A 112,616-nucleotide genomic window follows, 5' to 3' on the forward strand; every position below is an offset into this window, starting at 1 on the left:
AGGAAACGAACGAGCAGATCATCCAGATGAGCAACGGCTGCATCTGCTGCACGATCCGCGGCGATCTGGCCCGTGCGCTGGAAGACCTCGCGAACCGCAAGAAGGCGGGCACGCTCGACTTCGACCGCGTCGTGATCGAGACGACCGGTCTTGCGAACCCGGGCCCCGTCGCGCAGACGTTCTTCATGGACAACACCATCGCGGACGAATTCCTGCTCGACGCGATCATCACGCTCGTCGACGCGAAACACGCCAATCATCAGCTGGACGAGCACGAAGTCGTGCAGCGCCAGGTCGGTTTCGCCGATCGCCTGTTCATCACGAAGTCGGATCTCGTCGATGCCGCCGCGCTCGAAGACCTCAAGCACCGGCTCGTGCACATGAATCCGCGCGCGGCGATCCGCGTCGTGAATTTCGGCGAGGCGGACATCAAGGAAATCTTCGACCTGCGCGGCTTCAACCTGAATTCGAAGCTGGAAATCGACCCCGATTTCCTCGCGGAAGACGATCACGCACATGACGATGCACACGCGCATGACCACGATCACGCGCACGACGACCACGATCATTCGACCTGCGGCCACGATCACAGCCACGACCACGAGCATCACCACCACCACGCGCACCACGACGACAAGATCAAGTCCTTCGTTTACCGCAGCGACAAGCCGTTCGACGCCAATCGCCTCGAAGACTTCCTCGGCGGCATTCTGCAGATTTATGGCGAGCGCCTCTTGCGCTACAAGGGCGTGCTGTACATGAAGGGCGTCGATCGCAAGGTCGTGTTCCAGGGCGTGCATCAGATGATGGGCAGCGACCTCGCGGGCAAATGGCAGCCGATCGAAAAGAAGAACAGCAAGATGGTGTTCATCGGCATCGAATTGCCGCAGGACCTGATCACCGACGGCCTCGACGCCTGCCTGGTCAAGTGATCCGCGTCTTCGTCGGCGCGCATCTGGCTGATGCGTGACCGGCGAAGCGCCCCGAATCGGACCGACAACCGACGAAACGCCGCCGCTGCACCGCGCGCGGCGTTTCTTCGTGCGGCTTTCGCATGAAAACTGTGACCGCACACACGAACGTTGGTCGCTTTTTGACGTCTCAGGCGTTATATTTTTGAGATTCCGGCGGTAATCGACAGGGTTTTCCTCGGTTATCTTCGGAAATTGCGATTCAGTTACAATACAGCCCCGCTGAAGCAGCGCAACGGTCCGTGCGGCGGGTGAAGGCCGCCACACGGATCGCAGAAAGACTGAAGAGACACCGAGAACGTAGGCGTGTCGAGTAGCCTGAGACCGAGCTAATTCGAGACAACGCGTTCGAGGTTGAAGATGCGAAGGAAACCGCGCGGAAAACTTCCGGGCGATTTTCGGGCACTTCGAAATCGGTTTACAGAGGAGTTCGGCCCCGCGTCGACGCGAAACGCGTCACGACAGCATGTTTTTGCGTGCGAGAGATCCGCACCGGACGCTGTCAGCGGGCAACGCAGAAGTGCGGGCGATGCGAGAGAAATCGCTCCACATTGAAGAAGCAAGCCAGATGACGACGAAACGACTCTTGACCGAAGCCGAAATCCTGAAGATGAGCGAGAAGGATTACATGAACGAGGATCAGCTCGCCTTCTTCAAGAACCGGCTCGAACAACTGCAGGCCGACATTCTGAAGAATGCCGGGCAGACGACCGAAAATCTGCGGGAAACGGTGATCGTGCCGGACCCGGCGGACCGTGCGACGATCGAGGAAGAACATGCCCTCGAACTGCGCACGCGCGATCGCGAACGCAAGCTGCTGAAGAAGGTGCAGCAGTCGCTCGCGCGTATCGAGTCCGGCGATTACGGCTGGTGCGAGGAAACGGGCGAGCCGATCGGCATCCCCCGGCTGATCGCGCGTCCGACCGCCACGCTGTCGCTCGAGGCGCAGGAGCGCCGCGAACTGCGCCAGAAGCTGTTCGGCGACTGACCGGCCGAACCGGCCCGGCCGGCGATCCGCCGGCACGCGTCGCGGGGCCGCCCGCAGCGGGAGAGTCGCCGCCTTCGCGGATATCGGTCAGCACGGCGCGGCAACTCGCCACTTCGAAAGGCACACGTTCCACGTGTGCCTTTTTTGTTTCTCGCCGCACGTCGACTCGGCGCGTCGGCTCCGGCGCGCAATTTCTGCCTGCCTGCCGCCAATCCCGACTTGATTATTCGGGCGCCGCCCTAAAATGCTCTGGACGCGCGCAGTCAGCGCGCGAGCGCGGCGCGACGCCAACGAGCGCGACGATGCGCGGAACCCCGCGCCGTGCACTCCATCGAATTCTCGACAGCGAGGCGGTTTTTCGCAGCCGCCCGCGTCCTTCGCTTTCTAAAGGAACGCACATGGAACAATTTCACGGCACGACCATCGTCTCCGTGCGTCGCGGCGGCAAGGTCGCCCTCGGCGGCGACGGCCAGGTGACGCTCGGCAACATCGTCATGAAGGGCGGCGCCAAAAAGGTGCGCCGCATCTATGGCGGCAAGGTGCTGGTCGGCTTCGCCGGCGGCACGGCCGATGCGTTCTCCCTGCTCGACCGCTTCGAAGCGAAGCTCGAAAAGCATCAGGGCAACCTGACGCGCGCCGCCGTCGAACTGGCGAAGGACTGGCGCACCGACCGCATGCTGCGCCGGCTGGAAGCGATGCTGATCGCCGCCGACGCACAGGCCACGCTCGTCATCACCGGCAACGGCGACGTGCTCGATCCCGAAAACGGCATCTGCGCGATCGGCTCGGGTGGCGCGTACGCGCAGGCCGCGGCGCAGGCGCTCGCGGAAAATACCGACCTCTCTCCGCGCGACATCGTCGAAAAGTCGCTCGCGATCGCGGGTGACATGTGCATCTACACGAACCACAATCGCGTCATCGAGACGATCGAGTAAGACCGGACTAAAGGCAAAGGACCAAGCGATGACCACCATGACTCCCGCCGAGATCGTCTCGGAACTCGACAAGCACATCATCGGCCAGGGCCGCGCGAAGAAAGCGGTCGCCGTCGCGCTGCGCAATCGCTGGCGCCGTCAGCAGGTCGAGGAGCCGTTGCGCCAGGAAATCACGCCGAAGAACATCCTGATGATCGGACCGACCGGCGTCGGCAAGACCGAAATCGCGCGGCGTCTGGCGAAGCTCGCCGACGCGCCGTTCATCAAGATCGAAGCGACCAAGTTCACCGAAGTCGGTTACGTGGGCCGCGACGTGGACAGCATCGTGCGCGACCTGATTGAAATCTCGGTCAAGCAGACGCGCGAATCGGAGATGAAGAAGGTTCGCTCGAAGGCGGAAGACCGCGCGGAAGACCGCATCCTCGACATCCTGCTGCCGCCCTCGCGCACGGTCGGCTTCGGCGCATCGACTGCCGCCGAAAGCGCCGACGACACGAACAACACCACGCGCCAGACCTTCCGCAAGCGTCTGCGTGAAGGCGCGCTGGACGAAAAGGAAGTCGAGCTGGATGTCGAGCAGCCGCAGGTCGGCATGGACATCATGGGGCCGCCGGGCATGGAAGACATGACCGAACAGATCCGCTCGATGTTCGCGAACATCGGCGGCGGCAAGAAGACGCGTCGCAAGGTGAAGGTGAAGGAAGCGCTGAAGCTCCTCACCGACGAAGAAGCCGGCAAGCTCCTGAACGACGAAGAAGTGAAGGCGAAGGCGGTGCAGAACGTCGAACAGAACGGCATCGTGTTCCTCGACGAAATCGACAAGATCGCGTCGCGCAGTGAAGCGGGCGGCGCCGAAGTCTCGCGCGCGGGCGTGCAGCGCGATTTGCTGCCGCTGGTGGAAGGCACCACGATCAACACCAAGTACGGGATGATCAAGACCGATCACATCCTGTTCATCGCGAGCGGCGCGTTTCACCTCGCGAAGCCGAGCGATCTGATTCCCGAGTTGCAGGGCCGTTTTCCGATTCGTGTGGAACTGGATTCGTTGTCGGTCGGCGACTTCGAATCGATTTTGAACACGACCGACGCCAGCCTCGTGAAGCAGTACAAGGCGCTCCTCGCGACGGAAGACGTCCAGCTCGATTTCGCCGACGACGGCATTCGCCGGCTCGCGGAAATCGCGTTTTCGGTCAACGAGAAGACCGAGAACATCGGCGCGCGGCGGCTTTATACGGTGATCGAAAAGCTGCTGGAAGAAGTCTCGTTCTCGGCAGGCAATCACACGGGCCAGCCGGTGAAGATCGACGCCGCTTACGTCGATCGCGCGTTGAACGAGGTGGCCGACGACGAAGACTTGTCGCGCTACGTGCTGTAAAGGCGTTTAAGAAAGTGGAAAGGGCGGCTCTCGCGAGCCGCCCTTTTTTTATTGCCGCACCGGCTTTTTAGCCAGCTTTCGCTGCAACGTCCGACGGTGCATGTTCAGCGCGCGCGCCGTCGCGGAGATGTTGCCGTTGTTCTCCGCGAGCACGCGCTGGATGTGCTCCCATTCGAGCCGCGCGACGGAAAGCAGCGTCGGATGCTCGATGGCTTCTTCCGCCGTCTGCTCGCTCGCCTCTTCCTGCAACGCCGACAGAATCGTTTCGACGTTCGCCGGCTTCGCCAGATAGTTGTCCGCACCATCTTTCACCGCCTGCACGGCCGTCGCGATGCTCGCGTAGCCGGTCAGGACGAGAATGCGCGCGTCGGGCTGCAGGTCGCGCAACGGCGCGACGAGCGTGAGCCCGGAATCGTTGCCCAGATGCAAATCCACCGTGATCTGGTTGAACTTCTGCGAGTTCGCGAGCTTCAGCGCCTCCTCCGCATTGTGCGCCTGGTGCGGCGTATAGCCGCGCCGCGTCAACCCGCGCGCGAGAATGCCCGAGAAGACCTCGTCGTCGTCGATGATCAGAAAGTTCGTATCGCTCATGCTTTTTTCTCCATGGTGGCGGACGCCTGGCCGCCCTGTTGCATCCTTGCTGCGCGTGCATTTTCTGTCGACGCGCCGCGCTCCGGCAGTCGCAACACGGCGTGCGTGCCGCGCGGCCTGGCCGCCGCGAGTTCGATCGATCCGCCGAGCCGCGCCGCCGACGTGAAGGCGAGATAAAGCCCGACGCCGTGGCCGCCCTGCGTGCTGTCGACCGGCATCGCGCCGAGCGAGCCGCGCAGCGCGGGCGGAATGCCCGGTCCGCGATCGCAGACGTCGAACCGGATAACCGGATCGACGTCGTCGTGCACGACCGACGTTTCGAGCGTCACCGAGTCGCTGCTCGCTCGCGCCGCATTATCCAGCAGAATCGTGAGAATCTGGCCGACCGCGACGGTATCGTCGATCGAAACATCGGCGGGCGTCGTGCCGAGGCGCTCGAAGCGCACATGCGGATGACGCAGCCGCCACTGGGCGACGAAGCTTTCGAGCCAGTCGGCAAGCGGCTGACGGTTCGACGGGCCGCTCGCGCGGCTGCGCAGCCGCGCGAGCGCGGACGTGCACAGGCCCATTTGCTGTTCGAGCAGTTCCAAGTCGGCGGCGTAGGGCGCGAGGTTGGTGTCGCTCGACGCGGCGTCGCGCAGTTCTTCGCTCAACATCGCGATGGTCGAGAGCGGCGTGCCGATTTCATGCGCGACCGTCGCGGCCTGGACGCCCAGCGCGACCGCGCGCTCGTCGCGCAGGAGGCGCTGCTGGGCGTCGGCGAGCGCGGCATCGCGCAGGCGCAGCGCGCGCGACATGCGCGCGACGAACCAGCCGATCAGCCCGACGCTCACCATGAAGTTGACCCACAGCCCCATGCGGAAATACTCGAAGAGATTCGCCGGATTCTCGATATTGAGCGGCACGTAGTGATAGCTAAGGAGCGCATAGCAAATCACGGCGAAGAGCGCGAGCATCGTCATCATCGTCCACGGCAGCACGGCCGCCGCGATGGCGAGCGACGGAATGTAGAGCGTGACGAACGGATTGGTCACGCCGCCGGAGAGGAACAGCAACGCCGACAGCGCGCCGAGATCGACCCATAGTTGCCCGAACAGTTCGAGATTGGTCTCGGGTCGCGCCCGCGAGACGCGCAGCCACGTGAACGCGTTGAAGACCGCCTCCAGGCCGATAACGAGCAGCATCGCGGGCAGCGGCAGATGCGCGCCGTAGAAAACCTGGACGACAGCGATCGTGACGAGCTGTCCAATGATCGCCAGGCTGCGCAGCCAGAACAGATGGCCGAGGTTGACGCGTCCCGTGTTCGTGATTCGATGCATCGCGATGAATCCTGCGTGTATTTCGGAATTATCTTGTGGTCGAAGATTACAGGTTGCCACACCATCGAAAGTTAAATTTCGAAAACCTGGCGCGGCCCGGCCGCCAACTTCAAAACGATGACTCGCAGCCCCAAATCCAGCCGAAATCCTTCCCAAACCGCCCAGGACGACATTATCGCGCGCGTGTTACCCGTCTATCTCGCCAATGCTCAATCCGCTGCCGAGCGACAATTGGCCGCAGAACAGGCCATCTGGCTGCAGGCGGCGCTGATCCTGCAACCGGAACTCGTCGATGCGAGACTGCAACTCATCGACGTCATGCTCAAGCGCGGCGCGATCGCCGATGCGATCACGCTGGCCGCGAACCTCGTCGAGCGCGAGCCGCATCATGCAACCGCGCTCTGGCATCTCGGGTACGCGCTGCAACGCGGCGGGCATCACGCCGAAGCCGTCCCGTTCTATCAGCGCGCATACGCCATCGACCCTTCGGTGCCGACGCTGCGCAACAATCTCGCGGTCGCGCTGGAAATGACGGGTCACGCCGAGGAATCGCTCAGGCTGCTGGAAGAAGCCGTCACGAGTAACGCGAACGACATCGAGGCATGGACCAACCTGTCGCGCCTCTATCCGCAGCGTGGCGAACTGGAGCACGCGCTCGCGGCCGGCCGGCGCGCCGTCCAGATCGACGCGTCGAACGCGCTCGCACAGTCGAACTACAGTCTCGCGCTGAAGGAAGCCCAGCGCTGGGAAGACTCCACCGCCGCGGCACTCGCCGCCGCCGAGGCCGCGCCGCAGACGCCGCGTTTTCCGTTCAATCTGTCGCTGCTGGACCTCGTCCAGCGCAACTACGCACGGGGCTGGCGGAACTTCGAGGCGCGCTGGGACGGATCGTCGGAACTCGCGGGCACTTACCCCCCTTTCACCGTGTCGCGCTGGAACGGCGAGCCGCTGCGCGGCAAGACGCTGCTCCTTTGGGGCGAACAGGGTTTCGGCGATGCGCTGCAGTTCTGTCGCTTCGTGCCCATGCTTGCGAAGCAGGTCCACGCGCAGGGCGGCAAGCTCGTATGGGTGACGTACAAGGGCCTGCATCCGCTGATGGCGCGCATGGCGCCGAAGGGCGTCGAGTGCATCGCGCACGATGCCGAGCTGCCCGAGCATGATTTCCAATTCCCGCTCCTGAGCCTGCCGCTGCATTTCAATCTCGACGAAGACTCGATTCCCGCGAAGCGCGCCTATCTCACCGCCGACGCAGAGCGCGCCGCGTCGTGGCGTGCCGAGGCACAGGGCCGCAGACCATTGCGCGTCGGCCTCGTATGGAGCGGCAGCGCGGCGCATCAGCGCAATCCGTTCCGCAGTGTCGGCATCGAACGCTTTGCCAAGGCGTTCGGCTCGCTCGACAACGTCGCGTTCTTTTCGCTGCAAAAGGGCGCGCAAGATGTCGTCGCTGCCGCGCGCGAGCAAGGTTTCGCGATCGCCGATCACACCGCCCAATTCGAGACCTTCGACGACACCGCCGCCTTCATCGACTCGCTCGACCTCGTCATCACCGTGTGCACGAGCGTGGCGCACCTGGCCGCGGCGCTCGGCAAGCCGACGTGGGTGCTGCTCGATGTCAATCCGCACTGGGTCTGGCAACTGGAGCGCACCGACAGCCCGTGGTATCCGAGCGCGACGCTGTATCGGCAGAAGCATTTCGCGCAATGGGCACTGGTGCTGGAAGAGCTCACGCGCGACCTGAGCGCGCTCGCCACGAAACACGCAAGCGCGGCAGCGCCGAAACGGCGCACGACGAAAAAGCTGGCCGAGTAAGCCGGCACGCGGCTCCAGTCGAAAACGGCGACCTCGCTCAGGTCGCCGTTTTTTATGCGTCCGGTTGCGCGCGCCGGATTTCGTCGGCGAGGCACGCCGGACACAGGCATCCGACGCCGCTTCTCAAGCGCGCGAGCGGCAGTTCGGGCATCGATGCGCACCAGCATCGGGCGTCACCGGCGAGCGATCCGCAGCGAAACGCGGTCCCGCAACGCGAACAGGTCGCGCCGCCTGCAACTTCCTTGCGAACAGTTTCGGTAGCCATCGTCGATTTGTCACGGAAATATCATGATCATCCCACGCTCGCGCGGCCGCGCAACGGCTGCGGCAAATCGCCCTGCTGCGATACGTCAGTCCTGTACAATTCGGCGTGTTTAAACCGCTCCTCGCCTCATTCGCCGCCATGTCCGAGCTTCCCGACCTTACGCAGATCGCGCCGACCCTGAAAGCCGAAATTCTGGCCGAGGCGCTGCCCTACATTCGCCAGTACCACGGCAAGACGATCGTGATCAAGTACGGCGGCAACGCGATGACCGAAGAGCGCCTGAAGCAGGGCTTCGCGCGCGATGTGATCCTCTTGAAGCTGGTCGGCATCAATCCGGTGATCGTTCACGGCGGCGGCCCGCAGATCGACCAGGCGCTCAAGAAGATCGGCAAGCAGGGCACCTTTATCCAGGGCATGCGCGTCACCGACGAAGAGACGATGGAAGTCGTCGAATGGGTGCTCGGCGGCGAAGTGCAGCAGGACATCGTCACGCTGATCAACCATTTCGGCGGACAGGCGGTCGGCCTGACCGGCAAGGACGGCGGCCTCATCCACGCGCGCAAGCTGCAAATGCCGGATCGCGATAATCCGGGCCAGTTCATCGACATCGGCCAGGTCGGCGAGGTCGAGGCGATCAATCCGGCGGTCGTGAAGGCGCTTCAGGACGACGCGTTCATTCCGGTCATCTCGCCGATCGGCTTCGGCGAAGACGGTCTCTCGTACAACATCAACGCGGATCTCGTCGCGGGCAAGCTCGCGGTCGTGCTGAACGCCGAGAAGCTCGTGATGATGACCAACATCCCCGGCGTGATGGACAAGGAAGGCAATCTGCTCACGGACCTCTCCGCGCGCGAGATCGACGCGCTTTTCGCCGACGGCACGATCTCCGGCGGCATGTTGCCGAAAATCTCGTCCGCGCTCGATGCCGCGAAGAGCGGCGTGCGTTCGGTGCACATCATCGACGGGCGCATCGAGCACTCGGTGCTCCTCGAAATCCTGACCGAACAGCCGTTCGGCACGATGATCCGCTCACACTGAGCCTTCTTCTTCGTGGCGCAATGCCCGTTGCGCCACGCTTCCCGCATGAAACCCACTCGCACTCCGCGACGGCGTCGCGTCAAACAGCGCGGTCCCGTCTGGCTCTTCGACCTCGACAACACGCTGCACCACGCGTCGCACGAAATCTTCCCGGCGATCAACAAGGGGATGACGCAGTACATCATCGACACGCTGAACGTCGACGTCGATGAGGCCAACCGGCTGCGCGTCGGCTACACGGTGCGTTACGGCGCGACGCTGCTCGGCCTCGTGCGCCACCACGGCACCGATCCCGCCGATTTCCTGCGCGCCGTGCACACCTTCGCCGACCTGAAGTCGATGGTGCGCGCCGAACGCGGACTCGCGCGGATGCTGCGCGCGCTGCCCGGACGCAAGATCGTGCTGACCAACGCGCCGACGCTCTACGCGCGCGCGGTGCTCGCGGAACTCGGCATCGGCAGGCTGTTCGAGCGCGTGATCGCGATCGAGGACATGCGCGACGGCCAGACGTGGCGCGCGAAGCCCGACGCGCAAATGCTGCGCCGGGCGATGCGCCGCGCCGACGTGCGTCTGGAAGACGCGATCCTCGTCGAAGATACGCGCGGGCATCTGAAGCGCTACAAGCGGCTCGGGATTCGCACGGTGTGGATCGTCGGCCATCTGCCGCACGCGCGCGACGCAAGCGGCAAGCTCTCGATGCGCCGCCCCGGCACGGGACGCCCGCATTACGTCGATCTGCGCGTGCGGTCGCTGCGCTCGCTCGCGCTGGGCGTCTAAAGCCGATTTTCCGCTATACTTCCTCGCTATCCCGAATTACCCACGCGCCGATTTGCTGACTCGATTGCGGGCGCGCGAACCCTTCGCCGGGTTCACTACAAATGCGGCTAAAGAGGTCGTCAGCCGCGCAATCGCTTTTCCCCCGCGCATCGCCGACACCGTTTAGCCGCCCTGTCAATGAAGGCGGAATGAATGGAATCGATCGGCATCGTCACTCCAGAGACACTGCATTTTTCCGAACCGCTCGGCATGCAGAACGGCAGCCGTTTCGGCGACTACGATCTCGTCGTCGAAACGTATGGCGAACTGAATGCCGCGCGCTCGAACGCCGTGCTCGTCTGTCATGCGCTGAACGCGTCGCATCACGTCGCGGGCGTGTACGCCGACAATCCGAAGGACGTCGGCTGGTGGGACAACCTCGTCGGCCCCGGCAAACCACTCGACACCAATCGGTTCTTCGTGATCGGCGTGAACAATCTCGGCTCGTGCTTCGGCTCGACCGGCCCGATGAGCATCGACCCGTCAACCGGTAAGCCGTACGGCGCGAGCTTTCCGGTCGTGACCGTCGAGGACTGGGTGCACGCGCAGGCGCGCGTCGCGGACCGCTTCGGCATCGAACGCTTCGCCGCCGTGATGGGCGGCAGCCTGGGCGGCATGCAGGCGCTCGCGTGGAGCATGATGTATCCCGAGCGGCTCGGCCATTGCATCGTCGTCGCCTCGACGCCGAAGCTCTCCGCGCAGAACATCGCGTTCAACGAGACGGCGCGCTCGGCCATTCTCTCGGACCCCGACTTCCACGGCGGCGACTATTACGCGCACGGCGTGAAGCCGCGCCGCGGCCTGCGCGTGGCGCGGATGATCGGCCACATCACGTATCTGTCCGATGACGACATGGCGAACAAGTTCGGCCGTGCGCTGCGCCGGGCCGAAGGCGCGCTCGACGCGTACAACTTCAACTTCGACGTCGAGTTCGAAGTGGAGTCGTATCTGCGTTATCAGGCCGACAAGTTCGCCGAATACTTCGACGCCAACACGTATCTGCTGATCACGCGCGCGCTCGACTACTTCGATCCGGCAAAGGCGTTCGACGGCGATCTCACGAAGGCGCTCGCGCACACGAAGGCGAAATACCTGATCGCGAGTTTCTCGACCGACTGGCGCTTCGCGCCCGCGCGCTCGCGCGAACTCGTGAAGGCGCTGCTCGACCACAAGCGCACCGTGAGCTACGCGGAAATCGACGCGCCGCACGGCCACGATGCCTTCCTGCTCGACGACGCGCGCTATCACAACCTGCTGCGCGCCTATTACGAACGCATTGCCGCCGAGGTGGGCGCATGAACCAGAACACACTCGATTACCTCGCGATGCGCGCCGATTTCCGCGCGATCGCGCGCTGGGTGGAACCACGCGCGACCGTCCTCGATCTGGGTTGCGGCGATGGGTCGCTCCTGTCGCTGCTCGGCGAAGAACTCGATGTGAACGGCTACGGCATCGAAATCAACGATGCCGGCGTGCTCGCGTGCGCGCAAAAAGGCGTGAACGTGATCCAGCAGAATCTGGAAGACGGCCTGCGCCTCTTCGAAGACGACAGCTTCGACTTCGCGATCCTCTCGCAGACGCTTCAGACGATTCACCAGACCGCCGCGATCCTGCGCGAGACGGTGCGCGTCGGGCGCGAGTGCATCGTCTCGTTTCCGAATTTCGGCTACTGGCCGCATCGGCTGGCGGTGATTCAGGGGCGCATGCCGGTGTCGAAAGCGCTGCCTTATCAGTGGCACAACACGCCGAACGTGCGCGTCCTGACCATCAAGGACTTCGAGGCGCTCGCGCCGGAAGTCGGCATCGAAATCCTCGATCGCGTGGTGCTGCACGGCGGGCAGGCGATCCGTTGGGGCGCGAACTGGCGTGGTAGTCTTGCGGTCTATCGCGTGAAGCGCGGCTAGCCTGGCCTTCGCGCATCGACAACAGCATTCGCTTTCATCCCTATGTCCAACTCGCCACACGAGGCGCCCGCTCTTACTGCACACGAAGATCATCCCGGCTGGCGCGCGTTCCTGAACGGACGCATCCTGACCTGCGTCTTTCTCGGCTTTACGTCGGGTTTGCCGCTCTTCACGCTCGTCTATCTGGTGCAGGCGTGGCTGCGCAAGGAAGGCGTCGATCTGAAGGAAATCGGTCTCTTCGCGCTGATTCAATTTCCCTATACGTGGAAGTTCGTCTGGGCACCGCTGATGGACCGCTACGTGCCGCGCCTGCCCGGCTGGCGGCCCGGCAGACGGCGCGGCTGGATGCTCGTCACGCAGTTGCTGGTCGCGGCGGCGATCGGCGCGCTCGGCTTCATCTCGCCGGCGAAGGACATCTGGAGCGTGGCCGCGCTCACGGCGCTCGTCGCGTTCTTCGGCGCGAGCCAGGACATTTCGATCGACGCCTACCGCCGCGAACTGCTCGCCGATACCGAGCAGGGCTTGGGCAACGCCGTCCACGTGAACGCGTACAAGATCGCGGCGCTGATTCCCGGCTCGCTCGCGCTGATCCTCGCGGATCACCTGCCGTGGTCCACCGTCTTCATCGTCACCGCGGCGTTCATGCTGCCGGGCATCGTGATGACGCTCGTCGTGAAGGAACCGGAAGTGCACGGCGCGCCGCCGAAGAACCTGCGCGAGGCGATCGTCGAACCGTTTCACGAGTTCGTCTCGCGCGACGGCTGGCGCACCGCGATGCTCGTGCTCGGCTTCATCTTCCTCTACAAGCTCGGCGACACGATGGCGACGACGCTATCGACCTCGTTCTTCCTCGACATCGGCTTCAACATGACGCAGATCGGCGTGATCGCGAAGACGGTCGCGTTCTGGGCGAGCCTCGCGGGCGGAATCATCGGCGGAATCTGGCTCGTGAAGATCGGCATCGCGCGCGGTCTGTGGATTTTCGGCGTGCTGCAAATCGTCTCGACGCTCGGCTTCGCGTGGCTCGCGAAACTCGGGCCGTCGCCGCTCGCGCTCGGCGGCCTGTACGGCTTCGAAACTTTCGCGACCGGCCTCACGATGGCGGCGTTTACCGCGTACATCGCGAGCACGACCGACCCGCGCTACACCGCCACGCAATTCGCGCTGTTCACGAGCCTTGCCTCGGTGCCGCGCACGCTGGCGTCGGCATCGAGCGGCTTCATCGTCGCGCAGACGGGCTGGTTCGAGTACTTCATGATCTGCACCGCGCTCTCGATTCCGGGCATGTTACTGTTGCCGAAGATCGCGCCCTGGAGAGCCCAACGATGACGGTGCACGTCCCGATCCGCGCCGCCCTGCTCGTCTTTACCACGCTGACGCTCGCGTCAGCGTTCTCTTTCGCCGATGTGCCCGACGCGCAGGACGCCCAGCGCGTCCCGCCGCCTTACGCGGCGCCGGACAACCAGATCCGCTTCGGCAACGCCGCGCTCTTTCGCAACCTGATTCCGTCGGCGACGCTCGAACAGCAGGCCGCGCAGGAATACGCGCAGATCCTGCGCGAGGCGGAGCACAACAAGACCCTGCTCGGCGACGACAACGCGCTCGTCAAGCGCACGCGCGACATCGTGAATCACGAGATTCCGTTCGCGCTGAAGTGGAACGACCGCTCGAAGCACTGGAAGTGGGAGATCAATGTCGTCAAGTCCAGCGAGATCCGCATGTATTGCCTGCCGGGCGGCAAGATCGTGATCTACAGCGGGTTGATCGACAAGCTGCGCCTGAACGACAACGAAATCGGCATGATGGCGGGCCACGAGATCGCTCACGCGCTGCGCGAGCATTCGCGCGAGCGGCTCGGACGCCAGCAGGCCGCGCAGCTGAGCGCGGGCACGGTGCCGCAGCTCTTCGGTTTCGTCGATCTCGGCTCGACCCAGTTGGGTATCGGCGAACAGTTGCTGGCGATGCGCTATTCGCCGGCGGACGAAACCGAAGCCGACGTGATCGGCAGCGAAATCGCGTCGCGTGCGGGCTACGATCCGCGCGCCGCCATCACGCTCTGGAACAAGATCGACTCGGCGACGCGCCGCTCGGACAACGGCTTCATCTGGATGCATCCATACGGATCGGACCGCCGGCAGGATCTGTTCAAGCGCATGCCGGACATGATGCCGCTGTACGCCAAGGCGGTCGGCAAGACGATCGACCAGTTGCCGAACTACGCGGGGCTCGGCCGCTTCAAGAAGACCGGCCGCTGATTCACTTCTTCACTGTCCAGTCGTAGTCCACGATCAGCGGCGCGTGGTCGCTGAACTTCACCTCGCGATACACCGATGTTGACTTCGCCGTCGCGGCGACTTCGGCCGTCGCGATCTGATAGTCGATGCGCCACCCGACGTTCTTCGCGTAGGCCTGTCCGCGATTGCTCCACCACGTGTACTGCTCGGGACGCGGGTCGAGCGTGCGAAACACGTCGACGTAGCCGACATCGTCGAAGAGCTTCGTCAGCCATTCGCGCTCTTGCGGCAGGCAACCCGAGTTCTTCTGATTGCTCTTCCAGTTCTTGATGTCGATTTCCTTGTGGACGATGTTCACGTCGCCGCACAGGATCACTTCACGCTCCTTCGAGAGCGCCGCCAGATGCGGCATGAACTCGTCCATGAAGCGGTACTTGGCTTGCTGGCGCTCGTCGCCGCTCGACCCCGACGGCACATAGACCGACACCACCGACAGCTTGCCGAACCGCGCTTCCACGTACCGCCCTTCCGGGTCGAACTCCTCGCTGCCGAAGCCGATGACCACCTCGTCCGGCTCGTGCCGCGTGTAGAGTCCGGCGCCGCTGTAGCCCTTCTTCACCGCGTGCTGGAAATAGCCCTGAAAGCCGTGCGGCGCGAGGAACTCGGGCGTGAGATCGTCCTGCGAACACTTGATTTCCTGCACGCAGACGACGTCCGCGCCCTGCTCGCCGAACCAGTCGAAGAAGCCTTTCCGGGCGGCCGAGCGGATGCCGTTCAGATTGGCGGTAATCACGCGAAGCATAGTCCTTCCTTTTGTTTTGATGGATTGCGGTTCATTCGACCTTGATGCCCTTGAGCGATTCCTTCGCCGGCGGAAATTCGAGCTTCAGCGCCTGCAGCGTGCGCAGCAGCAGTTCCGCGACCATCACGTTGCGATGCGTCTTCGAGTTGCCCGGAATGATGTACCACGGCGCGTATTCAGTCGACGTCGCGCCGAGCGCCACCGAATACGCCTGCTGATAGTCGTCCCATTGCTTGCGGGCTTCGAGGTCCGAGGCGTCGAACTTCCAGTGCTTGGTCGGATCGTCGATACGCGCTTGCAAGCGCGCGCGCTGCTCGTCCTTCGAGATGTGCAGGAAGCATTTGACGATGGTCGTGCCGCTGTCCGCGAGCAGCGCTTCGAATTCGCGGATGTGACGGTAGCGGCGCTCGCATTCGTCCTCGTCGATCAGCTTCAGCACGCGCGGCACGAGCACGTCTTCGTAGTGGCTGCGGTTGAATATGCAGAGCTCGCCCGCCATCGGCGCCTGCGCGTGGATGCGCCAGAGGAAATCGTGCGCGGCTTCACGCTCGCTCGGCGCCTTGAACGGCACGATCCGCAGGCCCAGCGGATCGACCTCGTGAAAGACCGCGCGGATCGTCCCGTCCTTGCCGCTTGTATCCATACCCTGGAGCACGAGCAGCACGCGCTGACGCCGCTGCGCATGCAGCTTCTCCTGGAGTTCGTCGAGCGCGGCGCCGACCTCCGACAGCCGCATGCGATCCAGGTCCTTCGATCCCATTGAAAACGGCTTGGCGGAGCAATCGACCGACGTCAGGTCGAACGGTTTGAGCTTCTTGCCGCCGTCGAAGAACGGCACGCGGAAATCGTCGAGATCGGGTTTTTTTGCCACATCGCGCTCCAAAAGGAAACGGGCTGCTGCCAAGCTAGACGGCAACAGCCCGTTCGTTACACGCTCAGAAGGCTATCAGGATAGTTTCTTCTTCAAAAGGTCGTTGACCTGCTGCGGATTCGCACGGCCCTTGGTCGCTTTCATGGCCTGGCCGATGAGCGCGTTGAACGCCTTTTCCTTGCCCGCGCGGAATTCCTCGACCGACTTCTGGTTCGCCGCGAGCACCTCGTCGATGATCGCTTCCAGCGCGCCGGTGTCCGAAATCTGCTTGAGGCCCTTCGCTTCGATGATGCGATCGGCAGCGGCTTCGTCTGTAGCCTTTTCTTCCCAGATCGCCTGGAAAATGTCCTTCCCGATCTTGTTGGAGATGGTGCCGTCCGCGATGCGCTGGACGATCAGCGCGAGCTGCGCGGCGGAAACCGGCGACTGCGCGATGTCGAGCGATTCGCGGTTCAATTGCGCGGAAACATCGCCCATCAGCCAGTTCGCCGCGACCTTCGCCTGCGCCGCGCCGGCCTTCTGGACGAGCGCTTCGTAGTAGGCGGCCATCGCCTTCGACGACGTAAGCCCCGCCGCGTCATAGCGCGTGAGACCGTACTGCTCGACGAAACGCGTCTGCATCGCTTCCGGCAACTCGGGCATCGCGCTCTTCACGAGGTTCACCCAGTCGTGATCGATGACGAGCGGCATCAGGTCGGGATCGGGGAAATAGCGGTAATCGTGCGCGTCTTCCTTGCTGCGCATCGAACGCGTTTCGCGCTTGTCCGGGTCGTAGAGACGCGTTTCCTGCACGACGGTGCCGCCGTCCTCGATCAATTCGATCTGGCGGCGCACTTCGTACTGAATCGCTTCTTCGAGAAAGCGGAACGAGTTGAGATTCTTGATCTCGGCGCGCGTGCCGAATTCCACCTGCCCGACCGGCCGCACGGAGACGTTCGCGTCGCAGCGGAACGAGCCTTCCTGCATGTTGCCGTCGCAGATGCCGAGCCACATCACGAGCCCGTGCAGCGCCTTCGCATACGCGACCGCCTCGGCGGCGGAACGCATTTCCGGCTCCGTGACGATTTCGAGCAGCGGCGTGCCGGCGCGGTTCAGGTCGATGCCGGTCATGTTCGCGAAGTCTTCATGCAGCGACTTGCCGGCGTCTTCTTCGAGGTGCGCGCGCGTCAGGTTGACGGTCTTTTCGTACGCGTCCTTGCCGGTCTTTTCGTTGGCCGGAACCTGGATCGTCAGCGTGCCGCCCTGCACGACGGGAATCTCGTACTGGCTGATCTGATAGCCCTTCGGCAGATCGGGATAAAAGTAGTTCTTGCGCGCGAAGACGCTGCGCGGCGCGATATGCGCGCCGATCGCGAGGCCGAAGCGGATCGCGCGCTCCACGGCGCCGCGGTTCGCCACGGGCAGCACGCCCGGCAACGCGAGATCGACGGGGCACGCCTGCGAGTTCGGCGCAGCGCCGAACTCGGTTGCCGCGCCCGAGAAAATCTTGGAGACGGTCGACAACTGCGCGTGCGTCTCGAGACCAATTACGACTTCCCACTGCATGCTCATACCCCCGCCGGTGCCGATGGTGACTTCTGATGCCAGTCGGTCGCGCGCTGGAACGCGTCGGCGACCTGGAGCATCCGGGCTTCGTTGAAATAGTTGCCGACGATCTGCAAGCCGACCGGCCGTTGTGCATTCACGCCGGCGCCGAAGCCGCACGGAATGCTCATGCCGGGCAGCCCCGCGAGGCTCGTCGACAGCGTGTAGATATCGGCGAGATACATCTGGACCGGATCGTCGGCCTTCTCGCCGAGATTCCACGCGACCGTCGGCGCGACCGGTCCCATGATGACGTCGCAATGGCTGAACGCTTCCTGGAAATCGCGCGCGATGATGCGGCGGATCTTCTGCGCCTGCAGGTAATACGCGTCGTAGTAGCCGTGCGAGAGCACATACGTGCCGACCAGAATCCGGCGCTTCACTTCCGGGCCGAAGCCTTCCGCGCGCGACTTCTTGTACATGTCGAGCAGATCGCCGTACTGCGCCGCGCGATGGCCGTAGCGCACGCCGTCGAAACGCGACAGATTCGACGACGCCTCCGCCGGCGCGATCACGTAGTACACAGGAATCGACAGCTCGGTCTTCGGCAGCGACACCTCGACGAGCGTCGCGCCGAGCGCTTCGTATTGCTTCAACGCAGCGTCGATGGCGGCGCGCACGTCGTCGGCGAGACCCGCGCCGAAGTACTCCTTCGGCATGCCGATGCGCAGACCGGCGAGCGGTTTCGCCGCATCGTCGCCCGACCAGTGCTGGCCGAGATAGCGCGTGTAGTCTTCGTCGTCGCGTTGCAGGCTGGTGGAATCGCGCTCGTCGAACGAGGCGATCGCGTTGAGGAGCGTCGCGCAATCGGCGGCGGTCTGCGCCATCGGGCCGCCCTGATCCAGCGACGACGCGAACGCGATCATCCCGTAGCGCGAGACGCGGCCGTAAGTCGGCTTGATGCCGGTGATGCCGGTAAACGACGCGGGCTGGCGAATCGAGCCGCCGGTGTCGGTGCCGGTCGCGGCGGGCGCGAGACGCGCAGCGACCGCCGCGGCCGATCCGCCCGACGAGCCACCCGGCACGGCCTTCAGGTCCCACGGGTTCTTTACCGCGCCGAAATACGAATTCTCGTTGGACGAACCCATCGCGAATTCGTCCATGTTGGTCTTGCCGAGGCAGACCATGCCCGCCTGATTCAAGCGATCGACGACGGTCGCATCGAACGGGCTCGCGTAGTGTTCGAGCATCTTCGAACCGGCCGTCGACGCCCAGCCGCGCGTGACGAACACGTCCTTGTGCGCGATCGGCAGGCCGGTGAGCGGGCCGGCGTCGCCCTTCGCGAGACGCTCGTCGGCGGCTTTCGCCTGGAGGAGTGTGAGATCGCGATCGACGCCGATGAACGCGTTCAGCTCCTTCGCGGCCTCGATGCGCTGCAGGTACAGCTGCGCGAGTTCGACGGCGGAGATTTCCTTCGCGTCGAGCGCCGCGCGCAGTTCGGTCAAACTTTTCTGATGCATTGCAATTTCCTGATGGGCGCAGCGCCGTTTTCGGCGCGCACCGTGACTTGTCTCGTGATCGGTGTTGCAACCTGAGCAGCCGTCGCGACGACCGCGTCTATTCGATCACTTTCGGCACGAGATAGAGCCCGTCTTGCACGGCGGGCGCGGAACGCTGGAACTCTTCGCGGTTTACGTGCTCTGTAACAGCGTCGCGGCGCAGACGCAGCGCGACCTCTTCGATCTGCTCGATCGGATGCGCGAGCGGCTCGATGCCGGTGGTATCGACGGCCTGCATCTGCTCGACGAGGCCGAAGAAATCGTTCAGGCGCGCGAGCGTCGGCTCGGCCTCCTGCTCGGGCAATTCGAGGCGCGCGAGGTGCGCAATGCGTTTTACATCGGTCAGGGTCAAAGACATTCGATCACCGGAGAAAGCTTGAACTGTCACGAAAGCGAAAACATTCGACGCGACAGGGAGTTACGTGACGCAGCGGAGCCATCGAGGAGACCACGAAAACGGGCCTGATGAAGGCAAAAAGTACCGTCCAATTCCTATAGATACTCCAAAATTATAAGGTATCATTACGCGTTCCAACCAAATCCGGATCGAGCAGCCAGCAAGGTTCTCCCGAAATCAACTTTCGCGAGAAACGTTTGCGAGGCTTGTCCCTTTCCCCCGGTAGATTTCTTCGCAGTTTTGCATTTCGCGGCGACATCCTTCGCTGCCTGCAAGCTGTTATTTTTCCGCTGCCGTCCCAGGCGCTCGAAGCGAGGCACGGCTCCCAGCGAGACAGGATTTTTGAATGTTCGGTTTTTTGCGCAGCTACTTTTCCAACGACCTGGCGATTGATCTCGGTACCGCCAACACGCTGATCTACATGCGCGGCAAGGGCATCGTCCTCGATGAGCCTTCAGTGGTATCCATCCGCCAGGAAGGCGGCCCGAACGGCAAGAAGACGATTCAGGCCGTCGGCAAGGAAGCAAAACAGATGCTCGGCAAGGTGCCGGGCAACATCGAGGCGATCCGCCCGATGAAGGACGGCGTGATCGCCGACTTCACCGTCACCGAGCAGATGATCAAGCAGTTCATCAAGACGGCGCACGAATCGCGGATGTTCTCGCCTTCGCCGCGCATCATCATCTGCGTGCCGTGCGGTTCCACCCAGGTCGAGCGTCGCGCGATCAAGGAAGCCGCGCACGGCGCCGGCGCCTCGCAGGTCTATCTGATCGAAGAGCCGATGGCGGCCGCGATCGGCGCGGGCCTGCCGGTGTCGGAAGCAACCGGCTCGATGGTCGTCGACATCGGCGGCGGCACGACGGAAGTCGGCGTGATCTCGCTCGGCGGCATCGTGTACAAGGGCTCGGTGCGCGTGGGCGGCGACAAGTTCGACGAAGCCATCGTCAACTACATCCGCCGCAACTACGGCATGCTGATCGGCGAGCAGACGGCCGAAGCCATCAAGAAGGAAATCGGTTCGGCGTTCCCCGGCTCCGAAGTCAAGGAGATGGAAGTCAAGGGCCGTAACCTCTCCGAAGGCATTCCGCGCAGCTTCACCATTTCGAGCAATGAAATTCTCGAAGCGCTGACCGATCCGCTGAACCAGATCGTGTCGTCGGTGAAGATCGCGCTCGAACAGACGCCGCCGGAACTCGGCGCCGACATCGCCGAACGCGGCATGATGCTGACGGGCGGCGGCGCGCTCCTGCGCGACCTCGACCGTCTGCTCGCGGAAGAAACCGGTCTGCCGGTGCTCGTCGCCGAAGATCCGCTGACGTGCGTCGTGCGTGGATCGGGCATGGCGCTCGAGCGCATGGACAAGCTCGGCAGCATCTTCTCCTACGAGTAAAGTCGACGGGGCGTCCGGGTTGATTCCTTCCGCGCGCGCCCCGACGAATCGACGCAGCATCCGCGTCACGCGACGCTCGCACGGCCCGGCACTCGTCCGGGCCGTTGTCGAAACAGCGTAGGGCAGGCCGGACCACAAGTCCGTCACCTGCAGCATCGATCCAACCGCTCACGCCCTCGGCGCCGACCATGGAATACAGTCCGCCGCCACTTTTCAAGCAAGGCCCGTCTGCGCTCGCGCGGCTGATCTTCTTCGTGGTGCTCGCACTCGCGCTGCTCATCTCCGATGCCCGCTTCAACACGCTCGAAATCGTCCGGGGCGTGCTTGGCGCGGGCCTTTATCCTTTGCAGCGCGCCGCGCTCGTGCCGCGCGACATCTTCATGGGCGCGACCGATCTCGCGATCACCAGCGCGACTTTGCGCAGCGAGAACCAGAAGCTCGCCGACAAGAACCTCGGGCTTTCCATCAAGGCCGGCGACGCCGAGCAGTTGAACATCGAGAACACGCACCTGCGGGCGCTCTTGCAGTTGCAGTCGCGCGCCACGACGCAGACCACGCCCGCCGAAGTCCAGTACGACACGCGCGATCCGTTCACGCAGAAAGTCGTGATCGGCAAGGGCGCGCAACAGGGCATCCAGGACGGCGCGCCGGTGGTCAACGAAGACGGCGTGATCGGTCAGGTCACGCGCGTGTTCCCGCTGCAGTCGGAAGTCACGCTGCTTTCGGACAAAGACCAGGCAGTGCCGGTCCAGATCGTGCGTACAGGGCTGCGCAGCGTGATCTACGGCACGCCGAAGGGCGATACGCTCGATCTGCGCTTCGTGCCGATCAGCGCCGACGTCCAGGCGGGCGACCAGTTAGTGACGAGCGGTCTCGATGGCATCTATCCGCCGGGGCTGGCCGTGGCGAAGGTCGTGCGCGTCGACAAGCAAGCCGATACGGCGTTTGCGCGCGTCGTGTGCCTGCCGGTGGCGCCCGTGCGTGGCGCGCGCCAGTTGCTCGTGCTGCACTACAACGTGAACGTCCCGCCGAATCCGGTTGAAGTCGAAGCGGCTGCGGCGGCGGCCGCCGCCAAGGAAGCCAAGGGCAAAAAGGGCAAGGCATCGAAGGCCGCGGCGCCTGCGCCGGGAAGCGCGACGTCGGCGGCGGCTCCCGCCGGCCCGGCCTCCGCTGCCGCGGCGCCCGCAGCCGCGGGGAAGCCCGCCACGCCCGCGTCCGCGACATCTGCCGCGCCCGCCAAGCCCGCCTCCGCGCCCACGCCGCACAAGAGCAGAAAAGCCCACTTGCCGCGCGCCGCATCGGGAGTCGCGCAATGAACCGGCCGCAATACATCCTGCAGCCGGTCAACCCGTATTTCATCACGTTCAGCCTGGCCGCCGCTTTCCTGCTGAACCTGATGCCGTGGGGCCGCATGATCGCGGTGCCGGACGTCGTCGCGCTCGTGCTGCTGTTCTGGAACGTCCACCAGCCGCGCAAGGTCGGCATGGGTATCGCGTTCATGCTCGGCCTTCTGATGGACGTGCACAACGCCAGCCTGCTCGGCGAACATGCGCTCGCCTACACGCTCCTGTCCTACGGCGCGATTACGATCCACCGTCGCGTTTTGTGGATGTCGCTACCGGTGCAGGCGTTCGTCGTCGCGCCGCTCCTGGTCGGCGCGCACCTCGTGCCGTTCGTGATCCGTCTGCTGACGGGCGCGGCGTTTCCCGGCTGGGGCTATCTGATCGACGGCTTCGTCGAAGCGCTCCTGTGGCCGGTCGCGAGCTTTCTTCTCTTGATACCGCAACGCCGCGCCGCCGACCCCGACGATACCCGCCCCATCTGAACCCCGCCGCGCACCATTCCTTTCGATGGCGCGCGGCGCGGGAGCTACACTGAAATCGCGACCTGACGCGACATTTGCATGACCGAGATCAAGAACGCCGAACAACTGTTGTCGAGATTCCGCCTGCGCGTCGCGGCGGCGGGTCTGTTCGTGTTCATCTGCTTCGGGCTGATCGGCCTGCGCTTTCTGTATCTGCAGGTCTGGCATTTCAGCAAGTACTCGCTGCAGGCGAACGAAAACCGCATCTCGGTCGCGCCGATCGTGCCGAACCGCGGCATCATCACCGACCGCAACGGCATCGTCCTCGCGAAGAACTATTCGGCTTACACGCTCGAAATCACGCCGTCGAAGATCAACGGCACGCTCGACGAGGAAATCGACAACCTCGCGCAGGTCATTCCCATCGACGCCCGCGACCGCCGGCGGTTCAAGAAGCTCCTCGAAGATTCGAAGAACTTCGAAAGCCTGCCGATCCGCACGCGCCTCACCGACGAGGAAGTCGCGCGCTTCACCGCGCAGCGTTTTCGTTTTCCGGGCGTCGAAGTGCGTGCGCGCCTGTTCCGCCAATATCCGCTCGGGCCGACGGCGGCGCATGTGATCGGCTATATCGGGCGCATTTCGCAGCGCGACCAGGAGCGTATCGACAACGCCAGCGACCAGAACGACGCCAATCCCGAACATTACGATCCGCGGCTCGACGCGAACAACTACAAGGGCACGGATTACGTCGGCAAGATCGGCGTCGAGCAGAGTTACGAGACCGAGCTGCACGGCCTGACGGGTTTCGAGGAAGTCGAAGTGACCGCGGGCGGGCGCCCCGTGCGCACGATGTCGCGCACGCAAGCGACGCCGGGCAACAATCTCGTGCTGTCGCTGGATATCGGTTTGCAGCAGGTCGCCGAGCAGGCGTTCACGGACAAGAAGGGCGCGCTCGTCGCGATCGAGCCGGCGACGGGCGACGTCCTCGCGTTCGTCTCGGCGCCGAGCTTCGATCCGAATTCCTTCGTCGACGGCATCGACCAGCAGACCTGGGATTCGCTCAACAATTCACCCGAGCATCCGCTTCTGAACCGTCCGCTGCACGGCACGTATCCGCCGGGCTCGACCTATAAGCCGTTCATGGCGCTCGCCGCGCTCACGCTCAAGAAGCGCACGCCCGGCTGGGGCTTTCAGGACCCGGGCTACTTCACGTTCGGCGGCCACACGTTCCGCAACGACGTGCGCTCCGGCCAAGGCTGGGTCGACATGAACCGCGCGATCGTCGTCTCGAACGACACGTATTTCTACATGCTCGCGCGCGATCTCGGCGTGAACGCGATGGCGGGCTTCATGAAGCCGTGGGGATTCGGCCAGATCACCGGCATCGACATCTCCGGCGAAGCGCGCGGCATTCTTCCGTCGACGGAATGGAAGAAGAAGGCGTACCGCAAGCCCGAGCAGCAACGCTGGTACGAAGGCGAAACGATCAGTCTCGGCATCGGCCAGGGCTACAACTCGTTCACGATTCTGCAGCTCGCGCACGCCACTGCGACGCTCGCCAACGACGGCGTCGTGATGAAGCCGCACCTCGTGCGCGACATCGAGAATCCGATCACCAAGGACATGCGGGCCACCGTGCGCGATCCGAGCGACAAGATCGCCGTGCGCCAGCAGGACATCGACGTCATCAAGCGCGCGATGGAAGGCGTCGTGACGAACGGGACGGCGTCGAAGGTGTTCATCGGCGCGCCGTATCTGGCGGCGGGCAAGACGGGCACCGCGCAGGTCTACTCGCTGCAGGGCGCGAACTACAAGGGCCACGCGCTCGCGGAGCATCTGCGCGACCACGCGCTCTTCATCGCGTTCGCGCCAGCGGAGCAGCCGAAGATCGCGCTCGCGCTCATCGTCGAAAACGGCGGCTGGGGCGCGGAAGCGGCGGGCCCGATCGCGCGCAAGGTGCTCGACTATTATCTCGTCGACAAGCTGAAACCGGGCGCGCAGGCCGCGGCCGTCGCAGCAGCGGCATCGGCGACGGTGGATGCCGGCGCGCCCGTCATCGGCGGCGGGCAGTCGCCGGTCGAGGCGGCGTTGCCCGCGTCGGTCGCGAACGCATCGCCGGCGTTTTCACCGGCGGCGGCATCGAATCCGGCGGTCGCGCAGGCGGCATCGCGCGTCGCGGCGGGCGGCAAGGCGGCGAGCGCGCCGCGCGCCGCTTCCGGCGCGGTCGCACCCGCGGCGCCCGCTGCCCGTCCGGCTTCGGCTCCGGCAGCCCGCGCCGCCTCCGCGCCGGCCGCCGCATCGAGCACGACCGCGCCGAATCGCAAGCGCGCGCCGAAAGGCCCGGGCGGCGCTTCGCAGCCGGCCATTCCGCGTAACGACACGGTCCAAACCCTGGCGCCTACGGGCGGCATCGACGAATAAGGGGAGAACAGGATGCAATTCGACAAGCGCGCCTGGATCGACCGGGCAAAACGCATGTTCGCGGGCTTCGACCGCCCGCTCGCGCTGATCGTATTTCTGCTGCTGTGCGTCGGCATCGTCACGCTGTACAGCGCGAGTCTCGACGTGCCCGGCCGCGTCGAAGACCAACTGCGCAACATCATGCTGACCTTCGGCCTCATGTGGATCCTCGCGAACATTCCGCCTCCGACGCTCATGCGCTTCGCCGTGCCGCTCTACACGTTCGGCGTCGCGCTCTTGATCGCGGTCGCGACCTTCGGGCTCACGCGCAAGGGCGCCAAGCGCTGGCTGAATGTCGGCGTGGTGATCCAGCCATCCGAAATCATGAAGATCGCGATGCCGCTGATGCTCGCGTGGTACTACCAGCGGCGCGAAGGCCAGATTCGCTGGTGGGATTACATCGTCGGCTTTCTGATTCTGATGGTACCCGTCGGCCTGATCGCGAAGCAGCCCGATCTCGGCACTGCGGTGCTCGTGTTCGCGGCCGGCTTCTTCGTCATCTACTTCGCGGGACTGAGTTTCAAGCTGCTCGTGCCGGTGCTGGCGGCGGGTGTCGTCGTGGTCGCGTGCGTCGCCGTGTTCCAGAATCGCATCTGCCAGCCCGAAGTGAACTGGCCGCTGATGCACGATTATCAGAAGCACCGCATCTGCACGCTGCTCGATCCGACTTCCGATCCGCTCGGCAAGGGCTTTCACACGATCCAGGCGGTTATCGCGATCGGCTCGGGCGGCACGCTCGGCAAAGGCTGGCTGAAGGGCACGCAGGCGCACCTGGAGTTCATCCCCGAGAAACATACCGACTTCATCTTCGCGGTCTTCGCGGAGGAATTCGGTCTTGCGGGCGGCCTCGTCCTGCTCTTCCTCTATATGGCGCTGATCGCGCGCGGGCTCTATATCGCGGCGAACGGCTCGACGATGTTCGGACGGCTGCTCGCCGGATCGCTGACGCTCGCGTTCTTCACTTACGCGTTCGTCAATATCGGGATGGTGAGCGGCATTCTGCCGGTGGTCGGCGTTCCGCTGCCGTTCATGAGCTACGGCGGCACGGCGCTGACGACGCTCGGCGTTGCGGTCGGTCTCATCATGAGCGTCGCGCGGCAGAAGCGATTGATGCAGAGTTAGGCGCGGTTCTTTCTTCGATCGACAAGCAAAAAGGCCGTTCCGGATCATCCCGGAACGGCCTTTTCGTTTGCCCGCAACGCTTTACTGCGGCTTGCTGCGCTCCAGTTCGGCGCTGAGTTGCTGATATTTGAGCTTCGCAGCGGGATCGCCCTGAGCGGCCGCCGCCGCGTAGTACGCGCGCGCGACGTTCAGGTTCCGCTCGACGCCATCGCCGCCGCGTTCGTAAAACGATCCGGCCACGTACTGCGCGGTCATGTCGCCGCCCTGCGCGGCCTTCTTGTACCAGTTGAACGCCTGCGAGTTGTCGCGTGCCGTGCCGCGTCCGTCGAGAAACTGGTTCGCGAGCGCGAGTTCCGCTTGCACGTGCCCCTGGTTCGCCGCGCGCAGGAACCAGCGATGCGCCTCCGCCGGGTCCTTCTCGACGAACTCGCCGTCGTCGTACATCTTGCCGTACACGTACTGCGCGTGCGTCATGTTGGCGTCGGCGGCGCGGCGCAGCCACACCTTGCCTTCGTCGATGTCGGCGGGACCGCCTTCGCCGTTGAGCAGCATCATCGCGTAGTTGAATTCCGCGAGACGGCTGCCCTTTTGCGCCGCGCGCCGGAACTCGGAACGCGCCGCGATCAAATTGCCGGCGTTGTAATTCGCGACCGCGTTCTGCGTCGCGACATCCTCTGATTTCAATTGCGTCTGCGCGTGCGCCGCGCCGCTCAACGCCAGCACGAGCGCCAGCGCCACCGCGCTGCCCCACTGGAACGCCTTCATGTCCGAGCCTCCTGCAACGCCTGGCGCGTCGCCTTCAACAGCCACATCCCGTCCGATGCCAGCGAGATCACCTTGATGCCGGCCTGCGCATACTGGCGCGCGCTCGCGACGTCGAGCGCGAAGATGCCGCTCGCGATGCCCGCGCGCTGCGCCGCCGCGACGACGCGTTCGATCGCCGCCTGCACGTCGGGATGCTTCGCGTCGCCGAGATGGCCGAGGCTCGCCGCGAGATCGGCCGGTCCGATGAACAGGCAGTCGATGCCGGGTGTCGCGGCGATCGCGCCGACGGCTTTGAGCGCCGCCGCGGATTCGATCTGCACGATGGTCGCGATTTGCGCGTTGGCGTTCGTCATGTAGTCGCGGCGCATGCCATAGGCCGCCGCGCGCACGGCGCCCGCCGCGCCGCGCAGTCCGGCGCGCGCGTCGGCGGTCGGATATTGCGTGAGCCGCACGATGCGCGCCGCCTCGTCCGCGGACTCGACGTTCGGAAACATCAGCGTGCGCGCGCCCGCGTCGAGCACGCGCTTGACGAGCCAGCCCTCGGCGGCCGGCACGCGCACGACCGGTTCGCTCGGCAGATGCGCGGCGGCGATCGCGCGCAACTGGTCGACGACATCGCGGCTGTCGTTCGCCGAATGTTCCATGTCGATGCACAGCCAGTCGAAGCCGGCATGCGCGAGCGCTTCGGCGGCGTCGGCGCTGCCGAGCGAAAGCCACAGGCCGAACAAGGTGCCCGACTCGGCGAAGCGCTGCTTGAGGGGATTGGTGAAGGTGCTCATCGCGCGGCTCCGTAACAGAGCGCGGCGGGTGGCAGAAGGGACGACGGCATGGGTCTCGCTCCGTGTTCGCACCGCCCGGTCAGAGGCGGCTTATCGAGCGATCATACCGTGACAATAACGACGGCGCCGCAGCGCCCGTTCAGGCGCGTTCGACGTCGGCCCAGCAGTTCGGCGTTTCGTAGAGACGCACGCGCTTGAGTTTCAGATTGACGCCGTAGTGCGCATCGTAGACGTCGGCGAGGATGCCGAACGCGACCGCCGCCATGTTCTCGACGGTCGGAATGCGATCGAGCACGACGGTCTTGTGGCCCGCCATCGAATCGAGGAACTCGCGCACTTTCGCGTCGCCTTCGTAGACGAGAAACGCGTGGTCCCACTTGTTCACGAGATGCTCCATCGCGAGCGATTTGACGTCGGCGAAATCCATCACCATGCCGCGATCCGGCGCGCCTTCCGTATCGACGAGATCGCCTTGCAGCGTGATCTCCAGCACGTAACGATGCCCGTGCAGATTACGGCACTGGCTGCGGTGATCGGGGATGCGGTGGCCCGCGTCGAATTCGAGTTTTCGGGTAATCGTCTGCACGTCGGCTCAATCTTCTTGAATCAGGGAATGTTCAGGTACTTGTGGGTCTGCATCGACAGGCGCCATTTCGGATGGCGCTTGCACCAGTCGATCGCGAGCTTCGTGTTGATGTCGCGCGACGGACCGTCCATCGGCTGCACGAGGAAATACTCGAAATCGAGCTTCGCGTAGTCGGCGAGACGCTGGTTGTCCTGCGGAACGACCACTTTCAGTTCGTTGCCCTTCGTCACGACGAGCGGCGCGTCGGCTTTCGGACTTACGCAAATCCAGTCGATCGTGTCGAGCACCGGCAGCGAGCCGTTCGTCTCGATCGCGATCTCGAAACCGGCTTCGTGCAGGGCATCGACGAACGGCTGATCGATTTGAAGCATCGGCTCGCCGCCCGTACACACGACGAACTTGTGCGCCTCGCCTTCCGGCCACAGCGACGCGATCATCGCGACGAGATCGGCCGGCGTGCGGTACTTGCCGCCGTTTTCGCCGTCGGTGCCGACGAAATCGGTGTCGCAGAACTGGCAGACGGCGTCGGCGCGGTCTTCCTCGCGGCCGGACCACAGATTGCAGCCGGCGAAGCGGCAGAACACAGCCGGGCGTCCGGCGTTCGCGCCCTCGCCCTGCAACGTGTAGAAGATTTCCTTTACCGCGTACGTCATGTCTGCTCTGTCGTTCCCAAAAATATCAGACCGGTTCGGTCGTCACCTGTTCGCCCGCGCGATACGCCTCGAAGCCGCGCTTGCGCAGCTTGCACGCCGGACACTGGCCGCAGCCGAAGCCCCATTCGTGCAACTCGGCGCGCTCGCCGACATAGCACGTGTGCGTCTCGACGCGCACCAGTTCGACGAGTTTCTCGCCGCCGAGCGTTTCGGCGAGGCGCCACGTATCGGCCTTGTCGAGCCACATCAGCGGCGTTTCCAGCGCGTAGCGCGTTTCCATGCCGAGATTCAGCGCCACTTGCAGCGCCTTCATCGTGTCGTCGCGGCAGTCGGGGTAGCCCGAGAAATCCGTCTCGCACATACCGCCGACGAGCACCTTCAATCCCCGCCGATACGCCACCGCCGCCGCGATCGTCATGAACATCAGGTTGCGGCCCGGCACGAAGGTGTTCGGCAAGCCATTGGCCGTCGCTTCGATTTCGATTTCGCGGGTCATCGCGGTTTCGCTGATCGCGCCGAGCACCGACAGGTCGATCATGTGATCGTCGCCGAGCCGGTCCGCCCACTGCGGAAATTCGCGCATCACCGCCGCACGAAAACCGTCGCGGCATTCCAGTTCCACGCGATGCCGCTGGCCGTAATCGAAGCCGAGGGTCTCGACCGTCTTGTAGCGTTCGAGTGCCCAGGCAAGGCACGTGGCCGAGTCCTGGCCGCCGGAAAACAGCACGAGCGCGCTGTCCTTAGCGTCTGTCCGAGTCACCGTGAAACTCCGTGAATGTGGCTGATAGGGCGCGCGGTGTCGCGGTGTACGACCCGCCTTCGCGCGGCCGGCGAAGACCGGCCAATTCAGTATAGAGGGCCTCGATTCGCCGGAGCGCACGCGGGGCTTATACCGTGCTTATCGTCGACACTCACTCGCCAACCGGGTCCACGACGCGCTCGACACCTCGAAAACGACAAAGGACTTGCCGGCCGAATGCTGCAAGTCCTTGAGCGGACACGAATTTTAGCACGCGCGACGGAAGCTTCGCCGGGCGCGCCAACTGCGGCCGGGCGCGCTAGAGAAGAGCCATAGAAAAGGCCCGGAAACCTTGCGATTTCCGGGCCTTCTTGCAACTGTGGTGGCCTGGGTCGGAATCGAACCAACGACACGCGGATTTTCAATCCGCTGCTCTACCAACTGAGCTACCGGGCCAACGAAGAGCAAAAGTATATCAAAGGGGTTTCGCTGCCTCAAGCCCTTTTGCGCAATTTTCTTAAGCCGCGCACCCGACGCTCACGCCTCGCTCTTGTTCTTGCCGAGATCGACGCCGAGCTGCTTGAGCTTGCGGTACAAGTGCGTGCGTTCCAACCCGGTCTTCTCCGCGACGCGCGTCATGCTGCCGTTCTCGCGCGCGAGGTGATATTCGAAGTACGCACGCTCGAACGCGTCGCGTGCGTCGCGCAGCGGAATGTCGAACGAAATCGATGCCGTCTGGCCCGTCTGCGCCTGCGGCATGCCCGCCGCGCCCGCATCGCCAGTCGCGCTCAAAGCGGACGCGCTCGGCAATGCCGCCGCCGCCGGCACGCTCGACAGCCCCGCGGGCGCGAGCGGCTTCGCCGTCGCGGACAAGATGGGCGCCGCCGCCGTTCCATGCGCGAGCCCCTGCTCCACCGCCTTCAGCAGCTTTTGCAGCGCGATCGGCTTCTCGAGGAAGTTGAGCGCGCCGATCTTCGTCGCTTCGACGGCCGTGTCGATGGTCGCATGGCCGGACATCATGATGACCGGCATCGTCAGCTTGCCCTGCGCGGCCCACTCCTTGAGCAGGGTCACGCCGTCGGTGTCGGGCATCCAGATGTCGAGCAGGACGAGATCGGGCGCCATCCGCAGACGGTAGTCGCGCGCATGCTGCGCGTTCTCAGCCGTCTCCACGACATGCCCCTCGTCGCTCAGGATTTCCGAGAGCAATTCCCGGATACCCATTTCGTCGTCTACCACCAGGATGGTTGCCATTTACGCTGCCCTTGTCTGCACTGTTGCTTTTGTCGTTCCGTGGCCTGGCGCCGCGCTCGCTGCCGGCGGCGTCGCGCCCGGCTGAGCGGCGTCGTCCGCGAGTTGGAGAAACAGGATCGATATCTGCGCACCTTCGATCACGTCGGCCGCCTTCAGCCGATTGCGAATGTCGATGCGCGCGCCGTGCTCGTCGACGATCTTCTTCACCGTTGCAAGCCCCAGGCCCGTGCCCTTCGCCTTCGTCGTGACGTAAGGTTCGAACGCACGCGAAAGAATGCGCGCCGAGAAGCCCGGACCGTTGTCCGATACCGTCAGCCGCACCGCAACACGCGCGTGGCCCGACGGGTCGGGGTCGCCATATTCTACTGTCCTCGTTTCGAGCAGCACGCGCGGTTCCGCAACATCCGCCACCGCGTCCTGCGCATTTTGAAGGAGGTTGTGGATCACTTGCCGAAGCTGCGTGGCGTCGCCGCGGATCACCGGCAGCTTCGCGAGGTCGATTGCGATCGGGCTCTTGCCCTCTTCGATGCCATAGAGCGTCAGCACTTCCGCGACGAGATCGTTCAGTTGCAGATTGCCGAGCACCGCGGGCGGCGTGCGCGCGTATTCGCGGAAATCGTCGACCATCTGCTTCATCGCCTGCACCTGGTTCACGATGGTCGTGGCGCCGCGCTTCAACACCTCGGCGTCGTGCGGCGAGAGCTTGTCGGCGAGCTTCATTTGCAGGCGCTCGGCGGAGAGCTGAATGGGCGTGAGCGGATTCTTGATCTCGTGCGCGAGCCGCCGCGCGACTTCGCCCCACGCAACCGAACGCTGCGCCGAGATCACGTCGGAGATGTCGTCGAATACGACGACGTAACCGGCCGTCTCGGCGTCCTCGGTATCGCTTTCGGTCGCACTCAGCAACTGCGTGCCGCGCACGAGCAAGGTGAGCGGATCGTTCTCGCCCGGCACCGTCACCGCGATCTGCTGCTGCCAGTGTCCGCGATCGCCGATCGGCTTGCCGCTGCCGCTCGACGCCGCGTCGCGTTCGGCGAACGCCTTGCGCACCATCGCGCCGAACTCCGCGAGCACGTCGATCTGTTCGAACGGCTGATTCAGCGACGCGTTGAACGGCTGGCGGAAAATGCGCTCGGCGCCGCGATTGGCGGTAGTCAGCCGGAACTGGCGGTCGAACACGAAGACGCCCGCCGTCAGGTTCGCGAGAATGCTTTCGAGGTACGCCTTTGAATGTTCGAGCGCCACGCGATTCGCCTCCACAGCCGCGCGCGCCTCGGACAACTGCCGCGTCATCGCGTTGAACGACTGCGTGAGAAAGCCGAGTTCGTCTCGCGATTTCACTTCGCGCTTGGGCGTGTAGTCGCCCTCCGCGACTTCCTTCGTGCCTTGCGCGAGCAAAAAGAGCGGCCGCGCAAGCTGATTGCCGAGCGCGAGCGCGAGCATCATCGCGATGAAGGTCGCGAGGAAGAGCGCGAGCGTCAGCGTGCCGATGTACATCTTTCGCAGGCCGGTGCGCCCGAGCCGCTTCTCCTGATATTCGCGATACGCGCGCTGCACGGCATCGGCGTTGCGCGCGAGCGCCTGGCTCACCGGCTGCTCGATCTGCAGGAAACGCTCGACGGGCTGCAGTTCCGTCGTGGTCGAGTCGGGGATCTTCACGATCACGCGCAGCCGCAGCGCGCCCTTCGGCCCCGTCACGCCCGGCTCGCCGTCGACTTCGCCTTCGATCGCGCCATACGGGCGATCGCGCGACTGCGTGATCATGAGCGGCGTCGGCAGGTTGTCCGGCACGAGCGCCGAGAAGTTGCTCGACGCCTGCGCGATCACGCGCACATCGGGCGCGGTTCCGCCGCCGCCGCGCATGGGCTCGACGATGGTCGCATCCTGCACGTTGAACTGGTCGCGCAGGCGCAGGAGCGCGAGCGTGAGGCTCGTGGGATCGGCGCTCGAAAGCTGGTCGCTCATCAGTCGGCCCTTGTTCTGCAGGTCGGAGAGCGACGCGTCGAGCATGCCCCGCCCGAGGTTCAGGCCCGAGGTCAGCGCGGTCTCGACGTTGACGTCGAACCACGATTCGATGCTGCGCGAGACGAACTGGTACGACACGACGTAGATGATGCCGCCCGGCACGACGCCCACGAGCGCGAAGATGAACGCGAGCTTCGCGAGCAGCCGCGTGCCGAACTTGCCCTGCCGCACCCGCGACACGATCATGAGCACGAGTCCCGCGACGATCGCGAGGAAGGTCAGCGCCACGGCCACGTTCGCCGCGTAGAGCCACGAGTAGTAGCGGTCGAAGAATTCGGTGTTGGCACTGGCGAGCGCGAGCATCACGAGCAGCAGCACTGCCGTGATGGCGACCGTCGAGACCAGCAGGCGAACGACAAAGCTCTTCATGTTCGTGCGACGCCGGCGGAGTTTATTTAGCACGCTCAGCCGCCGTAAAGGTAAAACGCTTCCAGTCGGAGGCGAGGCTCCAGTCGCGGTTGTTGACCGCGTCGATCTGGAAGGGTTTGGGCATCAGCGCGATGTCGAGCTGCATGCGCACCGACGCGTTATAGGTCTCGCCCGGCCTCACCTGATTGCGGTCGATCACGTGCCACGACGTCACGTGCTTGATCACGTCGAGCGCTTCATTGAGCGAGGTGAAGCCGAGTTGCAAGCCGCCCGTCGATACGCGGTACTCGCGCGTCAGCGGCTGAAACGATAACCGGATGCTCTGCGACACGTTCACCGGCTCTTCGTCGAACCAGTACCAGCGCGGGCGCGACAGGTTGAAATCGGTCGTGAAGTAGACCGGCACGCCCTTGTTGACGGCGTCTTCGAGACTGCTGTTGAGATCGAAGTTGAAACGCGCGTCGATGCTCCAGCCGCTGCCGTCCGCCTGCAGCGACGCCCGCTGCACGGCGATCGTGTCGGCGAATGCGGGGTCGGCCGCGGCGAGGCTCGACAGCAGCGCCAGCACGGTCCAGACCAAGGCCACGAGCCGAAGCGGAAAAAAGCGTTTGATCGTCACCGTTTCTGAAAGCGCGCGTAGAAGAATCCGTCGTGGTCCGCGATGGGTTCCGCGTCCTGGTTCGAGATGGAGCGGGTACGATGCGCCTCGCCCTGACCGGCTTCCGCGTCACGTGCACCGTCCGTCGAATCCTGCGAAGGAACGGCGCCCGCGCGGGCGCTGGCCGGCCGGCCAGTCGGTAATATCTGGCCCGGCGCGTCCAATCGTACCGCATCTTCGTGCACGGCTCCAAACCAGCGGGCCTGCTCCTCGCCCTCCTCGGGGAAGATCGAACACGTCACGTAAAGCAGTTCGCCGCCCGTAGCAACCAGCGGCCACAGCGCCGACACGATGCGCCGCTGTTCTTCGACGAGCGCCGCGATGTCGGACGGCCGGCGCAGCCAGCGGATGTCCGGATGACGCCGCACGATGCCCGATGCCGAACACGGCACGTCGGCGAGGATGCGATCGAACGGATCGCCGTCGGACCATGCCGACGGGTCGCCCGCATCGCCGACGCGAATTTCCGCGTCCAGCTTCAGGCGGTCGAGATTCTGTTTGATGCGGCCCGCGCGCTGCGCGTCGCTTTCGAGCGCGATCAGCTCGACGTCGGCCAGCTCCAGGATGTGGCCCGTCTTGCCGCCGGGCGCGGCGCACGCGTCGAGCACGCGCATGCCGTTTTTCGCGCCAAGCAGTTGCGCGGCGAGTTGCGCGCCCGCGTCCTGCACGGAGACGACACCATCGTCGAAGCCCGGAATCCGGTCGACCGGCATCGGCGTTTGCAGGCGAACCGCGTGTTCACCGGCAGCGTCCGCTTCGATGTTCGCGGCCTTGAGCGTCTCGAGATAGTCGGCCACCGTGGTCCGGCGCGTGTTCACGCGCAGCGTGAGCGGACCCTGACGATTGCCCGCATCGAGGATGCTTTCCCACGCGTCGGGCTGGCCGCGCTTCACCGCGTCGATCCACCACGACGGGTAGTTCCAGCGCGCGACGGGCTCCTGCCGCGCCGCTTCGAGCAGGCTGTCGCGTTCGCGCAGGAAGTTGCGCAGCACGGCGTTGACCAGCCCCTTCGCGAACGCAAACTCGCGGCGCGCGGCAATCGCATTCACGGCCTGATCGACTACGGTGAACGGCGCGTAGGCGGCGTGCGCTTCATCGTCGACGAGCAGCGCGAACGCGCACGCGAGCACGTTCGCGACGTGCGGCGGCGGCGCCTTGCGCACGAGCTTGTGCAGCAGCGCGTCGGCGAGGGCAAGACGGCGCATCGTGCGATACGCGATGTCCTGCGTCGCACCGCGCGCCGCGGACTGGCCGGCTGCGAGCACGGTTTGCAGCGCCGCGGGCAAGGCCGCGCCGGCGCGCACGGCGCCAACCGCTTGCGCGGCGCCGTCGAGCGCGAACGCGAGCGAATCGGGTGCGAGGTGCAGCGTGCCGAGACGGGCGTCGGACGGCGCTCGCGCCTGATCGGCCGGGGCGGGAGCGCGTCGTCGGGAAGGCTTGTCGGTCATGTGGGAGTCAGGACGTCGAGCGGCGACATGCCGGCTCGCACAAACGAGGCATTGTAACTGGTGGGAAAGGCGGGGCAGAAAGGCCAGGGCTCCGCGCGGCGGCGCCATGCAAAAGGGCCGCTTTTCAGCGGCCCTTCCGCTCACTCACGTCGCGATCAGATCCTGCCGGTGCGCGCCATTTCCATCAGTCTTGCGACGCGCTCTTCGGTGGCCGGGTGGGTCGAGAACAGATTCGCGATGCCGCCGCCGGACAGCGGATTCATGATCATCATCTGCGCGGTGGCCGGATGCGCCTCCGCCGTCGGGAACCGCACGCCCGTCGCATACGCATGGATCTTTTCCAGCGCGCTCGCGAGCGCCTGCGGATCGCCCGAAATCTGCGCGCCGCCGCGGTCGGCTTCGAACTCGCGCGCCCGCGAGATCGCCATCTGGATCAACGCGCCCGCGATCGGCGCGAGAATCGCCACCGCGATGCTCGCGATGAAATTCGTCGGACGGCCTTCCTCGTCACGCCCGCCGAAGAACATCGCGAAGTTCGCGAGCGCGGAGATCGCACCGGCCATCGTCGCGGACACCGTCGAAATGAGGATGTCGCGATGCTTCACGTGGGCGAGTTCGTGCGCCATCACGCCGCGCAATTCACGCTCGGACAGCACCCGCAGAATGCCGGTCGTGGCCGCGACGGCCGCGTGCTCCGGGTTGCGGCCGGTCGCGAACGCGTTCGGCGCGTCCTCGTTGATCAGATAGACGCGCGGCATCGGCAGTTCGGCCCGCGCCGCGAGGTCGCGCACCATGCGATAGAACTGCGGCGCGCTGGCTTCGTCGACTTCCTGCGCGTTGTACATGCGCAAAACCATCTTGTCGGAGAACCAGTAGGAAAAGAAATTCATGCCGAGCGCGACGAGCAGCGCGAGCATCATCCCCTTCGACCCGCCGATCATCCCGCCGATGACGACAAAAAGGGCCGTGATCGCTGCCATCAGCATCGCGGTTTTGACCCAGTTGAACATGTCTGAACTCCTCACCCTTAATCAAATGCGCGTCTCGCGCGAATGGGCCAAAGCACGATTGCCCGGCACCACGATTGTAAGCAAAATGTTAGATATGGGCATCGTTCGATAATTCAATTACCTGTGCGAAGTCGCGAGTTTGATTCCCAGTCCGACGAATGCGCTGCCGACGCCGCGATCGAGCCAGCGCTTCACGCCGGGCTTGCCGGAGAAGCGCTGCGTGACGCTGCCCGCGATCCACGCGACAAAACCGTTCCAGACCGTGCTCATCACGATGAAGACGAGGCCGAGCGCGAGGAACGCGAGGACCTTGTGCGGGCTATCGGCGGCGACGAATTGCGGGAAGAACGACACGAAAAAGAGCACGACTTTCGGATTCAGCACGTTCGTGACGAATCCCTGCGCGAAAAGCTGCCGCAGCGATTTGGGCGCCGTTTTGATCTTCTGCGCCGCGCCTTCGTCGCTTGCAGCTTCCGGCTGGGCAAAAATCAGGCGCACGCCGAGATAAATCAGATAGATCGCGCCGGCGAACTTGACGACGGTGAACGCCGTGGCCGATGCGGCGAGAAGCGCGGTCAGGCCGAACGCGCAAGCGAGCGTATGGACGATGCAGCCGGCCGAAATGCCAAGCGCCGACACGATGCCCGCCCCGCGCCCCTGCGCGACGCTGCGGCCGACGATGTAAGCGGTGTCGGGTCCGGGCGTGACGTTCAGCAGGAAAACCGCGACGAGAAAGAGCGAAAAACTGGTAATGCCGAGCATCTTGGGGCTCCGAAAAGCGTGTAATTCGAACCTTCGATTCTAGCCCCAGCAACCCCGGCGTTACGCATCGGCGGGAGCCGGCGCGAACCGCTGGCCCCGGATAAGCGGGAAACCCGCGAGAAACTCGCGCACCGGCAGGCGCTTGCCGCCCGGCTTCTGAAGCTGGGTAAGCCGCAACGCGCCCTCGCCGCACGCCACGACGACGCCTTGCGCCGACACATCGAGAATCGCGCCGGGCTCCTGGCTCGCCGGCATCTCCAGCGCCTCCGCGGCCCAGAACTTGACCGCGGCGCCGTCGAGCGTGCCGAACGCGCCGGGGAACGGGTCGAACGCGCGGATCTGGCGCGCGAGCGCGTCGGCGGGACGGCGCCAGTCGAGCGCGGCTTCGTGCTTGGCGATCTTCGCGGCGTAGGTGGCGCCTTCGTCCGGCTGCGGCGTGGCGGGAAGCCGGCCCTCGCGCTCCAGATCGCGCAGCGCCTGCACGACGAGATCCGCCCCGAGTTGCGCGAGACGGTCGTGCAGCGTTCCGGTCGTGTCGTTCGGAAGAATGACGGTGCGCGCCTCGCGGATCATCGCGCCGGTGTCGAGCCCGGCGTCCATTTGCATCAACGTGATGCCGGTTTCCGCGTCGCCGGCTTCGATCGCGCGGTGGATCGGCGCGGCGCCGCGCCAGCGCGGCAAGAGCGAAGCGTGGATGTTGATCGAACCGTGCGGCGCGATGTCGAGCACTTCCTGCGGCAGGATCAGCCCGTAAGCGGCGACCACCATCACGTCGTGCGGCGTGGCGCGCAGCAAGTCGATTGCCGCCGACGCTTCCTCGGGATACTTGCCGTTACGCCGCAGCGACGTCGGCTGCGCGACTTCCAACCCCTGCTCCACCGCATATCGCTTCACCGGGCTGGCGGTGAGCTTCATGCCGCGCCCGGCGGGCCGGTCGGGCTGGGTAAGCACGAGCGGCACGGCGAATCCCGCTGCGTGAATCGCCGCGAGCGCGGCGGCGGCAAATTCCGGGGTTCCGGCAAAAACGACACGCAGCGATTGGGTCATCGATCAGGCAGCCTGCTTATTCGGTGAAACGATAAAAAAAAGCGTCACAGCGCCTTTTCGAGCTTCTTCATCTTGCCGCGAATACGTGTCTGCTTGAGCTGCGACAGGTATTCGACGAACACGTGCCCCTCCAGGTGATCCATTTCGTGCTGGATGCACACGGCGAGCAGCCCGTCGCAGTCGATCTCGAACGATTCGCCCTTTGCGTTGAGCGCCTTCACGCGCACTTTTTCCGGACGTTCGACGAAGTCATAGATGCCGGGCACCGACAGGCAACCCTCCTCCCAGTCCTTCTTCGTGTCGCTCGACCAGACGATCTCCGGGTTGATGAAGACCTGGAGATCGTCGTGCGCGTCGGAGACGTCGATCACGATCACGCGTTCGTGCACGTCCACCTGCGTGGCCGCGAGGCCGACGCCGGGTGCGGCGTACATCGTCTCGGCCATATCGGCGACGAGCTTGCGAATGCGTTCGTCCACGGCGGCGACGGGCTTCGCCACCTTGTTGAGCCGTTTGTCGGGGTAGTTGAGTATCTTGAGCAGAGCCATGTTTCGAAGTATCGGCGCGCAGCGCGGCGCGCGGAAGTCGGCCATTCGGCCAGGTTGCGGGCGGGTGCCGGGGTGCGGAAGATAGGCGGCTGAATCTCGCCGGTTTCAACGCAGTCCACTGACGGCTGCACCGCGCATTGAGCATGCGAGCGCGGCCGGGCGGCGACCCTTTATGTGTTTCGGAATATGAAAATTTTAACATGACGACCGCTGCCCTGCTGACCGCGCGAGCCGCGCCGGAACTGGCTCCCGCGCCTCCCGACGACCTTCCGGCGTGGCTGCGGCTCGCCCACGCGCGGGGTCTGCGTCCGCCTGCGCTGCGCGCGTTGCTCGGCGCGTTCGGCGGCCCGCAGGCAGTGCTCGCGCAGTCGTTCGCCGATCTGGCGCGCGTCGCCGGCGACGATGCGGCGAGGGCCGCGCTCGCGCCGCCGCCGGATTCGCGCGCAGCTTTTGACGAGCGCGTGGAGCGCACTATCGAGTGGGCGTCGCAGGCGAACAATTACGTCGTGACGCTCGCCGACGCCGCGTATCCGCAGGCGCTGCTCACGATGCCCGATCCGCCGCCGCTTCTATATGTAAAGGGGCGGCTGGACGTGCTGCAGGCGCGCGCGGTCGCGATCGTCGGCAGCCGGAGCGCCACGCCGCAAGGCATCGAGGACGCGCGGCGCTTCGCCCGCGCGCTGTCGGACGCCGGGATTGCGGTGGTGTCGGGGCTCGCGCTCGGTATCGACGCCGCCGCGCATCGCGGCGCGCTTGAGGGCGCCGCGAGCACCCTTGCCGTGATCGGCACGGGCGCGGATCTGGTCTATCCGTCGCAGCATCACGCGCTCGCGCACGACATCGCGGAACGCGGCGCCATCGTCTCCGAATGGCCGCTCGGCACGCCCGCGCGCCCGGAAAATTTCCCGCAGCGCAACCGGCTGATCGCGGGGCTCGTGCGCGGCGTGCTGATCGTCGAGGCTGCGATGCGCTCCGGCTCGCTCATCACGGCGCGGCTCGCCAACGAAATGGGGCGCGACGTGTTCGCGATACCCGGATCGATCCACGCGCCGCTCTCGCGCGGCTGTCACCGGATGATCAAGCAAGGCGCGAAGCTCGTCGAAACGCCGGAGGAGGTGCTGGAGGAATTCGGGATCGCACCCGCCGCGCCGGCCGCGACAGCGGCCCGGAAGCGCTCGGGCGTCGCGGCGAACGATGACCGCTCGCGCCGCGCCGAAGCCCCGCCGCCCGCCACCGCGTCCTGGGCCTCGGCCCGCGCCACGTCGCCGAATCCAACGCCCGACGAGGATCGCGTGCTCGCCGCGCTCGGTCACTCGCCGACGACGCTTGAAATCCTCGCTTCTCGCACCGACCTGACAGGCTCGACGCTGCAAGGCCTGCTGCTGCGGCTCGAACTGGCGGGCCATATCGAAACGCTGCCGGGAGGACGCTTCACGCGCATTGAGCGCTCCTGAGGCTGGCGCATGCTACATTCGCGAAAATACCGGCCAGAAACCGCCTCGCCGGCCCGGGCAGCAAAAAGAATCGCCCGGTGAACCACCAAGGACCATCAAGGATCACCATGCCCGCGCTGAATCTCGACACCGACGCCGAGCAGATCGCCGAACGTATCGCCGAACCGGATACGCTCTTCGTCGCCTGCCTGTGCGCGGACTGGTGCGGGACGTGCCGCGAATATCGCGCGGGCTTCGACCGGCTCGCCGACGCTCATCCGGAAATCTGCTTCGCCTGGATCGACATCGAGAACCAGGCGGACCGTTTCGACGATCTCGACGTCGAGAATTTCCCGACGATCCTGATCGAGGACGCCGTCACGACGCGCTTTTTCGGCACCGTGCTGCCGCAGGTATCGATTGTCGAGCGCATGCTGGTCGATCTGACCGCGCTGCCGGGTGTCGTGGGCGCGCCGAAACTGCGTCCCGCGCTCGTGGAAGCCTAGCGTCCGGGCGCCGGAAGCGGTCTTCCGCCGCACTCGCGCCGCCGCCTGAAAGCGACGGGCACGCCGATCCCGCAACGTCCGGGCTCACCCTTTCACGCGCCGCTTTTATATGACATGGGTCTCGCGTTGTCCGAACCGTGTGCTATAAAGCGGCGTTAACGGGTCCAAAACCGGACCCATGCCAGTCCCCAACCGAATCGAGTCATGTCCAAAGCCCTGATCATCGCCGAGAAGCCTTCTGTCGCGAACGACATCGCGCGCGCGCTGGGCGGCTTCACCAAGCATGACGAATACTACGAAAGCGACGACTACGTGCTGTCGTCGGCTGTCGGCCACCTGCTGGAAATCGCAGCGCCCGAGGAATACGACGTCAAGCGCGGCAAGTGGAGTTTCGCCAATCTGCCCGTCATTCCGCCGCATTTCGACCTGAATCCGATCGCCAAGAGCGAATCGCGCCTGAAGGTGCTCACGAAGCTGCTCAAGCGCAAGGACATCGACCGCCTCATCAACGCCTGCGACGCGGGGCGCGAGGGCGAGCTGATCTTCCGCCTGATCGCGCAGCACGCGAAGGCGAAGCAGCCGGTCCAGCGCCTCTGGCTCCAGTCGATGACCGCCGGTTCCATCCGCGAAGGTTTCGCCCATCTGCGCAGCGACGCCGATATGCAGCCGCTCGCCGACGCCGCGCGCTGCCGCTCGGAAGCGGACTGGCTCGTCGGCATCAACGGCACGCGCGCGATGACCGCGTTCAACAGCAAGGGCGGCGGCTTTTTCCTGACCACTGTCGGCCGGGTTCAGACGCCAACGTTGTCGATCGTCGTCGAACGCGAGGAAAAAATCCGTCGCTTCGTGCCGCGCGATTACTGGGAAGTGCGCGCCGAATTCATCGCCGCGAAGGGCCTCTACGAAGGCCGCTGGTTCGACCCGAAGTTCAAGCGCGTCGAGGGCGATCCCGAGCAGCGCGATTCGCGGCTCTGGAGTCTCGCGGCGGCGGAATCGGTCGTCGCGGCCTGCCGCGGCAAGACCGGCACGGTGACGGAAGAATCGAAGCCGTCGACGCAAATGTCGCCGTTGCTCTTCGACTTGACGAGCCTCCAACGCGAAGCCAACGGCCGCTTCGGTTTCTCGGCGAAAAACACGCTCGGACTCGCGCAGGCGCTGTATGAAAAGCACAAGGTGCTGACTTATCCGCGTACCGACGCGCGCGCGCTGCCCGAGGACTACATCGCGACGGTGAAGGACACGCTCACGATGTTGAAGGAGAGCAACAACTATCTGCCGCACGCGAAGCAGGTGCTCGACAAGGGGTGGGTGAAGCCGAACAAGCGCATCTTCGACAACTCGAAGATCAGCGACCACTTCGCCATCATCCCCACGTTGCAGGCGCCGAAAGCGCTGTCCGAGCCCGAGCAGAAGCTTTACGACCTCGTCGTGAAGCGCTTTCTCGCCGTGTTCTTCCCGCCGGCCGAATATCTCGTCACGACGCGCATCACCGAAGTCGCCGGTCATCATTTCAAGACCGAGGGCAAGGTGCTGGTCGAGCCGGGCTGGCTCCAGGTCTACGGCAAGGAAGTGTCCGGCGACGACGCCAATCTCGTGCCCGTGCAGAAAAACGAAAAGGTCGATGTCGAGAAGGTCGCGGCGCACGGTCTGGTGACGAAACCGCCCGCGCGCTACAACGAGGCGTCGCTGCTCTCGGCGATGGAAGGCGCGGGCAAGCTCGTCGAAGACGAAGAGTTGCGCGAGGCGATGGCGGCGAAGGGTCTCGGCACGCCGGCGACGCGCGCGGCGATCATCGAAGGGCTGCTCGGCGAGAAATACATGGTGCGCGAAGGGCGCGAACTGATTCCGACCGCGAAGGCGTTCCAGCTGATGACGCTTCTGCGAGGCCTGGGCGTCGAGGAACTCACGGCGCCCGAACTGACCGGCGAGTGGGAGCACAAGCTTTCGCAGATGGAGCGCGGCAACCTGCATCGCGATGCGTTCATGCAGGAAATCGCGCGCATGACGCAAACCATCGTCAAGCGCGCGAAGGAGTACGACTCCGACACGATCCCCGGCGATTACGCGACGCTCGAAACGCCATGTCCGAATTGCGGCGGTCAGGTGAAGGAAAACTATCGCCGCTTCGCCTGCACGAAATGCGAGTTCTCAATTTCGAAGATTCCCGGCGGACGCCAGTTCGAAATTCCGGAAGTCGAGGAATTGCTGAAGGAAAAGACGATCGGGCCGCTGTCGGGTTTCCGCAGCAAGATGGGCCGTCCGTTCTCGGCGATCCTGAAGCTCTCCTTCGACGACGAGATCAAGAACTTCAAGCTCGAATTCGACTTCGGTCAGGACACCGGCGGCGAAGACGGCGAACCGCCCGATTTCTCGGAGCAGACGCCGGTCGGCCATTGCCCGAAGTGCCAGTCGCGCGTGTACGAGCACGGGATGAGCTACGTCTGCGAAAACTCGGTATCGAATCCGAAAACGTGCGATTTCCGCTCCGGCAAGGTGATCTTGCAGCAGGAAATCGCGCGCGATCAGATGTCGAAGCTGCTCGAAGAAGGCCGCACCGACCTGCTGACGAACTTCAAGTCGTCGCGGACCGGGCGCAACTTCAAGGCGTTCCTCGTGAAGCAGCCGGACGGCAAGATCGGTTTTGAATTCGAGAAGAAGGAGCCGAAGCCCGGCGCGAAGACGGCGGCGGCCAAGCGCGGCGCGGCGGCAGCGCCCGCCGAAGGCGCGGAGGATGAAGGCGACGGCGACGTCGCGGTAGCCGCGACGAAGACCGCCAAGGCGCCCGCCAAGACCGCGGCGAAAAAAGCGCCGGCCAAGAAGGCGGCAGCGAAAAAGACGACTGCGCGCAAGACCGGCTGATTCCGCCGGCTCTCTGCCAATAAAAACGGCCCGCGAAGCGATTCGCGGGCCGTTTGTCATTCGGGCTTCGGCTGAAGCGCGCTCGGATCAATAAGGCGAGTGCGCCGGCATCCGCGCCCGCGACGGCTTGCCGAGCTTCGAACCGAGTTCTCCCTCGACCGGACGCGCGACGGTCGTCGTCGCGTGGCGTTCGTCCGCGCCATTGTGCGCATACGCCGCGTGCGCGGCGAGCGGCGCGGATTCCTCGCCCAGTGCCGACGCGCCCGGCTTGGCGAACCCGTCCTTCGCCCACTGCTCGCCCAACTGGTGATTCGGCGTCTGGCTGAAATGCTCGACCAGATGGTCGATGAACGTGCGCACTTTCGCCGGCAGATGACGGCGGCTCGGATACGCGACGTTGATCTCGACCTGCGGCAGCCGATAGTCCGACAGCAGCCGGACGAAGCGCCCGCTCGTCGTATCGTTGCCGATCAGATAGCTCGGCAGGATCGCGATGCCCATGCCGAGCAGCGCAAACTGCCGCAGCATTTCCGTATTGTTCGCGACGATCACGTTCGACGGCCGCACGCGCACTTCGCCTTCCGGGCCGGTGAACACACGCTCGTCGCCCCAGTATTCCGACGGCAGGCTGAGGCATGGGTGCGCCAGCAGCTCCTCGGGGCGCGTCGGCGTGCCGTGCGTCGCCAGATACTCGGGCGTCGCGCAGACGGTCATGCAACCGGTCGTCAAGCGCCGCGTGACGACGCTCGCGCTTCTCACCTGGCGCGCGATCACGATGCCGACATCGAACCCTTCTTCGACGAGATCGACCTGCCGGTCGACGAGCGTCACGTCCGGGAGCACCTTCGGATAACGCTGCGCATAGGTCTGCAGGACCGGCGCGAGATTGTGCAGCCCGAACACGACGGGCGCGACGATGCGCAGCGAGCCGACCGGTTCGTGATTGCGCGCGACCACCATCTGCTCGACGTCATCGAGTTCGTCGAGGATCTGCCGCGCGCGCTCCAGATACACCTGGCCCGATTCGGTGAGCGACAGGCTGCGCGTCGTGCGATTGAGCAGGCGCGTGCCGAGCCGCCCTTCGAGATCCGCGATATGGCGCGTCGCCACCGCGTTCGAAATATCCATCGAGTTGGCTGCGCGGGCGAAACTGCCCAGGTCCGCAACACGGACAAACACCTTCATCGACTGCAAATGATCCATGGGACAACTCCTGCCGCAATACGGCTTTCCTATTTCTTGGTGCAACGCAATTGCGAATTATCCTAGGACTCGCGAAATCGTGCAGAAGTTGCCGATTACTGGTCTTTTTTCGGCGAAAGCTTGCGGCTTTGCGCCCCAAAAACGTGAGAAATCGCAGGTCGTTGCGTATTAGGCAACATTTGTGTGGGGTTTATGTAAGCGCAGAGGAAGGGAAAAACTGGCCGCGCCAATTTTGGCGGGATAGGACGCCCCAATATCGGCTTCGGGATACGGAGCCGGTATTGGGGATTGATTCAGTCAATCATGCTAATCAGCGCGAAAATCAGGCGACAAGACGCTTTTCGATGTCCGCCTTCGCTTGCGGCAGTTGTTCGGGCAAGCCTTGCTGCAGTTTCGTGAACAGTTCGTCGTGGAGCGCGAGTTCCTCACGCCACGCGGCATCGTTGACGGAAATCACCTGCTCGAATTGCTCGCGGGTGAACGGCAGGCCGCCCCAGTCGATGTCCTGGTAGCGCGGCGAGATGCCGAACGCGTGCTCGTCGCCGGCTGCCGTGCCTTCGATCCGGCCCACCATCCAGTTCAGCACCCGCATGTTCTCGCCGAAGCCGGGCCACACGAACTTGCCGTCGTCGCCCTTGCGGAACCAGTTGACGCAGAAGAACTTCGGCGCCTTCGCGTTCATCGCGTCGAGCCGCTCGCCCATCTTGAGCCAGTGGCCGAAATAGTCGCTCATGTTGTAGCCGCAGAACGGCAGCATCGCGAACGGATCGCGGCGCACGACGCCCTGCTGGCCCGCCGCGGCCGCCGTCGTTTCCGAGCCCATCGTCGCGGCCATGTAAACGCCTTCCTTCCAGTCGCGCGCCTCGGTCACGAGCGGCACGGTGTTCGAGCGCCGTCCGCCGAAGATGAACGCGTCGATCGGCACGCCGGCTGGGTTCTCCCAGTCCGGATCGATCGACGGACACTGCGACGCCGGCGCCGTGAAGCGCGCATTCGGATGCGCCGCCTTCGCGCCGGTTTCCTTCGCGATGTCGGGCGTCCAGTCGCGGCCCTGCCAGTCAATCAGATGCGCGGGCGGCGTGTCGGTCATGCCTTCCCACCAGACGTCGCCGTCGTCGGTCAACGCGACGTTGGTGAAGATCACGTTTTCTTTCAGCGTCGCCATTGCGTTGAAGTTGGTCTTCTCGCTCGTGCCCGGCGCCACGCCGAAGTAGCCGGCTTCGGGGTTGATCGCGTAGAGACGGCCGTCGCGGCCCGGCTTGATCCAGGCGATGTCGTCGCCGATGGTCGTCACCTTCCAGCCATTCATGTCCGATGGCGGAATCAGCATCGCGAAGTTGGTCTTGCCGCACGCGGACGGGAACGCCGCCGCGACGTGATACTTGCGCCCCTCCGGCGAGCTCACGCCGAGGATCAGCATGTGCTCGGCGAGCCAGCCTTCGTCGCGGCCCATCGTCGAGGCGATGCGCAGCGCGAAGCATTTCTTGCCGAGCAGCGCGTTGCCGCCGTAGCCCGAACCGAAGCTCCAGATTTCACGCGACTCCGGGAAATGGACGATGTACTTGGTGTCGTTGCACGGCCACGGCACGTCCTTCTTGCCGTCGACGAGCGGTGCGCCGACCGAATGCACGCACGGCACGAATGCGCCATCGGTGCCGAGCACGTCGTACACCGCGCGGCCCATGCGCGTCATGATGCGCATGTTCGTCACGACATACGGGCTGTCCGACAGCTCCACGCCGATATGCGCGATCGGCGAGCCGAGCGGGCCCATCGAGAACGGCACGACGTACATCGTGCGGCCGCGCATCGAGCCGTCGAAGAGGCCGTCGAGCGTCGTGCGCATTGCCTGCGGGTCGATCCAGTTGTTAGTCGGTCCAGCGTCTTCCGGACGCTCCGAGCAGATGAAGGTCCGATCCTCGACGCGGGCGACGTCGGATGCATCGGAACAGGCAAGGAAGGAGTTGGGACGTTTGGCGGGGTTGAGCTTTCTGAGCGTGCCGGCGGAAACCATCTGTTCGCATAGACGGTCGTATTCCGCCTGACTGCCGTCACACCAGACGACGCGCTCGGGCTTGGTCAGCGCGGCGACGCGCTGCACCCAGTCGATGAGTTTTCGGTGCCTGACATACGCCGGCGCATCGATTTCGACGGCGTTGTTCTGTTCGACTACTGCGGGCTGATTCATCGAGCTGTCTCCGTTCCTAAAGGGCTATAAAACGGTAGGCGCTCGTCGGACGCTGCCTGGCGAGAGGCGCATTCTGCACGGCGGCGGCGTTCGGGCTGCGGCGTTCGCGGTCGTCTTCACGCGAAAGCCGGCTGCCGCCACTGCGCACATGGGCACATAAAGGCACGACGCGACGAGCCGAAAAGAGTTTGTCGGCCGCGGCCGTCTGGAATCGCGGCTTGCGTCGGCACGGAACAAACTGTTAAAAAGAGATACTAAGTAGCCTTGCCTCCTCGCAGATTTCCGGCTTTGCCCGGTATTTTTATCTAGTCGGACGGCGTTTCGACGCGTCCGTTCACTGTCCCAAAAAATGGAGTTCAAGCATAGCACTCGACAGCTTGAATTTCTTGACGCGGTGCAATAAACGGAGAATCACCGAATTTCTCGGTATTTACCCGAAGTTAGCTCCTCTATTTTCTTCCACAGATCGCTTGCAGCACGTTTGATGCCCAACAAAAGCCAATCGACTCCCATGAAAATCGCCATCCTCGACGACTATCAGGACGCGGTCCGCAAGCTGGATTGCTTTCATCTGCTCGACGACCACGAGGTCAAGGTCTTCAATAACACGGTACGCGGTCTCGGACAGTTAGCTAGCAGACTGTCGGAAGTCGACGCGCTCGTCCTGATTCGCGAACGCACGCGGATCAGTTCCCAGTTGCTCGACAAGCTGCCGCGCCTGCGCATGATCAGCCAGACGGGCAAGGCGGGCGGCGGCCACATCGACATCGACGCGTGTACGGAGCGCGGCATCGCGGTGCTCGAAGGCACCGGCTCGCCGATCGCGCCGGCCGAGCTGACGTGGGCGCTGATCATGGCGGCGCAGCGGCGCATTCCGCAATACGTCGCAAATTTGAAGCAGGGCGCGTGGCAGCAGTCCGGGCTGAAGACGTCCGCGCTGCCGCCGAACTTCGGCCTCGGACAAGTGCTGCGCGGTCAGACCCTCGGCATCTGGGGCTACGGGAAGATCGGCCGGCTGGTGGCGGGATACGGCAAGGCGTTCGGCATGAACGTACTGATCCACGGACGCGAGCATTCGCTCGAACTCGCGCGCGAGCACGGCTACGACATTGCGGAGAATCGCGAGGCGCTGTTTGAACAGAGCGACGTGCTGACGCTGCATCTGCGCCTGCACGACGACACGCGCGGCATCGTCACGCAGCAGGATCTGATGCGCATGAAGCCGACGGCGCTCTTCGTCAACACGAGCCGCGCCGAACTGCTCGAGGAAAACGCGCTGCTCAATGCGCTGCACCACAACCGCCCGGGCATGGTCGCCATCGACGTGTACGAAAGCGAGCCGATCCTGCAAGGATACGGATTGCTGCGCATGGAGAACGTGATCTGCACGCCGCACATCGGCTATGTCGAGCACGAGAGCTACGAGCTCTATTTCAGCGCGGCGTTCAAGAACATCCTCGCTTTCGATGCAGGCGACACGTCGAGCGTGTCGAACCCGGACGCGCTCGTCGGCGGCCGTCGGCGGGCGTAGGCGCTAGAGCGTCGACACGTCCGTCGACGGCTCGCAGCGCACCGGGAAATTCACCGAGTTCGCGATAAAGCAGAAGCGGTGGGCATCGTCGTGCAGCCGCTTCGCGAGTTCGATGTCCCCGCCCGCGCCGATCGTCACGCGCGGGCGCAGCAGGACGTCGGTGAAACGTCCGTCCCCTTGCGCGCTTTCTTCCATCGTGCCGAGCGCATCGTCGACGTAACCCGTCACGACGATTCCGTTCGTCGAGCACAGATGCAGATACCAGAGCATGTGGCACGACGACAGCGACGCCACGAACAGTTCCTCCGGATTGTGCCGCGCGGGATCGCCGCGAAACGACGGGTCGCTCGACGCCTCGATCGCCGCCTTGCCGGCCACGCGCACGAGATGGTCGCGCGAATAGGCGTCATAGCGCGAAGTGCCCGAGCCCTGGTCGCCCGTCCAGGCGACTTCCACCGTATAACGATGCTTCTTCGACATGTCCGGCTCCTTCAGCGGTGCGCTGCTGCGCCCATCAGTTGAGGAACGCGCGCGAGGAACTGCTCGCCGTCGGCGCGGCCGAGGTCATAAGCATGCTGCATCTGCGACGGACTGGTGTAGTCCCAACTCGAAATCGGCACCTTGCGCGACGGCTGCACATAGACGCGCTGCTGCTCGCCGTGCGGGACGACGAACATCTGCGGCCGCGGATAGAGGCGCGTCACCATCACGAGCACCATGCCGGGCGAAAGATCGAGCGCGCCGACAGGCACGTTGTCGACCATGCCGCCGTCGAGCACCGGACGGCCGTTGCGCCGGAGCACCGGCGTGAACGGCGGCGTACTCGACGATTGCAGGATCAGGTCGGCGAGATCCTCGACGCTCGCGCATTCCTGCGCCGTCACGAATTCGGGATGGAAGCCGAGCGCCTGACCGAGCGTCGGATGCAGAGTCTTGCGGACGTACTTCTCGATGTTGTACGCGATCAGACCGGCCGCGACCGCACTGCGCGCGCCCAGCCAGCGAGGCAGATGCGACACGCCGATGCGGATCTCGGGCGCGGATTGCAGTGACGGGAACTGATCGCGGAAGATGTCGAGGAGCGCCTGACGGTAAATCCGGTAGTGCGGAAACACGGACTGACCGCGCAGCACGTTGCCCCAGTAGGCGTTCTTCTTGTTGTCCCGCAGGGCGTGCGCGTAGTAGTCCATCACCCATCGCGCGTGGTTCGTGTAGAGCATGCAGGCTGTCGCGGCGCCCGCCGAGATGCCCGTGATGACGCGCGGACGCAGGTTCAATTCGGGCTGCACGACATCCCAGAATCCGGCTTGCCACCAGCAGCGGTTGCCGCCGCCCGCGAAGACGACTTGATCGAACATGTTGTTTGGTGAAGTTGCGGTTAGCCGAGGAGCGCGTAGGTCGTAGTGGCGTGCGCGGCGAGTTCGCCTTCGGCGGCGCGCAGTTCTATCTCGCCGAATACGAGGTTGCGGCCCCGGCGCAGGACCTTTGCCGTGACGAGCACGTCGCCGGTTTTCACCGGGCGCAGGAAGCTCGTGTTGAGCGAGACGGTGGTCATCGGTTTGAAGCCGCCCAGAACGTGCGAAATGGCGACGACCATCGCCGTGTCGGCTGCCGCCATGAAGACCTGCCCGCAGATGACGCCGCCGGCGTGGCGCAGGGTCTCGGAAAACGGCAGGCGCAGGGTGACGGAATCGGCGCTGGTGGCCGCGGGCGACAGCGACAGGTCGCGCACCCAAGGCGCGAGAATGCTGTCGAGAAGATCGCGGATGGCGGTTTCGTCCATGGTGTGCAGGGCCTGTTCTGGGCGCGACGTTGTGCGGAGAGTGAATCGAACGACGGTTCGATTGTGTCTGCCATCATACCGGCTGAGGCATTTTTGAGACTCACCGACGGGCGCCGACGCGGCCAAGACGGGAGTTCCAGCAATTTTTGTCGCCAGGGCTTGCGGCGTTACGAAAAGTGTCGCTATAATTCGGATTCAGTTTTTCGGGGCGTTAGCTCAGTTGGTAGAGCAGCGGACTCTTAATCCGTAGGTCGAGTGTTCGAGTCACTCACGCCCCACCAAGATTTCCCGAACAAAAAGCCCGGTCATTCGACCGGGCTTTTTGCATTTCCAGTGCCCCGCCAAAGTTCGCGCGGCCGATGATCATCGTGCCGCCCACCACCTCGCAAAAAACCCACGACTACGCCGCGCCCCAAACCACCTCGCCCGCCGGCGCCGGCCGCCCGAGCAAATACCCCTGCAACGAATCGCATCCCAGCTTCGTCAGCAGATCCCGCTGCGCCCCGGTCTCCACCCCTTCCGCGACGATGTTCAGATTCATCGTCTGCCCGAGCGCGATGATCGCCGACACGATCGCCGCGTCCTCCCCATCTTGCGCCAGCTCGCTAACGAAGCCGCGGTCGATCTTCAACTCGCTCGCCGGCAGCCGCTTCAGATAAAGCAAACTCGAATACCCCGTCCCGAAATCGTCGATGGAAATCCGCACGCCGAGCGAGCGCAGACGATGCAGGATATGCAGACTCGCATCGACGTCGTGCATCGCGGTCGATTCGGTGATCTCCAGCGTGAGCGCCGCGCCGTCGATCCGATGCCGCTCAAGCGCCGCCTCCACGGCCGGCACCAGCCGGCTGTTGTTGAACTGCAGCGCCGAAATATTCACCGCCACCGTCAGCGCATCTTGCCCCGTGCGCCGCCAGATCGCGACCTGCCGGCAGGCCTCGTCGATCACCCATTCGCCGATCTGCACGATCAGCCCGGTCCGCTCCGCGAGCGGAATGAAGCAATCCGGCGGCAGCATGCCGCGCGTTGGATGGTTCCAGCGCAACAGCGCCTCGACGCCCGTCACGGGCCCGCTCGGCGCCTGGAATTTCGGCTGGTAATACAGCACCAGTTGTTCGCGCTTCAGCGCGAGCCGCAAATCCTGCAGCAGGTTCAGATGTTCCTCGCTGTTCGCGTTCATCGAGCCTTCGAAGAAGCACGCCTGACTGCGCCCGAGCGACTTCGCGTGATACATCGCGACATCGGCGTTCTTCAGCAGTTCGTGCTCGTCGGCGCCGTTGCCCGGATAGATCGCGATGCCGATGCTCACCGACACCCGCAAGTCATGCCCCGACACCAGAAAAGGCTCGCCGATCGCGGCGACGAGCTTGTCGGCGATCGTCGCGGCATCTCCCGGCTCGCGCACGGACGCGACGAGCACGAATTCGTCGCCGCCCACGCGCGCGCTCGTGTCCTGCGCGCGCACGCTCGCGCGCAGGCGCTCGGCGGCCTGCACGAGCAGCATGTCGCCGACCTGGTGGCCGAACGTGTCGTTGATCGCCTTGAAGCCGTCGAGATCGAGGAACATCACGGCGAAGCGCCCTTTCTCGGCCTTGGCATGGTCGATCGCCTGCTTCAGGCGGTCTTCCAGCAACAGCCGGTTCGGCAGCTTCGTCAGGTTGTCGTGCAGCACGAGGTACGACAACTCCTGATTGGCCTCGGCAAGCGACGTCGACAAAGCGGCGGTGCGGATTTCCAGCCGCATGTCGAGCACGGAGGTGATCAGCGCGACGGCCAGCACGGCAATCGTGACGACGATGATCGGGAGCGCGAGCGAGTCGCTCGTGAGTCCGCCGTTCGACGCGCCGCAGACCGAGCCGAGCGGAAACTGCGCGGCGGCCATGCCGGTGTAATGCATCGCGACGATCGCGACGCCCATCACGAGCGCGGCGCCCATGCGGTAGCTGCGCACGCGCGCGCTGTGGCTGCGCAACTGGAACGCGATCCAGAGCGCCGCACCGCCCGCGGCGACGGCGATCGCGACCGACGCGCCGACGATCAACGGCCTGTAGACGATGCCCGGCTCCATCCGCATGGCGCCCATGCCCGTGTAATGCATCGCCGCGATGCCGCCGCCCAGCAGCAGCGCGCCCATTAGAAGGCGCCGCAGCGGCAGTTCGGGCCGGCTGCCCAGCCAGAGTGCGAACGTCGAAAAAGCGATCGCGATGAGGAGCGACAGGAGCGTCAGGCCGATGTCGTAGCCGAGCGAGATCGGCAGATCGAACGCGAGCATGCCGATGAAGTGCATCGACCAGACGCCGACACCGAGCGCGAGCGCGCCGCCGCCGAGCCACCAGCGCGCCGCGACGCGCCGCGCGCTGCTGATGCGGCCGACCAGGTCGAGCGCCGTGTAGGACGCGAGCACGGCGACCAAAAAAGAAAACAGCACCAGTAGACTGTTGTAACTCCCGACCAGCATCTTGAGGTCCTCTCCGAACAACGCGCGTATCGACGGCCAAACGCCGGTCGCGTCTTCGTTTAACGTCTGAAGACGTCGCATTCTGAAGGGTCGGGCCGCCGGATTTGGAGGTTTCGTCGCCTATTTTTCACTGTCTGGTTAACGTCCACCACTCGCCGAGCCTTATGCCGCCTACTCTTCTCGTTTTGATCCCGCTCGCGGTCGAAAACCGCGCTTCCATTGCCGCCGCGTTCGACATCGTCGATGCGTCCGATCCGGCTTCGCGCGATCAGGCGATCGCCGGGCACGGCGAGCGGATTCGCGCGGTGCTGACCAACGGCACGACCGGCATCGCCGCGAGCGACATCGAGCGTCTGCCGAATCTGGAACTGATCGGCGCGCTCGGCGCGGGCTACGAGAACATCGCGCGCGACGCGGCCAAGGCGCGCGGCATCGTCGTGGCGAACGGCGCGGGGACCAACGACAGTTGCGTCGCGGATCACGCCTTCGCCTTGCTGCTGGCGGCCGTGCGCGCGATCCCCGTGCTCGATCGCGCGTGCCGCGACGGCGTCTGGCGCGAGCAGTTGCCGATGCAGCCGAATTTCTCGGGCAAGCGGCTCGGCGTCGTGGGACTCGGCGCCATCGGGCGGAAAGTGGCGCGGCGCGCGTCGGGCTTCGAACTGGAGATCGGCTATCACAACCGTCGCCCGCAGCCGGACGTGCCTTACGAATACTTCGATTCGCTGATGGCGCTCGCGGGCTGGGCCGATTACCTCGTCGTGACGACGCCCGGCGGCGCGGCGACGCAGCATCTCATCGACGCCGACGTCCTCGAAGCGCTCGGGCCGCAGGGCTATCTGGTGAACGTGTCGCGCGGCAGCGTCGTCGATACGGCGGCGCTCGCCGATGCGCTTGCGCACGGCGCGATCGCGGGCGCGGGCCTCGACGTGTACGAAGGCGAGCCCGCGCCGCCCGCGCGCCTGGCGGGTTCAGAGCGCGTCGTGCTGACGCCGCACGTGGGCGGCCGCTCGCCGGAAGCGCTGGCGGCATCGGCGGCGCTTTTCGTCGAAAACGCGACGCGCCACTTCGCCGGCCAGCCCGTGCTGACACCTGTTTGAAAGCCTGCGCCGCGCCGGTCTGCGCAAATCCGCGCGTTCCCGTATCGTGTCGGACTCAATGACCGCTTAATCCGGCGTTGTCCGTCCACTCCGATTCGCTCAAGACCGTGCCGACCGAGAACACTTTCAAGAATCCGCCGCGCGACCCCGACGCGCCGATGACCCCGCTCGAACGCCGCGGCATGGCGGCGCTGTGCCTCGGCGTGGCGCTCGCGACGCTCGACACCGCCATCGCCAACACGGCGCTGCCCGCCATCGGCCACGACCTGCACGCGACGCCCGCCGCCTCCGTCTGGATCATCAACGCCTACCAGCTCGCGATGGTCGCGACGCTGCTGCCGTTCGCGGCGCTCGGCGGGATCGTCGGACAGCGGCGGCTCTATCTCGGCGGCCTGATTGTGTTCACGGTGGCGTCCGCCGTCTGCGCGCTGTCGTGGTCGCTGCCGACGCTCGTCGCCGCGCGCCTGCTGCAGGGACTCGGCGCGAGCGCGATCATGAGCGTCAACACCGCGCTCATCAGCGCGATCTTTCCGCCGCACCGGCTGGGGCGCGGCGTCGGGCTGAACGCGCTCGTCGTCGGGATGGCGTTCGCGGTCGGACCAACGGTCGCCTCGATCGTGCTCTCGCTCGGCACCTGGCCGTGGCTCTTCGCGGTGAATCTGCCGGTCGGCGTGCTCGCGCTTTGCATCGCGTGGCCGGCGCTGCCGCAGACGCCGCGCGCCGCGCACGGCTTCGACCGCGTCGCGGCGGCGCTGAACGTGGTCACGTTCGCGGCGCTGATCTTCGCGCTCGGCGAAGGGGCGCAGCGCGCGTCGCTGCAACTCGTGCTGGTCGCGCTCGCGGCGGCGCTCATCGCGGGCGGGCTCCTGCTTCGACGCGAGCGCGGCCATCCCGCGCCGATGCTCCCCGTCGATCTCTTCAGGCGCCCGATGTTCGCGCTCTCGACGATGACCGCCGTGTGCTCGTTCGCCGCGCAAGGGCTGGCGTTCGTGTCGCTGCCGTTCTATTTCGAGAGCGTGCTCGGGCGCACGCAAGTGGAGACGGGATTCCTGATGACGCCGTGGTCGGTGCTGGTCGCGCTGATGGCGCCGATCGCCGGGCGGCTGTCGGACCGTTATCCGCCGGGACTGCTCGGCGGCATCGGACTCGCGATCATGTGCGGCGGGATGATCTCGCTCGCGATGCTGCCCGCCGATCCGCACGCGCTCGAAATCGGTATCCGGATGGCGATCTGCGGCGCGGGCTTCGGTTTTTTCCAGTCGCCGAACCTGAAGGCGTTCATGGCGAGCGCGCCGCGTGAGCGCGCGAGCGGCGCCTCCGGCGTCGTGGCGACGGCGCGCCTGCTCGGCCAGGCGACCGGCGCGGCGCTCGTCGCGCTGTGTTTCGGGATTGCGGGAAAGCACGGGCCGGGACTCGCGCTGTCGCTCGGCGCGGCGTTCGCCGGGGCGGCGAGCGTCGCGAGCGGGCTGAGACTCATCACGCGCGATTCGGGCGTGCGGACGCTGGAACTGAAGGAATAAGGGCTGCACGAACCGATTCGACGACCGGCGCCCAGTCGCCGAGCGTCGTCTGCCTGAAAAGACGCATCGTCGGGTACCAGGGGCTGTCGTCGCGATCGAGCATCCAGCGCCAGTCGTAGTTCGCCGGCAAGAGCACCCACACCGGCTTGCCGAGCGCGCCCGCGAGATGCGCGACCGACGTGTCCACCGTGATCACGAGATCCAGTTGTTCGACGAGCGCGGCGGTATCGGCGAAATCCTCGACGTGGTCCGTCAGGTCGAAAGGCTTCAGCGCCGAGCCTCCGAGTTGCGCGCGCGCCGCGCCCTTTTGCAGCGAAAACCACGCGATCTCCGGCACGCCGGCGAGTGCGTCGAGCGCGGCGAGCGGCATCGAACGGAAGCGATCGTTCGCGAAGCTCGGACTGCCCGCCCAAACGATGCCCACGCGCCGACGCGTGCCCGCGCGTTCCGCGACGCGCCGCGGCCATTCGCCGATGCGCGCGGCGCTCACGTGCAGGTACGGAATCTCTGCCGGCACGCGCGGCTCGAAGCTCGCCACGCGATACGGCACGCTCATCATCGGCGTCCAGAAATCGTAGCCGTGCGGCGGCTTGTCGGTGACTACGCGATCGACGCCGCGCACGCCGCTCACCAGTTCAGCGATGTTGCGCGGCACGAGCGCATCGACGGTCGCGCCCATGCGTTCGAGCACGGCCGCGTAGCGCACGAACTGGAGTTGATCGCCGTGGCCCTGCTCGCCGACCAAGAGCAGCTTGCGGCCCGCAATCGGCTCGCCCTTCCACTCGACGATGCCCGGCACCTCGATCGGCGCGTACTTGCTCGCCTGCCAGCGCTTTTCGTAGAGCGCCCAGCCTTCGGCGAATTCGCCGCGCCGCAAATGCAAGAGCGCGAGATTGTGCTGCGCGTCCGCGTGATCGGCATCGAGCGTGAGCGCGTGGCGGTAGTGCGCCTCTTCGTCGTGAAAGCGCCCGCGCGCGCCGAGCGCCGCGCCGACGCAGACGTGGATCTGCGGATCGTCGCGCAAGGTCAGCGCATGGCGATACTGCGCTTCGGCTTCGACGAAACGTCCGCGCCGGCCGAGCGTCGTCCCGAGATTCACGCGCGACTCGAAATGTCCCGGCGCGAGTTCGACTGCGCGTTGCAGGCTCTGGATCGCGTCGTCGAAATGGCCGAGTTCGCGCAGCGCGTTGCCCGCGCCGAAATGCGCGCTCGGATTGGCCAGATCGCGGGCGAGCGCTTCGCGATAGACCGCGAGCGCCTCTTCGTGACGCCCGAGCTTGGCGAGCGTTGCGCCGAGGTTCGTGCGGGCATCGATGAAATTGGGCTGCAAGCCGAGCGCCCGGCGATAGGCATCGAGTGCGTCGCCCTCGCGGCCGAGGCGCTGCAACGCCACGCCGAGATTGTTGGCCGCATTGGCGAACGACGGGTCGAGCGCCAAGGCGCGCTCGTGGCAATCGACGGCGAACGGCGCGTCGCCGAGCGCCGCCGCGACCAGTCCGCGGTTGCTCCAGCACGCCGCGAAATCAGGCGACAATTCCAGCGCGCGATCGAGAAGGCCCGCCGCGCTGTCGTGCTGTCCGCGCTGATGCAGCAGCACGCCGAGATAATGCAGCGCTTCCACATGCCCGGGATGCGCTTCGATGATGCCGCGGTAGCCCGCTTCGGCATGGTCCAGGCGACCGGCGCGGTGATGGTCGAGCGCGATGTTGAGCGGCGTGACGGTGTCGGGCATGGCGGACGATCGGCGAGTGAGAACCGGTCGATGCTATGCGAGACCCTCGGCGCAGACTATTGGAATCGTCCGATCAACGATGCGCTTTCGCCGCATTAGCCGCCTCAGATGCGCCGCACCTTCACTTTCTTGCCCTTCACCTTGCCCGCGCCGAGCTTGCGCAGGGCGTCGTCGGCGATGCTGCGCTCGACCGCGACGTAAGTGACCATGTCGGCCACGTTGATCTTGCCGATCTGCGCGCCCGTGAAGCCCGCCTCGCCGGTCAGCGCGCCGAGCACGTCGCCGGGACGGATCTTGTCCTTGCGGCCGCCGAGGATCTGTAGCGTCGCCATCGGCGGCTTCAGATGGCCGGGCGTCGCGGACGTCAGCTCGGCAAGCGGATGCCACTCCACTTCCTTGCCCAGCGCCTGTTCGATGCTGCCGACGCGCCCCATCTCGTCCATGCTCGCGAGCGTGAGCGCCCAGCCTTCCTCGTCGGCGCGTCCCGTGCGGCCGATGCGGTGCACGTGAATCTCGGGATCGGGCGTCACGTCGACGTTGATCACCGCTTCGAGTTGCGCGATATCGAGCCCGCGCGCGGCGACATCCGTTGCGACCAGCACCGAGCAGCTGCGATTCGCGAACTGCACGAGCACCTGATCGCGCTCGCGCTGTTCCAGTTCGCCGTGCAGCGCGAGCGCCTCGAAGCCCTGCGCGCGCAGCACGTCGAGCAGATCGCGGCATTGCTGCTTCGTGTTGCAGAACGCGATCGTGCTGACCGGCCGGTAATGGTCGAGCAGGAGACCCACGGCGTGCAGGCGCTCGTTGTCGTCGACTTCGTAGAAGCGCTGCTTGATCTTCGCGTTCGTGTGCTGCTCGGTGAGCTTGATTTCCTTCGGCTTTTTCAGGAACTGCTGGCTCAGTTTCGCGATGCCTTCCGGATACGTCGCGGAGAAGAGCAGCGTCTGCCGCTCCTTCGGACACCGCCGCGCGACCGACGCGATGTCGTCGAAGAAGCCCATGTCGAGCATGCGGTCGGCTTCGTCGAGTACGAGGGTTCGCAGCGCGTCGAGCGTGAGCGTGCCGCGCTCCAGGTGATCCATGATGCGCCCGGGCGTACCCACCGCGATGTGCGCGCCGTGTTCGAGACTCGCGATTTGCGGACGCATCGGCGTGCCGCCGCAGAGCGTCAGGATCTTGATGTTGTCCTCCGCGCGCGCGAGGCGGCGGATTTCCTGCGTGACCTGATCGGCCAGCTCGCGCGTCGGGCACAGCACGAGCGCCTGAAGGCGGAAGTCGCGCGGATCGAGCTTCACGAGCAACGGCAAAGCGAACGCGGCGGTCTTGCCGCTGCCCGTCTTCGCCTGCGCGATGAGATCGTGTCCGTCGAGCGCGGCCGGCAGGCTCGCGGCCTGGATCGGCGTCATCGTCAGGTAGCCGAGTTGCTGCAGGTTTGCCTGCATCGCGGGCGACAGCGGGAGGCTCGTGAAAGCGGTATCGGTCGTCATGGCGTTATCGGCTGCGCTTCGGCGGCGTGCTCTTGCGGGCGGTCCTCGGGGCGCTCTTCGGGGCGCTCTTCGGTGCGGTCCTCGGTGCGGTCCTCGGGGCGCTCCTCGGCGCGGTCCTCGGTGTACTTCTTTCCGGCTTCGGCGTTTCGCTCTTTACCGGCGCCGGGTCTTGCTGCTCATAGGTGAGCGCGCCGTCCGCTGCTTCGTGGCGGACGACGTGGTTGCGCGCACCGCACTGCGGGCAGCGGAACAGGAGCCCTTGGCCCTCGTTATGAATGTCGACGTCCGACACTTCCCAATTGGCGCCGCAAGGCTGGTTTCGACAGGTAAACATGATCTTTTCGGATAGGAGATGAGCGCGCCTGCCGCGCAGGCGCGCTGAATTTTGCGGGTTCGATGCCGAAGTGTACGCGTGTGTGGAAAACCGGCGGCGCAAACGGCATCGGCAAGTCCGCAAGATTTGCTAAATGCGGGCGTGCTACCGTTGTTTTTCATCGCATCCGAACCAGAAACGACGATGACCGACACGCCCAATCCACGCCTGTATGAAATGCGGCTCTCGCGCGTGATCGACTACATCCACGATCATCTCGACGACGATCTCGACCTCAATCGCCTGGCGGAGATCGCGTGCCTTTCGCCGTATCACTGGCACCGGATCTATCACGCGTTCTACGGCGAGACCGCTGCGGCGACCGTGCGGCGGCTGCGGCTGCACCGCGCGGCCAACGAACTCGTGCGCGGCGCGGCGCCGATCGACGCCATCGCGCAGCGCGCGGGTTATAGCGGCGTGCAGTCGTTTTCGCGCGCGTTTCAGGCGAGCTATCGCATGCCGCCCGCGCAGTTTCGCAACGAGGGCGGCGCGGCGCAATGGCGTCCGCTTTCGCCCGAGTCAACGCAAACGAGAGGTGACATCATGCATCCCGTCGACATCCGCAAGCACGAGGCCTTCACGGTCGCCGCCGTCGACCATCGCGGCCCGTACATGAACATCGGCCAGGCCTTCGAGACCGTGTCGCACTGGCTCGCGAGGCAAGATCAGCTCGATCGCGACGCGCGCTGGCTCGGCATCTATTTCGACGACCCGAGCGCCACACCCGAGGACGATTTGCGCTCGCAGGCATGCGTCGAGATCGCGCGGCCGGACGACGTGGCGTTCGCCGCGCCCGTGTCGCGCGTCGACGTGAAGGGCGGCGAGTTCGCGGTGCTCACGCACGTCGGCCCTTATGCGCAATTGTGCTTCGCGTATCAGTGGCTCTACGGCGAGTGGCTGCCGCAATCCGGACGCGAAACCGCCGATGCGCCGGTCCACGAGGTCTATCTCAACGACCCGCGCGACACGCCGCCGACCGAACTCGTCACCGAGATATGGCTGCCGGTCAGGCCGTCTGCGTGAGCCGGACGCGCCTCGCCATCGGCTAAACTTGCGGCAACGATCCACCGCTGCAACCGACCCTTCGCCGATGCGCATCCTGCACACTTCAGACTGGCATCTCGGCCAGTATTTCCTCGGGCATTCCAGACAGACGGAACATCAGAAGCTGATCGACTGGCTCGTCGGACAGACGCGCGCACATCGCGTCGACGCGGTCCTGATCGCCGGCGACATCTTCGATACCGGCGCGCCGCCGAGCTACGCGCGCGAGCTCTACAACCGGCTGATCCTCGCGCTGCGCGACGCGGGCGTGGGGCTCACCGTGCTCGCCGGCAATCACGATTCGGTCGCGATGTTGCAGGAGTCGCGTGAGTTGCTCGCCTTGCTGAACACGTTCGTGATTCCGTCGGTGCAGGACGATCCGAACCAGCAGGTGCAAGTGCTGAAATCGCGCGACGGCACGCCCGGCGCGATCGTCTGCGCGATTCCGTTCATTCGTCCGCGCGACGTGCTGCTGAGCGTCGCGGGACAAACCGCGCGGGACAAAGAGGCGTCGCTGCAGGACGCCATCCAGACGCACTATCAGGCGATCTTCGCGCTCGCCCGGCAAAAGCGCGCGGAACTCGGCCTGAACTTGCCGATCATCGCGACGGGCCATTTGACGACAGTCGGCGCGAGCGCGAGCGAATCGGTGCGGGAGATCTACGTCGGCTCGCTCGAAGCGTTTCCGACCGCCGCGTTTCCCGCCGCCGACTACATCGCGCTCGGGCACATTCATCGGCCGCAGAAGGTCGGCGGGTTCGAGCACATTCGCTATAGCGGATCACCGATCGCGCTCAGCTTCGACGAAGCGCGCCAGCAAAAGCAGATGCTGCTGGTCGATGTTTCGACGGCAGGACTCGAAGCCGTCACGCCGATCGACGTGCCCTGCTTCCAGCCGATGCACGCGGTGAAGGGATCGCTGAAGGAACTCGCCGCGTCGATCCGCGATGCTGCCGACAGCGCGAGAGAAGGCTCGACCGTGTGGCTCGAAGTGAGCGTCTCCTCGGACGACTACCTGAGCGATCTGCAGACGCGCATCGAAGACATCACGCGCGGACTGCCGGTCGAAGTGCTGCGCATCCGGCGCGAACGTTCGGCGCAGCAGAACACCTTGCAGGCGCAGGCCAAAGAGACGCTCAACGAACTCACGCCCGACGATGTCTTCGCGCGCCGCCTTCAGTCCGAAACCCTCGACGACGATCTGCGCGCGCAACTGACATCGATGTATCGCGAAGTCGTCGCGGGCATCGGCGAGGCGGAAGCGTCATGAGAATCCTGTCGCTGCGACTACGCAACCTGAACTCGCTCAAGGGCGACTGGAAGGTCGACTTCAGCCAGCCGCCGTTCAAGGACAACGGACTCTTCGCGATCACCGGTCCGACGGGCGCCGGCAAGACCACGCTTCTCGACGCCATCTGTCTCGCGCTCTATCACCGCACGCCGCGCATGGAAGCGGTGTCCGCGAGCACCAACGAACTGATGACGCGGCATACGTTCGAGTGTCTCGCGGAAGTCGAATTCGAAGTGAAGGGCAAGGGCTATCGCGCGTTCTGGAGCCAGCGTCGCGCACGCGACAAGGCGAGCGGCAATCTCCAGCCGCCGAAGGTCGAACTCGCACGCCTCGACGGCACCATCGTCACCGAGAGGATCAACGACAAGCTCAAGCTCGTCGAAGAGATCACGGGCCTCGACTTCAAGCGCTTCACGAAGTCGATGATGCTCGCGCAAGGCGGCTTCGCGGCGTTTCTCGAAGCAAAGGCCAACGAGCGCGCCGAACTGCTCGAAGAACTGACCGGCACGGATATTTACGGGCTGATTTCGCAGAACGTGTTTCAGCGGATGCGCGACGAAGAGAATGCGTTGGGCAAGTTGCAGGCGCGCGTGGACGGCGTGCAGTTGCTCGATGCCACGCAGCTCGATGCGCTGAAGCAGGAGGAAGCGGCACTCGATGATCGCTCGCGCGTGCTCGGCACCGAACAGCGTTCGACGCAGGCAATGCTGCAATGGCGCAAGGACGTGTCGACGGCGGAGGCGCAGGTTCGCCAGGCTGGCATCGACGAACAAAGCGCGCTTCAGATGATCGCCGACGCCCGGCACGATCTCGACCGGCTCGCTGCCAGCGAACCGGCCGAAAAGCTGCGCCTAGACCATCGCGCGATGATCGAGGCACGGCGCACGCTCGATGAAGCGTCGAAGCGTCTCGCGGATGCGAAGGCGGAACGCGAGCACGCATCGCTCGATGCGGCGCGCAGCGCGCGCCTCGCACTGCATCTGCGAAGGCAGATCGCCGCCGAGCGACGCGCGTCGCTGGACGAATTGATCGCTGAAACGCAGCGCGTGCAGGAAACACTCGAGAGGCATCCGCATCGAAGCCGGCTCGGCGAACACATCGCTACATGGCGCTCGGAGTTCGAAGCGCGTCAGCATGCGCTCAACGACATCGACGCGACGCGCAAGAGTCAGCGCGGTTTCGTCGAAGCAGTAGGGAAGCATGCGAAGGACATCGATGCGCAGCACGGCGTCGTGAATCAGGCGACGATCGCGTTGCAAGCGGCTCAGACTGCGGAGTCCGACGAGCGCGGACGTCTTGCGCAAGCGCTCGGCGGTCACCACGAGGCTGCGCTGAAGACGCGATTCCAGACGCTTCAACAGCAGCAGACCGTGCTGAACAGGTTGCGTCAACTGGCCGAGACGCGCGACGAAGGTGCACCGCAGCAGCGCACCGACATCGCCGATCTGGCGACGCAGCAAGCGTCACTCGCGGCCCGGCAAGACGAGATCAAGCGCATCGACGACGAATGCCGCGCGTTGAACGAGCAGATCGCCGACAAGCGCAAACTGCTCGAACAGGAGAAGGTGATCCTGCAACTCGCCGATCACCGCGCTGCGTTGCGCGAGGGCGAAGCCTGTCCGCTGTGTGGTTCGAATGCGCATCCGGCGATCGTCGAATATCAGGCGCTCGAAGCATCCACGACGGAGCGCGATCTCGAAGCGAAGCAAGTCGCGCTTCAAAAAACGACCGATCGCCGGCAAGCCTCGGCCACCGCAGCGGCGGTTGCGACGGCGGCAATCGGGCAGTTGCAGACGCGCATCGACCGTTGGGCGCAGAACGAAGCCGTGTATGCGCAAGACTGGAGCGCGTGTTGCGCGCAAATCAGTGTCGAGTTGAGCGATCGCGGCGCGCTCGACCGGCACATCGAGCAGCACAGCGCGACGCTGGCCGAAGCGCAACAGACGCTCGCGCACATCGACGCGTTGAATCTCCGTATCGCGCGTTTAGCCGATACGCGGCATCTCGCTGAGAAGGCATCGGAGCGAAGCAAGCACGATCTCGCGCTCATCATCGAGAAGCGCGCCGCGTGCGAGAAGTCGCTTGACGAAGCGAACGAACGGATCGCGTCGCAGCAGGTTTCGGCCGAACATACGCTGCGCGCGCTGGACGCTGCGATTGTCGAGGCAGGACATGTTCCGCCCGACGAGTCGTCGGATTGGCGCGACTGGCTCGTTCAACGCAACGACGAATGGCGCACGTGGCAGGCATCCGTGCAACGAAGCGAAACGCTGTCGCATCAGACGAAGGCCGCGCGCGCGAGCGTCGACGCGGCGGCGCAGGAAGAAGCGGCATGGTCCGCGCGTTGGCTCGGATATGAATCCGCCGCTATGAGACTCGCATCGGAGACGCTCGCCGCGTCGGCAGACGCACAGGCCGACTTCGACCAGGCCGCGTCGCATCACCACTCGACGCGCGATCGCGCCAACACGCTCGAAGGTGCCGAGAAGACGTTCACGCATCGCCTGACGGACGACACGGCGACGGCGCAAAAGACGGCGGCTTCGTGGGAAGCCGCGCTCCTGACGAGCCCTTTCGATGACGAGAACGCATTCGTCCAGGCATTGCTCTCGCACGATGAACGCGAACGGCTGCAAGCGCGCAAAACGTCGCTCGACAAGCGGCTCACTGAGGCGCGCACGTTGCAACGATCCGCCGAGGCGCGACGTGCGGAACTCGTCGCCGAACCGAAGACGGATCAATCCGCCGACGCCTTGCAACAGCAATTGACCGAACTGGATGAATCGCTTCGCACGCTGAATCAACGACACGGCGAAATCCGCGCCACGCTGAAGCAGGACACGCAGCAGCGCGTGAATCAGCAGTCGCTATTCGAGGAGATCGAAAAGCAGCGAACACGGCACGATCTGTGGCAGCGCCTGAGCGGCCTGATCGGCTCGTCCGATGGCGCGAAGTATCGCAAGTTTGCGCAGGGGCTAACGCTCGATCATCTCGTCTATCTCGCCAACCGGCAGCTCTCGCAGCTGCACGGGCGCTATCTGTTGAACCGCAAGCCGGGCGGCGATCTGGAGATGGAAGTCGTCGATACGTGGCAGGGAGATGTCGCGCGCGACACGCGCACGCTATCGGGCGGCGAGAGCTTTCTCGTGAGTCTCGCGCTCGCGCTGGCGCTCTCGGATCTCGTGAGCCACAAGACGTCGATCGATTCGCTTTTTCTCGACGAGGGCTTCGGCACGCTCGACGGCGAGACGCTGGAAATTGCGCTCAACGCGCTGGATTCGCTCAACGCGACCGGCAAGACCATCGGCGTGATCAGTCACGTGGAGGCGCTCAAGGAACGCATTCCGCTGCAGATCCGGGTGGCGAAGAGCGTGGGCATCGGCTTTTCCACCGTCGAGGTGACGACGGGTTGACGCTTTCTCACGGCGCAGCGCGAACGTGGACGCGGCCTGCCTGAATGGCGTCGATGATGAAGAACGGCATGTCGAGGCGCCATTCGCTCCCGCGCACGATGGCCGTGTAGTCGAAAAGCACGTTGCCTTGCGGATCGCAGACGAGCAGGCGCTGCGGCGAGCCGTCCGGCAACGCGCTCGCGCCGCCGATCGCCTGATGGCTCGCGTTGCTGCCGACGTGGAACTTGTCCGTCTTCCAGCGCACCGGCGCGTGCGGCGGGAACGGCTGCGCGCCGTGAAAACCGAAGAGTTCGTCATGGCTCAGGAGGCTCTGGCGAATCGTCGGCCAGACTTTCTCGCGCAGAAAATGCTGATCGACGAAACGGCCGCTGCTCTTGCTCTTTTGCGCGCTGTAGTCGCGCATCGCCTGCTGCATGCTCGGCAGAACACCGCGGCATCCGCCCCACAACCCGGCAAGAATCAGCTCGGTATGCGAGTAGTAGTCGCGCATGTGATGAAAGAGAAACGGGCTGTCGATCCACGCGCGAACCGCCGCGGCCTCGCGCTCCGAAAGCAGCGAATCGGCGTCGCGCAGCAGGAAGCGCTTCACGCTCGGATCGTCGACGACGAGAAAGCGCCACATCAGCGGATGGATGGCGTCGGGGCCGCTGCCGTCCATGTCGACGAGTTGCGCGCCGGCTTCGCGCAGTCGGCGATGCACATGCTGCGGCACGCTCGCATCGAGGTAGACGCGGCATGTCCAGCCCTCGAAAAGCTCGCGCGCCACCAGCACGTTCGTCACCGCCGGCTCGCAGTAGCGCGGATTCGCGCCGAACAACGAGAACGCGATGACGTTTTCCAGCGGCTTCGATGCGTCGAACGCGGGCGGCTTCGTCGCCGAATCGATCTCGATGCCGGACGAGCGATGCAGCACGTCGGCTTCGGTCAGCGCGCGCAGGCCATGCCGACGCAGTTCGTCGCGCTTGCCCATCAGGCCGCACAGTTCGACGAGGCCGTGAAACCAGGTCGAGGACGCCTGGCGCTGTTGCGCGGGCGATGCTTTCAGAATGTTCGTGTAGATCTTGTAGGAGTCTTCGTGTGCGCCCGTGCGCATCAGGCAGAGCGCGTAGTCCGACAGCACCGTCATGTGGCCCGGAACGATCCGCAAGGCTTCTTCGGCGAATCGCGCGCCGGCGTGAAAATCGTTGTGGGCCAGCGCGGCGTTGAAGTTTGCGGCGGCGGCGGCAAAGCGTGCGGCCATGGCGGGAGAGACGGAGCGCGCGGCACCGGACTTGGCGACTGGGGCGGTTTTCTTCATGACGGGAGTTTCGGGCTGGTTCGGGCGGTCAAAACTCTAAGGCGTGATGAGGCGCCGGCCGATACTTTCTTGACGTTATTTGACGGTTTGGCGCGAGATTCGTCCGTTGAGCGTAGTTTTTCCACGGCCATGAAAAAAGCCAACTGATCGGAGATCAGTTGGCTTTTTGGGACTGCGGTGGTCGGGGTCAGGAAGCGACGGCGCTCCGCTCAAACATCAATATTCCCCGCCCGCAACGCATTGTTCTCGATGAACGCCCGACGCGGCTCCACATCGTCACCCATCAACGTAGTGAAGATGCCATCCGCCGCGATCGCGTCTTCGATCTGCACGCGCAGCAAACGCCGCACGCTCGGGTCCATCGTCGTTTCCCACAGCTGCGAAGGATTCATCTCGCCAAGCCCCTTGTACCGCTGCTTGGTGACGTTGCGCTCGGCATCGGCGATCAGCCATTTCATCGCGCTCTTGAAGTCGCTCACGGCCATCGACCGTTCGCCGCGCTTGATCAGCGCACCCGCGCCGATCAGCCCCTTGAACGTATCGGCTGTGGAAACGAGCTGCTTGTAATCCGCGGTGAGCTGGAAATCCTCGTCGATCACCGACACCTTCACGTTCCCGTGATGCCGGCGCTTGATATGCAGCGATCGCACTTCACGCACCGGATCGTAGGTTGCTTCGACGGTCACTTCGGGCCGGATCGGATCAGCGCGCAGCGTGTCCTGGAGCGCCTTCGCGGAAGCGGCCGCTGCCTCTTCCGACGACAGATCCAGCACGATGCCGTCCATCACGGCTTCGAGCGCGCTCACGTCGTAGAAACGGCTGACACGGTCGACCACCGCCTGCGCCAGCAGATACGCGCGCGCGAGTTCGCCGAGCGCATCGCCGGAAATCGGCGCCGCGCCGTCCGAAGGCACCAGTTCCGAACCCTGCAGCGCCAGTTTCAGCATGTGCTGGTTGAGTTCGTGCGTGTCCTTTAGATAGCGCTCGTCCTTGCCCGCCTTCAGCTTGTAGAGCGGCGGCTGCGCGATGTAGATATACCCGCGCTCGACGATCTCCGGCATCTGCCGGTAGAAGAACGTCAGGAGCAGCGTGCGGATGTGCGCGCCATCGACGTCCGCGTCGGTCATGATGATGATGCGGTGATAGCGCAGCTTCTCGATGTTGTAATCGTCCTTGCCGAAGCCGGTGCCGAGCGCCGTGATCAACGTCACGATCTGCTCCGACGAAATCAGCTTGTCGAAGCGCGCGCGCTCCACGTTCAGCACCTTGCCGCGCAGCGGCAGAATGGCCTGGAACTTCCGGTCGCGCCCCTGCTTCGCCGATCCACCCGCCGAGTCGCCCTCGACGATATAGATTTCCGACTTCGCCGGGTCCTTCTCCTGGCAGTCCGCGAGCTTGCCCGGCAAGCCGCCGCCATCGAGTATGCCCTTGCGGCGCGTCATCTCGCGCGCCTTGCGCGCGGCGTCGCGCGCGCGCGCGGCATCGATGATCTTGCCGGTGATGATCTTCGCGTCGTTCGGTGTTTCCTGCAGGTAATCCTCAAGCGCTTTCGCGACCACCTCTTCCACCGGCGCGCGCACTTCCGACGACACCAGCTTGTCCTTCGTCTGCGAGCTGAACTTCGGCTCTGGCACCTTCACCGACAGCACGCACGACAAGCCTTCGCGCATGTCGTCGCCGGTCGTCTCGACCTTCGCCTTCTTCGCGATTTCGTGATCGACGATGTACTTGTTCATCACGCGCGTCATGGCCGCGCGCAGGCCGGTCAGGTGCGTGCCGCCGTCGCGCTGCGGAATGTTGTTCGTGAAGCACAGCACGTTTTCGTTGTAGCTGTCGTTCCACTGCATCGCGACTTCGACGGTCACGTTGTCCTTCTCGCCCGTCGCGTGGAACACGGTCGGATGCAGGACTTGCTTCGTCTTGTTGATGTAGTCGACAAAACCCTTCACGCCGCCGATGAACGCGAAGTCGTCTTCCTTGCCGGTGCGCTGATCGGTCAGGCGGATGCGCACGCCGTTATTCAGGAACGACAGTTCGCGCATGCGCTTCGCGAGAATGTCGTAGTGGAACTCGACGTTGCCGAAGATCGTTACGTCGGCCATGAAATGCACTTCGGTGCCGCGATTTTCCGTATCGCCGACGACCGGCATCGGCGAACACTGAACGCCGTCCTCCTCGATAATCTCGCGGTTCTGCACCACACCCCGACGAAACTCCATGAAGTGCTTCTTGCCATCGCGGCGCACGGTCAGACGCAACCACTCGGAAAGCCCGTTCACGCACGACACGCCCACGCCGTGCAGCCCGCCCGACACCTTGTAGCTGTTCTGGTCGAACTTGCCGCCCGCGTGCAGTTCCGTCATCACGATTTCGGCGGCGCTGCGCTTCGGGTCGTGCTTGTCGTCGCGCTTCAGGCCGGTCGGCACGCCGCGGCCGTTATCGGTCACGGAAATGGAGTTGTCCGCGTGAATCGTGACGTGGATGTCGTCGCAATAGCCCGCAAGCGCTTCGTCGATGGAGTTGTCCAACACTTCGAATACGAGGTGATGCAAACCGGTGCCATCCGACGTATCGCCGATATACATGCCCGGGCGCTTGCGCACCGCCTCCAGACCTTCGAGGATCTGAATGGACGAGGCGCCATAGCTGTTGTCGGGTTGCGAATTCGTGTTTTCAGTCATGAAATTTTCCGGTTCTGCGTCACTGCTGGGTTGCCGCTCGAGACTTTTCGAATCACCTTAAAAACGCCAAAGGGGCGCGCCGCCCCTTGGAAAGTTTTCGGTTCTGAACGCGTCAGATGCGCATCGGCATCACCACGTATTTGAATTCCTCGTTCTCAGGAATCGTGATCAGCGCGCTGGAGTTGGCGTCGCCGAGGCTCACCTGGAGGTTGTCGACCTTCAGGTTCGCGAGCACGTCGAGCAGATACGTGACGTTGAACCCGATGTCGACGCTGTCGCCCTGATAGGCGATTTCCAGCTCTTCCTGCGCTTCTTCCTGGTCGGCGTTGGTCGACATGATCTTCAGTTGACCCGGCTCGATCAGGCAGCGCACGCCCTTGAACTTGTCGGACGTGAGAATGGCCGCGCGTTGGAGCGAACGCTGCAGTTCTTCGCGGCCGATCAGGAACGTGTTCTTGTGCGACTTCGGAATCACGCGCTGGAAGTCGGGGAACTTGCCTTCGACGAGCTTGGACACCAGTTCCACCTGCCCGAAGGTGAATTTCACCTGCGTGGGCGCGATGTCGATCTTCAGGCTGTCGTCGATGTCTTCCAGGAGGCGCTGAAGTTCCAGAATGGTCTTGCGCGGAATGATGACTTCCTGGCGCGGGAACGACCCTTCGATCTTCATCGACGAAAACGCGAGGCGGTGGCCGTCTGTTGCGACCGCCATCAGCTGGTCGCCGTCGACGACGAGCAGCATGCCGTTCAGGTAATAGCGGATGTCCTGCTGGGCCATCGCGAAATGGACCATGCCGAGCAACTGGCGAAACGTCTTCTGCGGAACCGACAGGCTCGCGCCGAAGTCAGTAGACTGGTTGACGGTCGGGAATTCGTCGGCGGCGAGCGTCTGCAGCGCGAAACGGCTCTTGCCCGAGCGCACGGTGAGGCGCTTGTCGGACAGATCGAGCGCGACTTCGCCCGGCGGCATGGCGCGCAGGATGTCGAGCAGCTTGCGCGCGGCAACGGTGGTGGCGACTTGATCGCTGCCGACGCCGAAATCGGCGCGTGTGGTGATCTGAAGCTCGAGGTCGGTCGAGAGGAACGACACGTCGGCGCCATTCTTGGTGATCAGCAAATTGGCGAGGATCGGCAACGTATGACGGCGTTCGACGATACCGCTCACGGTTTGCAGCGGCCTTAGAAGATTATCCCGTTCGGTCTTGACCAGTTGCATAGAGTTCCTTCGTTGATGTGACGGCCTGCCCGACGGTCGTGCCACCGTTTTGCCTTCGGACAGCCTCGTAACACGCGTTGCCGGCCCGCGCCGGTTTCGCGCGAAAGCTTGGCGCCTAATGCCGCCCAAGGCCCGCGGGCGGTCAAACCCGTATTGTGCCTCAAAACGGAACCGCTCCCTAGAAATGGGGGCATTTTCGTCAATAAACAGAGGCTTGGCGGCGCATTTTTGAGGCGCGTGTTCTTTAGCCCGCGATCAGCCCTTGAGCGTCTGTTCGAGGACGTGCAACTCGTGATTCAACTGCGCGTCCGTGCCGCGCTCGGCGCCGATCTTGCGCACGGCGTGCAGCACGGTCGTGTGATCGCGTCCACCGAAGAGTTCGCCGATCTCCGGCAGGCTTTTCTGCGTCAGTTCCTTCGCCAGATACATCGCGATCTGCCGCGGCCGCGCGATGTTCGCCGGACGCTTCTTCGAATACATGTCGGCGACCTTGATGTTGTAGAAGTCGGCGACAGTCTTCTGGATGTTCTCCACCGAAATCTGGCGGTTCTGCACCGTCAGCAGGTCTTTCAGCGCTTCCTTCGTCAGCTCGATCGTGATCTCGCGGCCGTGGAACTTCGAATACGCGAGGATCTTGCGCAGCGCGCCTTCGAGTTCGCGCACGTTCGAGCGCAAATGCTTCGCGACGAAAAACGCCACGTCTTCCGACAGGCTCACGCCTTCGGACTGCGCCTTGCGCATCAGGATCGCAACGCGCATTTCGAGTTCGGGCGGCTCGATCGCGACAGTCAGACCGGAGTCGAAGCGCGAGATCAGGCGGTCGTCGATACCCGAAATTTCCTTCGGATACGTGTCGCTCGTGATGATCACCTGCGCCTTGTTCGCGACGAGCGCCTCGAACGCGTAGAAGAACTCTTCCTGCGTGCGCGACTTGCCCGAGAAGAACTGGATATCGTCGATGAGCAGCAGGTCGAGCGAATGGTAGTAGCGCTTGAAGTCGTCGAACGCCTTGCGCTGATACGCCTTCACCACGTCCGACACGTATTGCTCCGCGTGGATGTAGCGGATGCGCGCGCCGGCCTTGTCCATCAAAAGCTGATTGCCGATCGCGTGGATCAGGTGCGTCTTGCCCAGGCCGACGCCGCCATACAAAAAGAGCGGGTTGTACGAGACGCCCGGATTGTCCGCGACCTGGATCGCGGCCGCGCGCGCGAGCTGGTTCGCCTTGCCGGTCACGAAGTTGTCGAACGTGAGCACCGGGTTGAGCTTCGAGCGCTCGTATGCGGAATCGTTTTCACCGCCAGGCGCACCATTGCCGCCGGGACGCCACGTGCGGCGCGCGACGGCGGCTTCATTGGCGTCGAGGCTCGGGAGGTCGAGGTCGTCGTGCGTGGCCTGCGCGTGCTGCGCGGCTTCGGCCGCGAGCGCGTTGATATGGGCGCTGGCGTTTGCGTGGTTCACCTGCCCACCGCCTTGCATGCCCTGCATGCCGGACCCCGCCGGACGCGCGAGCGGCGGACGCGGCATCGGCACCGAGGACGCGCCCGACGACGCGCCGCCGAGCGCATTGCGCGCGGTCGCTTTCGGATCGAGGACGAACTGAACGTCGATGGGCGCGTGCCAGAATTCGCGCGCCACATCGGCGATGCGGCCGGAGAACTGGCTTTTCACCCAGTCGAGCTTGAAACGGTTGGGCGCGGCGATGCGCAAGGTGCTCGCATCGGCATCGAAGTCGACCAGGGCCAGCGGTTTGATCCACGTGACGTACTGCTGCGGCGTGAGTTCGCGCTCCAGCAATGCGGAACAGTGTTGCCAGAAATCGTTCATCGAATGCAGTCGTTATGGTTGCGCCGCTCAGTCTCCCGCCGCTCCTGTCGCGAAATTGCGACAAGCTCCGGCGCGGCAAGCAGACATTGCTTCGGAGGCTTACGCCGCAAGGGTTTGCGGGCGAAATGCGGGCCGAAGCAGCGGGCAGATTCTTGGGATTAAGGCGAGATTCTAACGCCAAACCGCCACGCAGCGCGAGTTATCCACAGGGTCAAATCAGCACGGCGAACGATCGTGCACGCGGCACGCAATCGCTGCGGAAGCCCTTGACATCTCGCGTAAGCTATTGACGGTCAAGAGGAAAAGGGTTTAAATAGCGGGTTCCGCGAAAACCGAATTCCTGAACCACCGGCCATTGCGCTTTCTGCGGATGCCCGCGCGGTCGATCAACACCCAAGTGAGAGCACCATGAAACGTACTTACCAACCTTCCGTGACGCGCCGCAAGCGCACCCATGGCTTCCGCGTCCGTATGAAGACGGCAGGCGGCCGCAAAGTGATCAACGCACGTCGCGCGAAGGGCCGCAAGCGCCTGGCAGTTTAAGGTTGCTTTTGTCGGCACGCGCTAACCCGGCGTGCGAACCGGACATGCCCCGCGCGGAAGGCTCCTCACAGGACACCATTCAGTTGCGAGCGCAGGCCGCGTTCCCCAAGGCCGCAAGGCTACTGAAAACGGATGAATACTCATCCGTTTTTCGTTTGCGCCCGTGGCGACGCTCCCCGCACTTCGTGCTGTACGGCAAGCCGACTGGCAACGAAGCGCGTCTCGGGCTCGTCATCGGCAAGAAGCAGGCGCCGCGCGCGGTCACGCGAAACCTGATCAAGCGGCTCGCGCGCGACGCGTTCCGGTTGCGTCGCGCGGAACTCGGCGGGTGGGATATTCTCTTGAGGCTGCACGCGAAGATCGACCGCAAGGCCATGCCGAGCGCGAAGTCGCCGCCGCTTCGAACGCTGATGCGCGGCGAGATCGACATGCTGATCGACCGTGCGGTGCGCGAAGCGGCACGTCGCGCGGTGCAGGACGTCGCGGCACCGGCCGTCGACGATTCACCGAAGCCCTCCGGGCAATGAGGCGCACGCGGTATCCGGTTCGCTCGCGCGAGCCAGAAAAATCCGCGGCGCGAAGCTTATGCAAACGGCACTGATCGCGTTGTTGCGCTTTTACAAGCTTGCTGTGAGCCCTCTGCTCGGCAACCGCTGCCGCTTTTTCCCTTCCTGTTCCGACTACGCGCGCGAAGCAATCCAGTATCATGGCGCCGCGCACGGCACGTATCTCGCAGCTAAACGCCTGTGCCGCTGTCATCCGTTCTCGGCTGGCGGCATCGACCTGGTCCCGCCACCGTCGCCGGCTTCACGACGCGATTCCCCGCCCGTCAGCCGATCGGCGGGCGAATCTGCATCAGAAGAACTCACTACCAAACGGCGCTAAAGCGCTTTTCGATCGACACTGAGACAACGCATGGATATCAAACGTACCGTCCTATGGGTCATCTTCTTCATGTCGGCTGTCATGCTGTTCGACAACTGGCAACGTGACCATGGGCGCCCGTCGATGTTCTTCCCGAACGCCGTCCCGACCAAGACGGCCGGCACTGCCGCACCGGGAACCACGACGCCGGGCACGCAACCCGCCGACCTGCCCGCAGCCGCCAGCGGCGTGACCGCAGCCGCGCCCGGCACGGCGACGCCGCCCGCGAACGCGGCCGCGCAGATCGTCAAGTTCTCGACGGACGTCTACGCAGGCGAAATCGATACGCGCGGCGGCACGCTGTCCAAGCTCTCGCTCGTGAAGGAAGGCGACGGCAAGCAGCCCGACCTCTACATCACCCTTTTCGATCACACCGCGACGCACACGTATCTCGCGCGCACGGGCCTGCTCGGCGGCGATTTCCCGAACCATAACGACGTCTTCACGCCGGTTCCGGGCCAGACGTCGCTGTCGGGCGATGCGAAGACGCTTTCGCTCGCGTTCGAATCGCCGGTGAAGGGCGGCGTGAAGGTCGTGAAGACCTACACGTTCACGCGCGGCAGCTATGTGATCAACGTCGATACGAAGATCGAGAACGTCGGCACCGCGCCGGTCACGCCGAAGCTCTACATGGAACTCGTGCGCGACAACACGCCGGTGGAAACGCCGCGCTTCTCGCACACGTTCATCGGGCCGGCTGTCTACACGGATCAGCATCACTTCCAGAAGATCGACTTCAGCGACATCGACAAGAACAAGGCGACCTTCGAGCCTTCCGCCGACAACGGCTGGATCGCGATGGTGCAGCATTACTTCGCGTCGGCGTGGATTCCGCAGCAGGGCGTGAAGCGCGACATCTACGTGCAGAAGATCGACCAACTGTATCGCGTGGGCGTGCAGATGCCGGTGCAGACCATCGCGCCGGGACAAAGCGCCACCGTCGATGCGCGTCTCTTCGCCGGTCCGGAAGAAGAGCGCATGCTCGAAGGCATCGCGCCGGGGCTGGAACTGGTGAAGGACTACGGCATGGTGACGATCATCGCCAAGCCGCTCTTCTGGCTGCTGGAAAAGATCCACAGCTATGTCGGCAACTGGGGCTGGTCGATCGTGCTCCTGACGCTGCTCATCAAGGCCGTGTTCTTCCCGCTGTCGGCGGCGAGCTACAAGTCGATGGCGCGCATGAAGGCCATCACGCCGCGCATGCAGCAATTGCGTGAACGCTTCAAGAGCGATCCGCAGAAGATGAACGCCGCGCTGATGGAGTTGTACAAGACCGAAAAGGTCAATCCGTTCGGCGGCTGTCTGCCGGTCGTCGTGCAGATTCCGGTGTTCATCTCGCTGTACTGGGTGCTGCTGTCGTCGGTGGAAATGCGCGGCGCGCCGTGGATCGGCTGGATTCACGATCTGTCGCAGCAGGACCCGTTCTTCATCCTGCCGGTGCTGATGGCCGTCTCGATGTTCCTGCAGACGAAGCTCAACCCGACGCCGCCCGACCCCGTTCAGGCGAAGATGATGATGTTCATGCCGATCGCGTTCTCGGTCATGTTCTTCTTCTTCCCGGCCGGTCTGGTGCTGTATTACGTGGTGAACAACGTGCTGTCGATCGCGCAGCAGTATTACATCACGCGCATGATGGGGGCGAGTAAGAAGGCGGCTTGACGCGCCCGATGCTTCGCTCACGCAAAAACGCCCGGACTTCAGTCCGGGCGTTTTTGTTTTCGGGCTAGCGTTTCACCACGCCATAAAACTCATTGATCAGTTTCTCGACCAGATACCGATGATCAGGCGAAAGCGCCTCGATTTTCGACGCCAGTTCAAGCATCTCCTCCGACGCAGGATACTTCTCATCCCGGGCAATCGGCTTTGGCACGCCTTGCGCAGTTCCGCTCGGCGACGGCCCGTAGTGCAGCCAGTGCAAGTCCACCTTGAACCAGTCGGCGAGCGTCTGCAATTTATCGACGGTCGGAATCGAGCGCGCCGAGAGCCACTTGTGCGCGGTTTGCGGCGACACCGATTCGCCGTGATAGCGCAGATTGAAATGCAGTGCGAGATCTGTCGCCCCGCGCATCTTCTCGGGAGCGCGGGTCATTGAGAATTTCAGGCGATCCGAGAAATCGGCCTTTTCTTTTGCGGTTGGCATGGTCGCGATTGTGCGAGGCAAACGCTGACTGGCAGTCAACCATCTACGATAGATTTTGCGAACAATGTAAGCCACTTATCTTGTCTGGGAAAATAAACTGACAAATCAGTGTCACGCGTACGTCGAACCGAGTGCCGCCCGCGTGTTCAGGGAAGCATCTGGAATTGTTTCGATTGGCGTCGCAATCGCTCACCAGAGCGTATCTCAATTAAGATAAGCACAGAAAGCTCCTTCACCGTCCTAAACGCCAGGAGCACGAAAGCCCCGCGATACAATGCGGGCACCGCCAATCCCGCACCCGAGCCCCGCCGACCATGTTCAACAACGACGCCGATCCGATCATCGCCATCGCCACCGCTCCGGGGCGCGGCGGAATCGGCGTCGTGCGGCTGTCGTTCGGACGCGCCGGCGAAGCGGCGGCCTCGCACGCGATGCACGCGCTCTGCGGCCAGTTGCTGGGCGCACGCCACGCGAGCTACGTGCCGTTCATCGACGGCAAAGGCGAAGCGCTCGATCGCGGCATCGCGCTGTATTTTCCGGCGCCGCACTCGTACACCGGCGAGCACGTCCTCGAACTGCAGGGCCACGGCGGCCCGATCGTGCTGCAACTCGTGTTGCAGCGCGCGATCGAGGTCGGGCGCGAATTCGGCCTGCGTCTAGCCGAGCCGGGCGAATTCACGCGCCGCGCGTTCCTCAACGACAAACTCGATCTCGCGCAGGCGGAAGCCGTCGCCGATCTGATCGAGGCGAGCACGGAAGCGGCCGCGCGCTCGGCCGGACGCTCTCTCGACGGCGCGTTCTCGCGCGAAATCCACGCGCTTGTCGAGGACGTGATCACGCTGCGGATGCTGGTCGAAGCGACGCTCGATTTCCCCGAAGAAGAGATCGACTTTCTCGAAGCCGCCGACGCGCGCGGCAAGCTCGCGCGCATCCGCGAGCGGCTCGCGACGGTGCTCGCCGACGCGCGGCAAGGCGCGCTCCTGCGGGAAGGGCTCTCGGTGGTGCTGGCGGGCCAGCCGAACGTCGGGAAGTCATCGCTGTTGAACGCGCTCGCGGGCGCGGAGCTTGCCATCGTCACGCCGATCGCGGGCACCACGCGCGACAAGGTCACGCAGACGATCCAGATCGAAGGCATTCCGCTGCATGTGATCGACACGGCCGGCCTGCGCGAGACCGAGGACGAAGTCGAGCGGATTGGCATCGAGCGGACCTGGGGCGAGATCGAACGCGCCGATGTCGTGCTGCATCTGCTCGATGCGCGCGCCGGCGTGACGCCCGAAGACCAGGCGATTGCCGCGCGTTTTCCGGCGGGCGTGCCGGTGGTGCGCGTGTCGAACAAGGCGGATCTGGCGGGCGTGGCGGCGTCGGTGACGCAAACCGAAGGCGGCGATGCCCGCGACGTGCGTTTATCGGCGAAAACGGGTGACGGCATTGCACTGCTGCGCGGCGAACTGCTGAAGATCGCCGGCTGGCAGGCGGGCGCAGAGAGCGTTTACCTCGCGCGCGAGCGGCATTTGATTGCATTGCGCACGGCCGCGGAACATCTCGCGCTCGCCTCGGATCACGCCGATCAGAACGCCCAGGCGCTCGACCTTTTCGCCGAGGAGTTGCGGCTCGGCCAGGATTCGCTCAATTCGATCACGGGCGAGTTCACGTCGGACGATCTGCTGGGCGTGATTTTCAGCCGGTTTTGCATCGGCAAGTGAACGGCCGGTCCTACGTTGGCGGCCGTCCCGCCTCGCGCAACTCCGCACTGAGCTTTTCGCTTTCCGCCGGACGCCCGTGAAACGCGGCCGGCGTGTTCTGGAACATCTCGATCCGGTATTCGCCGTCGCACAGCGACAGCACCATCGTCTGCACCGCGTTCAGCTCCGGATTCAGATCGTCCGCGTCGCGTGGCCACATGCCGGCGACGCCGCGCAGCATCAGCGTCTGCCCGCCCGCCATGCGCCGCACTTCCCGCACTTTCGCGACGAAACGCGGCGTCGGATGCTGCGCGAAGATGGGCGCGAGATGCGTTTCGATGGCCGTGCGTCCGTCGATAGCGCTTCCGTCGAAGCCGACCATGCTGCCGCGCTCGCGGAACAGCGCGGCCATCGCGGGCGCGTCCTGGCGGTTCCACGCAGCGAGGAGCGCGAAATACACGCGTCGCGCGGCGCCGGTCCAGTCGTCGATGTCGCTCATGTCGCCCTCTTCCATGCCGCCGCAAAAATGCCCGCGCCCATCAGCAGCGCGCCGCCCGTGCGGTTCACCGCGCGCTGCACCGAAGGCTTGCGGATCGCCCGCCGCGCGCCCGACGCCACGAGCGCATAAACGAACGAATTGGCCGCCGCGATGCCGACGAACGTCGCCTCGAAAATCGCGATCTGCGAGACGCTCGCCTGATGCGGATCGATGAATTGCGGCACGAACGCGACGAAGAAAATCAGGCTCTTCGGATTGAGCGTCGTGACCGCATACGCGTGCGCGACGATGCGCGACGTGCGCAACTCGCCGGGCGCCGTCATGTCGGCGGCGTCGGCATTCACGACGGGCGCGCGCCACAGCTTCAGGCCGAGGTAGACGAGATAAGCCGCCCCGACCCACTTCACCAACATGAACCATTCCGCCGATGCCGCGAGCAGCACGCCGAGGCCCAGCATCGACGCGGTCATCGCAGTCAGGTCGCCGAGCGCGACGCCGAGGGTCGTCGCCAGCGCGTATTTGCGTCCGTGTCCGAGCGCGTAGGACACGACCAGCAAGACGGTCGGTCCAGGAATCGCCACCAGAATCGCCGAGGCGATCGCAAAGGGCAGCCATTGTGCAAGCGTCATGCGCGTGTCTCCGTGATGTCGATGCGCCGATTTATCCACGAAGCGACGAGGCTGACAAGCCCTCCCCGCCATTGGCATGTTTCGTGGCGGCCGCACGAGCCTTTCCGGTGCGGCGCGCGTTAAGCGACGTGCCAATTTCCCGTCATGGTTTACCTGACCGACATTGCAACGCACCAAGCGAACTGCACGGCGTTCAGCAAACGATTAATGCGTGAAAGCGTTGAATGGAGCAGAACGGATTATTAGCAGCCCTTTTAAAACCGCCCTGCGACATTTCGTCGTGTTGCGAACGCACACAAGATGTGCTTGTAACTTGCAATTTCTCGTCTAGGATAAACGCTGCGGATTAAGCCTATTAAATACATAGCTAATTCCCGATACAAATCCGCTTGGAGGCAAAACATGAAGAAACGCGCCAGTGCTCTTATTGCGATGGTCGGTTTATTCGCCATTCTTTCCGCGGCACACGCGGATAGCGTCCAGCCCCAGCAGACTTTCAAGTTCAAGCCCAATTCATACGGCTGTCTCTCGAAAGACAAATTCGATTCCGCCGATCAGCACGCCCAGGCGGGCGAACAGCAGAAAATGCAGCAGTTCTTCGAAGGCTTCGAGTGTATTTCGACGCCCGTCGATTCGCATTTCCGCGTGTTGCGCGTGGTCGGCCACGACGTCGAATTCGTCAATGCGTCGAATAACGACAAACAAGGCATGTGGACGACCGATCGCTTCATCGATCAATAGAGCATCAGCGCGTTTTAATCGGCGATAAAAAAACGCCGATGCGATGATTAATCGCATCGGCGAAACACCCTCGTCGGAAACTGCGTTTAAACCACGCGCTTGCTGCGGCGGAATTGATCGAACAGCACCGCGAGCAGCAAAATGCCGCCGCGAATCAGATATTGATAGAACGTCGGCACGTTCATGAGGCTCATCGCATCCTGCACCGAGCCCATGATCAGCACGCCGACCAGCACGCCGGAAATCGTCGCGACGCCGCCCGTCAGCGAGACGCCGCCCAGCACGCACGCAGAAATCACCCCCAGTTCCAGCCCGACCGACGTCTTCGGATCGCCGAGACTCATGCGCGACGCGAGCATCACGCCCGCGAAGCCGGTCACGAGTCCTTGCAGCACGAACACCGTGATCTTGATGCGCGTGACCGGCAGTCCCGCGAGCAGCGCCGCCTCGCTGTTGCCGCCGACCGCGAGCACGTTCTTGCCGAACACGGTCTTCTTGAGCAGAAAGCCGAACACGACGAAACCGACGATATTCGACCAGATCGGATACGAAATCCCCAAAAACGACCCGCTGCCGAGTTCGAAGAACGATTCCTCGGAGATCATCACCGCGTCGCCGTGCGACGTGATGTAGGCGAGGCCGCGCACGACTTCCATCATCGCGAGCGTGACGATCAGCGAATTGATCTTGAACCGCGCGATCAGCACGCCGTTCACGAGCCCGACCGCGCCGCCCGCGAGCACGCCCCCGGCAATGCCGAGCGTGACGCTGTGCGTCGCGGTGATGAGCGTCGAGGCCGTGACGCCGGAGAACGCGACGATCGACGCCACCGACAGGTCGACTTCCCCGAGCGCGAGCACGAACATCATCGTCACGGAGATGGAGCCGATCAGCGTGACCGACAGCAGCAGGCCCTGCATGTTGCGCGAGCTGAGGAAACCCGGCACCGAGAACGACAGCGCGACGAACAGGATCACGAACACCATCACGATGCCGGACTTGTTGATGAGATCCCACGTCCGCGCCGCGCGTGCGCGCGCGCCGACGCTTTCCTTCGGATTGGGTTGATTGGTCACGTTGGTGGTTTGCATGATGTCCTTTCCGGTTTCAGCCTGGCAGCGCGAGCTTGATGAGTTGATCGGGCGACGCTTCCGCCTTCGGCAAATTGCCGACGATCTTTCCTTCGCGCATCACGAGCACGCGATCCGCGACGCCGATCACTTCGGTCAGATCGCTCGACACGACGATCACCGTCCGCCCCGCTTCCGCGAGTCCGTACAGCAGGCCGTAGATTTCGCTGCGCGCGCCGACGTCGATGCCGCGCGTCGGTTCGTCCATCAGGAAGACGTCGATTCGTTCCGCGAGCCAGCGCGACAGGATCACCTTCTGCTGGTTGCCGCCGGACAGCGTGCCGATCGGCGTATTGCCGTTGCGGGTCTTGATGGCGAGCTTCGCGATGAATTCGCTGGCGGTGGCCGCTTCCTTCTTCGCGTCGAGGATGTGCAGCGCGTTGTGATGGCGGCGGCAACTGATATTGAGGTTGTCCGACACCGACGCGATCGCGACGATGCCTTCTTGCTTGCGATCCTCGGGACACAGCGCGACGCCCGCGCGCACGGCGTCGCGCGGCGTGCTGAACCGGCGCGTCTCGCCTTTCAGGACGATCTCGCCCGCCGCCGGTTTAACCGCGCCGTAAATCAGCTTCATCAGCTCGGAGCGCCCCGCGCCGACGAGCCCGAAGAAGCCGACGATCTCGCCCTTTCGCACCTCGAACGACGCCGGTTCGGACAGCCCCGGCCCCATCAGCCCTTTCACCTGAAGCTGGACCTCGCCGATGTCGCGCGTGCGGTAGCCGTACACATCGCGGATCGAGCGTCCGACCATGCAGCTGATCAGCCGGTCGCGATCGAGTCCGTCGACTTCCTCGAAGGTCTCGATGCGCCGGCCGTCGCGAAACACCGTCACGCGGTCGCACAGTTCGTAGACTTCGTCCATCCGGTGCGTGACGTAGACGATCGCGCGGCCTTCGGCGCGCAGTCCGCGGATGATCCGGAACAATTGCTCGGTTTCACGCGACGACAGCGAACTCGTCGGTTCGTCGAAGGCAATCACGCGCGCGTTGCGCATCAGCGCCTTGCCGATTTCGATCATCTGACGCTGGCCGATCGACAGGTGCTTCACCTGCATGTTCGGATCGATCTTTTCGCCGAGGCGGTCGAGTTCGCTGATCGCGCGCTTCACGAGCGCGCGCTCGTCGAGCACGCCGAAGCGGTTCGGCATCGCGCCGAGCATCAGGTTTTCCGCGACCGTCAGTTCGGGCACGAGATGCAGTTCCTGATAGATGATCGCGACGCCCGCCGCGATCGCCGCTTTCGTCGACGAAAACTGCTGTTCGACGCCGTCGAGCGACAGGCTGCCGCCCGCGGGCTGATTGACGCCCGAGAGCACCTTGAGCAGCGTCGACTTGCCCGCGCCGTTTTCGCCCATCAGACCGTGGACTTCGCCGGTGCGCACGCCGAGCGACACGCCGTCGAGCGCGAGCACGCCGGGAAAGCGCACGGTGATGTTGTCGAGCGAGAGATAGGGATCGGCCGTGGCCGTCACGGTATCCGTCATGGAAAACCTCGTGGCAGGAACAGAATGCGGGCGCCGCCGTTCAACGCAAACGAGCGAGCGACGCCCGCGCGAGGCAACTCAGATGCCGAGTTCCTTGCGCACTTCCTGCCAATTGTTGCGCACCATCAGCTTGCCGGTGGTCTGCGTATCGGCGGGCGGTTGCTTGCCGTTCTTGATCCAGTCGACGAGATTCTGCGTGCTGTCCTTGCCGTGCATCGTCGAACTCACGGCGATCGTGCCGTAGAAGCCCGTCTGCTCTTTCTTCTGGAACTCGGCGAACGCTTCGCCCGCGCCATTGATGCCGACGCCGATCACATCCGCGCCCGGAATCTTCAGCTGCTCGGTCGCGCGCACGGCGCCGAGCACGGTTTCCTCGTTGATCGCGTAGATCACCCACTTCTTGATGTTCGGATGCTGCGACAGCACCGGCGATGCCGCGTTGAAACCGCCTTCGTCGTCGGTGGTCTTCTGCGGGGCGTCGAAGATGTTTTCCTTCTTGAAGCCGCCCTTGACGAGCGATTCGGTGGCGCCGTCGGTGCGCAGCTTCGCGGTCGGCAGCTCGTAGTTCGTGATGCGCAGCGCGCCCACTTCTTCCGGCTTCCAGCCGCGCCGCTTCATTTCGTCCGTGATCGCCGTGCCGACCTGATTGCCGATCTTGAACGCCGACATCCCCAGATGCGGCACGTTCGAGAGCGGCTTGCCGGTCGAATCGACGAGCTGGTCGTCGACCGTCACGAACTTCATGTTGTAGCGCTTCGCGCGCTGCTGGATCGCCGGTCCGAGACGCACGTCGGGCGCGCAGATCACGAAGCCTTGCGCGCCCTGCGCGCCGAGGTTGTCGATGGCGGCGAGCACTTTCTCGCCGTCCGGCGTGCCGATGTTCACGACCGAGAAGTTCTCTTTCTGGCCGAGCGCGGACGCGGCCTTCTGCTCGTTGATGAACCACGCCTGCTCGGGCATCTTCACGAGAAAGCCGACCTTGACGGGCTCGTCGGCGTGAGCGGACATTTGCGCGGCGAACGGCACGGCGAGCGTGGCGGCGGCGATCGCGGACAGGGTCAGGCGGCGAAGCTTCAGGTTCATCGTTGTCTCCTTGGGTTGAATGCGTGTTGCGGGCGCAGGCTTGTCAGCCCGTTCGCCGGGTTTGCTGCGGGTCTTGCGTCTTCTCTCGGTTCTAGCTCGCCATGTAGGCGGTTTTTGTCGTCGTATAGAAGTCGGTGTTGTCGAACGGCACGTGATGATCGACGCCCGTCGTCGGCAGGTTCACCGTCACGAGCGCGCTCTGGCTGTAGCGCCTGAAATGCGTCGCGCGCTGCAGCGACCGCGTGCAGATGCCGGCGCACAGCGCGCGCGGCGTTTCGTTGGCGAGATGGAGCGCGTGGGCGGCGTCGTCGGCGCGGATCACGACCGCGACCGGCCCGAAAATCTCCTCACGCGCGATGCGCATCTCGGGCGTTCCGGCCAAGAGCGCGGGCTGCATGAAAAAGCCGCGCGTCGCGCGTTCCAGCGGCACGCCGCCGTGCAGCAGTTGCGCGCCTTCCTTCCGGCCGGTCGCGATGGTATCGAGGCTCTTGCGCAACTGCGCTTCGTCGGCGAGCGGGCCGATGTCGACGCCTTTCTTCAGCGCGTGATCGACGTCCAGCGTAGCGAGGCGCGCGAGCATCGCATCGACGAAACGGTCGTGGATGCCCGCCTCCACGATCAGCCGCGACGACGCCGTCGCGCGCTGGCCCGCCGAGAAATAGGCGCCGTCGATGGCCGCGTCGACGGCGGTGTCCAGGTCGGCGTCGTTGAGCACGACGAGCGGATTCTTGCCGCCGATGTCGAACTGCACGCGCGTCTCGCGCGCGGCGGCGGCTTCGCGCACCGCCGTCGCCGTCGCGGCCGATCCGGCGAAGCTCACGCCCTGCACGAGCGGATTCGCGACGATCCGCGCGCCCGCCTGCCGCCCGCTGCCGAGCACGAGGTTGAACACGCCGGCGGGCAGGCCCGAGCGGCTCACGATGTCGGCGAGCGCCCACGCACAGGCGGGCACGCGCTCCGCCGGCTTGAACACGACGCAATTGCCGAAGGCGAGCGCGGGCGCGATCTTCGAGGCCGGAATCGCCAGCGGAAAGCTCCACGGCGTGACGACGCCGATCACGCCGAGCGGCTCGCGCGTGATGTCGATATCGACATTCGGACGCGCCCAGCTGCGATGCGCGCCGCCGATGCGAAGTGCCTCGCCCGCGTAAAACCGGAAGAAGTGCCCGGCGCGCGTGACTTCGGCGATCGCTTCGGGCAGCGTCTTGCCTTCCTCGCGCGCGAGCAGCCGGCCGAGTTCGGCGCGGCGCGCGAGCAGTTCGCCGCCGATCGCGTCGAGCGCTTCGGCGCGCCGCATGCCGCTCGAACGCGACCACTCGGGAAACGCCGCGCTCGCGGCGTCGATGGCGGCGTCGGTCTGGCGCGCGTCGGCCCGCGCGTATTCGCCGACGGGTTCGTCGAGATCAGACGGATTCAGGGAAAGGCCCACGGTCGCGCCCGTCTCCCAGCCACCGTTCAGGTAGTGCTTGAAAAGCTCGGGAAGATGGGATTCGCGTTTCATCGGCTGTCGACGTGAGCGCTCGTGTCTGGAAGTGCTCGAAGCTTAAGCAGTCGCGCGATGACTTTCCAATCAGTTTTCGGCCCATCGCCATATCAACGTTGGTATGGCATCATCGGCGCAATTTCACCTCCGGGCGACGCGATGGCGCAGAGTTATTCGAACTGGTTCGTGCGGGCGCGGCTAAAGACGCGTCAGTTGCTGCTGCTCGCGGCGATGGAGGAAGAAGGCAACGTGCGCCGCGCCGCCGACGTGCTCGGCATGACGCAGCCGGCGGCGTCACGTCTCCTGAAGGAACTCGAAGACGTGCTCGACGTGCGCCTCTTCGACCGCACGCCGCACGGCATGCACGCGACGCTCTACGGCGAAGTGATGATCCGCCACGCGCGGATGGTGCTGTCGAATCTGAGTCAGGCGCACGACGAGATTTCGGCATTGCGCTCGGGACTCGTCGGCCAGGTGCAGATCGGCTCGATCGCGACCGCCGCCGCGACGATGGTGCCCGTCGCGATCTCGCGCGTGAAGGAGCGCTATCCGCATCTGCAAATCTGGTTGCAGGTGGAGACATCGGATGTGATGCTGCCGCGCGTCGCCGAGGGCGAACTCGACATCATGATCGGCCGGGTGCTCGAACGGCAGGGCCAGTTCAAGGACGCCGTGCGCTACGAGCCGCTCGCCGCCGACGAACCGCTGTGCGTCGTCGCGCGTCCCGGCCATCCGATGGAACTCGCGACCGGTCTGACGTTGCGCGGGATCGTGAACGCGAGCTGGGTGCTGCATCCGCCGGGCAGCGTGCTGCGTCACCGCTTCGATCTGGCGTTTTCGCAGATCGGGCTCAATCCGCCGCAAAATGTCGTCAACACGAACAATTTTCTGGCAATTTCGAGCTTGCTCTTGCAAAGCGACATGCTCGCCGTCGTGCCGGCGGAAGTCGCGCAGCAGTACGAGGAGTCCGGCGTGCTGAAGCGCCTGGCGATCGATTTGCCGTGCCGGATGGACGCTTTCGGTATCATCACGCGGCAAACGCAATTGCTGTCGCCGGCGGCGACGCTCATGCTCAACGCATTGCGCGACGCGGCCACCGAGGTGTACGGCACGTCCTTCGAAATTTCATCCGCTTGACCCTTTTTCCTAACCGGCCCGCGCGGCCGGTCTTCCGGTGTTGCATGGCCCTCAAATCGACGATTTACAAAGCGGAACTCCAGATTGCCGACATGGATCGGCACTATTACGGCGACCATTCGCTGACCATCGCGCGTCATCCGTCCGAAACCGACGAGCGGATGATGGTGCGCGTCGCGGCGTTCGGCATGTTCGCCGACGAACGGCTCGAATTCTGCAAGGGTCTCTCCGATACCGACGAGCCCGATCTCTGGCAGAAGGACCTCACCGGGCAGATCGAGACGTGGATCGAAGCGGGGCAGCCCGACGAGCGGCGCATCGCGAAGGCGAGCGGGCGCGCGGCGCGCGTGATCGTGATCGCCTACGCGGGGCGCACGTCGGACATCTGGTGGCAGGGCGTGAAGGGCAAGGTCGAGCGGATGCAAAACGTGACCGTATGGTCGCTCAAGGACGGCGTGGCGGAGTCGCTCGGCAAGCTCGCCGAACGCACGATGCGCCTGCAGATGACCGTGCAGGACGGCGAGGTGTCGCTTGGCAGCGCGACGGCGGACCCGGTCGCGGTCGAATGGACGGTGCTGAAGGCGGCTTCGAAGTAGTCGAAGCAGCGCTCACGCGTCGGGCGGACCTTTCAGTTCGATCATATTGCCCTCCGGATCGAACAGATACAGCGACGGGCCGAAGCCTTCCGCGCCGTATCGATCGGCTTCTTCGCCGATGCGCGCGCCATTTTCGGTGAGATGCTTGCGGAGCGCGGCCGGATCGAACGGTTCGACGCGCACGCACAGATGATCCATGTTGCGACCCGCCCCCGGCGCGCCGCTGTCCGGCCGGTCGATTTTCGCGCCGACCGCGAGCAGGTCGATCAGCGAACGGCCCGCGCGCAACTGCACGAGACCAAGATCGCGCTGTTCCTTTTCGATCGGGCATCCGAGCGCGGCGCCGTAGAAGCGCACCATGGTGTCGAGATCGGCGCAGCGGATCACGACGTGATCGATTTCGCGGATGGTGAAGTGCATCGTCGCTCCTCGTTCCGGTGGTTCGGGACGAGTGTAACGCCGTCACGTTGACAACTCACGGCGCGACGCTGCGCAAAACGCGCAGGCGAAAAAAAACCCGCTCGTTGCGGAGCGGGTTGAATCCATATCAGGAGGAGACATGGAGGAGACAGTTCCAATAATACACAGCGAGTTGGTGCGACGCAATAGAAATCGTAGTAAAAACCCCTATGGCGCCGATTTGTCGCATCTGCGAGACATTTCGCGCGGGCAAGCCTGAAATGACAGCGCAAGAACCGGCGCGTACGCTGGAAGCCACGGCTCTACAGTGATCACGTACCCAGAGCCCATCGAGGTCGTGATGAACACCGCTTTCCAGATCCCTTCGCAAACCGCCTTTTCCTCCGATGAAAACCGCTGGCAGGCGGTCGTCGATCGAGACCGCCACGCCGACGGCGCGTTCTTCTTCGCGGTGCGCACGACGGGTGTTTTCTGCCGGCCGTCGTGCGCGTCGCGGGCGCCGCGCCGCGAGAACGTCGAATTCTTTTCGACGACCCACGCCGCCGAACGCGCCGGCTATCGCCCGTGCAAGCGCTGCCAGCCGACGAGCCTGCCGCGCGAACTCGCGATCGTCGAGCGGGCGTGCAAGGCGCTCGACGCCGAACCGCAAGAGCGCATGACGCTCGCGCAACTGAGCGACGCCGTGCACGTCAGTCCGTTTCACCTGCAGCGTCTGTTCACGCGGGTGGTCGGCGTGTCGCCGCGGCAATATCAGGCGGCGCGCCGCGCGGAAGCCCTGCGCTCCGGCCTGCAACGCGGCGAGAACGTGACGCGCGCCACCCACGACGCCGGTTTCGGCTCGCCCTCGCGGATGTACGAAGCGGCGTCGGCGGAACTGGGGATGACGCCGTCGATGTACCGGAAGAAAGGCGCCGGGCTCGCCGTGCGCTACGCCACCGCGCCGACGCCGCTTGGCACCGTGCTCGTCGCTGCGACGGACAAGGGCGTCTGCAAGATCGCGTTCGGCGACGATCCGGCGGCGCTCGCGCTCGAACTGGCGGCGGAGTTGTCAGAGGCCGAGCGTATCGAGGATCGCGAGCGCATGGAGCCATTCATCGCGCAGATTCGGGCGTATCTGAACGGCACGCGCGAGCGCTTCGACCTGCCGCTCGACATCGGCGCGACCGCGTTCCAGCAGCGCGTGTGGGACGCGCTGCGCCGCATTCCCTACGGCGAGACGCGCAGCTACACCGACATCGCCGACACGCTCGGCTCGCCGCGCGCGGTGCGCGCGGTGGCGAATGCGTGCGCGTCGAATCCGGTGGCGCTCGCGATTCCGTGCCATCGCGTCGTGCAGAAAGGCGGCGGGCTGTCGGGGTATCGGTGGGGCGCGCCGCGCAAGGCGGCGCTCTTGAAGACCGAGCGGGAGCGCGGCGAAAACAAGTAATGCGAACAATGCGGCGTCACGCGCCCCGCAACGATCGAAAACGCCGCCATCGGTCGCGCGCCGGGACCCGACAAAACCGGCGCGACGGCCGGCCTCGTGAAATTCCTGTCGGAAACCGCCGCGCAAGCCCTCGCAGAACAGCCGTGAAAAACCCGCAAACCCTTGCGGGAACTGGCTTCAAGCACGCATAACACCGAGATGTTAAAGTGCCCGCTACCCAAAATATCGGATCGGGCCTGGTTTCATCACGCCCGGTCGCACGCGTCGCTCAATGCCAAACAAGAATCCCGTCCTTCCCGCCACCGACGCCATCCGGCATCGCCTCTCGGCGCTCGCCGCAGGTCCAGGCGCCGATGCGCTGCGCCAGGGCCTGCGCGGCATCGAGCGCGAGAGCCTGCGCGTCACGCGCGACGGCAAGCTCGCCATGACGCCGCATCCGCGCGCGTTCGGCTCGGCGCTGACGCATCCGCACATCACGACCGACTATTCGGAAGCCCTCGTCGAACTGATCACCGACGCGAAAACCGATTCCGCGGCCGCGCTTGAACACCTCGACACGCTGCATCGCTTCGTCTACGGCAAGCTCGGCGACGAGCTGCTCTGGAACAATTCGATGCCCTGCGAACTGCCGCCCGACGACCAGATTCCGATCGGCTGGTACGGCACGTCGAATATCGGCATGCTGAAGTACGTGTACCGAAAGGGCCTTTCGCTGCGCTACGGCCGCAAGATGCAGTGCATCGCCGGCATCCACTACAACTATTCGCTGAGCGAGGACGTCTGGCGCGCGTGGCAGTCGCTGGAGAAGGGCAATACGCTCTCGACGGTCGATTTCCAGTCGGAGCGCTACTTCGCGCTGATCCGCAATTTCCGCCGCACGAGCTGGCTCCTGATGTATCTGTTCGGCGCGTCGCCGGCGCTCGAAGCGGGTTTCGTGCGCGGCAAGCCGCACGCGCTCGACACCTTCGACGCCGACACGTTCTATCTGCCGCACGCCACGAGCCTGCGCATGAGCGATCTCGGCTACACGAACAATCCGGCGCAGTCGGCGCTCCTGCCGAGCTACGACAACCTCGACGCCTATCTCGACGTGCTCGGCCGCGCCGTCAGCCAGCCGTATCCGCCGTATGAGGCGATCGGCACGCAACGCGACGGCGAATGGGTCCAGATCAACACGAACGTGTTGCAGATCGAAAACGAGTTCTACTCGACGATCCGTCCGAAGCGCGTCATCCAGCCGGGCGAGCGGCCGCTGCATGCGCTGTCGGCGCGCGGCGTGCAGTACATCGAAGTGCGCTGTCTCGACATCGATCCATTCGAGCCGAGCGGCATTTCGCTCGAAACATCGCGCTTTCTGGACGCCTATCTGCTCTATTGCGCGCTCGACGACAGCCCGCTCCTGTCGCACGAGGCGAACACCGAAGCCAACGACAACTTCAGCCGCGTCGCGAAGGAAGGCCGCAAGCCGGGGCTCGCTCTTTCGCGCGACGGGCGCACCGTGTCGATGCAGGCGTGGGGCACGGAATTGCTCGACAGGATCGCGCCGGTCGCCGAAGCGCTCGACGCGCTCAACGGCACCGACGAAACCACGCGCGCGCTCGCTACGCAACGCGCGCGGCTCGCGGACGTCGCGCTGACGCCGTCCGCGCGCGTGCTTCAGATCATGCGCGACAAGCAGCAAAGTTTCGGCGCGTTCGCACTCGACCTGAGCGAGCAGCACGCCGCGTTCTACCGCTCGCGGCCGTTGCCCGAGGCCATCACGCGCGAACTGGATGCGCTCGCGGCAAAGTCGCTCGACCAGCAAGCCGCCATTGAACGCGACGAAGCGGGCTCGTTCGACGCTTTTATCGCCGCGTATCGCGCTTATACGCTGAATCGCGTCAGCGTCTGATTCGCCTTGCGTCTTTTTTCCTTGCCGCGCCGTCCGTCGGGCGGCAAGGCTTACTCCTTTTGCAACAGAGCGCAACCCGCCGAAACGTGCGGATCGCCGGCGGGTCGAAAATTAGTGTCCTATCGATCAACGCTCTGAGGAGAAGAAAATGAAAAAGACGATGCTATCGGCATCGGCGCTGGCGGCAGCGGCGTCGATTGCGCTCGTTGCCGGCTGCTCGACGCAAGGTCAGGTCAGCGGCGAAACGATGGAGCAGGCGACTTCGCCGCTCACCTGCATGAGCCGAGCGGAATGCGACGCGTGGTGGGGCCGCGCGCAAGTCTGGGTCACGAACCACTCCGAATACAAACTGACGACCGTCACCGATTCCATCATCCAGACGGCGGGGCCGTCCGGCGGCAAGCGCGCGCTCGCCTACCAGATCACGAAGACGCCGAGCAACGAAGGCACGGCGACCATCGGCTTCGCCGCTCACTGCGACAACATGCTCGGTTGCGAGCCGAATCCGTGGAAAGCGGGGGCGGACTTCAAGCAGTTCGTGCGCGGCGGTCCGTCGTCGCAGGCAGGCGCCGCCGCGACTAATTCCGGCAACGCCCTGCCGCCCGTCGCGCCCGCCGCGCCGCCCCGTGCGCAGTCGAATCCGCCGGTTCAGCCGATGCCGCGCGCGCTCGAAACGCAGCCGGGACAATCGGGCCAGGCGCTGACGCCCGAATAAAGCGCACGGCAAAAAAATCGGCTCCGCAAGATGTGCGTACGGAGCCGATTTAAGCGAAGAAGCGCGAAGATAGACGCTCAATGCCCCATCGAAGGTCCAGCGCCTTTCCTCGGTTTCGTCAGCCAGACAAGCACCGCCAGTGCGACGAATCCGTAAAAGGAAAGCCGGAAGAAGTCGTTGGTCGACATCATGTACGCCTGCGCCGTCACGACGCGTTCGAGTTGCGCCGTAATCGACTGCCCGGCGAGTCCGAGGTCCGACAGCACGCCGGAATAGGCGCTCGTATTCGCCGAATAGGCGGTCACCGACTCCGTCAGCACCGCATGATGGCGAATCATGTCGTTCTCCCAGTACGTCGTGCTGACCGCCGTGCCGATCGCGCCCGACAGCGTCCGCAGGAAGTTGGACAGGCCCGCCGCGCCCGCCAGCCGGTCGTCGGAGACGCTCGACAGCGTGATCGTCGTCATCGGGATGAAGAAGCACGCCACGCCGATCCCTTGGATCAGCCGTGGAATCACGATCTGGTTGAAAGGCGTATCGAGCGTGAACGTCGAGTTCCAGTGCGACACGAACGCGAACACCAGAAACGCGAAGCTCGCCACGACGCGCAGATCCAGCCGATGCATGTTGCGCCCGAGAATCGGCGAGATCACGAGCGCCAGAATGCCGACCGGCGCGGTCGCGAGGCCGGCCAAGCCCGGCGTGTAGCCCATCACCGTCTGTAGCCACAGCGGCAGAATGACCACCGAGCCGAAGAACGCGAGAAACCCGAGCGACGTGATCAGCACGCCCATCGCGAAGTTGCGGTCGCGAAAGAGCGAGAGGTCGATCACCGGCTCCTTTTCGGTCATCTCCCACGCGAACATGAACGCGAGCGCGATGGCCGCGACGATCGCGAGCGTCACGATGAAGTTCGAACTGAACCAGTCGTGGTCCTTGCCGAGGTCGAGCATCATTTGCAGGCTCGACACGCCGATCACGAGCAGCGAGAGCCCGACGGCGTCGATGCGCTGTTTCGTCGTCTTCGTCTCGTGGCCGCGCAGCAGGAAGTACGCGATCGCCGCCGAAAAAATCCCGATCGGCACGTTGATGTAGAAAATCCACGGCCAAGTGAAGTTATCGGTGATGTAGCCGCCCATCACCGGCCCGAAAATCGGCGCGACGATCACCGTCATCGCCCACAGGCCGAGCGCGAGACCGCGCTTTTCCGGCGGATAGCTGCGCATCAGGATGGTTTGCGAGAGCGGCACCATCGGTCCGGAGACGAGCCCCTGTAGTAGACGGAACGCGATCAGCGACTCGAAGTTGTGCGCGAATCCGCACAGCGCCGACGCGATCGAGAACAGCACGACGGAAATCGTGAAGAGCTTCACTTCGCCGACGCGCCGCGCGAGCCAGCCCGTGAGCGGCACCGCGATCGCCGACGCCACCGAATACGACGAGATCACCCACGTCCCTTCGCTCGTCGCGACGCCGAGACTGCCGGAAATCGTCGGCACGGCGACGTTGGCGATCGAGGTGTCGAGGACTTCCATGAACGTGCCGAGCGCGAGGCCCATCGTCAGGAGCGCGAGCACGCCGCCCGCGAGCGGCGCGGGCGCGCTCGGCGAGGCGTCGCCTTCGGGATGCGCTGCGGTTACTGCCATAGTCGAAAATCTCCAGCAAAACGTTCTTGTTTTAAATGCAGCGGCATTCTCTGCTTAGACAGGCATAAATGCAAAAAACTTGACCCTTACGCCAGAAATCAGGCGCTGTCGTCCTCGCCGATTTCACACGCGGTGGACGACGACCCGGCCGGCGCGTTCGCGATCAGGCGCGCGAGCAGGCTCGTCAGTGTATCGAGTTCGGCGCGGCTGAAGTCTTTCAACTGCGCGTTCAGCACCGCGGCGCCGATGGCGGGCAGCCGCGCCGCAGCATCCGCGCCGCGCGGCGTCAGCTTGAGTTCCACGATGCGCCGGTCCGACTCGCTGCGCTCGCGCGTCACGAAGCCTTTCTTCTCCAGCCGGTCGAGCATGCGGGTCATCGAGCCGCTGTCGTACGACATCTCGCGCGACAGTTCGAGCGGCGTATGCGCGCGTCCATCGGCCAGCATCATGATCACGCCGATCTGCTGCGAAGTCAGGTCGAGCGGGCCGAGCGCCCGGTCCGTGCGCGCGATCAGCACGTTGCGCGCCTTCGCCAGATAGTAGCCGAGGCTCGTCTGGAGCTCGATCGTCGAGGGGTCGTAAAGGGGTTCGCTGTTCATCCGTGTCGACAATGGGGACGCTCATGCGTCGTCAAAACAACGATCTCAGAAATGTTGCGCCAAGTATCTTGAAAAATACTTGCACAGTCAATATTATTTAAACAACGAGTTATGCGCTTAATGCGCCGCCCGACACATGTCTTGAACGCTTGCGGCATCGCCGAGACGATGCCCCGAAGGATTCCCATGACCCGCTTTGCACGCACCGCCCGCCGACGTTTCGGCCAAGTCAGCAGCACGATCGCCAGCGCCTCCCGTCACGTCGTTCCGCCGAATCTGACGTCGTGGAAACTCGCGCTCTACGTGTTCGTGTTCCTGCTGCCGGGCGGATCGTTCGTGGTGCTGGGCATGGGCTGGTTCGAGAACCGCAACCGGCGGCGCGCGGCGAAGCCCCGCCAGCCGCAGACTCCGACGCAAACGCGCGTAACGAAACTGATACCGGGCCCGACACCCTGTTCTCAAGGCGAGTGTTGAGCCGCGACTCGTAAACCGCTGTAACCATTTGGCGCGCCCGGGTAACCCACGCGCCCTTTCAAGCCGCTACCCTAACGTCTGCCTGACGCCCGCATTTGGCCCGCTTTTGGCCCGCCTGTCGCGGGTGTCGTCCCTGTTCCGTTACCATCCCGGATCGCCGCGATTTCCGCCTGCCTCAGCCCGGTTCGCGCTGCTTCGACAGGATCATCACGCAGATGCCGTTTAGCCACACTCAGTCCGCCGCGCCCCGCTTCGCCGCCCGCTTCTCCTTATTGGCGCTCGCCGCCGCGAGCACCCTGCTCGTCGCGGGCTGCGCGGTCGGCCCCGATTATCAACGGCCGTCCGCCGCAGTGCCGGCAACCTACAAGGAAGCGCCCGAGGGCTGGAAGGTCGCGCAGCCGTCCGATCGCGCCGATCGCGGAAACTGGTGGTCCATCTACGACGATCCGCAACTCGACGAACTCGAATCGCGGCTGAACGCGTCGAACCAGAGCATCGCGCAATTCGCGGCGGCGTACCGGCAGGCGCGCGCGCTCGTCGGCGAAGCGCGCGCGGCCTATTTTCCGACCGTCGGACTGTCGGCGTCCGGATCGCGCTCGGGCACCGGCACCAATACGCGCAGCACGTCGACGGGGTCGAACGGCACGTCGATCGGCAACAGCTTCAGCCTCGCCCTCGACGCCACCTGGGAGCCTGACCTGTGGGGCAGCGTGAGCCGCTCGGTCAACGCGCAGGAGGCCGGCGAGCAAAGCGCCGCCGCCGATCTCGCGAACGCGCGCCTTTCCGCGCAGGCCACCCTCGCGCAGAGCTACTTCCAGTTGCGCTCGCTCGACGCGCAGCAAAAACTGCTCGACGATACCGTCGCCGCCTATCGGCAGTCGCTCCAACTCACGCAGAACCAGTACGCGCAGGGCATCGTCGCGCGCTCGGACGTGATCCAGGCGCAGACGCAATTGCAGTCGGCGCAGGCGTCGGCGATCGATAACGGCGTCGCGCGCGCGCAGTTCGAGCACGCAATCGCGGTGCTGATCGGCGAGCCGGCTTCGACGTTCTCGCTGCCCGCCGCGCCGCTCGATGCCACGCCGCCGTCCGTGCCGGCGCAGATGCCGTCAGCGATTCTCGAGCGCCGGCCGGACGTCGCTTCCGCCGAGCGCAAGGCTGCGGCGGCGAACGAACAGATCGGCGTCGCGATGGCGGCGTTCTTTCCGACGCTCACGCTGTCGGCCTCGGGCGGCTTCCAGAGTTCGGTGCTCTCGCAGTTGCTGCGGGCGCCGTCGCGTTTCTGGACGCTCGGGCCGGACATCGCCGCAACGATCTTCGACGGCGGCCTGCGCCGCGCGCAAACCGAAGCGGCGCGCGCAGCCTACGACCAGAACGTCGCGACGTATCGGCAGACGGTGCTCACCGCGTTCCAGGACGTCGAGGACAATCTGGCGTCGCTGCGCATCCTCGAAAACGAGATCGTCGTTCAGCAGCAGGCGGTGCAGTCGGCGCAGCAGGCGCTCGCGATCGTCAACAACCAGTACAAGGCCGGCACCGTCGGCTTCGTGAACGTGCTGACCGCGCAGACCACGGCGTTCGTCGCGCAGCAAAAGCTCGCGAGCATCGCGGGACAGCGGATGGTGTCGTCGGTGGGACTCGTGAAGGCGCTCGGCGGCGGCTGGGACGCCGGGCAGATGAATCGCGAGACGGGCGGCGTCGAAGCGCCGGCGCCGGCGCCCGTGGCGGCTTCGGCGGCGGCGGGCGATGCGCCCGGCCGGACGACCGCGGCAACCGGCGGCGCAACGGCAACAACCGCCGCCGCCGGCTCGTAACGCAGACGCGCGTCGCGCGCTCCCAGGGCGCCCTTCGTCGATGGCGGATGCCGCGCCTCTCGCGGGCGTCCGCCGTGAAAATCCGGCGGCCGCATGCATTCCATCAGCCGAATAACCCCTTTTTCCCTCCCTTTATCCCCCGATCGTCGCCCGTCGCGATTCGCAATAATCACCGTCATCGAAATTAGGCAATTTGCCGGCGACGGAGCGACAACGCAGTGGCAGAAGAAAGCGATCTCGAAAAGACCGAGTCAGCGACTCCCAAGCGCCTTGAAAAGGCGCGGGAGGAAGGCCAGGTCGCGCGTTCGCGGGACTTCGCCTCGTTCGCGCTGCTGGCGGCCGGATTCTTCGGCGTCTGGGGGCTGTCCGACTCCATCGGCGCGCATCTGCAGTCCATCCTGCGCGACGCGTTCACGTTCGACCGCGCCTACGTCCTCGATACGCACCAGATGATGATCGGCGCGGCGAATGCCAGCAAGGAGAGCTTTCTGGCGCTCCTGCCCGTGCTCGCGATGACCTGCTTCGCCGCCCTCGCCGCGCCGATGGCGCTCGGCGGCTGGCTCCTCACGACCAAGACGCTCGCGCCGAATTTCGGACGGCTCAATCCGGTGAGCGGCCTCGGGAAGATCTTCTCGATCCAGGGACCGATCCAGCTCGGCATGTCGCTTTTGAAGACGATCGTCGTCGGCGGGATAGCCGGCTCGGCGATTTGGGCCCGCAAGGCCGAAGTGCTCGGGCTTGTCACCAAGCCGCTCGACCTCGCGCTCGCGGAAGCGCTGCACATGATCTTCGTGTGCAGCGGCATGGCGATCGCCGGGCTTTTCCTGATCGCCGCGCTCGACGTGCCCTATCAGATGTGGTCGCACGCCAAAAAGCTGCGCATGAGCAAGGAAGAAGTGAAGCGCGAGCACAAGGAAAGCGACGGCGATCCGCACGTGAAGGGCCGCATCCGCCAGCAGCAGCGCGCCGCCGCGCGCCGCCGGATGATGCAGGCGATCCCGACCGCCGACGTGATCGTCACCAACCCGACGCACTTCGCCGTCGCGCTCAAGTACAGCGACGGACAGATGCGCGCCCCGAAGGTCGTCGCGAAGGGCGTGAACCTCGTGGCCGCGCGCATCCGCGAGCTGGGCCGCGAGCACAACGTGCCGCTGCTTGAAGCGCCGCCGCTCGCGCGCGCGCTGTATCACAACGTCGAGATCAACCGCGAGATTCCGGGCGCGCTGTACGGCGCCGTCGCGCAGGTCCTGGCGTGGGTGTATCAGCTGCGCCGCTTCCAGGAAGACGGCGGCGCGAAGCCCGACGAGCCGTCCGACCTCGACGTGCCGAAAGAACTCGACAAGGGCAGCGTCTCCGACGCCGACGCAGAACAGGAAGCCGCCGACGCGCTTTCTGCCGACAACACTACTGATGGAGCCGCAGCATGAACGCGCGCGCTGGATTTTTCGCCAAACGGCCCGACGCGCTCGGGAGCCAGAACCTGAGGGCGCTCGCCGGCCCGATCCTGATCTGCATGATCCTCGGCATGATGATCCTGCCGTTGCCGGCGTTCCTGCTCGATCTGCTGTTCACGTTCAACATCGCGCTTTCGGTGATGGTGCTGCTCGTCAGCATGTACACGCAAAAGCCACTCGACTTCGCCGCGTTCCCGAGCGTGCTGCTCTTCTCCACCTTGCTGCGCCTGTCGCTGAACGTCGCGTCGACGCGGATCGTGCTGCTCGAAGGCCACACCGGCCCCGACGCCGCCGGCCAGGTGATCGAATCGTTCGGACACTTTCTCGTCGGCGGGAATTTCGCGGTCGGTATCGTCGTGTTCGTGATTCTGATGATCATCAACTTCATGGTCATCACGAAGGGCGCGGGCCGGATCGCCGAAGTGGGCGCGCGCTTCACGCTCGACGCGATGCCCGGCAAGCAGATGGCGATCGACGCCGACCTGAACGCCGGCCTCATCAACGAGCAGCAGGCGAAGAAGCGCCGCATGGAAGTCGCGCAGGAAGCCGAGTTCTACGGTTCGATGGACGGCGCGAGCAAGTTCGTGCGCGGCGACGCGATCGCGGGCTTGCTGATCATGGTGATCAACATCGTCGGCGGGCTGATCGTCGGGATGCTCCAGCACGACATGGACTTCGGCCACGCGGCCACGAACTACACGCTGCTCACGATCGGCGACGGCCTCGTCGCGCAGATTCCGTCGCTCATTATTTCGACGGCGGCCGGCGTCATCGTTTCGCGCGTCGCGACCGAGGAAGACATCGGCACGCAGCTGACCGGCCAGTTGTTCAACAACCCGCGCGTGCTGATGATCACGGGCGTGATCATCGGCATCATGGGGCTGATTCCGGGCATGCCGCACTTCGCGTTCATGCTGCTCGGCGGCGGGCTGATCTACGCCGCGCGCTCGATGAACAAGCGCGCCGCCGAGAAGAAGAAGGCGGGCGCCATCACCGACGTCTCGCCGGCCGCGGCCGCGCCGGTCGAGAACGCGGAGGCGTCGTGGGACGACGTCGCGCTGATCGATCCGCTGGGTCTGGAAGTCGGCTACCGGCTGATTCCGCTCGTCGACAAAAACACCGACGGCGAACTGCTCAAGCGCATCAAGGGCATTCGCAAGAAGTTCGCGCAGGAAATCGGCTTTTTGCCGCCGGTCATCCATATCCGCGACAACCTCGAACTGCGTCCGAATGGCTATCGCATTTCGCTCAAGGGCGTGGAAGTGGGCATCGGCGAGGCGTTCCCGGGACAATGGCTCGCGATCAATCCGGGACAGGTGTCCGCCGCGCTGCCCGGCACGCAGACGCAGGACCCGGCGTTCGGGCTGCCGGCCGTCTGGATCGATACCAACATGCGCGAGCAGGCGCAGGTCTACGGTTACACGGTGGTCGATGCGAGCACGGTCGTCGCGACGCATTTGAACCATCTCGTCGTCACGCACGCGGCCGAGTTGCTCGGGCGTCAGGAAGTGCAGGCGCTGCTGGATCGCATTGGCAAGGATACGCCGTCGCTCACCGACGACCTCGTGCCGAAGACCGTTTCGCTCACGACGCTGCAAAAGGTGTTGCAGAACCTGCTCGACGAAGGCGTGCCGATCCGCGACATGCGTACGATCCTCGATTCGCTGCTGGAGCACGCGCCGAAGATCGGCGACGCCTACGAACTCACGGCGGCGGTGCGGCTGGCGCTCGGCCGCGCGATCTCGCAGCAGTGGTATCCGGGCGGCGGCGATCTGCAGGTGATGGGACTCGATCCGACGCTGGAGCGGGTGTTGTCGCAGGCGCTGTCGACGGGGGCAAATCCGGGGCTGGAGCCGGGGCTCGCTCAGACGCTTCTCAATTCGACGCAGAACGCGATCATGCGCCAGCAGAATCTCGGCTTGCCGCCGGTGCTGCTCGTGCAGCACTCGCTGCGGGCGATGCTCGCGCGGTTCTTGCGGCGGAGTCTGCCGCAGTTGAAGGTGCTGTCCTATGCGGAAGTGCCGGATACGCGCAATGTGAAGGTGGTCAATCTGATTGGTGCGTGACCTGCACGCGCCATCGGCTGACTACTGATAGCTCATCGTGAAGGTGGCCTTGGCGTTAGCCGAGCCCGACTTCAGCGGACCGGTTCTGACGTAACGGACCGAAAACGGGAGGTCCTTGGAGCTCGAGCCGGGAATCGCTCCGAGGATGATCTGGTTCTCCGTGCCGGGCTCCGCCGCGTCCGGGCCGTAGGCCACGAGTTGCGAGCCTTGCAGGATCTGGTAGGCGACGCCGCTTGCCGTCGAATCAGTGGACAGGTTCGGGTTCGAGGTTCGGTTGGTCGGGTCGGTGACGTCGGTAAAGGTGATCGCTGCGTTGACCGCTATCGGGCAATTAAGCGTGATGGTGAAGCTGCCGTGACCCGCCGTCGCGCCGACGCTGTTCAATTCCCGGGCGGCCACCTGCGCCATCCTGACGGCGGGCGCGGCAGTCTGGACGGAGCAAGCCTGGGCAGTCACGGTGGACGTTTTGGCGTTCACCAGCACGATTTGCAGCCCCCGCGGGCTGCCATAAAGAATTCCGCCGAACGATAAACCAAAGTTCGTCGTGCCGGTGGATATAGGACCGGTGACGATGTACTGAATCCGGGCGTATCCCGCTTGGTTGAATGTACCCGCACCGACGGTCTGCGTAGCCAGCGGATATTGCAAGACTGTTGCGCTGTCGATGTCTCCTGGCGGCGAAGCCGCCAAGATGACAGCAGCTTTGAGGCCGATACCGGGAATTCCGGATGTGTAGACATTGTTGAAGCCCGGAACCAGCGCCCGCCCTGCACCGCCGTAGCCGAATTGCATAGCGTCCGTCGGACTATTGCACGTCATGGTTCCCGGCGTCGATTGAACCCAGTTGCTGTCCCAAAGCACCTGACCCGGCGCGGCATTGCGGGGAACACCGATATTTGGAGGCAACGTGATGGTCGAGCTGGGAACTCCGGTCACAGAACAACTCGCCACGGCCGGCATTGCCATGATCAGGCTTACCAGCCCGCCCGCAATCACCCAGAAAACCTTGCCAAGACGGCAGACGCGGTTCGTTTTGCGGTCCATGTTCGCTCCTTTGAAAGAGACGTCATGGTCTTATTTTTGAGATTAAGATCACATAAGACGCATCTGAGTGTTGGCAGAAAAATCTCAGATGTGCCGTCTCATCCTCCGCGATGCGCTTGTTCGCGTTCGCGAACCCGATGCGACGAAACCCCGCGCACTTCGAAAGCATTGGCGTGCCGTCGCCCTCAACACTCCACGATATTCACCGCCAGCCCGCCGCGCGACGTTTCCTTGTACTTGGTTTTCATGTCGGCGCCGGTTTCCCGCATGGTCTTGATGACCGAATCGAGCGACACATAGTGCGACCCATCGCCGCGCATCGCCATGCGCGCGGCATTGACGGCCTTGACCGAACCCATCGCGTTCCGCTCGATGCACGGAATCTGCACCATTCCGCCGACCGGATCGCAGGTCAGCCCGAGATTGTGTTCCATGCCGATCTCGGCGGCGTTCTCGACTTGCGCCGGCGTGCCGCCCATCACGGCGGCGAGCGCGCCGGCGGCCATCGAGCACGCGACGCCCACTTCGCCCTGACAGCCGACTTCGGCGCCCGAGATCGACGCGTTCATCTTGTACAGGATGCCGATGGCCGCCGCCGTCAGCAGAAAGTCGATCACGCCCTGCTCGTTCGATCCCGGCAGGAACCGGTCGTAGTAATGCAGCACGGCCGGGATGATGCCGGCGGCGCCATTGGTCGGCGCGGTCACGACGCGCCCGCCGACCGCGTTTTCCTCGTTCACCGCGATGGCGTAGAGATTGATCCAGTCGATCATCGAGAGCGGATCGCGCAACGCCTGCTCCGGCTTGCCCGCGAGCGCGCGATACAACTGCGGCGCCCGGCGTTTCACCTGAAACGGCCCGGGCAGGTTGCCGTCGGCTTCCGGGTTGTCGATGCCGCATCCGCGCGCGACGCACGCCTGCATCACGTCCCAGATGCGCAACAGGCCCGCGCGAATTTCCTCGGCGCTGCGCCAGACGCGCTCGTTCTCCCACATGAGTTGCGCAATCGACTTGCCCGACTCGACGCACATCGCGAGCAACTCGTCGCCGGTGTGGAACGGATACGGCAACTGCTCGTGCGCGGTCAGCACCGCCGTGTTCGCCGCGCCCGCCGTCACGACGAAGCCGCCGCCCACCGACAGATAAGTCGCCTCGCGAAGCAGCGCGCCGCCCGCATCGAAGGCGTGCAGCTTCATGCCGTTCGGGTGCTCGGCGAGCGCCTGTCGATAAAACCCGATGTGCTCCTTCTGCACGAACGGAATCTCGTGGCGGCCGAGCAACGCGAGCTTCTTCGACGCGCGCACGGTCTCGAGTCGTGGCGTGATCGTCTGGGCGTCGACGGTATCCGGCGCGTCCCCCATCAGGCCGAGCATGACGCCGCGATCCGTGCCGTGGCCCTTGCCCGTCGCGCCTAGCGATCCGTACAGATCGCATTTCACCGACGCGACCGCGTCGAGCAGTCCGTCGCGTTCGAGCCCTTGCACGAACATCAACGCCGCGCGCATCGGCCCGACCGTATGCGAACTCGACGGACCGATGCCGATTTTGAAGAGATCGAAAACGCTGACTGCCATGAAGGTTCCTGGTTGGTTCCGGAGTGATTAGCGCGCCGGCAGCGGCAGACAGACCGCGAGCCAGGCGGGCGGCGTCGCGGCGAGCCGCAGCGCCACCGGTGCATAACGGCCGTCGAGACGCGCCGCGAGATGAAACAGTTCCGCCGCATTCTTCGGGTCCCACGGGCCCGAATAGCCCGGGAAGCCCGCTTCGCGCCGCTTGGCGTCGAACGGCACCGACGAATGCACGAACTCTTCGTGCGTCTTCGTGCCGAGCGCGTACGGCGTGAGCCAGTTGAGCGCGGCGGCGAGCGTCGCGCCCGACGACGCGCGGTCCGCGATCCAGTTGCGGTTATGACGCCGCGCCGCGAGCGCCGCCGTCACGAGCGGCTGAAGATCGTAGGTGACGTAGTGCAGCGCGTCGCGTTCGGCGAAATCGACGGTCGAGCCGTCCGGCGCGATGTTGTCGCCGATGTGCTCGACAAAAAGACGCTGCGCCGCGTTGATCATCTTCCGGTCGTCAATGGTGAACGCGCCCATCGAAATCAGCTTCACGCGATGACTCTGCCAGTTGTTGCGATACGTGCCTTCGAGCGGCCGCTTCTGCTTGTCGATGTCCTCGACATAGCCCGTCACCATCTTCGAGATGAACGCGTTCGCCGCATTGCGCGTCTTGACCGGCAGCGCGCTCGCAGTCAAATCATAGGCGAGGATCAGCGACTCGAAGTTGGTTTCGTCGATCGGATTGAAGCTCGGCTGATACGTCGTGACCCACGCGAGCAGGAAGCGCTCGACGAGCCGCAGATAGCGCTCGTCGCCGGTCGCGCGCCAGGCGAGCGCGGCGTCGCGCATCAGGCCGAGATCCTTCTCCGCTTCGACGCTCTCGTCGTAGACGCCCTCGTGCGGCAGCGTGCCTTCGGTGTGCAGCTTCGCGCGCGCCTTCGGCTGGTCGTTGACGTGCGACTGCACCATCTTCACCAGCGCCCGCACGCCGGGATCGGCGTTGGTCCGCTCGCTCGACTGCATCGCGGGCGCGGCGCAGAAATTCATCGCGGCGTGCGCGCCCTGCGTCGCGACCGCGGCCGTCAGCGCAATCGCGGCGAGCGCAGTCTGCATGTGCCATCGACGGCCCGCCTCGTTCCCCACTCGCACCTTCAACGCCATGCGAACTCCCTTGATTGGCTTTGGTTCGGGGTGAGATGTTAGCCGGGATTGGGCGGCTGAAGCAAAAACCGCCCGAGCTTCCGGGCGGTAGGGCGATGTCTATGTCAGTCGTCGTATTCCGACACCGGCACGCACGAGCACATCAGGTTGCGGTCGCCATAGGCGTTGTCCGCGCGGCCGACCGGCGGCCAGTACTTGCGCGCGACGAGCGACTTCAGCGGATACGCCGCCTGCTCGCGCGTGTACTTGTGCGTCCAGGCGTCGGCGGTCACGACGGCCGCCGTGTGCGGCGCGTGCTTCAGCGGATTGTCTTCGCGATCGGCGCGCTCTTCCTCCACCGCGCGAATCTCCTCGCGAATCCGGATCATCGCGTCGATGAAGCGATCGAGTTCTTCCTTCGACTCCGATTCCGTCGGCTCGACCATCAGCGTGCCGGGCACCGGGAAGCTCATCGTCGGCGCGTGGAAACCGAAGTCGATCAGGCGCTTGGCGACGTCTTCCACCGAGATGCCGCTCGATTCCTTGATCGGCCGCACGTCGAGAATGCATTCGTGCGCGACTAGACCGCCCGGGCCGCTGTAAAGCACCGGATAGTGCGGCGCGAGACGCTTCGCCACGTAGTTCGCCGCGAGAATCGCGCTTTCGGTCGCGGCGGTGAGGCCCTTCGCGCCCATCATCGCGATATACATCCACGAGATCGGCAGGATCGCGGCCGAGCCGTAAGGCGCCGACGACACCGCGCCGATGCCGCTTTCGTCGCGCTGATAGCCGGTCGAATGCTGGTTTGGCAGGAACTTCGCGAGATGCGCGCCGACCGCGACGGGGCCGACGCCCGGTCCGCCGCCGCCGTGCGGAATGCAGAATGTCTTGTGCAGGTTCAGGTGCGACACGTCGCCGCCGAACTGGCCGGGCGCGGTCAGGCCGACCATCGCGTTCATGTTCGCGCCGTCGACGTACACCTGGCCGCCGTGCGCATGCACGATCTCGCAGATTTCGCGGACGTTGCGCTCGAACACGCCGTGCGTCGACGGATACGTGATCATGATCGCCGCGAGATTCGCCGAATGCTTCTCCGCTTTCGCCTTGAGGTCGTCGATATCGACGTTGCCGTTCGCATCGCACGCGACCACGACGACCTGCATGCCCGCCATCTGCGCGGACGCCGGATTCGTGCCGTGCGCGGACGCCGGAATCAGGCAGACATTGCGATGGCCTTCGCCGCGCGACTCGTGGTACGCGTGGATGATGAGTAGGCCCGCGTACTCGCCTTGCGAGCCGGCGTTCGGCTGCAACGACACGGCCGCGTAACCCGTACACGCGACGAGCATCTGTTCGAGCTGATCGATCATCGTGCGGTAGCCGACGGTCTGCTCGGCCGGCGCGAACGGATGGATCTGCGCGAATTCGGGCCACGTGACCGGCAGCATTTCCGACGTCGCATTGAGCTTCATCGTGCAGGAGCCGAGCGGGATCATCGTGCGGTCGAGCGCGAGGTCCTTGTCGGCGAGACTGCGCAGGTAGCGCAGCATTTCGTGCTCGGAATGATGACGGTTGAACACCGGGTGCGTAAGGAATTCGCTCGTGCGATGCAGTCCGGCGGGCAGCGAGTCCTTGAGCGCGCCGTCGAGCGCGTCGATGTCGAAGGTTTCCGTCTTGCCCGCGACTTCGGCGAAGAGCGCGAAGAGCTTCGTCAGGTCGTCGCGCGTGGTGGTTTCGTCGAGCGACACGCCCACGTGCTGTGCATCCATATGACGCAGGTTGATGTGCGCGGCGGACGCAGCCTGATGCAGCGCGGTCGTGTTCGCGCCGCTTTGGATCGTGACCGTGTCGAAGAACGTTTCGTTCGCCAGCGTATAGCCGAGCTTCTGCACGCCCGCCGCGAAGATCGACGCGACGCGGTTCACGCGCAGCGCAATCGTCTTCAGTCCGTGTGGGCCGTGATAGACCGCGTACATGCTCGCCATGATCGCGAGCAGTGCCTGTGCGGTACATACGTTCGACGTCGCCTTCTCGCGGCGGATGTGCTGTTCGCGCGTTTGCAGCGCGAGACGCAGCGCGTGCTTGCCCTGCGCGTCGACGGTCACCCCGACGAGGCGCCCCGGCATCTGGCGCTTGAACTCGTCGCGCACGGCCATGTAGGCCGCGTGCGGACCGCCGAAGCCGACCGGCACGCCGAAACGCTGCGTATTGCCGATCGCGACATCCGCGCCCCATTCGCCCGGCGGCGTCAGCAGCGTGAGCGCGAGCAGGTCGGCGGCGGCGACCACGTAACCGCCCGCCGCGTGGATCGTTTCGGTGAGCGCGCGGTAGTCGCGCACGTCGCCGTTCGCGCCCGGGTATTGCAGCAGTACGCCGAACGCATTCGCCGACGCAGCGTCCGCGGCCGGCCCGACCTTCACGTCCACGCCGATCGGCTTTGCGCGCGTCCGCACGACTTCGATGGTCTGCGGCAATACGTCGTCCGCGACGTAGAACACGTTCGACTTCGGCTTGCCGACGCGTTGCAAAAGCGTCATCGCTTCGGCGGCGGCGGTGGCTTCGTCGAGCAGCGACGCGTTCGAGATCGCGAGGCCGGTCAAATCGATGATCATCTGCTGGAAGTTCAGCAGCGCTTCCAGGCGCCCTTGCGAAATCTCCGGCTGATACGGCGTGTACGCCGTGTACCAGGCCGGATTTTCCAGCACGTTGCGCAGGATCACGGCCGGCGTGTGCGTGCCGTAATAGCCCTGACCGATGTACGTCCGGAACACCAGATTCTGATCCGCGAGCTTCCTGAGCGACGCGAGCGCTTCGGCCTCGCTCTTCGGCTGCGCGAAGGGACCCAACGCGGCGCCGAGCGGCGAGGTTTCCTGGCGGCGGATCGACTCCGGGATCACCGCGTCGATGAACGCCGCGCGCGAGGCGAAACCGAGCGCGTCGAGCATCGCGCGCTGATCGGCGGAATCGGGGCCGATGTGCCGCTCGGCGAATGCATCGTGGCATTCGAGCGCGGCGAGGGACAGGGATGAGCGGTTCATCAGGCGATCCGGAGTGTCGAGCTTCATGTGAATTCCTGCGGGTGCGGTTTCCGGCGGCTTTCGTCCGCGCAAAACCGCACCGTCGATTAAAGGATTATTCGCCGATCGACTGGCCGTAGCCGGCGGCGTCGAGCAGCTTGTCGAGACTGGCGTTAGCAGCGGGCTTGATCTTGAAGAGCCAGCTTTCGTACGGCGCGCCGTTGATCTGATCGGGGCCGCTCGTCAGCGCGTCGTTGGCCGCGACGATTTCGCCCGAAACCGGCGCATAGATGTCCGACGCCGCCTTCACCGATTCGATGACCGCGATCGCGTCGCCGGCCGTGACGGTCTTGCCCGCGGCCGGCAGTTCGACGAACACGATGTCGCCGAGCGCTTCCTGCGCGTGATCGGTGATGCCGATGGCAAGCGTGCCGTCGGCTTCGGTGCGGACCCATTCGTGCGATTCGGTGTATTTCAGTTCGGCCGGGATGCTCATTGGATGCTCCTGTGCGTGGTTCTTGAAGAGTAGGGTTCGGACATGCGCACGTCCGTGCGGCGCGGCCTCGTCAGAGGCTCGCGAGCACCTTGCCGTTGCGCACGAAGGGCAGTTTTACCACGCTCGCGGGAAGTTGCTTGTCGCGAATCACGACCTGCACGATGTCGCCCGGATTCACGCTCGCCGGCACCCGGGCGAACGCGATCGATTCCTGCATCGACGGGGAAAACGTGCCGCTCGTGATCTCGCCCTCGCCCGCCGGCGTGACGACTTTCTGGTGCGCACGAAGCACGCCACCGGCGCGGCCGTTTTCCTTGTGCAGGATCAGTCCGACGAAATTCGACTTCTGGCCGTCCGCTTCGAGCGCCGTGCGCCCGATGAAATCGCGCGACGATTTCAGGTCGACGGTCCACGCGAGGCCCGCGTCGAGCGGCGAGACGTTCTCGTCCATGTCCTGGCCGTAGAGGTTCATGCCGGCTTCGAGCCGGAGCGTGTCGCGCGCACCGAGGCCCGCGGGCTTCACGCCCTGCGCCTTCAGTGCATTCCAGAGCGCTTCGACGTGCGCGGCCGGCACGACGATCTCGAAACCGTCCTCGCCGGTGTAGCCGGTGCGGGCGAGCATCAGTTCGCCGAAGAGCGTCGACGGGAAGGTCACGGCGTTGAACGGCTTGATCGATTCGGTCGCGGCGCGCGTCTCCGGCACCACTTGCCAGACTTTTTCGCGCGCGTTCGGACCCTGCACGGCGACGATCGCCAGACCGCGGCGCGGCGTGATCGTGAGGCCGAATTCGCCTTCAGCGTTCAGTTGGCCGAACCACGCGATGTCCTTCTCGGCGGTGCTCGCGTTCACGACGACGCGGAAATGGTCTTCGGCGAAAAAGTAGACGATCAGGTCGTCGATCACGCCGCCTTTGCTGTTGAGCAGGCAGGAGTAGAGCGCGCGACCGGGCGTGGTGAGTTTGTCGACGTTATTGGCGATCGCGAGCTTGAAGAAGTCGCGGACCGGGCCGCCGGTGAAATCGACGACGCGCATGTGCGACACGTCGAACATGCCGGCGTCGGTGCGCACGGCCTTGTGTTCTTCGATCTGCGAGCCGTAGTTGACGGGCATGTCCCAGCCGCCGAAGTCGACCATGCGCGCGTTGAGCGCGAGGTGAGCGGCGTGGAGGGGCGTGTGTTGAAGTTCGGTCATCGGGGCCTCGGTTCGCAAAAACAAAAAAGGCCATGCGTCGACTTCACCGGCGGTTTCGGCTTTTCAGGCTGCTTCTTTGCGGTCGCAAATGCAGCATGCAAAGCCCAAACCGCGTGGCGGATCGAAGCATGACCCCTCTGTCCTCGGTACCTGAGAGATTGCGCGAGCCCTGTTCGTGGCCCATCGCGCGCCCCTTCGGTGGGCACCAGCCGATTGTTTCCAATCCCGGCCGTGCCGCTCTCCAGAGTGCGAAGAAAACGGCTCGATGAGCGAGTTTCCTTCGACGCGGCCGGTCCTTTTGCCTGAGAGTTTGCGGGTTTGCCCCTTCGGCGGCGCGGCGCGCAAAACCAGCGGCCACGCGCTCTCCCGACGCGTGCGGCGAATTTACGCGACCGTATTCTGGTTGTCAAACGGATTAGGAAACCCCCGAGTGACGCGCCGCCGGGGCTTCACAGCCGCCTGAATTCCACGCGCCGCCCTTCGGCGTCGCTTTCTATCGCGAGTTCGATGATGGTCATCACGTCGACCGCGTCCTGCGCCGAAACCGGGAACGGTTTCTTTTCCTGGATCGACGCCGCCAGCGCGCGATAGTAGTCGGCGTAGGCGCCGTCGCGGGTGGCGAATTCGTGGCGCAGGTCGTGATCGCCGTCGACTTCGCGCAGGAGGCCGGGCGGATTCTTCGCGAATTCGGCGTCGCCCGGACGCAGCCCGGCTTTCAGCTGATCTTCCTGCGTGTCGAGGCCGTTCTTCACATAACTGCCGCGCGTTCCGTGGACGGAAAATCGCGGCGGTTCGAGCGCCGCCAGCGCGGTCGCGTGCAGGACGACTTCCTTGTCGCCGTAACCGAGCAGCAGATGCACGTAATCCGGCGCGTGCGCATGGTCGCGGTGCTGCCGGACCGTCGCGAAAACGGTCTGCGGCGCGCCGAACAGCGTGAGCGCCTGATCGATCAGATGCGGCCCGAGATCGAACAGCAGACCGCCTCCGCGCGAGCTCTCCTCGCGCCAGCGCTGCGGCACTTTCGGGCGAAAACGGTCGAAATGCGATTCGAAATGCGTCACGCGCCCGAGCCGCCCGCTTTCGATCAGCGCGCGCAACGTGATGAAATCGCCGTCCCAGCGCCGGTTGTGAAAGGGCGCGAACAGCAGGCCGCGCGCGGCCGCGAGATCGGCGAGCGTACGAGCGTCGGCGGCGGACAGCGTCACCGGCTTGTCGACGACCACATGCTTGCCCGCTTCCAGCGCGCGGCGCGCGAGGTCGAAGTGCGTGTCGTTGGGCGTCGCGATCACGACGCATTCGATTTCGTCGATGGCGACGAGCGCGTCGAAATCGGCGACGATCGCCGCCTGCGGATAATCGGCCTGCGCGCGCTCGGACTGACTCGTCGCGATCGCGGCGACCGTGGCGCGTCCGCAATGCTCGATGACGGGCGCGTGGAACGTCGCGCCGGCCAGGCCGTAGCCCATCACGCCGACTTTCAGTAGGGAACTCATGCGGGCATCCTCGTGCGTGGGTGTCCCGATATTGTGGCACGCCATGCCAGGCCGGACGGCAGATTCGACCGGTCGCGGCTTGCGCACAGGGCCAGATCGGTGGCGTGATTCGCCCGATTTATCCGTGTTAACATCGCGTCTCTCGAAATTGCGGCGCCCCGACGACGCCCGGTTTCGCAGTCCATCCGGCGGTGTCAGCAGCCTTCCGCCCAACGCCTCTCAAAGTCCACACACGATGTCCGCAGGTCTGAACGCCGCGCAAAGCGAAGCGGTGCGTTATCTCGATGGCCCCTGTCTCGTGCTCGCCGGCGCCGGCAGCGGGAAGACGCGCGTGATCACGCAAAAGATCGCCCATCTAATCGAAGGACGCGGTTTCGAGCCGAAGCACATCGCCGCGCTCACCTTCACGAACAAGGCCGCGCTCGAAATGCGCGAGCGCACGGCGAAGCTGCTCGAAGGCAAGACGCTCACGACGCCCGGCAAGGAAGGCCGCAAGGTGCCCGTCAACCAGTTGACGATCTGCACCTTCCACTCGCTCGGCGTGCAGATCATGCGTCAGGAAGCGGCGCACGTCGGACTGAAGCCGCAGTTTTCGATCATGGACGCCGACGACTGCTTCGGCATGGTGCAGGAGCAGCTCGGCACGACCGACAAGGGTCTGATCCGCAAGATCCAGTCGATCATCTCGCTGTGGAAGAACGCGATGGTGTCGCCGGATCAGGCGTCCGTGCTGGCGGCGAACGAGGACGAGCATCAGGCGGCGATCGTCTACCGCAGCTACGCGGCGACGCTGCACGCGTACCAGGCGCTCGATTTCGACGATCTGATCCTGCGGCCCGCGCAGCTTTTCGCGGAAAACGAGCAAGTGCGCGACAAGTGGCAGAACCGCCTGCGCTATCTGTTGATCGACGAATATCAGGACACCAACGCCTGCCAGTACGAATTGCTGAAGCTGCTGGCCGGTCCGCGCGCGGCGTTCACGGCAGTCGGCGACGACGATCAGGCGATCTACGGCTGGCGCGGCGCGACGCTCGAAAACCTCGCGCAACTGGGCAAGGATTTTCCGAAGCTGCATGTGGTGAAGCTGGAGCAGAACTATCGGTCGACGGTGCGCATTCTCACGGCGGCGAACAACGTCATCGCGAACAATCCGAAGCTCTTCGAGAAGAAGCTCTGGTCCGAGCACGGCATGGGCGACACGATCACCGTCACCGGCTGCAACGACGAGGAGCACGAGGCGGAATCGGTCGTGTTTCGCCTGTCGGCGCACAAGTTCGAGCGGCGCGCGGCGTTTCGCGACTACGCGATCCTGTATCGCGGCAATTTTCAGGCGCGCATCTTCGAGCAGGTGCTGCGCCGCGAGCGGATTCCCTATGTGCTGTCCGGCGGCCAGTCGTTCTTCGACAAGGCCGAGATCAAGGACATCATCGCGTACCTGCGGCTGATCGCGAACCCCGACGACGATCCCGCGTTCATCCGCGCGATCACGACGCCGCGGCGCGGTGTCGGCAATACGACGCTCGAAGCGCTCGGGTCGTTTGCGGGCGCGGCGAAGGTGTCACTGTTCGAGGCGGTGTTCATGGGCGGCATCGAGGCGCGGCTTTCCGCGCGGCAGGTCGAGCCGCTGCGCACGTTCTGCGAGTGGATGCAGCGCCTGGCCGACCGCGCCGCCCGCGATCCGGCGACGACCGTCCTCGACGACATGATGGAAGCGATCCACTACGAGGCGTATCTCTACGACGCGCACGACGAGCGGCAGGCGCAGTCGAAGTGGCAGAACGTGCTGGAGTTCTGCGAGTGGCTGAAGCGAAAGGGCACGAAGCCGGAGCCTTCGGGCGACGCGGAGCAAACCGGCTACGACAACGCCGACGGTTTCGGCGACGAAGGCAAGAACCTGCTCGGCTTGATCCAGACGGTCGCGCTGATGTCGATGCTCGAAGGCAAGGACGAAGACCCCGACGCGGTGCGGCTCTCGACGGTGCATGCGTCGAAGGGACTGGAATATCCGCACGTGTTTCTGGTGGGCGTCGAGGAAGGGATCATGCCGCATCGTGGCGGCGCCGGCTCGGACGACGGTCCGGTCGACGAAGGTCGAATCGAGGAAGAGCGGCGGCTGATGTACGTCGCGATCACGCGGGCGCAGCGCAGCCTGCATCTGAACTGGTGCAAGAAGCGCAAGCGCGCGCGGGAGACGGTGGTGTGCGAGCCGTCACGGTTCATCCCCGAAATGCTGCTCGACGACGCGCCGCCGCCAACCGAAGACGAAGCGCCGATGACGCCGAAGGATCGCATGGCGATGCTGAAGGCGATGTTGCAGAAGTCCTGACGTCGGCTTAAAAGCAAAAAACCCTGCCGGTCTGAACCGACCGCGCAGGGTTTTTTGTTGGTGCGTGCCGCGCCGCCTACTTTGCCGCGCTCACCATATAGTCGACGGCGGCTTTCACATCGGCATCCGACGCGGTCGATCCGCCCTTCGGCGGCATCGCGCCCTTGCCGTGCAGCGCGTAGCCGTAGACCGTGTCCATCGGTTCCTTCAGGCGCTCGGCCCACGCGGCCTTGTCGCCGAATTTGGGCGCGTTCAGCACGCCCGCCGCATGGCACGCCTGACACACCTGCGTGTAAAGCGCCTTGCCGGCCTGCGATGCATCCGCGCTTTGCGCGCCCGCCGCCGGCGCGGAAGCGGCCTGCGGCACCGAAGCCAGCGCGGCGACCGCCGCCGCAGCCTGCGAATTCTCCTGCGCACCCGATGCCGCCGCAGCGGGCGCGGCACCGCTCGCGGGCGCTGCTGCCGCCGTCGCCGCGCCCGACGCCGGTTGAGCCGGCTCCTCGAGCTTGCCGCCGCTGTTGTTCGCCATATAGATGATCGCGCGTCCGATCTCGAAGTCGCTGTAGTCGTCGGGGCTCGTGCCGCCGCGCGCGGGCATCGCGCCCTTGCCGTTGAGCGCGTTGTGCAGGAGCGTGTCGTAGCCCTCGGCGAGGCGCGGCGCCCAATTGCCGGCATCGCCGAACTTCGGCGCGCCTGCGGTTCCGGCTGCGTGACACGTCGAACAGACGGCCTGGTAGACTTGCTCGCCCGTCTTGAAGACACGCGGCGCGTTGGCGTCGCGGATGTCGACTTGCGCGACCGGCGCGATGCGCGAGGCGACGGAGGCGTCGGAGAACAGATCGGTGCCCGCGCCGGTTCGCGTCGTGTTGTTCACGTACACGGCGAGCAGGATGATGATGACGATGGGGACGGCGAACCCGGCGATGACCGCTGCGATGAGCTGGCCGGGTGTTTTGATCGGGGCTCCGTGGGGTGCTTCACTCATGCTTGTCTCGTCTCCCGTTTTTAGTGTGAGTCCGTTCAGCGACAGCGTGACAGCAACGGCAACTTCCGTACAGCACGGACGATTATAGACGGAACGCTTAACTGACGGCGCGCGCCGCCGGATGGCGCTGGCGGGCGTTTACCCGGATCGCGGGGAGGCGCCGCGAAGGGCCGCGAACTGCTGCTGAAGGCCGCCGGATGGACGAATCGGCGGAAAACGGGTATCCTCTCGGACTCGCATCGGCGCTGCTTTCAGGCTTCTTTACGCTGAATCGTCCAGCGCCTTCGCTCCGAAGCGCCCGTAGCTCAATGGATAGAGTACTGCCCTCCGAAGGCAGGGGTTGCTGGTTCGATCCCAGCCGGGCGCACCAAGAAGTCCCCATCTAATCAATACGTTGCGGCGTGTGAGTATTCGCCACAGATGTCGTAAACAACACCCGTAGCTACCACGCTAGGTCCAGAGTAGAGTCGGTGGTCGGGTCGTTCCGAATCTGGACGTACCGTTCTCCCCCGCTTGCCTGCCCCCGCGATTTTCACAGCCGTTGCAGCGAACGCTCCCAAACGAGCTTTTGTACACGCCGATAGTTCCCAGGCATCACTTTCCCCTTTAAACGTTCGAGCACTCGTCTTCGTGACGGATATATGCCCGCCGCGTGGAGCGCGGTGTGCTCAACCAAATACAGGTTGTCAAAAGTCTCTGTCGCCTCCTGGCGAAGAGACTCGGACAGTTCGCGGCCGTGTGAGACCAAAAATTCCTGCTGCTGAGGGAAGTTTCGTTTCAGAAATTTCAACGAAATCCCCAGAGTATGGGCCTAATGCCGTTCAGTTAAGGTCTCGTTTGAGGACACGAACGGTATAACGAAACGGTCGCGATTTGACGGCTCGAGCGCAACTGCGCCCGGGCCGTTTCTCATTGAGGAGCTGCTTGAGCCGCTCGCGCAAGCGGATGAGCAGCGCAGGCAGTTTGCCGTACGAGCGCGTCACGGCTGCCCAGGTCATTTCGTACTGAATGGTATGGAACGCGCGGATGA

The 112,616-nt window shown here is 64.7% G+C and carries 92 protein-coding genes, 3 tRNA genes, 1 pseudogene and 2 riboswitches (1 of these 98 cut by a window edge); of the genes and pseudogenes, 43 read left to right on the forward strand and 53 right to left on the reverse strand.

Annotation, left to right across the window (positions count from 1 at the left end):
• The 4 genes from AWB66_RS19845 to hslU all read left to right on the forward strand — a co-directional run.
• Positions 1-932: the 3' portion of a CobW family GTP-binding protein gene (locus tag AWB66_RS19845; protein ID WP_087631894.1), read on the forward strand. 148 nt of this gene lie to the left of the window's left edge; 932 of the gene's 1,080 nt are visible here — the last part of the coding sequence; its start codon lies beyond the left edge, outside the window; the stop codon is at positions 930-932.
• 607 nt (positions 933-1,539) lie between these two features.
• A complete protein-coding gene (dksA, locus tag AWB66_RS19850) occupies positions 1,540-1,959 on the forward strand; it encodes an RNA polymerase-binding protein DksA (protein WP_062638304.1) in 420 nt (139 codons plus the stop codon).
• A gap of 398 nt (positions 1,960-2,357) precedes the next feature.
• Entirely contained in the window at positions 2,358-2,894 is a 537-nt protein-coding gene (gene hslV / locus AWB66_RS19855; protein WP_087631895.1) for an ATP-dependent protease subunit HslV, read from the forward strand.
• Between the two features lie 28 nt (positions 2,895-2,922).
• Positions 2,923-4,269 (forward strand): ATP-dependent protease ATPase subunit HslU, encoded by a 1,347-nt coding sequence (gene hslU / locus AWB66_RS19860; protein ID WP_087631896.1) that lies wholly within the window; start codon positions 2,923-2,925, stop codon positions 4,267-4,269.
• A 48-nt stretch (positions 4,270-4,317) separates the two neighbouring features.
• On the opposite strand, the gene AWB66_RS19865 is transcribed toward hslU, so the two are convergent.
• The gene (locus AWB66_RS19865) at positions 4,318-4,860 is read right to left on the reverse strand and encodes a response regulator transcription factor (RefSeq protein WP_087631897.1); all 543 of its coding nucleotides are present in this window, start codon (positions 4,858-4,860) and stop codon (positions 4,318-4,320) included.
• A complete protein-coding gene (locus AWB66_RS19870) occupies positions 4,857-6,179 on the reverse strand; it encodes an ATP-binding protein (RefSeq protein WP_087631898.1) in 1,323 nt (440 codons plus the stop codon). The genes AWB66_RS19865 and AWB66_RS19870 overlap by 4 nt, the downstream gene beginning before the upstream one ends.
• A gap of 231 nt (positions 6,180-6,410) precedes the next feature.
• Here AWB66_RS19870 and AWB66_RS19875 point away from each other — a divergent pair, with 231 nt between their 5' ends.
• Complete coding sequence (locus AWB66_RS19875; RefSeq protein WP_235021176.1) at positions 6,411-7,988, forward strand: tetratricopeptide repeat protein; 1,578 nt, start codon at positions 6,411-6,413, stop codon at positions 7,986-7,988.
• A gap of 52 nt (positions 7,989-8,040) precedes the next feature.
• Here AWB66_RS19875 and AWB66_RS19880 read toward each other — a convergent pair whose 3' ends face one another.
• Positions 8,041-8,253, reverse strand: coding sequence for a cysteine-rich CWC family protein (locus AWB66_RS19880; protein ID WP_087631900.1), 213 nt, complete (start codon positions 8,251-8,253; stop codon positions 8,041-8,043).
• Between the two features lie 138 nt (positions 8,254-8,391).
• Here AWB66_RS19880 and argB point away from each other — a divergent pair, with 138 nt between their 5' ends.
• The 6 genes from argB (at position 8,392) to AWB66_RS19910 (ending at position 14,266) form a co-directional block, all read left to right on the forward strand.
• Positions 8,392-9,291 carry an acetylglutamate kinase gene (gene argB, locus AWB66_RS19885; protein WP_062638272.1) on the forward strand — a complete coding sequence of 300 codons (900 nt, stop codon included), beginning with the start codon at positions 8,392-8,394 and terminating at the stop codon, positions 9,289-9,291.
• A 45-nt stretch (positions 9,292-9,336) separates the two neighbouring features.
• Positions 9,337-10,068, forward strand: a complete 732-nt coding sequence (locus tag AWB66_RS19890) for a pyrimidine 5'-nucleotidase (protein WP_087631901.1) — start codon at positions 9,337-9,339, stop codon at positions 10,066-10,068.
• 192 nt (positions 10,069-10,260) lie between these two features.
• The gene (gene metX / locus AWB66_RS19895; protein ID WP_087631902.1) at positions 10,261-11,406 is read left to right on the forward strand and encodes a homoserine O-succinyltransferase MetX; all 1,146 of its coding nucleotides are present in this window, start codon (positions 10,261-10,263) and stop codon (positions 11,404-11,406) included.
• Positions 11,403-12,011, forward strand: a complete 609-nt coding sequence (metW, locus tag AWB66_RS19900) for a methionine biosynthesis protein MetW (RefSeq protein WP_087631903.1) — start codon at positions 11,403-11,405, stop codon at positions 12,009-12,011. Before metX ends, metW begins: the two co-directional genes overlap by 4 nt.
• Before the next feature lie 42 nt (positions 12,012-12,053).
• Positions 12,054-13,340, forward strand: a complete 1,287-nt coding sequence (locus AWB66_RS19905) for an AmpG family muropeptide MFS transporter (RefSeq protein ID WP_087631904.1) — start codon at positions 12,054-12,056, stop codon at positions 13,338-13,340.
• Positions 13,337-14,266, forward strand: a complete 930-nt coding sequence (locus AWB66_RS19910; protein WP_087631905.1) for a M48 family metallopeptidase — start codon at positions 13,337-13,339, stop codon at positions 14,264-14,266. The genes AWB66_RS19905 and AWB66_RS19910 overlap by 4 nt, the downstream gene beginning before the upstream one ends.
• Before the next feature lies 1 nt (position 14,267).
• On the opposite strand, the gene AWB66_RS19915 is transcribed toward AWB66_RS19910, so the two are convergent.
• From AWB66_RS19915 to gatC, 5 genes are all read right to left on the reverse strand, one after another.
• Positions 14,268-15,047 carry an exodeoxyribonuclease III gene (locus AWB66_RS19915; RefSeq protein ID WP_087631906.1) on the reverse strand — a complete coding sequence of 260 codons (780 nt, stop codon included), beginning with the start codon at positions 15,045-15,047 and terminating at the stop codon, positions 14,268-14,270.
• Positions 15,048-15,078: 31 nt separating this feature from the next.
• Positions 15,079-15,918 carry a PPK2 family polyphosphate kinase gene (locus AWB66_RS19920; protein WP_087631907.1) on the reverse strand — a complete coding sequence of 280 codons (840 nt, stop codon included), beginning with the start codon at positions 15,916-15,918 and terminating at the stop codon, positions 15,079-15,081.
• A 75-nt stretch (positions 15,919-15,993) separates the two neighbouring features.
• The gene (gene gatB / locus AWB66_RS19925; protein ID WP_087631908.1) at positions 15,994-17,469 is read right to left on the reverse strand and encodes an Asp-tRNA(Asn)/Glu-tRNA(Gln) amidotransferase subunit GatB; all 1,476 of its coding nucleotides are present in this window, start codon (positions 17,467-17,469) and stop codon (positions 15,994-15,996) included.
• Positions 17,466-18,962 carry an Asp-tRNA(Asn)/Glu-tRNA(Gln) amidotransferase subunit GatA gene (gene gatA, locus AWB66_RS19930; RefSeq protein ID WP_087631909.1) on the reverse strand — a complete coding sequence of 499 codons (1,497 nt, stop codon included), beginning with the start codon at positions 18,960-18,962 and terminating at the stop codon, positions 17,466-17,468. Before gatA ends, gatB begins: the two co-directional genes overlap by 4 nt.
• Positions 18,963-19,059: 97 nt before the next feature.
• Entirely contained in the window at positions 19,060-19,359 is a 300-nt protein-coding gene (gatC, locus tag AWB66_RS19935; RefSeq protein WP_087631910.1) for an Asp-tRNA(Asn)/Glu-tRNA(Gln) amidotransferase subunit GatC, read from the reverse strand.
• A gap of 385 nt (positions 19,360-19,744) precedes the next feature.
• On the opposite strand from gatC, the gene AWB66_RS19940 reads away from it, so the two are divergent.
• From AWB66_RS19940 to rodA, 5 genes are all read left to right on the forward strand, one after another.
• Positions 19,745-20,788 (forward strand): rod shape-determining protein, encoded by a 1,044-nt coding sequence (locus AWB66_RS19940; protein WP_004189550.1) that lies wholly within the window; start codon positions 19,745-19,747, stop codon positions 20,786-20,788.
• A gap of 188 nt (positions 20,789-20,976) precedes the next feature.
• On the forward strand, positions 20,977-22,104 hold the full coding sequence (gene mreC / locus AWB66_RS19945) for a rod shape-determining protein MreC (protein ID WP_087631911.1): 1,128 nt from the start codon (positions 20,977-20,979) through the stop codon (positions 22,102-22,104).
• Positions 22,101-22,613 (forward strand): rod shape-determining protein MreD, encoded by a 513-nt coding sequence (gene mreD, locus AWB66_RS19950; protein ID WP_087631912.1) that lies wholly within the window; start codon positions 22,101-22,103, stop codon positions 22,611-22,613. Before mreC ends, mreD begins: the two co-directional genes overlap by 4 nt.
• Before the next feature lie 78 nt (positions 22,614-22,691).
• Positions 22,692-25,013: a penicillin-binding protein 2 gene (gene mrdA / locus AWB66_RS19955; RefSeq protein WP_087631913.1), complete on the forward strand. Its 2,322-nt coding sequence runs from the start codon at positions 22,692-22,694 to the stop codon at positions 25,011-25,013.
• A gap of 12 nt (positions 25,014-25,025) precedes the next feature.
• The gene (rodA, locus tag AWB66_RS19960) at positions 25,026-26,174 is read left to right on the forward strand and encodes a rod shape-determining protein RodA (protein WP_087631914.1); all 1,149 of its coding nucleotides are present in this window, start codon (positions 25,026-25,028) and stop codon (positions 26,172-26,174) included.
• 81 nt (positions 26,175-26,255) lie between these two features.
• Here rodA and AWB66_RS19965 read toward each other — a convergent pair whose 3' ends face one another.
• The 14 genes from AWB66_RS19965 to def form a co-directional block, all read right to left on the reverse strand.
• Positions 26,256-26,939 carry a tetratricopeptide repeat protein gene (locus tag AWB66_RS19965; protein WP_087631915.1) on the reverse strand — a complete coding sequence of 228 codons (684 nt, stop codon included), beginning with the start codon at positions 26,937-26,939 and terminating at the stop codon, positions 26,256-26,258.
• Complete coding sequence (locus tag AWB66_RS19970; protein ID WP_087631916.1) at positions 26,936-27,718, reverse strand: HpcH/HpaI aldolase family protein; 783 nt, start codon at positions 27,716-27,718, stop codon at positions 26,936-26,938. Before AWB66_RS19970 ends, AWB66_RS19965 begins: the two co-directional genes overlap by 4 nt.
• 139 nt (positions 27,719-27,857) lie before the next feature.
• Complete coding sequence (gene queD, locus AWB66_RS19975; RefSeq protein ID WP_087631917.1) at positions 27,858-28,304, reverse strand: 6-carboxytetrahydropterin synthase QueD; 447 nt, start codon at positions 28,302-28,304, stop codon at positions 27,858-27,860.
• A 20-nt stretch (positions 28,305-28,324) separates the two neighbouring features.
• Positions 28,325-28,957, reverse strand: coding sequence for a 7-carboxy-7-deazaguanine synthase (gene queE / locus AWB66_RS19980; RefSeq protein ID WP_087631918.1), 633 nt, complete (start codon positions 28,955-28,957; stop codon positions 28,325-28,327).
• Between the two features lie 25 nt (positions 28,958-28,982).
• Positions 28,983-29,717, reverse strand: coding sequence for a 7-cyano-7-deazaguanine synthase QueC (gene queC / locus AWB66_RS19985; protein WP_087631919.1), 735 nt, complete (start codon positions 29,715-29,717; stop codon positions 28,983-28,985).
• Positions 29,718-30,076: 359 nt separating this feature from the next.
• Positions 30,077-30,152, reverse strand: a tRNA-Phe gene (locus AWB66_RS19990).
• 81 nt (positions 30,153-30,233) lie between these two features.
• Positions 30,234-30,950: a response regulator transcription factor EsaR gene (esaR, locus tag AWB66_RS19995; protein WP_087631920.1), complete on the reverse strand. Its 717-nt coding sequence runs from the start codon at positions 30,948-30,950 to the stop codon at positions 30,234-30,236.
• Positions 30,951-33,344: a sensor histidine kinase gene (locus tag AWB66_RS20000; RefSeq protein WP_087631921.1), complete on the reverse strand. Its 2,394-nt coding sequence runs from the start codon at positions 33,342-33,344 to the stop codon at positions 30,951-30,953.
• A 22-nt stretch (positions 33,345-33,366) separates the two neighbouring features.
• Positions 33,367-33,963 (reverse strand): DUF4390 domain-containing protein, encoded by a 597-nt coding sequence (locus AWB66_RS20005; protein ID WP_087631922.1) that lies wholly within the window; start codon positions 33,961-33,963, stop codon positions 33,367-33,369.
• Positions 33,960-35,450, reverse strand: coding sequence for a 16S rRNA (cytosine(967)-C(5))-methyltransferase RsmB (rsmB, locus tag AWB66_RS20010; protein ID WP_087631923.1), 1,491 nt, complete (start codon positions 35,448-35,450; stop codon positions 33,960-33,962). The genes AWB66_RS20005 and rsmB overlap by 4 nt, the downstream gene beginning before the upstream one ends.
• Positions 35,451-35,605: 155 nt before the next feature.
• Positions 35,606-36,460, reverse strand: coding sequence for a zinc metalloprotease HtpX (htpX, locus tag AWB66_RS20015; protein WP_087631924.1), 855 nt, complete (start codon positions 36,458-36,460; stop codon positions 35,606-35,608).
• Between the two features lie 117 nt (positions 36,461-36,577).
• Complete coding sequence (locus tag AWB66_RS20020) at positions 36,578-37,222, reverse strand: LysE family translocator (RefSeq protein WP_087631925.1); 645 nt, start codon at positions 37,220-37,222, stop codon at positions 36,578-36,580.
• 60 nt (positions 37,223-37,282) lie between these two features.
• Positions 37,283-38,269 (reverse strand): methionyl-tRNA formyltransferase, encoded by a 987-nt coding sequence (gene fmt / locus AWB66_RS20025; RefSeq protein WP_087631926.1) that lies wholly within the window; start codon positions 38,267-38,269, stop codon positions 37,283-37,285.
• Between the two features lie 44 nt (positions 38,270-38,313).
• Complete coding sequence (gene def, locus AWB66_RS20030; RefSeq protein WP_087631981.1) at positions 38,314-38,817, reverse strand: peptide deformylase; 504 nt, start codon at positions 38,815-38,817, stop codon at positions 38,314-38,316.
• A gap of 200 nt (positions 38,818-39,017) precedes the next feature.
• Between def and dprA the strand changes: the two genes are divergently transcribed.
• The 3 genes from dprA (at position 39,018) to AWB66_RS20045 (ending at position 43,615) form a co-directional block, all read left to right on the forward strand.
• Positions 39,018-40,271, forward strand: coding sequence for a DNA-processing protein DprA (gene dprA / locus AWB66_RS20035; RefSeq protein WP_087631927.1), 1,254 nt, complete (start codon positions 39,018-39,020; stop codon positions 40,269-40,271).
• Between the two features lie 107 nt (positions 40,272-40,378).
• The gene (locus AWB66_RS20040) at positions 40,379-40,756 is read left to right on the forward strand and encodes a thioredoxin family protein (RefSeq protein WP_087631928.1); all 378 of its coding nucleotides are present in this window, start codon (positions 40,379-40,381) and stop codon (positions 40,754-40,756) included.
• A 204-nt stretch (positions 40,757-40,960) separates the two neighbouring features.
• Entirely contained in the window at positions 40,961-43,615 is a 2,655-nt protein-coding gene (locus AWB66_RS20045; protein WP_087631929.1) for a DNA topoisomerase III, read from the forward strand.
• An 87-nt stretch (positions 43,616-43,702) separates the two neighbouring features.
• Here AWB66_RS20045 and AWB66_RS20050 read toward each other — a convergent pair whose 3' ends face one another.
• Positions 43,703-44,818 carry a LysR family transcriptional regulator gene (locus AWB66_RS20050; protein WP_087631930.1) on the reverse strand — a complete coding sequence of 372 codons (1,116 nt, stop codon included), beginning with the start codon at positions 44,816-44,818 and terminating at the stop codon, positions 43,703-43,705.
• A gap of 322 nt (positions 44,819-45,140) precedes the next feature.
• Positions 45,141-47,006 (reverse strand): phosphoenolpyruvate carboxykinase (GTP), encoded by a 1,866-nt coding sequence (locus AWB66_RS20055; protein ID WP_087631931.1) that lies wholly within the window; start codon positions 47,004-47,006, stop codon positions 45,141-45,143.
• A 511-nt stretch (positions 47,007-47,517) separates the two neighbouring features.
• Here AWB66_RS20055 and AWB66_RS20060 point away from each other — a divergent pair.
• The gene (locus AWB66_RS20060; RefSeq protein ID WP_087631932.1) at positions 47,518-48,537 is read left to right on the forward strand and encodes a D-2-hydroxyacid dehydrogenase family protein; all 1,020 of its coding nucleotides are present in this window, start codon (positions 47,518-47,520) and stop codon (positions 48,535-48,537) included.
• Positions 48,538-48,540: 3 nt separating this feature from the next.
• Here the strand turns inward: AWB66_RS20060 and AWB66_RS20065 are convergent, their stop codons facing one another.
• The 3 genes from AWB66_RS20065 to AWB66_RS20075 are packed head-to-tail and all read right to left on the reverse strand — an operon-like array spanning position 48,541 to position 50,320.
• Positions 48,541-49,017, reverse strand: coding sequence for an OsmC family protein (locus AWB66_RS20065; RefSeq protein ID WP_087631933.1), 477 nt, complete (start codon positions 49,015-49,017; stop codon positions 48,541-48,543).
• A gap of 11 nt (positions 49,018-49,028) precedes the next feature.
• On the reverse strand, positions 49,029-49,895 hold the full coding sequence (locus AWB66_RS20070) for a patatin-like phospholipase family protein (RefSeq protein WP_087631934.1): 867 nt from the start codon (positions 49,893-49,895) through the stop codon (positions 49,029-49,031).
• A 20-nt stretch (positions 49,896-49,915) separates the two neighbouring features.
• A complete protein-coding gene (locus tag AWB66_RS20075) occupies positions 49,916-50,320 on the reverse strand; it encodes a PaaI family thioesterase (RefSeq protein WP_087631935.1) in 405 nt (134 codons plus the stop codon).
• A gap of 205 nt (positions 50,321-50,525) precedes the next feature.
• Between AWB66_RS20075 and AWB66_RS20080 the strand changes: the two genes are divergently transcribed.
• Positions 50,526-50,601 (forward strand) — tRNA-Lys (locus tag AWB66_RS20080).
• A 119-nt stretch (positions 50,602-50,720) separates the two neighbouring features.
• Here the strand turns inward: AWB66_RS20080 and AWB66_RS20085 are convergent.
• Entirely contained in the window at positions 50,721-52,778 is a 2,058-nt protein-coding gene (locus AWB66_RS20085; RefSeq protein ID WP_087631982.1) for a putative bifunctional diguanylate cyclase/phosphodiesterase, read from the reverse strand.
• A gap of 164 nt (positions 52,779-52,942) precedes the next feature.
• On the opposite strand from AWB66_RS20085, the gene AWB66_RS20090 reads away from it, so the two are divergent.
• Both AWB66_RS20090 and AWB66_RS20095 read left to right on the forward strand, forming a co-directional pair.
• The gene (locus AWB66_RS20090) at positions 52,943-53,875 is read left to right on the forward strand and encodes a 2-hydroxyacid dehydrogenase (protein WP_087631936.1); all 933 of its coding nucleotides are present in this window, start codon (positions 52,943-52,945) and stop codon (positions 53,873-53,875) included.
• 158 nt (positions 53,876-54,033) lie between these two features.
• Entirely contained in the window at positions 54,034-55,395 is a 1,362-nt protein-coding gene (locus tag AWB66_RS20095) for an MFS transporter (protein WP_087631983.1), read from the forward strand.
• Here AWB66_RS20095 and AWB66_RS20100 read toward each other — a convergent pair.
• Positions 55,352-57,127, reverse strand: coding sequence for a tetratricopeptide repeat protein (locus AWB66_RS20100; RefSeq protein ID WP_087631937.1), 1,776 nt, complete (start codon positions 57,125-57,127; stop codon positions 55,352-55,354). The two genes, AWB66_RS20095 and AWB66_RS20100, sit on opposite strands and share 44 nt — an antisense overlap.
• Before the next feature lie 104 nt (positions 57,128-57,231).
• Positions 57,232-58,614, reverse strand: coding sequence for an ATP-dependent RNA helicase DbpA (gene dbpA, locus AWB66_RS20105; RefSeq protein WP_087631938.1), 1,383 nt, complete (start codon positions 58,612-58,614; stop codon positions 57,232-57,234).
• 517 nt (positions 58,615-59,131) lie between these two features.
• On the opposite strand from dbpA, the gene AWB66_RS20115 reads away from it, so the two are divergent.
• The 3 genes from AWB66_RS20115 to AWB66_RS20125 all read left to right on the forward strand — a co-directional run bounded on the left by AWB66_RS20115 (position 59,132) and on the right by AWB66_RS20125 (position 64,735).
• Entirely contained in the window at positions 59,132-60,010 is an 879-nt protein-coding gene (locus AWB66_RS20115; RefSeq protein ID WP_087631984.1) for an AraC family transcriptional regulator, read from the forward strand.
• A 67-nt stretch (positions 60,011-60,077) separates the two neighbouring features.
• Positions 60,078-61,301, forward strand: coding sequence for an exonuclease subunit SbcD (sbcD, locus tag AWB66_RS20120; RefSeq protein WP_087631940.1), 1,224 nt, complete (start codon positions 60,078-60,080; stop codon positions 61,299-61,301).
• Positions 61,298-64,735, forward strand: a complete 3,438-nt coding sequence (locus AWB66_RS20125) for an AAA family ATPase (protein ID WP_087631941.1) — start codon at positions 61,298-61,300, stop codon at positions 64,733-64,735. The genes sbcD and AWB66_RS20125 overlap by 4 nt, the downstream gene beginning before the upstream one ends.
• Before the next feature lie 7 nt (positions 64,736-64,742).
• Here the strand turns inward: AWB66_RS20125 and AWB66_RS20130 are convergent, their stop codons facing one another.
• From AWB66_RS20130 to dnaA, 4 genes are all read right to left on the reverse strand, one after another.
• Positions 64,743-66,032 (reverse strand): tetratricopeptide repeat protein, encoded by a 1,290-nt coding sequence (locus AWB66_RS20130; protein ID WP_087631942.1) that lies wholly within the window; start codon positions 66,030-66,032, stop codon positions 64,743-64,745.
• A 209-nt stretch (positions 66,033-66,241) separates the two neighbouring features.
• Positions 66,242-68,713, reverse strand: coding sequence for a DNA topoisomerase (ATP-hydrolyzing) subunit B (gyrB, locus tag AWB66_RS20135; RefSeq protein ID WP_087631943.1), 2,472 nt, complete (start codon positions 68,711-68,713; stop codon positions 66,242-66,244).
• A gap of 112 nt (positions 68,714-68,825) precedes the next feature.
• The gene (gene dnaN, locus AWB66_RS20140) at positions 68,826-69,929 is read right to left on the reverse strand and encodes a DNA polymerase III subunit beta (RefSeq protein ID WP_087631944.1); all 1,104 of its coding nucleotides are present in this window, start codon (positions 69,927-69,929) and stop codon (positions 68,826-68,828) included.
• A 255-nt stretch (positions 69,930-70,184) separates the two neighbouring features.
• On the reverse strand, positions 70,185-71,756 hold the full coding sequence (gene dnaA, locus AWB66_RS20145) for a chromosomal replication initiator protein DnaA (RefSeq protein WP_087631945.1): 1,572 nt from the start codon (positions 71,754-71,756) through the stop codon (positions 70,185-70,187).
• Between the two features lie 408 nt (positions 71,757-72,164).
• Here dnaA and rpmH point away from each other — a divergent pair, with 408 nt between their 5' ends.
• From rpmH to yidC, 4 genes are read left to right on the forward strand one after another with little or no spacing between them, the layout of a single operon-like run.
• On the forward strand, positions 72,165-72,299 hold the full coding sequence (rpmH, locus tag AWB66_RS20150) for a 50S ribosomal protein L34 (RefSeq protein ID WP_006998755.1): 135 nt from the start codon (positions 72,165-72,167) through the stop codon (positions 72,297-72,299).
• A 44-nt stretch (positions 72,300-72,343) separates the two neighbouring features.
• Positions 72,344-72,826, forward strand: a complete 483-nt coding sequence (gene rnpA / locus AWB66_RS20155) for a ribonuclease P protein component (RefSeq protein WP_087631946.1) — start codon at positions 72,344-72,346, stop codon at positions 72,824-72,826.
• A 58-nt stretch (positions 72,827-72,884) separates the two neighbouring features.
• On the forward strand, positions 72,885-73,184 hold the full coding sequence (gene yidD / locus AWB66_RS20160; protein ID WP_087631947.1) for a membrane protein insertion efficiency factor YidD: 300 nt from the start codon (positions 72,885-72,887) through the stop codon (positions 73,182-73,184).
• A gap of 30 nt (positions 73,185-73,214) precedes the next feature.
• Positions 73,215-74,882 carry a membrane protein insertase YidC gene (gene yidC / locus AWB66_RS20165; protein WP_087631948.1) on the forward strand — a complete coding sequence of 556 codons (1,668 nt, stop codon included), beginning with the start codon at positions 73,215-73,217 and terminating at the stop codon, positions 74,880-74,882.
• 64 nt (positions 74,883-74,946) lie between these two features.
• Here the strand turns inward: yidC and AWB66_RS20170 are convergent, their stop codons facing one another.
• Positions 74,947-75,363, reverse strand: a complete 417-nt coding sequence (locus AWB66_RS20170) for a helix-turn-helix domain-containing protein (protein WP_087631949.1) — start codon at positions 75,361-75,363, stop codon at positions 74,947-74,949.
• Positions 75,364-75,677: 314 nt separating this feature from the next.
• Here AWB66_RS20170 and mnmE point away from each other — a divergent pair, with 314 nt between their 5' ends.
• Positions 75,678-77,069 carry a tRNA uridine-5-carboxymethylaminomethyl(34) synthesis GTPase MnmE gene (gene mnmE / locus AWB66_RS20175; protein WP_087631950.1) on the forward strand — a complete coding sequence of 464 codons (1,392 nt, stop codon included), beginning with the start codon at positions 75,678-75,680 and terminating at the stop codon, positions 77,067-77,069.
• Between the two features lie 10 nt (positions 77,070-77,079).
• Here mnmE and AWB66_RS20180 read toward each other — a convergent pair whose 3' ends face one another.
• On the reverse strand, positions 77,080-77,547 hold the full coding sequence (locus AWB66_RS20180; protein WP_087631951.1) for an SgcJ/EcaC family oxidoreductase: 468 nt from the start codon (positions 77,545-77,547) through the stop codon (positions 77,080-77,082).
• Positions 77,544-78,176, reverse strand: coding sequence for a LysE family translocator (locus AWB66_RS20185; RefSeq protein ID WP_087631952.1), 633 nt, complete (start codon positions 78,174-78,176; stop codon positions 77,544-77,546). The genes AWB66_RS20180 and AWB66_RS20185 overlap by 4 nt, the downstream gene beginning before the upstream one ends.
• 402 nt (positions 78,177-78,578) lie before the next feature.
• Here AWB66_RS20185 and sap1 point away from each other — a divergent pair, with 402 nt between their 5' ends.
• Positions 78,579-78,917 (forward strand): surface attachment protein Sap1, encoded by a 339-nt coding sequence (gene sap1 / locus AWB66_RS20190; RefSeq protein ID WP_087631953.1) that lies wholly within the window; start codon positions 78,579-78,581, stop codon positions 78,915-78,917.
• 86 nt (positions 78,918-79,003) lie between these two features.
• Here sap1 and araH read toward each other — a convergent pair whose 3' ends face one another.
• The 4 genes from araH to AWB66_RS20210 form a co-directional block, all read right to left on the reverse strand.
• On the reverse strand, positions 79,004-80,008 hold the full coding sequence (gene araH, locus AWB66_RS20195; RefSeq protein WP_087631954.1) for an L-arabinose ABC transporter permease AraH: 1,005 nt from the start codon (positions 80,006-80,008) through the stop codon (positions 79,004-79,006).
• A 16-nt stretch (positions 80,009-80,024) separates the two neighbouring features.
• The gene (gene araG / locus AWB66_RS20200; protein WP_087631955.1) at positions 80,025-81,533 is read right to left on the reverse strand and encodes an L-arabinose ABC transporter ATP-binding protein AraG; all 1,509 of its coding nucleotides are present in this window, start codon (positions 81,531-81,533) and stop codon (positions 80,025-80,027) included.
• 78 nt (positions 81,534-81,611) lie between these two features.
• On the reverse strand, positions 81,612-82,616 hold the full coding sequence (locus tag AWB66_RS20205; RefSeq protein WP_087631956.1) for an arabinose ABC transporter substrate-binding protein: 1,005 nt from the start codon (positions 82,614-82,616) through the stop codon (positions 81,612-81,614).
• A 91-nt stretch (positions 82,617-82,707) separates the two neighbouring features.
• On the reverse strand, positions 82,708-84,117 hold the full coding sequence (locus tag AWB66_RS20210) for an aldehyde dehydrogenase family protein (protein ID WP_087631957.1): 1,410 nt from the start codon (positions 84,115-84,117) through the stop codon (positions 82,708-82,710).
• 141 nt (positions 84,118-84,258) lie between these two features.
• Here AWB66_RS20210 and AWB66_RS20215 point away from each other — a divergent pair, with 141 nt between their 5' ends.
• The gene (locus AWB66_RS20215) at positions 84,259-85,236 is read left to right on the forward strand and encodes a LysR family transcriptional regulator (RefSeq protein ID WP_087631958.1); all 978 of its coding nucleotides are present in this window, start codon (positions 84,259-84,261) and stop codon (positions 85,234-85,236) included.
• Between the two features lie 44 nt (positions 85,237-85,280).
• Positions 85,281-85,832 (forward strand): YaeQ family protein, encoded by a 552-nt coding sequence (locus tag AWB66_RS20220; protein WP_087631959.1) that lies wholly within the window; start codon positions 85,281-85,283, stop codon positions 85,830-85,832.
• 12 nt (positions 85,833-85,844) lie between these two features.
• Here AWB66_RS20220 and AWB66_RS20225 read toward each other — a convergent pair whose 3' ends face one another.
• Positions 85,845-86,252: a VOC family protein gene (locus tag AWB66_RS20225; protein WP_087631960.1), complete on the reverse strand. Its 408-nt coding sequence runs from the start codon at positions 86,250-86,252 to the stop codon at positions 85,845-85,847.
• Between the two features lie 340 nt (positions 86,253-86,592).
• Here AWB66_RS20225 and ada point away from each other — a divergent pair, with 340 nt between their 5' ends.
• From ada to AWB66_RS20240, 3 genes are all read left to right on the forward strand, one after another.
• Complete coding sequence (gene ada / locus AWB66_RS20230) at positions 86,593-87,678, forward strand: bifunctional DNA-binding transcriptional regulator/O6-methylguanine-DNA methyltransferase Ada (protein ID WP_087631961.1); 1,086 nt, start codon at positions 86,593-86,595, stop codon at positions 87,676-87,678.
• Positions 87,679-87,949: 271 nt separating this feature from the next.
• The gene (gene gshA / locus AWB66_RS20235; RefSeq protein ID WP_087631962.1) at positions 87,950-89,569 is read left to right on the forward strand and encodes a glutamate--cysteine ligase; all 1,620 of its coding nucleotides are present in this window, start codon (positions 87,950-87,952) and stop codon (positions 89,567-89,569) included.
• Positions 89,570-89,717: 148 nt separating this feature from the next.
• Positions 89,718-90,284: a hypothetical protein gene (locus tag AWB66_RS20240; RefSeq protein WP_087631963.1), complete on the forward strand. Its 567-nt coding sequence runs from the start codon at positions 89,718-89,720 to the stop codon at positions 90,282-90,284.
• Positions 90,285-90,361: 77 nt separating this feature from the next.
• Here AWB66_RS20240 and AWB66_RS20245 read toward each other — a convergent pair whose 3' ends face one another.
• Positions 90,362-91,930 carry a DHA2 family efflux MFS transporter permease subunit gene (locus AWB66_RS20245; protein ID WP_087631964.1) on the reverse strand — a complete coding sequence of 523 codons (1,569 nt, stop codon included), beginning with the start codon at positions 91,928-91,930 and terminating at the stop codon, positions 90,362-90,364.
• Between the two features lie 98 nt (positions 91,931-92,028).
• Positions 92,029-92,529, reverse strand: a complete 501-nt coding sequence (locus AWB66_RS20250) for a MarR family winged helix-turn-helix transcriptional regulator (protein WP_087631965.1) — start codon at positions 92,527-92,529, stop codon at positions 92,029-92,031.
• Between the two features lie 186 nt (positions 92,530-92,715).
• On the opposite strand from AWB66_RS20250, the gene AWB66_RS20255 reads away from it, so the two are divergent.
• The 4 genes from AWB66_RS20255 to flhA all read left to right on the forward strand — a co-directional run bounded on the left by AWB66_RS20255 (position 92,716) and on the right by flhA (position 98,337).
• Positions 92,716-93,003, forward strand: coding sequence for a hypothetical protein (locus AWB66_RS20255; protein WP_235021177.1), 288 nt, complete (start codon positions 92,716-92,718; stop codon positions 93,001-93,003).
• Positions 93,004-93,218: 215 nt separating this feature from the next.
• Entirely contained in the window at positions 93,219-94,817 is a 1,599-nt protein-coding gene (locus AWB66_RS20260; protein ID WP_087631966.1) for an efflux transporter outer membrane subunit, read from the forward strand.
• A 218-nt stretch (positions 94,818-95,035) separates the two neighbouring features.
• The gene (gene flhB, locus AWB66_RS20265) at positions 95,036-96,244 is read left to right on the forward strand and encodes a flagellar biosynthesis protein FlhB (protein ID WP_087631967.1); all 1,209 of its coding nucleotides are present in this window, start codon (positions 95,036-95,038) and stop codon (positions 96,242-96,244) included.
• Positions 96,241-98,337 carry a flagellar biosynthesis protein FlhA gene (gene flhA / locus AWB66_RS20270; RefSeq protein ID WP_087631968.1) on the forward strand — a complete coding sequence of 699 codons (2,097 nt, stop codon included), beginning with the start codon at positions 96,241-96,243 and terminating at the stop codon, positions 98,335-98,337. The genes flhB and flhA overlap by 4 nt, the downstream gene beginning before the upstream one ends.
• Before the next feature lie 21 nt (positions 98,338-98,358).
• Here flhA and AWB66_RS20275 read toward each other — a convergent pair whose 3' ends face one another.
• The 7 genes from AWB66_RS20275 to AWB66_RS20305 all read right to left on the reverse strand — a co-directional run bounded on the left by AWB66_RS20275 (position 98,359) and on the right by AWB66_RS20305 (position 108,275).
• A complete protein-coding gene (locus AWB66_RS20275; protein ID WP_087631969.1) occupies positions 98,359-99,381 on the reverse strand; it encodes a fimbrial protein in 1,023 nt (340 codons plus the stop codon).
• A 185-nt stretch (positions 99,382-99,566) separates the two neighbouring features.
• The gene (locus AWB66_RS20280; protein ID WP_087631970.1) at positions 99,567-100,955 is read right to left on the reverse strand and encodes an L-serine ammonia-lyase; all 1,389 of its coding nucleotides are present in this window, start codon (positions 100,953-100,955) and stop codon (positions 99,567-99,569) included.
• Between the two features lie 27 nt (positions 100,956-100,982).
• Positions 100,983-102,050 carry an alginate lyase family protein gene (locus AWB66_RS20285; protein WP_087631971.1) on the reverse strand — a complete coding sequence of 356 codons (1,068 nt, stop codon included), beginning with the start codon at positions 102,048-102,050 and terminating at the stop codon, positions 100,983-100,985.
• Between the two features lie 152 nt (positions 102,051-102,202).
• Entirely contained in the window at positions 102,203-105,142 is a 2,940-nt protein-coding gene (gene gcvP, locus AWB66_RS20290) for an aminomethyl-transferring glycine dehydrogenase (RefSeq protein ID WP_087631972.1), read from the reverse strand.
• A gap of 67 nt (positions 105,143-105,209) precedes the next feature.
• Positions 105,210-105,590, reverse strand: a complete 381-nt coding sequence (gene gcvH, locus AWB66_RS20295) for a glycine cleavage system protein GcvH (protein ID WP_087631973.1) — start codon at positions 105,588-105,590, stop codon at positions 105,210-105,212.
• Between the two features lie 70 nt (positions 105,591-105,660).
• A complete protein-coding gene (gene gcvT, locus AWB66_RS20300) occupies positions 105,661-106,782 on the reverse strand; it encodes a glycine cleavage system aminomethyltransferase GcvT (protein WP_087631974.1) in 1,122 nt (373 codons plus the stop codon).
• 127 nt (positions 106,783-106,909) lie between these two features.
• Positions 106,910-107,037, reverse strand: a riboswitch (glycine riboswitch).
• A 24-nt stretch (positions 107,038-107,061) separates the two neighbouring features.
• Positions 107,062-107,161: riboswitch (glycine riboswitch) on the reverse strand.
• A 70-nt stretch (positions 107,162-107,231) separates the two neighbouring features.
• Positions 107,232-108,275, reverse strand: a complete 1,044-nt coding sequence (locus AWB66_RS20305) for an oxidoreductase (RefSeq protein ID WP_087631975.1) — start codon at positions 108,273-108,275, stop codon at positions 107,232-107,234.
• A 235-nt stretch (positions 108,276-108,510) separates the two neighbouring features.
• Here AWB66_RS20305 and AWB66_RS20310 point away from each other — a divergent pair, with 235 nt between their 5' ends.
• A complete protein-coding gene (locus AWB66_RS20310) occupies positions 108,511-110,601 on the forward strand; it encodes a UvrD-helicase domain-containing protein (protein ID WP_087631976.1) in 2,091 nt (696 codons plus the stop codon).
• Positions 110,602-110,677: 76 nt separating this feature from the next.
• Here the strand turns inward: AWB66_RS20310 and AWB66_RS20315 are convergent, their stop codons facing one another.
• The gene (locus AWB66_RS20315) at positions 110,678-111,586 is read right to left on the reverse strand and encodes a c-type cytochrome (protein WP_087631977.1); all 909 of its coding nucleotides are present in this window, start codon (positions 111,584-111,586) and stop codon (positions 110,678-110,680) included.
• Between the two features lie 294 nt (positions 111,587-111,880).
• Here AWB66_RS20315 and AWB66_RS20320 point away from each other — a divergent pair.
• Positions 111,881-111,956 (forward strand) — tRNA-Arg (locus AWB66_RS20320).
• A 451-nt stretch (positions 111,957-112,407) separates the two neighbouring features.
• Here the strand turns inward: AWB66_RS20320 and AWB66_RS34405 are convergent.
• Positions 112,408-112,616 (reverse strand): annotated as a pseudogene (locus tag AWB66_RS34405) (IS4 family transposase); the annotation flags it as partial.

This window comes from Caballeronia telluris (genome assembly GCF_001544495.1).
Taxonomy (GTDB): domain Bacteria; phylum Pseudomonadota; class Gammaproteobacteria; order Burkholderiales; family Burkholderiaceae; genus Caballeronia; species Caballeronia telluris.

What these genes read in the sequence shown, in the direction of transcription:
- dksA (WP_062638304.1), top strand. Translation starts at nt 1,540, where the DNA reads ATGACGACGAAACGACTCTTGACCGAAGCCGAAATCCTGAAGATGAGC.
- hslV (WP_087631895.1), top strand. Translation starts at nt 2,358, where the DNA reads ATGGAACAATTTCACGGCACGACCATCGTCTCCGTGCGTCGCGGCGGC.
- hslU (WP_087631896.1), top strand. Translation starts at nt 2,923, where the DNA reads ATGACCACCATGACTCCCGCCGAGATCGTCTCGGAACTCGACAAGCAC.
- AWB66_RS19865 (WP_087631897.1), bottom strand. Translation starts at nt 4,860, where the DNA reads ATGAGCGATACGAACTTTCTGATCATCGACGACGACGAGGTCTTCTCG.
- AWB66_RS19870 (WP_087631898.1), bottom strand. Translation starts at nt 6,179, where the DNA reads ATGCATCGAATCACGAACACGGGACGCGTCAACCTCGGCCATCTGTTC.
- AWB66_RS19880 (WP_087631900.1), bottom strand. Translation starts at nt 8,253, where the DNA reads ATGGCTACCGAAACTGTTCGCAAGGAAGTTGCAGGCGGCGCGACCTGT.
- argB (WP_062638272.1), top strand. Translation starts at nt 8,392, where the DNA reads ATGTCCGAGCTTCCCGACCTTACGCAGATCGCGCCGACCCTGAAAGCC.
- AWB66_RS19890 (WP_087631901.1), top strand. Translation starts at nt 9,337, where the DNA reads ATGAAACCCACTCGCACTCCGCGACGGCGTCGCGTCAAACAGCGCGGT.
- metX (WP_087631902.1), top strand. Translation starts at nt 10,261, where the DNA reads ATGGAATCGATCGGCATCGTCACTCCAGAGACACTGCATTTTTCCGAA.
- metW (WP_087631903.1), top strand. Translation starts at nt 11,403, where the DNA reads ATGAACCAGAACACACTCGATTACCTCGCGATGCGCGCCGATTTCCGC.
- AWB66_RS19905 (WP_087631904.1), top strand. Translation starts at nt 12,054, where the DNA reads ATGTCCAACTCGCCACACGAGGCGCCCGCTCTTACTGCACACGAAGAT.
- AWB66_RS19910 (WP_087631905.1), top strand. Translation starts at nt 13,337, where the DNA reads ATGACGGTGCACGTCCCGATCCGCGCCGCCCTGCTCGTCTTTACCACG.
- AWB66_RS19915 (WP_087631906.1), bottom strand. Translation starts at nt 15,047, where the DNA reads ATGCTTCGCGTGATTACCGCCAATCTGAACGGCATCCGCTCGGCCGCC.
- gatB (WP_087631908.1), bottom strand. Translation starts at nt 17,469, where the DNA reads ATGAGCATGCAGTGGGAAGTCGTAATTGGTCTCGAGACGCACGCGCAG.
- gatA (WP_087631909.1), bottom strand. Translation starts at nt 18,962, where the DNA reads ATGCATCAGAAAAGTTTGACCGAACTGCGCGCGGCGCTCGACGCGAAG.
- gatC (WP_087631910.1), bottom strand. Translation starts at nt 19,359, where the DNA reads ATGTCTTTGACCCTGACCGATGTAAAACGCATTGCGCACCTCGCGCGC.
- AWB66_RS19940 (WP_004189550.1), top strand. Translation starts at nt 19,745, where the DNA reads ATGTTCGGTTTTTTGCGCAGCTACTTTTCCAACGACCTGGCGATTGAT.
- mreC (WP_087631911.1), top strand. Translation starts at nt 20,977, where the DNA reads ATGGAATACAGTCCGCCGCCACTTTTCAAGCAAGGCCCGTCTGCGCTC.
- mreD (WP_087631912.1), top strand. Translation starts at nt 22,101, where the DNA reads ATGAACCGGCCGCAATACATCCTGCAGCCGGTCAACCCGTATTTCATC.
- mrdA (WP_087631913.1), top strand. Translation starts at nt 22,692, where the DNA reads ATGACCGAGATCAAGAACGCCGAACAACTGTTGTCGAGATTCCGCCTG.
- rodA (WP_087631914.1), top strand. Translation starts at nt 25,026, where the DNA reads ATGCAATTCGACAAGCGCGCCTGGATCGACCGGGCAAAACGCATGTTC.
- AWB66_RS19965 (WP_087631915.1), bottom strand. Translation starts at nt 26,939, where the DNA reads ATGAAGGCGTTCCAGTGGGGCAGCGCGGTGGCGCTGGCGCTCGTGCTG.
- AWB66_RS19970 (WP_087631916.1), bottom strand. Translation starts at nt 27,718, where the DNA reads ATGAGCACCTTCACCAATCCCCTCAAGCAGCGCTTCGCCGAGTCGGGC.
- queE (WP_087631918.1), bottom strand. Translation starts at nt 28,957, where the DNA reads ATGACGTACGCGGTAAAGGAAATCTTCTACACGTTGCAGGGCGAGGGC.
- esaR (WP_087631920.1), bottom strand. Translation starts at nt 30,950, where the DNA reads ATGGCAACCATCCTGGTGGTAGACGACGAAATGGGTATCCGGGAATTG.
- AWB66_RS20000 (WP_087631921.1), bottom strand. Translation starts at nt 33,344, where the DNA reads ATGAAGAGCTTTGTCGTTCGCCTGCTGGTCTCGACGGTCGCCATCACG.
- rsmB (WP_087631923.1), bottom strand. Translation starts at nt 35,450, where the DNA reads ATGACCGACAAGCCTTCCCGACGACGCGCTCCCGCCCCGGCCGATCAG.
- htpX (WP_087631924.1), bottom strand. Translation starts at nt 36,460, where the DNA reads ATGTTCAACTGGGTCAAAACCGCGATGCTGATGGCAGCGATCACGGCC.
- AWB66_RS20020 (WP_087631925.1), bottom strand. Translation starts at nt 37,222, where the DNA reads ATGCTCGGCATTACCAGTTTTTCGCTCTTTCTCGTCGCGGTTTTCCTG.
- fmt (WP_087631926.1), bottom strand. Translation starts at nt 38,269, where the DNA reads ATGACCCAATCGCTGCGTGTCGTTTTTGCCGGAACCCCGGAATTTGCC.
- def (WP_087631981.1), bottom strand. Translation starts at nt 38,817, where the DNA reads ATGGCTCTGCTCAAGATACTCAACTACCCCGACAAACGGCTCAACAAG.
- dprA (WP_087631927.1), top strand. Translation starts at nt 39,018, where the DNA reads ATGACGACCGCTGCCCTGCTGACCGCGCGAGCCGCGCCGGAACTGGCT.
- AWB66_RS20040 (WP_087631928.1), top strand. Translation starts at nt 40,379, where the DNA reads ATGCCCGCGCTGAATCTCGACACCGACGCCGAGCAGATCGCCGAACGT.
- AWB66_RS20045 (WP_087631929.1), top strand. Translation starts at nt 40,961, where the DNA reads ATGTCCAAAGCCCTGATCATCGCCGAGAAGCCTTCTGTCGCGAACGAC.
- AWB66_RS20050 (WP_087631930.1), bottom strand. Translation starts at nt 44,818, where the DNA reads ATGGATCATTTGCAGTCGATGAAGGTGTTTGTCCGTGTTGCGGACCTG.
- AWB66_RS20055 (WP_087631931.1), bottom strand. Translation starts at nt 47,006, where the DNA reads ATGAATCAGCCCGCAGTAGTCGAACAGAACAACGCCGTCGAAATCGAT.
- AWB66_RS20060 (WP_087631932.1), top strand. Translation starts at nt 47,518, where the DNA reads ATGAAAATCGCCATCCTCGACGACTATCAGGACGCGGTCCGCAAGCTG.
- AWB66_RS20065 (WP_087631933.1), bottom strand. Translation starts at nt 49,017, where the DNA reads ATGTCGAAGAAGCATCGTTATACGGTGGAAGTCGCCTGGACGGGCGAC.
- AWB66_RS20070 (WP_087631934.1), bottom strand. Translation starts at nt 49,895, where the DNA reads ATGTTCGATCAAGTCGTCTTCGCGGGCGGCGGCAACCGCTGCTGGTGG.
- AWB66_RS20075 (WP_087631935.1), bottom strand. Translation starts at nt 50,320, where the DNA reads ATGGACGAAACCGCCATCCGCGATCTTCTCGACAGCATTCTCGCGCCT.
- AWB66_RS20085 (WP_087631982.1), bottom strand. Translation starts at nt 52,778, where the DNA reads ATGCTGGTCGGGAGTTACAACAGTCTACTGGTGCTGTTTTCTTTTTTG.
- AWB66_RS20090 (WP_087631936.1), top strand. Translation starts at nt 52,943, where the DNA reads ATGCCGCCTACTCTTCTCGTTTTGATCCCGCTCGCGGTCGAAAACCGC.
- AWB66_RS20095 (WP_087631983.1), top strand. Translation starts at nt 54,034, where the DNA reads ATGACCCCGCTCGAACGCCGCGGCATGGCGGCGCTGTGCCTCGGCGTG.
- AWB66_RS20100 (WP_087631937.1), bottom strand. Translation starts at nt 57,127, where the DNA reads ATGCCCGACACCGTCACGCCGCTCAACATCGCGCTCGACCATCACCGC.
- dbpA (WP_087631938.1), bottom strand. Translation starts at nt 58,614, where the DNA reads ATGACGACCGATACCGCTTTCACGAGCCTCCCGCTGTCGCCCGCGATG.
- AWB66_RS20115 (WP_087631984.1), top strand. Translation starts at nt 59,132, where the DNA reads ATGACCGACACGCCCAATCCACGCCTGTATGAAATGCGGCTCTCGCGC.
- sbcD (WP_087631940.1), top strand. Translation starts at nt 60,078, where the DNA reads ATGCGCATCCTGCACACTTCAGACTGGCATCTCGGCCAGTATTTCCTC.
- AWB66_RS20125 (WP_087631941.1), top strand. Translation starts at nt 61,298, where the DNA reads ATGAGAATCCTGTCGCTGCGACTACGCAACCTGAACTCGCTCAAGGGC.
- AWB66_RS20130 (WP_087631942.1), bottom strand. Translation starts at nt 66,032, where the DNA reads ATGAAGAAAACCGCCCCAGTCGCCAAGTCCGGTGCCGCGCGCTCCGTC.
- gyrB (WP_087631943.1), bottom strand. Translation starts at nt 68,713, where the DNA reads ATGACTGAAAACACGAATTCGCAACCCGACAACAGCTATGGCGCCTCG.
- dnaN (WP_087631944.1), bottom strand. Translation starts at nt 69,929, where the DNA reads ATGCAACTGGTCAAGACCGAACGGGATAATCTTCTAAGGCCGCTGCAA.
- dnaA (WP_087631945.1), bottom strand. Translation starts at nt 71,756, where the DNA reads ATGAACGATTTCTGGCAACACTGTTCCGCATTGCTGGAGCGCGAACTC.
- rpmH (WP_006998755.1), top strand. Translation starts at nt 72,165, where the DNA reads ATGAAACGTACTTACCAACCTTCCGTGACGCGCCGCAAGCGCACCCAT.
- rnpA (WP_087631946.1), top strand. Translation starts at nt 72,344, where the DNA reads ATGCCCCGCGCGGAAGGCTCCTCACAGGACACCATTCAGTTGCGAGCG.
- yidD (WP_087631947.1), top strand. Translation starts at nt 72,885, where the DNA reads ATGCAAACGGCACTGATCGCGTTGTTGCGCTTTTACAAGCTTGCTGTG.
- yidC (WP_087631948.1), top strand. Translation starts at nt 73,215, where the DNA reads ATGGATATCAAACGTACCGTCCTATGGGTCATCTTCTTCATGTCGGCT.
- AWB66_RS20170 (WP_087631949.1), bottom strand. Translation starts at nt 75,363, where the DNA reads ATGCCAACCGCAAAAGAAAAGGCCGATTTCTCGGATCGCCTGAAATTC.
- mnmE (WP_087631950.1), top strand. Translation starts at nt 75,678, where the DNA reads ATGTTCAACAACGACGCCGATCCGATCATCGCCATCGCCACCGCTCCG.
- AWB66_RS20180 (WP_087631951.1), bottom strand. Translation starts at nt 77,547, where the DNA reads ATGAGCGACATCGACGACTGGACCGGCGCCGCGCGACGCGTGTATTTC.
- AWB66_RS20185 (WP_087631952.1), bottom strand. Translation starts at nt 78,176, where the DNA reads ATGACGCTTGCACAATGGCTGCCCTTTGCGATCGCCTCGGCGATTCTG.
- sap1 (WP_087631953.1), top strand. Translation starts at nt 78,579, where the DNA reads ATGAAGAAACGCGCCAGTGCTCTTATTGCGATGGTCGGTTTATTCGCC.
- araH (WP_087631954.1), bottom strand. Translation starts at nt 80,008, where the DNA reads ATGCAAACCACCAACGTGACCAATCAACCCAATCCGAAGGAAAGCGTC.
- araG (WP_087631955.1), bottom strand. Translation starts at nt 81,533, where the DNA reads ATGACGGATACCGTGACGGCCACGGCCGATCCCTATCTCTCGCTCGAC.
- AWB66_RS20205 (WP_087631956.1), bottom strand. Translation starts at nt 82,616, where the DNA reads ATGAACCTGAAGCTTCGCCGCCTGACCCTGTCCGCGATCGCCGCCGCC.
- AWB66_RS20210 (WP_087631957.1), bottom strand. Translation starts at nt 84,117, where the DNA reads ATGAAACGCGAATCCCATCTTCCCGAGCTTTTCAAGCACTACCTGAAC.
- AWB66_RS20215 (WP_087631958.1), top strand. Translation starts at nt 84,259, where the DNA reads ATGGCGCAGAGTTATTCGAACTGGTTCGTGCGGGCGCGGCTAAAGACG.
- AWB66_RS20220 (WP_087631959.1), top strand. Translation starts at nt 85,281, where the DNA reads ATGGCCCTCAAATCGACGATTTACAAAGCGGAACTCCAGATTGCCGAC.
- AWB66_RS20225 (WP_087631960.1), bottom strand. Translation starts at nt 86,252, where the DNA reads ATGCACTTCACCATCCGCGAAATCGATCACGTCGTGATCCGCTGCGCC.
- ada (WP_087631961.1), top strand. Translation starts at nt 86,593, where the DNA reads ATGAACACCGCTTTCCAGATCCCTTCGCAAACCGCCTTTTCCTCCGAT.
- gshA (WP_087631962.1), top strand. Translation starts at nt 87,950, where the DNA reads ATGCCAAACAAGAATCCCGTCCTTCCCGCCACCGACGCCATCCGGCAT.
- AWB66_RS20240 (WP_087631963.1), top strand. Translation starts at nt 89,718, where the DNA reads ATGAAAAAGACGATGCTATCGGCATCGGCGCTGGCGGCAGCGGCGTCG.
- AWB66_RS20245 (WP_087631964.1), bottom strand. Translation starts at nt 91,930, where the DNA reads ATGGCAGTAACCGCAGCGCATCCCGAAGGCGACGCCTCGCCGAGCGCG.
- AWB66_RS20250 (WP_087631965.1), bottom strand. Translation starts at nt 92,529, where the DNA reads ATGAACAGCGAACCCCTTTACGACCCCTCGACGATCGAGCTCCAGACG.
- AWB66_RS20255 (WP_235021177.1), top strand. Translation starts at nt 92,716, where the DNA reads ATGACCCGCTTTGCACGCACCGCCCGCCGACGTTTCGGCCAAGTCAGC.
- AWB66_RS20260 (WP_087631966.1), top strand. Translation starts at nt 93,219, where the DNA reads ATGCCGTTTAGCCACACTCAGTCCGCCGCGCCCCGCTTCGCCGCCCGC.
- flhA (WP_087631968.1), top strand. Translation starts at nt 96,241, where the DNA reads ATGAACGCGCGCGCTGGATTTTTCGCCAAACGGCCCGACGCGCTCGGG.
- AWB66_RS20275 (WP_087631969.1), bottom strand. Translation starts at nt 99,381, where the DNA reads ATGGACCGCAAAACGAACCGCGTCTGCCGTCTTGGCAAGGTTTTCTGG.
- AWB66_RS20280 (WP_087631970.1), bottom strand. Translation starts at nt 100,955, where the DNA reads ATGGCAGTCAGCGTTTTCGATCTCTTCAAAATCGGCATCGGTCCGTCG.
- AWB66_RS20285 (WP_087631971.1), bottom strand. Translation starts at nt 102,050, where the DNA reads ATGCAGACTGCGCTCGCCGCGATTGCGCTGACGGCCGCGGTCGCGACG.
- gcvP (WP_087631972.1), bottom strand. Translation starts at nt 105,142, where the DNA reads ATGAAGCTCGACACTCCGGATCGCCTGATGAACCGCTCATCCCTGTCC.
- gcvH (WP_087631973.1), bottom strand. Translation starts at nt 105,590, where the DNA reads ATGAGCATCCCGGCCGAACTGAAATACACCGAATCGCACGAATGGGTC.
- gcvT (WP_087631974.1), bottom strand. Translation starts at nt 106,782, where the DNA reads ATGACCGAACTTCAACACACGCCCCTCCACGCCGCTCACCTCGCGCTC.
- AWB66_RS20305 (WP_087631975.1), bottom strand. Translation starts at nt 108,275, where the DNA reads ATGAGTTCCCTACTGAAAGTCGGCGTGATGGGCTACGGCCTGGCCGGC.
- AWB66_RS20310 (WP_087631976.1), top strand. Translation starts at nt 108,511, where the DNA reads ATGTCCGCAGGTCTGAACGCCGCGCAAAGCGAAGCGGTGCGTTATCTC.
- AWB66_RS20315 (WP_087631977.1), bottom strand. Translation starts at nt 111,586, where the DNA reads ATGAGTGAAGCACCCCACGGAGCCCCGATCAAAACACCCGGCCAGCTC.